Genomic DNA, 93,947 nt, shown 5'->3' with positions numbered 1-93,947 from the left:
CCCCCCCCCCCCCCCCCCCCCCCCCCCCCCCCCCCCCCCCCCCCCCCCCCCCCCCCCCCCCCCCCCCCCCCCCCCCCCCCCCCCCCCCCCCCCCCGACGCCGTGTTCCGGCCCGCGACGACCGTGCCGGTCCTCGCCGCCCGATCGTCCGACCATCCTTCCGGACAACAGTTTTGGACGCTCACCTAGACTCCTCGGCCGCACAGTTGGCGGTGGCGTGCGGCCGAGGGCGCCGCACGGTGAGGCCGGGAGGCGACGGATGGGGACGACGGTGCTCGGGGACCTGCTCGACGAGGCGGCGCTGATACTCGGGGGCGCGGTCCGGACGGACGCGCGCCAGGAGGCGGAGGAACTGGCCGCGCGGGTGCTCGGTGTGGACGCGGCCGGGCTGGATCCGCGGCGGGAGCTCGACGGTAGATCGGTACGGCGGTTGCGAGAGCTGGTGGCCAGGAGAGCCGACGGTGTCCCGCTCGGCCACCTGACCGGGAGGGCGGCGTTCGCCGGCCTGGAACTCCTGGTCGGGCCGGGGGTGTTCGTGCCGCGAGAGCACAGCGAGCTGGTGCTGACGGCCGGCCTGGAGGCCATCGCGGACACCGGGGCGCCGACGGTGGTCGACCTGTGCGCCGGCTCGGGTGCGATCGGACTGGCCCTCGCGCACGCGCGGCCGGACGCCCGGGTGCACGCGGTCGAGTTCGACCCGGTCGCCGCGGACTTCGCCCGCCGCAACGCGGCCCGTCGGGTCGCCCTGGGGGACACCGGGGTGACCGTCCACGAGGGGACGGCGGACCGCGCGGGCGCGCTCACCGGGCTGGCGGCCGGGGCCGACCTGGTGCTCGCGAACCCGCCGTTCATGCCGGACGAGGCCGATGTGCCGGACGAGTTCGGCCGCTACCAGCCCCGCCAGGCCGTGTTCGGCGGCGCCGACGGCCTGCGGGTCGTGCGGCAGGTGGTGGAGGCGGCGGCCGGCCTGCTGCGGGCGGGTGGTGCGCTGGTGGTCGAGCACGGGCATCTGCACGGCGCGACGGTGCCGGCGTTGTTGCGGGAGTCCGGCCGGTTCGCGGGGGTGGTGTGCCGCCCGGACCAGGACGGTTGGCCGCTCTACTCGTCCGCGGTCCGTACCGCAGGCTGAGCACGCCGACGGCCGGGCCCTCCCGCACCGTGCGGGAGGGCCCGGCCGTTCGTCGTCGCGCCGCCCGGTCCCGTTCGGCTCCGTGGCGCCGAGCAACCCGGCGGGGCTCAGCGCGGGGTCAGCGGCCTGCGGAAGCCCGTCACCGCCAGCCACGCGCCGACCGCCGCCACCGCGCCGCCGAGCAGGAGGGCCGGCACCGCCGTGCCCGTCCCGGGAAGCCCGAGGGCGAGGGCGCGGGTCGAGTCGATGGCGTACGTGAGCGGGTTGACGTGGGCGACGGCGGCCAGCCAGTCCGGGAGGTCGGCGGTCGGGACGTACGCGCTGGAGGCGAACATCAGCGGGAGCACGGCGATGATCGCGAGGTTCTGGATCGGCTCGGCTCGGCGCAGCCAGGCCGCCGCCGCGATGAACAGCCAGCCGAGTGCCCAGCTCATGAAGAGCGTCAGCCCGATCGAGGCGGCGACCGCGCCGGCTCCGCCGCGCGGGTGGTAGCCGAGGACGAGGGTGCCGAGCGTCAGGATGATCACGGCCTGGACGGCGGCGCGCACGAGGGTGGTGAGGCTGCGGGCGACGAGCAGCGAGCTCGGGGCGACGGGCAGGCAGCGCAGCCGGGCGACGATGCCGTTCTGGAGGTCCTCGACGAGGCCGACCCCGGACTGGACGGCGGACTGCACCGCGTTGTCGACGAGGACGGCGGGCAGGACGAAGTCCAGGTAGGTGACGTCCGGCGGGAAGTGCGGCGGCAGCCCCATCCGGCTGAACACCTGGGACAGCACCACGAGCGTGATGACGGGCTGGAGCAGGCCGAAGAGCAGCACCGCCGGGTCGGTGACCAGCGCGCGCAGGGACCGGCCGGTGAGGATGCGGACCTGGGTGAGCCGCGAGCTCCCGCGCCAGGCGGGCGCGGTGGGCGTCGAGCTGCGGGGCGGTCGGCCGGTGTCGAGCGTGGTGGTCACCGAAGGGGTCCTTCCGGGCTGACGAGGCGGTCGGCGCGGTCGTCGCTGACAAGGCGGTCGAGGCGATCGGCGCTGCCAAGGAGGTCGGGGCGGTCGAGGTGCTCGGGGCGGTGGGCCAGGGCGAGGTAGACGTCGTCCAGGCCGGGTTCGCCGAACGTGAGCTCGGCGGCCTCGATCCCGACCCCGTCCAGCGCCCGGACGACGCCGGCGATGTCGCGGGTGGCCTCGATGGGGACGACCAGGGCGGCGCCCTCACGCCCGGTGGCGGGGGCGAATCCGGCCCTGCGCAGCGCGTCGGCGGCGCGCTCGGAGTCCGCTCCCGGATCGCTTCCGGCCGGGCCGTCCAGGACGACGGTGACGGTGCGACGGCCGACCCGGGCCTTGAGTTCGGCGGGGGTGCCGTGGGCGACGACGGCTCCGCCGGAGAGCACGGTGATGGCGTCGGCGAGCCGGTCGGCCTCGTCCAGGTACTGGGTGGTGAGCAGGACGGTGGTGCCCTCGGCGACGAGGCCCTCGACGATCTCCCAGAGGCCGAGCCGGCTCACCGGGTCGAGCCCGGTGGTGGGTTCGTCGAGGAACACCACCTCGGGTCGGCCGACCAGGCCGGCGGCGAGGTCGAGGCGCCGGCGCAGGCCGCCGGAGTAGCCGCGCACGGGCCGGTCGGCGACGTGCCCGAGGTCGAACAGGTCGAGGAGCTCGTCGGCGCGGGTCCGGGCGGCGCGGCGGCCGGCGCCGAGCAGCCGGGCGAGCAGGAGGAGGTTGTCGCGCCCGCTGAGCCGTCCGTCGACGGTGGCGTACTGGCCGGTGAGGCCGATCCGGCGGCGGACCTCGGCGGGGCGGCGCCGGACGTCGAACCCGGCGACGCTGGCCCGGCCGGTGGTGGGGGCGAGGGCGGTGGTGAGGACGCCGACCAGCGTGGTCTTGCCGGCGCCGTTGTGGCCGAGCAGGGCGAGCACGCTGCCCCGGGGGACGGCGAGGCTGACCGAGTCGAGCGCGCGGACGGTGCCGAAGGTCATGCCGACGTCGACCGCCTCGATCACGAGGTCGTCGTCGGCCGTGGCGGGCGGGGGCGGGGCGGTGCGGGCGGGCATGGTCGGCTCTCCGTACGGGGGTGTCGGCGGGGCTCAGGGGCTTTCAGTCGACGGCGTCCATCAGGCGGAACAGCTCCTCGTCGGTGGCCTCGTCGAGGTCGGGCCCGGGGCCCGGGCGGGCCGGGCCGGCGGGCGCGGCGCACCGCCGGGCGAGGTCGCGCAGCCGGGTGGCGGTGGCCGGGTCCAGGGCGGTGCCGGCGGCGACCAGCACGGCGAGGCGGTCGATCAGCTCGGCGGCGGTGGGCTCCGGCCCGGTGCCCCGGTCGAGCCGGACGCCGAGGGCGCGGACGACGGCGGCCGGGGAGGGGTGGTCGAAGACGAGGGTCGCGGGGAGCGGGGTGCCGGTGACGGCGGCGATGCGTTCGCGCAGTTCGATCGCGTTGACGGAGTTGACGCCGAGGTCGGAGAACGCGTGGGTGGCGTCGAGGTCGTCGGCGCCGCGCCCGAGTACGGCGGCGGTCTCGGCGAGGACGAGCTTGAGGAGGAGGGCGTCGCGCTCCTCCGGGCCGGCGGTCGCGAACCGGTCGTCGAACAGCGGCGCGTCGGCGTGGGCCACGGGCCGGGGCAGCGGGGCGGCGGCCGCGAGCCAGTACGTCTGCCGCTGGAACGGGTACGTCGGCAGCGGCACGGGCCGGGCGCCGGGCAGGACGGCGTCCCAGTCCACCGGCACGCCGTGCAGGTGGAGCCGGCCGACGGCGGCGAGCAGGGCACGCGGTTCGTCCGTCGGGTCGGCCGAGCCGGTCGCGATGACGGCGGCGGACGCTCCGGCGCCCCCAGCGCCCCCAGCGCGCCCGGCGCCCCCAGCGCGCCCGGCGCGCCCGGCATGCCCGGTGTCCCGGGCGTCCCCGGCGGCCAGGCACTCGCCCAGCATGGGGGCGAGTGCGGCGGCGGGCCCCAGTTCGAGATAGGCGTCGACGTGCTCCGCCCGCAGCCGCGCGACGGCGTCCCGGAAGCGGACCGGTTCCCGGGCCTGTCGCACCCAGTGGCCGGGGTCGCGGGCCTGGTCGGCGGTCAGCGGGCGACCGGTGACGCCGGAGACGAGCGGCACGGCGGGTGCGGTGAACGACAACCCCTCCAGCACGCCGCGGAACTCCGCCAGCATCGGTTCCAGCAGCGGTGAGTGGAAGGCGTGCGACACGCGCAGCCGGGTCGTCCGCCGGTCGGCGAAGTGGGCCTCGATCGCCGCGACGGCTTCCTCGGTGCCCGAGACGACCACGGAGGACGGCCCGTTGACGGCCGCGAGCGAGACGAACTCGCCCAGCAGCGGCAGGACTTCGTCCTCCGTCGCCCGGACGGCGAGCATCGCGCCCCCGGCCGGGAGCGCCTGCATGAGCCGTCCCCGGGCGGCAACGAGCGTGCACGCGTCCGCCAGTGACAGCACCCCGGCGACGTGCGCGGCGGCGATCTCGCCGACCGAGTGCCCGGCCAGCAGGTCGGGCCGCACGCCCCAGGACCCCAACAGCCGGTGGAGCGCCACCTCGTGGGCGAACAGCGCGGGCTGCGCGAACTCCGTCCGGTCGAGCGGTCCGGCCGAACGGTCCCACAGGACGGAGCGCAGCGGCCGGTCCAGCAGGGGGTCCAGGAAGCCGCACACCTCGTCCAGTGCGGCCGCGAACTCCGGGAGGGCGGCGGCGAGTTCGCGCCCCATCCCGGGCCGCTGGCTGCCCTGCCCGGCGAAGACGAAGGCGAGCCGCCCGCCGTCGCGCCGACCGCTCGCCGGGGCGACCGGCGAGGGCTCCCCGGCGGCGAACCGCCGCAGCGCGTCGACGGTTCCGGTGCGGTCGGCGCCGACCAGCAGCGCCCGGTGGCCGTGCACGGCCCGGGTGGTCGCCAGCGCGTGCGCGAGGTCGGGCAGGGCGTACGAGGGGTGGGCGGCGATGTGCTCGGCCAGCCGCCCGGCCTGGGCCCGCAGGGCCGGCTCGCTGCGGGCGGAGAGCACCAGCGGCACCGGCCCGTCCACGGCGGGCTCGGAAACCCCGGGCGCCACCGACGCCTCCTGCGGCGCCTCCTCCAGCACCACGTGCGCGTTCGTCCCGCTGATCCCGAACGACGACACCCCCGCCCGCCGCGCCCGCCCGTCCTCCCGGGGCCACGGCTGCGCCTCGGTCAGCAGCCGGACGGCGCCGGAGGTCCAGTCGACCCGGGTGGTCGGCTCGGTGACGTGCAGGGTCGGCGGCAGCAGTCCGTGCCGCAGCGCCTGCACCGTCTTGATCACGCCGGCCACCCCGGCCGCCGCCTGGGCGTGCCCGATGTTCGACTTGACGGACCCCAGCCACAGCGGCCGGTCCGCCGGGCGCGCGCCGCCGTGGACGGCGAGCAGCGCCTGGGCCTCGATCGGGTCGCCCAGTGAGGTCCCGGTGCCGTGGGCCTCGACGGCGTCGACGTCACCGGGGGCGAGCCCCGCGTCGGCGAGGGCGCGGCGGATCACCCGCTGCTGCGCGGGTCCGTTGGGCGCGGTGATGCCGTTCGAGGCGCCGTCCTGGTTGACGGCCGAGCCGCGGACGACGGCCAGCACCGGGTGCCCGTTGCGCCGTGCGTCGCTCAGCCGCTCCAGCACGAGCAGGCCGGCGCCCTCCGCCCAGGCGGCGCCGTCGGCGTCGTCCGAGAACGACTTGCAGCGGCCGTCGGGGGACAGGCCGCGCAGCCGGGAGAACTCGACGAACGACCCAGGAGTGGCCATCACCGCGACACCGCCGGCCAGCGCGAGCGTGGACTCGCCGGAGCGCAGCGACCGGCAGGCGAGGTGAAGGGCGACGAGCGAGGAGGAGCACGCGGTGTCGACGGTGAGCGCCGGGCCCTCCAGGCCGAGGCAGTACGAGATCCGCCCGGCCAGCGCGCTGCCGGCGGTGCCGATCCCGAGGAGTCCCTCCAACTCGGCCGGGGCGTCCGCTCCGTAGTCGTGGTACATCGCGCCGGTGAATACGCCGGTGCGGCTGCCGCGCAGCCCGGTCGGGTCGATCCGGGCGTGTTCCAGCGCCTCCCAGGCCGTCTCCAGGAGCAGCCGCTGCTGGGGGTCGGCGGCCAGGGCCTCGCGCGGGGAGAAGCCGAAGAAGGCGGCGTCGAACCGCCCCGCGCCGTCCAGGAAGCCGCCCCGGCGGACGTAGGACGTGCCGGGGTGCTCGGGGTCGTCGTGGAACAGGCCGTCGAGGTCCCAGCCGCGGTCGGCGGGGAACGCCGAGTCGGTGTGGCCGCCGTCGGCGACGAGCGTCCACAGGTCGTCGGGGGAGGAGACGCCGCCGGGCAGGCGGCACGCCATGCCGACGATCGCGACCGGCTCGTCGGAGGCGTCGTACGGGCCCTCGTCCCGGCTCTCCGGGAGCGTGCCCGACAGCAGGGCCGCGACGGCGGCCGGGGTGGGGTGGTCGAAACCGAGGCTCACCGGCAGCGGACGGCCGGTGGCCTCCGCCAGCAGGTTGCGCAGCCGGACGGTGCGCACCGAGTCCAGCCCGTACGCGCGGAACGCCGTGTCCGCGCCGATCGGTTCGTCGTCCGGGCCGCGCTCCATGACCTCGGCCGCGCAGGAGCGCACCAGGTCCAGCGCGTCGCCGTGGTCCAGCGCGGGCCGGTGCGGGGCGACCGCCTCCGGTGTCACCAGCTCCTCCCGCGCCACCAGCTCCTCCAGCGACCGCCGGTGCAGCTTCCCGGCCGGGGTGCGCGGGAGGTCGTCGACGGTCACCAGCTCCAGCGGCACCTTGTACTCGGCGACCCCGCGCTCCCGCAGGAAGCCGGTCACCGCCCGCAGCCCGATCGCCGGGTCCGCGGCGCGGGTGAGGACGAGGCACGGGATCTCGCCGAGCCGCGCGTCCGCCCGCCCGACGACGGCGAGCGGGCCGATGCCCGGCAGCGCCGCCAGCAGGTCCTGGACCTCGGTCGCGTCGAACTTCCGGCCACCCACGTTGATCAGCTCGGCCGCGCGCCCGTGGAAGCGCAGCAGCCCGTCCGGCCCGAGACTCGCTCGGTCGCCGGTGCGCAGCCAGCCGTCCGGCGTGACGGCCGCGGCGGTGAGGTCCGGTTCGCGGTAGTAGCCGCGGAACATGCTCGGGCTGCGGTACTGGAGCTCGCCCGGCTCGCCCGGGGCGAGGTCGCGCCCGTCCTCGCCGACGACCCGCACGCGCGCCCCGCTGGTCGGCCGGCCCACGCTGCGCACGGCGGCGCCGGCCGGGTCGCTGGCGGCGGTCCGGGTGCCGGTGCCCAGTTCGGACATGCCCCAGACGACGACGAGTTCGCCGCCGAGCACCGCCCGGACGTCGGCCGCCAGCGCGGCGGGGATCGCCGCACCGGCGGTGCGCACCTCGTGCGGCCGGAAGCCGGCCGGCTGCCCGCTGCGGGCCAGGGTGGCGACGACGTCGTGGAGTTGCGCCGGGACGGCGAAGACGGCGCTCGGCGCGGTGGCGCGGGCCAGGGCGAGGAAGCGCTCCGGGTCCCAGCCGCGCAGCAGCACCTGCCGGCAGGCGCGGAACAGCGCGGTGTGCAGTGACTGGAGGCCGAACAGGTGGGTGAGCGGGCAGGCCGTCAGGATCGCGTCCGCGAAGGCCGGGCCGCCCTCCTCGGCGACGGACGCGGTGTTGGAGAGCAGCCCGTCGTGGCTGTGCAGGCAGATCTTGGGCCGGGCCGAGGTGGTGCCGGAGGACGGGATGAGGACCAGCGGGTCCTCGGGCCGGACCTCGACGGGGTGCGGCGGGTGGCCGGCCCACTCGGCGGTGAGGCGCTCCAGCGCGTGGACGCCGGTCGCGGCGGGCGCCTCGCTCCCGGCGACCAGCACCGCCCGCAGGGACGGCACCGCCGTCAGCAGGCCGGGCGCCGTGGCCGCCGCCTCCGCCGGGAGGAGCACGGCCACCGGGTCCACCCGGGCCAGCAGGGCGCGCACGTCGGCGGCGCCGTGCCCGGCGTGGACCGGCAGCAGGACGGCGCCCGCGGTGGCGACGGCGACGTGCGCCGTCTGGTACTCGGGGCAGTTGGGCAGCTGGACGGCGACGACGTCGCCGGGCGCGACGCCCAGCTCCTGGAGGGCCCGCGCCAGCGCGGCGGCGTCGTCCGCCCACTGGCGCCAGGTCAGCTTCCGCTCGCCGTCGACCAGGGCGACGGCGTCCGGTGCCCGGCGCACCGCCGCCGCGAACACGGCGGGCAGGGTGTGGCCGCCCAGCGCCCGGGGGGAGCCGGCGGCCGGATCGATCGCGTAGTCATCGCTGTGGACGGACACCTTCGCTCCTGACGGGGTCGCTGGGCGGCTGCGGCGGCCGTCCCCAGCCTGAGTTGCGGGTGGGACTCGCCCTGGCCCGGGTGGTGAGCGGGACGGGCCCGGGTGGTGAGCGGGGCAGGGCCTAGGGCGTGTCTGACAATTCGCGTCGGATCAGCGCGCGGCGTCGGGGTGCGTGCATCGCAAGGCGGAGGAGGGAGTCCATGCGGAGCATCGGCGACCGACGACAACGCGGCGAGGCGCGTGCTCCGGCGTCGCGCGCCCGGCGGGAATTGTCAGACACGCCTTAGCCCGAGACGGCGGCCGGGAGCGCCCCGGACGGACTGCGTCGGCGCGCGGTGGCCGGCGGGTTCTCCAGCGGGAGCGCGGTGTCGAGCAGCGCGAGCAGCGGGCGGGCCTTGACCACCGTCTCGTCGAACTCGCCCTCGGCGTCGGACAGCGCGATGATCGCCCCGCCGACCCCGTAGCGCAGCCGCCCGCCGCTGAGCACGGCGGTGCGGATCACGATGCTCAGGTCGGCGGCGCCGCTGAGCGAGAAGTAGCCGATCGCGCCCGAGTAGATGCCGCGCGGCCCGCCCTCCAACCGGTCGATGATCTGCATCGTGCGCAGCTTGGGGGTGCCCGTCATGGAACCGCCGGGGAACGCCGACCGGACGCCGTCGACGGCGCTGCACTCGGGGCGCAGCCGGGCCCGTACGGTGCTCACCAGCTGGTGCACGGTGGCGTACGTCTCGACGTCGAACAGCGGGTCGGCGACGACGGAGCCGGTCCGGGCACAGCGTCCGAGGTCGTGCCGCACGAGGTCGACGACCATCAGGTTCTCGGCCCGGTCCTTCTCGCTGGTGGCGAGGTCGGCGACGAGCAGGGCGTCCTCCTCGCGGGTGGCTCCGCGCGGCCGGGTGCCCTTGATGGGCTTGGACTCCATGCGGCCGTCCGGGCCGATCCGAAGGAAGCGTTCGGGGGAGGAGCTGAGCACGGCGAGGTCGCCGAAGGAGAGGAAGGCGGCGAACGGGGCCGGGCTGATCCGCCGCAGGGCGCGGTAGGCCTGCCAGGGGTCGAGGTCGGTGGGGGCGTCGATCATGTTGGTGAGGCAGACCTCGTAGGTCTCGCCGGCCGCGATCTCGTCCTGGCAGGCGTCGATGAGCTTGAGGTAGGCCTCGCGGGGGTGGCGCAGCCGCAGCCGGGCGTCCTCGCCGGGCGGGGTGTGCGCGGGCGGGTCGGTGTCCGGGGCCGGTCCGGTGAGCAGGGCGGCGGTGTCGTCCAGCCAGGCGCGTGCGCCGGCGTTCCGGCCGTCCTCGGCGAGGGCGAGCAGGTGGGCGGCGCCGGTGTGGTGGTCGACGACGACGGCGCGGTCGGCGAAGACCATGACGGCGTCCGGGTCGGGCGAGCGGTGGGCGCGCGAGCCGCCGCACTCGGCCTTGAGTTCGTAGCCGAGGCAGCCGACCCAGCCGAGCGCGAAGTCGAACGGCAGCTCGGGCACGTCGACGTCCAGCGTGCGCAGGTCGTCGTCGAGCCAGGTCAGGAACTCGCCGTCGACGACCTGCGCGGTGTCGCCGGCGGTCACCGTGACGGTGCCGCGGTGGACGTCGGCGGTGGCGACGCGGGCGAGCGGGCCGTCGGCGTTGCCCATCGCGGAGACCTGCCCGAGGCGGCCACCGGGCCGGCTGCTGTCGAGCCAGAAGGGGTGGCTGCCGCCGCGGAACACCTGGTCGAAGACGGTCTCGGCGTCCCACCCGGTCGCCACCTGCCGGGTCAGGACGGTGAGGCGCCGGGTGGCCGGCCGAGGCGTGGGCGCGGGCCCGGGAACGGGAACCGCACGGCGAGCGGTGCGGGAGCGGGGCGTGGTGGCGCGGGGCCGGCGCCCGTGCCGCTCGGTGAGGTCGCGGAAGTTGGACAGCAGCCGCCGGCCCGCCTCGGTGCCGATCGACTCGGGGTGGAACTGCACTCCCCACATGGGGAGTTCGCGGTGGCGCAGGGCCATCACCACGCCGTCGTCGGTGGCCCAGGCGATCGGTTCGAGGGCCGGCGCGAGGGAAGTGACCGCCAGCGAGTGGTAGCGGACGACCTCCAGCGGGTTCGGCAGGTGGTGGAAGAGCCCGGTGCCGGTGTGCCGGACGGCCGAGGTGCGCCCGTGCCGGGGCGTGGGTGCCCGGCCCACGGTGGCGCCGTGCGCGAGGGCGAGGCCCTGGTGGCCGAGGCAGACACCGAGCACGGGCAGTCGGCCCTCGCGGGCTATGCCGGCGCAGTGGCCGAAGTCGGCGGGGTTGTGCGGGGTGCCGGGGCCGGGGGAGAGCACGACGTTGTCGAACGCGTCGAGCAGCTCGGGCCGGAAGGCCGGGTCGTCGTTGCTGATGACCTCCGGCTCGCGGCCGTTGACCTCGGCGAGGTAGTGGAAGAGGTTGTAGGTGAAGGAGTCGTAGTTGTCGACCAGGAGTGTGCGCATCAGGGTTCCTTGTCCGGGCCGGCGGTCCGTCAGCGGAGCGCGGCGAGTTCGGCGGAGAGCTCCCGGAGCACCGCCGGCTGCTGGTCGGCGAGGAAGAAGTGGCCGCCGGGCAGGACCCGGAGCCGGAACCCGCCGGCGGTGTGGGTCTGCCAGGCGCGGGCCTCGGCGATGGTGGTGCGGGGGTCGGCGTCGCCGGTGAGGGCGACGACCGGGCAGCCGAGCACCCGGTCGGTCCCGCAGGTGTAGCGCTCGACGGCGCGGTAGTCGGCGCGGATCGCGGGCATCGCCATGCGCAGGATCTCCTCGTCCCCGAGGAGCTGGGCGTTGGTGCCGTTGAGCAGCTTGAGCTCGGCGAGGACGCCGTCGTCGTCCTGCTGGTGCACCGTCTCGGTGCGGGTGGTGGACGGCGCCCGGCGGCCGGAGGCGATGACGGCCCCGGGGGCGTGGGTGCCCTTCTGTTCCAGCCGCCACGCGGTCTCGAACGCGAGGACGGCGCCCATGCTGTGGCCGAAGTACACGGTGGGCCGGTCGTCCAGGGTGAGCAGTTCCTCGGTGATCCGGTCGGCGAGGGTCGCGATGGACTCGATGCAGGGCTCCCGTCGGCGGTCCTGCCGGCCGGGGTACTGCAGCGCGATCACCTCGGCCTCGGCGGACAGGGCGGTGGAGACGGGGAGGTAGAAGCTCGCGGAGCCGCCGGCGTGCGGGAAGCACACCAGCCGTACGGTGCGGTCCTCGCCCGGGTGGAAGCGGCGCAGCCACAGGGTGCTCGCCGTGCCGGGACTGGTCATGGGGGGTCGGTCCTCTCTTCGGGCCCCTCGCGGGGCGGGGTTCAGTCCCGGTGGACGGTGATGGCGCCGGACGGGCAGAGCGTGGCGGCGGTGTCGACCGCGTCGCGGTCCTCGGCGGCCACGGCGGGGTCCCGCAGTTCGACCACGCCGTCGTCGTCCTGGTCGAACACGGCCGGGGCGTTGAGCACGCACTGGCCCGCGCCGACGCAGCGGTCGGTGGCGACGGTGATGCGCATGAACGGATCTCCTGAAACGGTCTGGTGGACGGGGGCTTACCAGCGGACCGGAAGTGCGTGCAGGCCGCACAGCACGCCGTCGTACTTGAGCGGCAGGTCCTCGACGGGCACCGCGAGGCGCAGGCCGGGGATGCGTTCGAAGAGCCGGCGGTAGGCGATCTCCATCTCGATCCGGACCAGGTTCTGGCCCAGGCACTGGTGGACGCCGTAGCCGAACGCGACGTGGTGGCGCTCGGTGCGGGCCGGGTCGAACGCGTGCGGGCAGGAGAAGGCCTGCTCGTCGTGGTTGGCGGCGGCCACCAGCGGCACGATGCCCTCGCCGGCCCGCACCAGCTGCCCGGAGATCTCGACGTCCTCGACCGCGACCCGCAGCGAGACCAGGTCGGCCACCGAGTGGAAGCGCAGCGTCTCCTCCACCACCCGGTCGTCGCCGATCCATTCGGGGTGCCGGAGCAGGGTCACCACGCCGAGCGCGATGTTGTTGGCCGTCGTCTCGTGCCCGGCGATGAGCAGCAGCATCAGTACCCCGGACATCTCGTGGGGCTCGATCGCGCCGGTGGCCAGCAGTCGGCTGATCAGGTCGTCGCCGGGCCACTTCTGCTTGATCGCCACCAACCGGTTGATGTAGCGCAGCAGTTCGCGCGAGGCGGTGTCGCGCTGCTGGTCGGTGGAGGCCTGGATCGCGACCAGGGTGCGGGTGCGGGACTCGAAGAAGTCCCGGTCCACCGGCGGCACACCGAGCAGCGAGGAGATGACGAGCGACGGGACGGGCAGCGCGAAGTCGGCCACCAGGTCGGCCTCGTCGCCGGCCGCCAGCATCGCGTCGATGCACCGGTCGACGGTCTGCTCGACCGCGGGCCGCAGCTCCCGCACCCGCCGGACGGTGAACTCCGGGATGAGCGCCTTGCGGAAGCGGTCGTGCTCGGGCGAGTCGAGGCCGACGAACCAGCCGGGGATCTGTTCCTGGCGCGGTACGCCCATCGTCTCGCTGACGTTGGGGAAGCCGGGGTGGTCCGGGTTGGAGCTGATCTTCTTGTTGGTGAGGACCGAGCGCACGTCCTCGTGCCGGGTCACCAGCCAGACCTTGCGGCCGTTCGGCAGGTAGGACACCACCAGGCCCTGCCGGTCCCGGTAGTCCTGGTAGCGCGGTGGCGGGAAGGACTCGCCGGGCACGCGCAGGGGGAAGTCGACCACCGGCGGTTCGGCGCTCGGGCTTCCCGTCACGCCGGCGGGCGGCACGGTGTCGGGTTGCACGGTGTCGGGCGGCACGGCGTCCGGCGCCACGGTGTCGGATGGCACAGTGTCGGGCGTCATGGGTTCGGGTCTCCTCCGGCGGGCCGGATCAGGACGCGCCGTAGAACGCGCGGACCGCGCCGATCACGCGGTCCTGGTCGGCGTGGGTCAGATCGGTGTAGGTGGGCAGGTAGAGGCCGTCGGCGGCGAAGCGGGCGGCGTTGAGGCCGGGCCAGGCCGGGTCGAGGTAGCCCGGCTGACGGCTCATCGGCTGGAAGAACAGCCGGGTCTCGATCCCCTCGCCGGCGAGGAACTCGCGCAGCTCGGTGCGGCGTTCGGCCCGCACGTCGTACATCCACAGGACGTCCCGGGGCGGCATGAGGGTGATCCCGGGGACGTCCTTGAGGCCCTGGTCGTAGCGTTGCTCGAGCTCCCGCCGGGTGGCGAGGATCGCGTCGAGGCGTTCGGTCTGGGCGAGCGCGACGGCGGCCTGCATCGCCGTCATGCGGAAGTTGTAGGCGAGCTTCTTGTGGACGAAGCTGTGATCGGTGGTGAAGGCCATGGCGCGCAGGTGGTCCAGCTGGGCGGCCAGGCGGGGGTCGTCGGTGAGGCAGATGCCGCCCTCACCGGCCGTGATGATCTTGTTGGCGAACAGCGAGAAGCACGCGATGTCGCCGGTCGGGCGGACGCCGTGGGCCTCGGCCGAGTCCTCGACGACGCGCAGGTTGTACTGGTGCGCGAGGTCCATGACGGCCGCCATGTCGCAGCGCCGACCGTAGATGTGCACGGGCATGATCGCCTTCGTGCGCGGGGTGATCTTCTCCTCGATCCGCGCGACGTCGATGTTCAGGTCGTCCGCGCAGTCGACGAACACCGGTGTCGCCCCGGTGTAGGTGACCGCCCAGGCGGTCGCGATCATCGTGAACTCGGGCACGATCACCTCGTCCCCGGGGCCCACGCCGAGGGCGCGGAGCGCGAGGGTGAGCGCCGCGGTGCCGGAGGAACAGGCCACGCCGTGGGCGGAGCCGTTGTAGTCGGCGAAGGCCCGCTCGAAGCGCCGGACGTACGGGCCCTGGGAGGAGATCCAGCCGTCGCCGATCGTGCTCGTGACGTAATCCAGCTCGCGCCCGTCCAGGCTGGGCCGGGACACGGGGATGGTGAAGGGCATGAAGGGGTCCTCGGTCGGTGGGTCGGTCGAAGTGGAAGTCGACGGGGGAGTCGCCGGGGGAGGGTCAGGCGATGGCGGGCAGGGCGAGCAGGAGGTCGGCCGCGGTGCTGCGGCCGCCGGCGGCGCGCTGCAGGGCGCCGATGCGCTCGGCCCGCTCACGGAAGGAGCTGTCGCCGAGGACGCGGGTGAGCTTGTCGACGACGTCGTCCGGGTCGATGTCCTGCGGCCGGTCCAGGGTCAGGCTGATCCCGAAGTCCCGGCCGCGCACGGCCTGGTCGTAGCAGTCCACCCAGAGCGGGCGGATCACCAGCGGCTTGCCGAAGTACACGCCCTCGTGGAAGCCGTTGCCGCCGCCGTGGGTGAAGAACACCCCGACCTTGGGGTGGGCCAGCACGTCCAGTTGGGACGGCAGCCAGCTCTCGATCCGCAGGTTGCCGGGCAGTTGGTCCTGCGGCGGCAGCAGGTGCTGCTGCTCGGCCGGCAGCCGCCACAGCACCTGGTGGCGCCCCTCCAGCCGCCGGGCCACCTCGACGAGCGCGGCCACCTGGGGCCGGGTGAGCCGGGTGATGGTGCCGAAGCCCATGTAGGCCACCGAGGACTGCGCGTCGAGCCAGTCCATCACGCCGGTGTCGTCCGCGGCCCGCGTGGACTCGGGCAGCGGCGGCACCATCGCGCCGACCAGCTTGACCTTTCCCGGCATCTCGAACGGGTAGTCGAGCTCTCGCACGGAATTGCACAGCACCATTTCGGCCCGGTCGATCCGGGTCATCGGGCTGGGTTTGGGCAGCCCTAGTTCCTTACGCAGCCGGGCGTCCTCGGAAAGCACCTTCCCCATGGCCGGGTTCAGGAAGAGCGCGAGCGTGCGCAGTTTGAACAGCCGGTTGGCCAGGCGCTGGCCGAAACCCATCGGGTACGGCAGTCCGGAATGCGGGACGGGGAAATCCTTGGGAGTGTACGAGCTGCCGAACGGGCTGTGGGAGGTGAGCACATTGCTCGGCAGGAACGGCACGCTGAGTACGAACGGGATGCCCCGGGTCAGGGCCAGGTCGACGGCGAAGGAGCTGACGCAGTCGATGACCATCAGGGCCGGATTGCACTTGTCCACCACGGCCGCGAGCCGGCGGTATTTCTCGGCCTGCAGATCGGGCCGGTAGGACTGGTGGATGACGGCCCGGTGGGCGCGGAAGCGGTCCGGTTGGGTCACCTCGCGGTAGACCTCGTCGCCCCAGCTGACGGCGGACAGCTCGGAGAAGACCTCGCCGAGCGAGGCGAACTCCACCGCCGACGCGTCGGCGAGGGCCAGCACGTCGGCGCGGCGGGGCTCGTCGGTGGCGAACCAGAGGTCCGGCACGCCCCGGCGGGCCAGCTCACCGGCCAGCACCAGCAGCGGGTTGAGCAGCCCGCTCTCCGGCAGGCTGACGAACAGGATCGGACGCTGCGGGGCGTTCGTCGATCGCTCGCTGCGCTCGTTCATCGGACTCCCTCGGGGCGGGACGGTTGGGTGCACCCCACCTTGGTCTCACGCCCGGCGCCGGGAATTCCTTAGTCCTGGACGGCGCCCGCGCCTCAGTCCTGGACGGGGCCCGCCCGGTGGTCCTGGTCGGGCCCGCCGCGGACCCGGCCCGACCGGCCTGGTGCGCCCGGGTTTGGGCCACGGCCCGGCGGTAAAGACAAACCGACGGGAGGTTCGGCATTCCTCGGATGTCCGGCCGCGTGGGGCGGGGGGAGCACACCCGCGGTGGGCCCGGCACGAGGGCGTCGCGGCGGCCGGAAGTCGTTCGAGCACCTGCGGTCTTCTTGACGGGTTCCATACATATTTGATCGTATGACTGGGGTACTGTTGCGCCCGTCAACCGCAATTGGGGTGCGGTCCGGGCGGGGTGTCGAAATAGCGGAATCGTCCGCGCTTGGGGGGTGAAGGTTCCGTGCTGCCTACGGCAGGAATTACCGCTCGGGGGAACATTCTCGGTCGCGCAGGTGAACTGGCGACGCTTTCCGGACACACCGGGGCCGGCCGGCGCGGGAACGCCGGATGCGTCGTCCTGACCGGCCCGGCCGGAATCGGGAAAACCCGGCTGCTGGCGGAGCTGCGGGCCGAATCCGCACGGCACGGCGCGCTCGTCCTGCACAGCGAACGCCCCGACGGCCGGGGCTACTCGGGCCTGCGCGCCCTGTTCGCCGAGGGCGGCGCGCCATTAGGCGGCGGAGCCCCGGCCGGCGCGGCACTGGCCGCCCACCTGCCCGAGGCACCGGACACGCGACCGAACGCGCGACCGGACACGCGACCGGACACGCGCTTCGACCCCGCGGAGGCCTGCCCGGTCTTCCACGCCCTGTACCGCTCCGTGGCCCGCCTCATGACGGACCGTCCGCTCGTCCTCGCCCTCGACGACGCCGAGGCCTGCGACGAACACACCCTGCGCTGGCTGGACTTCCTGCTCCGGCGCTCCGCCGGGCTCCCGCTGCTCGTCGCCCTCGCCCGCCGCGACGGCGCCCGCCCGGCCGCCCCCGCGGCCTGGCTCGACCTCACCGCCGACCCGTTCGTCAGCACGCTGCCGCTCGCCCCGCTCGACCGCGCCGCCGTCGCCGGGCTGGTCGGCCGGTGGTCGCCCGCCCCGGTCGAGCCCGCCTTCGTCGACCGCCTCGCCGAGGTGTGCGGCGGCAACCCGCGCACCACGCTGCACGTCCTCGACGAGCTGAGCGCGCTCGGCCACGGACCGGACGGCGCCGGTGCCGACCGCGTCGCCGAACTCGGCGCCCGCACCCGCGCCCGCGCCGTGGGCGCCGCGCTCGACGCCGCACCCGCGACCGTCCGCGCCACCGCGGCCGCGGTCGCGGTCCTCGGTGCCGCCGGCACCGACCTCGTCGCCGCCCTCGCCGGTGTCCCCGGCCCCCGCGCAGACGAGACCGTGGCGATGCTCGGGGAATGCGGCGCGCTCACCGCCGACGGCGACGTCCACCCGGCCGTACGCACCGTCCTCCTCGCCTCCGGCGACGGCCACCGGAACGCCGAACTGCACGCCAGGGCCGCCCTGTTGCTCAGCGACGCGGGCCGCCCGGCCGAACAGGTCGCCCAGCACCTGATGGAGGTCCCCGGCACCCCGCAGCCGTGGATGGCCGCCGTCCTGTGCGACGCCGCCACCGCCGCCGAGCGGCGCGGCGCCTTCGGCCTGGCCGCCGGCTACCTGCGCCGCGCCCTGGACACCACCCCCGAGGACGGGCGCCTGCGCCTGCGCCTGGCCGTCGCCCTCGCCCAGACCGATCCGCTCGCCGCCGTCCCGATGTTCCGCGCCGCCCTCGCCCTCGCCGCCGACCCGGCCGACCGGGCCCGGATCGCCGTCGAGTGCGCCATGGCCTGCCTCGCCGTGCCGCTCACACCGGCCCACCGCGCCGAGCTCGCGGACGCCCTGGAACGCGCCCTCGACGGACCGGACGGCGACCGGGCCCCCCGGCTGCGCTGGCAGGTCCGCACCGCGCTGCTCGTCACCGGCCGCGGCCGGGCCTCGGCCGTCGCCACCGTCCCGGTGCCCCGCGCCACCGCGTTCACCGTGCCCCGCGACGACGCCGCCAACGTCCAGGAACAGGCCCTCGCCGCCCTGCGCGCGGCCCTCGCCGGGCATTCGCGCGAACTCGCCGTGGCGGCCGCCCGCCGGGCCGTCGCCGCCGCCGGCCCGTCCTGCCCCGGCTGGCCGCTGATCACCGCGGCGGCCGCCCTCGCCCTCGCCGACGAGACGGACGCCGCGAGCGCGGCCCTCGACCGCGCCGCCCGGGGCACCGGCCCGTGGACCCGCACCCTCGCCGGCACCGGCCGCGCCCTCGTCCTGCACCGGGCCGGGGCCATCGCCGACGCCGAGGCGACCGTCCGCGCCGCGATCGACGAGTTCGGCACGGCCGGCTCCGACGCCTGTCTGACGGCTCCCCGGGCGGTCCTCGCCGTCATCCTGGTCGACCGCGGCGAAGCCCACCGGGCGGAAGCCCTGCTCTCCGGCACCCGCCACCCAGGAGCGGGCGGCACCGGACTGGAGGAACAGCTCCACCTGCTCGCCCGCGGCCGCGCCCGCTGGGCCCTCGGCGACGCCGACGCCGCCCTGGGCCTGCTGCGCGCCTGCGGGCGGGCCCAGGACGAAGCGGGCGTCACCAACCCGGTCTTCGCCCCGTGGTGGGCCGACTCGTGCCTCGTCCTCGCCGCCGTCCGCCGCTTCACCGAAGGCCGCGCCCTCGCCGAACAGGGCGCCGAACTCGCCGCCCGGTGGGGCACCGCCCGCGCCCTCGGCCTCGCCGCCCTGGCCGACGGCGTGCTCACCCCCGGGCGGACCGGCCTGGACCGTCTCGCCGAAGCCGTCCACCTGCTCGCCGCCTCACCCGCCCGGGCCGAACACGCCCGCGCCGAGTACGGCCTCGGCCGCGCCCTGCTCCTCGGCGGCGACCCGGCCGGCGCCCGCGAACACCTGCGCGCCGCAGCCGCCCTCGCCGGCGGCTGCGGGGCCCTCGCCCTCGCCAGGGCCGCGCGTCGCCTGCTGATCACCGCGGGCGGCCGGATGCCCGAAGTCGCCGGCTGCGTCGCCGACCTGCTCACCGGCGCCGAGCTCAGGGTCGCCGGCCTCGCCGTCGACGGTGCGAGCAACCGGCAGATCGCGCGGACGCTCTTCGTCACGGTGCGCACCGTCGAGTCCCACCTGACCAGCGTCTACCGCAAGCTCGGCGTCACCCGCCGGGACGGACTCGCACCGGCCCTGGACGGCGCCCGCCGGGGGGCCGCCCGGGCCGCCGTCCGGGCCGCCGAGGAGCCGCCGCCGGCCGGCCGGCCGACCGGCTGACGACCACCATCACACCGCGCCGTTTCGGCGGACCTCACACGGCAAGGGAGCCCGAGACCCGGGTGAGCTGGATGAACGACGTTCCTGTGAGCCCGTGGGGCGAGACCTGCGACCCCACGGCGACCCCGTCAGCCGGCCGGCCGACCGGACCGGCGACCCCGGAAGGCCCCGGGCCGCAGCCCGTCCACGGCGCGCCGCCCCCGGCCCGGACCGGCCCGTGCACACGGGACGCGGCACGGCCCCCGGGGCCCGCCGCCACCACGGCACGGTGCTTCGACGACGAGTCGGCGACAGCCGGGGCCGCGCCCCCGGTGCCGGGCCGGCCGGGCTCGATCGACCCGGGGCTCGGCCCGGTGCCCGCGCCCGACGCCGAGCTAGCGCCCGGGCCCGACACCGACCTCGTGCCCGCGCTGGACACCGACCCCGCGCAGCCCGGTGCCGGTCTGCTCACCCCCGGCAGCCGGCCCGCACCCGGAGCCGCGCCCGTGGCGCCGCCGGAGGCCGGTGCGCCGCGCGCCCGGCAGCGGGCCGCCCTCGCCTCCGTGCTCGACCGAGCCGCCACCGCCATCGCCGCCGTCACCGCTACCGCTACCGCCGCCGGCACCGCTACCGGCCTCGCCCGCCCGGTCGTGCTGGCCGTCACCGGTGCGCCCGGCTACGGACAGAACGCGCTCGTCCGGTGGGGCGCCACCCGCGCCGAGCGGGCCGGGCTCCAGGTGCTGCGGGCCCGCGCCGCGCACGCCGAGCCCGGACTGGCCCTCGGGGCCGTCGCCCAATGGCTGGGCTCCCTCGACGGGCCGTTCGACCGCCCCCTCGACGGTCGCGGCGCCGGCCCCCTTGCGGGCCTCGCCGACCTGCTGCACGCCGCCAGGGCCCGGCCGACCGTCCTCGCCCTGGAGGACGCCCAGTGGCTCGACGCCCGCTCCCTGCACTGGCTGGGCGCGTTGTCCCGGCGCTGGGCCGGCGTCCCGCTCGTGCTGCTGTGCGGCGGCAGCCGCCTCGGGACGCCCGACCCCGACTGGTACGACCTGCTGGCCGGGACCTCCGACGCGGCGAGCGTGCACCGGCTCGTCCTCGGGCCGCTGGACGGCACCGACGTCGCGGGCGCCGTGCTGCGGGCCTGCGGCGGACCGGGGGAGGAGGGGTTCGTCACGGCGGCGGGCCGCATCTCGGCCGGCCACCCCGAGGTCCTCGACGACGTCCTGCGGCGGTTCGCCCGTGACGGCCACCGCCCGGTCCTCGCCCGGGTGCCCGAACTCGCCGCCCTCGGCGGCACCGTGACCGGTGACCACCTGATGCGGGCCCTGCGCGGGCAGAGCGACGAGACCGTGGCGGTGGTGCGGGCGCTGGCCGTCTGCGGCGACCTGCTCGACTTCCCGCTCACCTGCCTCCTCGCCGGCCTCGACACGCTGAACGAGACCCGGCTGCGCGCCGTCCTCGCCGAGCTGCCCGGCATCGTCACCGGCCCGGCCGCCGCACCCCTGCTCGTCCCGGCGGTGTGCTCCCGCGTCCTGGCCGCCGCGACCGCGGCCGAGCGCGCCGATCTGCACACCCGGGCGGCGGAACTGGCCCACCGGGCCGCCGCCGACGACCTCGCGGTGGCCGCCCTGCTGCTCGGCGCCGCCCCGGTCGGCCGCCCGTGGGCCGTCCGGGCCCTGCGGGTCGCCGCCGAGGCCGCCGCCCAGCGGCAGGACCAGCGGCACGCCGCCGCCCTGCTCGGCCGCGCCCTCGCCGAGCGCCCGGTGCCCGCAGAACACGCCCGGCTCACCCTCGAACTCGCCGCCACCCACCTGATCGGCGAGCCCGAGGCCGGGGACCACACCATCGACGCGATCCTCCGCCGCCCCGCCCCCGTGGCGGACGCGTGCCCGCCCCCGGGCGCCGCCCCCGCCGACGCGGTCCCGCGCCCGCCCTCCGCGACCGCCGCCGCGACCGCCGCCGCCCTGCGCGTGCGCGCCGCCGATCTCGGACTCACCGGGGGCGCCGCCACCGTCGTGCGCCGGGCCGTCGCCGAGACGCTGCCCCGGCCGGAGGAGCCGTACCACGACGAACTGCTCGCGCTCTTCTGGTGCGCCGACCCGGCCGACGACGGCCGGTCCGCCCTGCCGCTGCCCGAGCTGCCACAACTGCCGCCGGGTCCGACGGCGCCCGCGGCGGCCGCCGTCCGGGCGTGGCAGCTCGCCGTCGGCGGCCGTCGGCTGGACCTCGCCGGCGCGCTGGCCCGAACGGCCCTCGCCGCGGCCGCCGGCCCCCCGGGGGACGACGCCTGCGGCGGCCCGCTCGTCCAGCCCTGGCTCGCGGCCTGCCGAACGCTGTGCGTCGCCGACGCCAATGACGAGGCGCAGACGGGCCTGGACCGTCTGCTGAGCGGTCTGTCCGGGAACCGGCTGCGGCTGGCCGCCCCGCACGTGCTCGCGCTGCGCGCCGAAGTCAACCTGCGGCGCGGTCGTCTGGAGCCCGCCGACCGTGACGTCGCGGAGGGGGAGCGGGCCGTGCGGCTGCTCGGCCGGCCCGACTCCGTCGCGCCCTACCTGCGTGCCGTCGGGATCCTCGTCGACCTCGAAAGCGGACGCTGCGAGCGGGCCCGCGAGCGGGCGGTGGCCCCGCTGCCCGCGGGCGCCGAGGCGAGCGAGCACTGGGCGCACCTGCTGTTCGCGCGGGCCACCGTCGCGCTCGCCTCGGGCCGCCCGGCCGAGGCCGCCGAACTCCTGCGGGAGTGCGGCCGCCGCCTGCTCAGCCGGCACCGGGTCAACCCGGCACTCCTGCCGTGGCGTTCGGTCGCGGCGCTGGCCCACCACGCCCTGGGCGATCCGAACGAGGCCGTCCGGTTGAGCGAGCAGGAGCTGCGGCTCGCCCGCCGCTGGGGCGCCCCGATCGCGATCGGCTGGGCCGAGCTCAGTGCCCAGCGGGTGACGGACCGGCCGGGCCGGCTCGCCGGGATCCGTTCGGCCGCCACGGACGCGCTGCGGTGCGGCCCGGCCGGCCCGGGCTACGTGCGGGCGCTCGCCGAGCTCGCCGCCGTCGAACTCGCCGAGGGCGGCGACCGGCACACCGCCGAACGCTCCCTCGCCGAGCTCTGCGTGCTGACGGCCCGGCACCCGGCCGGCCCGATGGCCGCCCGCGCCCGCGACCTGGCCGGCAGCCTGGACCACCGTGTCGTCCAGCCCGCGGACCCGCGCTGGGAGAGCCTCACGCCCATCGAGCGGCACACCGCCGAACTGGCGGGCCGGGGTCACAGCAACCGGGACATCGCCGCGCTGCTGGCCGTCTCCAGCCGCGCGGTCGAACTCCGGCTCAAACGGGCCTACCTCAAGCTCGGCATCCACGGCCGCCCCGAACTGCGGGCACTGGTCCGTGCCATGGAAGGACACTGAACGATGCTCCACGACCGGGACACCGAACTCGCCGAGGTACGCCGGGCCCTGTGCGACGCCGCCGAGGGCCACTCGGCGCACCTGCTGCTCACCGGTCCGTTCGGCATCGGACGCTCGGCCCTCCTGCGCGCCCTCTCCGATCTCCCCGCCGTCCCCGCCCGGTCCGCACACCCCGGCCCCGCCGGTCACGTCCCCGTCCGGGTCCTGCGGGCCGACGCCGCGCCCATGGAGCAGGAGTTCGCCTTCGGCGTCGTCCGCCAGCTGTTCGACAGCCTCCTCGCCGTGCTGCCCGCCGACGCCCGGGACCGGTGGCTCGCGCGTGCCGGCGCGGCCCGCCCCGTCCTCTGCGACGCCGTCCCCGACGCCGTCCCCGCCGCCGTGGAGCCGACCGGAGCCGTCGTCGAGGACCTGCGCCGACTGCTCGTCGAACTCGGTTCCGGCACGACGCTGTTGCTCCTCGTCGACGACCTCCAGTGGGTCGACGGCCCGTCCCTGCGCTGGCTCGGGCACCTCACCGCGCGCCTCGACGGCCTGCGCGTCGTCGTGGTCTGCACCCTGCGCGACGGCGACCAGGACTCCTGGGACCCACTGGTCCGGGAGGTCGCCGACAGCGCCCGCGAACTGCGGCTCGCGCCCCTGTCAGCCACCGCCACCCGGGCCCTGATCCGCGACCGCTTCGCCGCGCCGGGCCGGACGGAGGCCGTCGGCTCGGCGGCGGTCGAGCCGGACACCGGCCACCCGGACACCGGTCACCGGGCCACGGACCGCCCGGACACCTACCACCGGGACGCGGGCGGGACGGACACCCGCAGGACGGGCGCCGACAGGCCGGAACCCGACGGCATAGCCCCCGAGTTCGCCGACGCCTGCCACCGGGCCGCCGCCGGCAACCCGCTGTTCCTGGTCACCCTGCTCGACGCCCTCGCCTCCACCGCCCGCCCGACCGCCGCCCATGCCGCGACCGCCCGCGCCCTGCGCCCCGGGCGCCTGCGCGACCGCATCGTGACCTGCCTGCGCACCCAGAGCCCGCCCGTGCGCGACCTCGCCGCCGCGATCGCCACCCTCGGCGAGCCGGGCGACACCGCGCCGGCCGGCCGCCTCGCCGGTCTGGACCCCGTCGGCTGTGCCGCCGCCCTGCGCGCCCTGCACCAGCTCGGACTGCTGCCGGACCCGCACCGCGCCGCTTTCGTGCACCCCGTCGTCCGGGACGCCGTCGAGGCCTCGATGAGCGCCGGTGAGCGCCAGCGCAGGCACGAGGGCGCCGCCGTCCTCCTGTACGACGCCGGGCGGCCGGCCGAGGAGGTCGCGGCCCAGCTCATGGCCGTCGCCGTCTCCCGGCACCCGTGGTCGGGCGCCGTCCTGCGCAGCGCCGCCGACACCGCGCTGCGCCGGGGTGAACCGGCCCTGGCCGCCCGCTACCTGCGCCGCGCCCTGCTCGACGTCTCCGACGGCGACCCCGAGCGTTCCCGGCTGCTGGTCGAACTGGCCGTCGCCGAGCGGCCGTTCGACCGGGCGGCGTGCGAGCGGCACATCGCGCAGGCGATCCCCTTGCTCGCCGGCGCCCACGAGCGCGCCGCCGCCGCGCTCCAGCTGCCCGCCAACTTCCTGCGCGTCGCGAGTCCGACGGTCGCCGCCCTGCTGCGCCGGGTCGCCTGCGAACTCGGCGATCCGGAGACCCTCGACGGCGCCGCCCGTGAGGCCGCGCTCCGTCTGGAGGCCCGGCTGCGCCACGCGGACTGCCGCGACCCCGCCCGGCTCGCCGATTCCATCGGTCGCCTCGGCGCCCTGGAGCCGATGGTGTGCTCGCGCGGCGAGCGCGAGCTGCTGGCCGTCCTGCTGCACGCGGCCACGCTCGGCGCGGGCCGGCCGGCGGCCGAACTGGCCGGGCTGGCCGAGCGGGTGCTCGAACGCGAGCCGGCCACTGTCCGCAGCCCGCACTCCGTCGTGCCACTGCTGGTGACCACGCTGGTGGGCGCGGACGCCCCGGGCGCGCTGGAGTCCTGGCTCGCGGCGGGCGAACACGGCCGGCACCCGGGCGGCGCCGCCGAGGACTCCGCGCCGGGTCACGCCGAACAGGCGCTCGTCCACCTCGCCCGCGGCAGGCTTGCCCTCGCCCGGGAGCAGGCCGAGCGTGCCCGGCTGCGAGCCGAGGCCGGCGGGCCGGAGGGCGACGGCCTGGCCACGGTGGCCCTCGCCGCGGTCGCGCTGGCGGCGCGGGACCTGCCGCTCGGCGCCGAGGTCCTGGCCGACGCGGACCGACGCTGGCCGACCGGCGCGGCCCCGGTGGCGATGCTGGGCCTGCTCCGCGCCCGCCAGCAGGCCCACTGCGGCGATCCGGCGACGGCCCTGGACACCGTCCTCGCCTGCGGACGCGAACTGGAGTCCATGGGCTGGCGCAACCCGGTGCTGTTCCCGTGGCGTCCGTGGGCGGTCGGCCTGGCCCGCCGGATCGGTGACGCCTTCGCCGCCCGCGCGCTGATCACCGAGGAGCTCGCCCGCGCCGAGGCCTGGGGCGCCCCGGTGGCGCTGGGCCGCGCCCTGCGGTTGCAGGCGGCCCTCGCGGGTGGCGGACGGGCCGTCGACCTGCTGCGCGAGTCGGTCGACGTGCTCCGCCGCTCGGCCGACGAGCTGGAACGGGCCCGTGCCCTGCGCGATCTGGGTCGCCGTCTAGGCGGCGGGGCCGAGGCCGCGGCGGTACGTCGGGAGGCGGCCCGGCTGGCCGCCGCGTGCGGCGCCGGGTGGTCGGAGGAGCGGGCCGCGGCCGCTCCCGGCCGGGCGGCCGGCGCACCGGTGGACGTGGTGCTGACCCCGTCCGAGCGCCGGGTGGCGGACCTCGTCGGGCACGGTCTGACGAACCAGGAGATCGCGGCCGAATTGCGGGTGAGTGCGCGAGCGGTCGAGAAACATTTGACGAATTCCTATCGCAAGCTCGGTATTTCCGGACGCCGGGAACTGGTGGCGGTGCTGTGCGAGGCCGAACCCGTTGTTCGCGTCTGATCCGAGAGGATGGCACCGGAAAGCCCGTTCGACCTCCCGTCGAGGAATCGAACCCATGCCCGCCGAAGCCTCACCGTACCCCGCCGAACCGGCGCTGACCTGCAAGGATGTGGACCGTACCGAACGATCAACCGAACCCTGCGACCCCACACCGAACCACCTGCCCGACGCCCACAGAATTGGACCGGACCAGCCCGGGCGCCATTGACCGGCCGGATCGGCGGTCCCTAGAGTCGAAGCAGAGTTCACCGCGAATCGGGCCGTTCGAGTCACTCCGCCTCGAAAATCACGGCCGGTATTTCCCGCGGATATCAGCACCGCACACGCGCCCTGAAGGGATCCGACTGCCGTGGTCATCTCCTCTTCCGCCCTGGCCGATACCGCTCGGACCATCGTGTGCGATCGAGAGCCAGGTCAGGACGCGGCGCCGCGCATCCGTCCCGTCACCGACCAGGCCGGTCTCAACATGGCCCAGCTCGACCGCACCCTCACCATCCGGCAGGCCAACGAGGCCTTCTTCTGGCAGTTCGGGCGCTCCTCGTCCGACCTCTGCGGCCGGACGTTCAGCGAGCTCGTCCACCCGAGCGTCCAGCAGCCGCTGCTGCGCCAGTTCTCCGGCCTCATCGAGGGCCGCCGCGACCGCTTCGCCACCGACGTCATCGCGATAGGCCCGGACGAGGAGACGTTCACCGTCCCGCTCACCGCCGTGATGGTCCGCGGCGGCCTGCCCGACGAGTCCTCGATCATGGTGATGATGCCCAACCGCGACGGCGAGGCGGCCGAGTCCGAGGTGGTCGCCGGCCGCAAGAAGCTGCTCAGCGAGATCGACGCCCGGATCCTGGAGGGCATCGCGGCCGGCGTCTCCACCGTGCCGCTCGCCGCCCGGCTTTACCTGAGCCGCCAGGGCGTCGAGTACCACGTCACCTGCCTGCTGCGGAAGCTGCGCGTCCCGAACCGGGCCGCCCTGGTCTCCCGCGCCTATTCGATGGGCGCGCTCAAGGTCGGCGTCTGGCCGCCGAAGGTCGTGGAGAGCTTCGTGAAGTAGCGCCTGCCGGGCCCGCGACGCCGGGTCGGTGGTGGGATCCGTTTCCTAAGAAGCGCTCTTAAGTCGGGTCGCGACGATGCGGGAATGAACGCCATGACACCCCGTCAGCTGCCGCGGACCCGGCGGCAGCGAGCCGCACTGGCGGCAACACTCGTCGTCACCTGCGCAGGAACGCTGTGCGGTACGGTCGGGCCGCCGGTCGCCGCGGCGACCGTCCGGCACGAGATCCGGCTGAACGGCGAGCGGATCGAGATACCCGTCGACGGCGCGACGGCCGAGGTGCGCGTCGACTCGCTGGCGGTGGGCATGCGCGCCGCCGACGGCGAGCTGACGCTCTCCGCGCCGGCCGCCGAGCCGCTCGGCCGGCCGGGCCCGGTCAGGATCAGCCGGGGAGTGGCGAGTTGGACGCTGCCCGAGCGCGGTCTCACCGTGACGGCGGCGGCGGAGCAGGGCCGTCTGCGGATCAGCGTTCGCGGCACCCAGGACGGCTCCACGCTGTCCTGGCCGGTGACCGGCACCGACCGGGCCGCATCGCAGGTGCAACTGCCGCGCGGCGAGGGGCTCGGGGTGCCGGTCGCGGACCCGTTCTGGACCTCGGTCGAAACGGGCCTCGCCGGGCACGGCTACGACCTCACCGCCGACCTCTCCATGCCGCTGTGGGGCTACACCCTGGGCGGTCGCGGCGTGAGCTACCTGGTCCCGGACCCGGCCGGTACCTCGCTCGCCTTCGCCTCTGACGGCGGGCGGTTGAAGGGCACGGGCGTGCACACCTTCTCGCGGCGCGCGAGCACCACGGACTACACCGTCACCTTCGCCCTCACCGATCCGTCCCCGGTCGCGCCCGCGCTGGACTACCGGCGCTGGCTCGCCGACCACGGCCGACTGGTCACCCTCGGCAGCAAGATCGCCGCCAACCCGGAGGTCGGCAAGCTGCTCGGCGCCTTCCACGCCTACACCTGGGGCGCGGCCCGGACCGCTCAGGGTGTGGCGCAGATGCGGGCGCTCGGGCTGAGCCGGTTGTGGCTCGGCTACGACGCCGACGACCAGCCGATGGACGCGCAGGCGGTCGCGGCCGCCGAGCGCGCGGGCTACCTGGTCGGCCCCTACGACTCGTTCGCCAACGGGCAGGACCCGAAGGCCTCCGACGCCCCGACCTCCTCCTGGCCCGCCCCGGTCTACCCGGACTTCTGCGTCCACGAGCAGGACGGCCGGGTGAAGGCGGGCTTCCACGACCGCGGCTGCTACCTCAGCTCGCAGGCCTTCGAACAGACCGCGCAGGGCCGCCGGTACCTGGCCGAACGCACCCGGCAGATGACCGCGAACGGAGCCACCAGCTACTTCCTGGACGTCGACGCGGCGGGCGAACTGTTCGACGACTACAGCCCCGCCCACGCCATGAACCGGTCGCAGGACCAGGCCAACCGGCTCGCCCGGATGCGCCGGCTCTCCGGTGCCGACAAGCTGGTGCTCGGATCGGAGAGCGCCGGCAGCTGGGCCGGCCCGGTGATCGACTTCAGCCACGGTTCGTCGACCCCGGTGGCCGACGGGCTCTGGCCCCTGGAGCGGGACAAGGCCACCTGGGGCGGGTACGCGCCGGCCGGCGCTCCAGGGGTGTTCTTCAAGCCGGTGACCCTGCCCGCCGACCTCACCAAGGCGATGTTCGACCCCGCGTACCGCATCCCCCTGTACGAGAGCGCGCTGCACGACTCCCAGGTCAACCTCGACCGCTGGGAGCTGCCGTACACCAAGATCCCCGCTCTCGAAACCGACCGGGCCCTGCTCGCCATGCTCTACAACACCCCGCTGAACCTGGTGCTGGACGGCCCGTCCCTCACCAGCCAGGGCAAGCGACTGGCCGACCTGCAAAGCTACTTCGCGCCGCTGCACGAAAGCGCGGGCACCCAGCCGATGACCGGCTTCCGCTGGCTCACGCCGGACCGCCAGGTCCAGCAGACCACCTTCGGCGACTCCGTACTCCAGGTCACCGCCAACTTCGGCACCGTCCCGTACGGCTCGTTGCCTCCCGGCTGCGTCGACGCCGAGCTCAAGGGCGGCCGGCCCCAGCGCCTCTGCCCCACGATGCTGCCGGTCCGGTAGCGTCCGGTGGCCCGGGTGCGGGGGGCCTGATCCGGCCGCTACCGCGGAGGGCCGGCTGCCTGGATCGGCTCGCCCCTTCCGATGGAGCCGAACCAGGCAGCAGGCCGGGACCTTCGTTCGCGCGGCGCGGCGAAGCGCCCGGTGCGCCGGTCCGCGACCTGCGTCCGCCGCTTGTGTGCGCCTCGCGCCCCGGTCGCTGCCGCGCCCGCTCCGGAGGCTGGGGCCCGCCTGTCGGACGCTCCTGTTGCGGGTTGAAGTGATGACCCTACAATCACCCTCATGCAGCCTTTGCACAGTGCAATGAAATCTGGGTCGTCGAATCGGCTGCGGGCCTTGTGGTCCTCTCGCCGGGGCCTGCTGGTGCTCGCGGTCGTGGTGGGCGCGGGCGCGGGCGGTGGCGCGGTGGTGTTCCGCTGGCTGGTGATGACGTTCACCCGCCTGCTGTCGGGCCACGCCGACTACGCGGCGGCCGGCCATGCCGCCAATCCCCATGTCCCTTGGCTGGGGCGCTACTTCGTCCTGGTGGTGCCGGTGCTGTCGGCGCTGGTGTACGGGCCGCTGGTGTACCGCTTCGCGCGGGAGGCGCGCGGGCACGGGGTGCCGGAGGTGATGTACGCCGTGGCCCGCAAGCAGGGGCGGATCGCGCCGCAGGTCGCGGTCGTGAAGGCGCTGGCCTCGGCGCTGACGATCGGCGGCGGCGGGTCGGTGGGACGGGAGGGCCCGATCGTGCAGATCGGCTCCGCACTGGGTTCCTCGATGGGTTCCGCCCTGCGCGTACCGGTCGAGCGGCTACGGCTGCTGGTTGCCTGCGGCGCGGCCGGCGGCATCGCGGCGACGTTCAACGCCCCGCTGGCCGGCGTGGTGTTCGCCATGGAGCTCATCCTGCGGGACTTCACCGCGGAGAGCTTCGGAGCCCTCGTGCTCGCCTCCGTCACCGCCAGCGTCATCGGCCGCTCCGCGCTCGGCGACACCCCGTTCCTGCGGCTGCCCGCCTTCCACGTCGACCACCTCACCCAGTACCTCCTGTTCGCCGTGCTCGGTCTGCTCGGCGGCGCGATGGGCGTGGCGTTCAGCAAGGTCCTCTACCTCATCGAGGACGCGTGCGACGCGCTGTGGCGCGGCCCGGAGTGGCTGCGCCCCGTCGTGGGCGGAGTGCTGCTCGGGGGCGTCCTGCTGGTCCTGCCGCAGATGTACGGCGTCGGCTACCCGGTGCTGGAACACGCGGTCGGCGGCGGGTACGCGCTCGGATTCCTGCTGCTCCTGCTGGTCGGCAAGACGGTCGCGACGTCGCTGACGATCGGCATCGGCGGCTCCGGCGGCGTCTTCGCCCCGAGCCTGTTCATCGGCGCGATGCTCGGCTCCGCCTTCGGCCAGAGCGCGCACGCGCTGCTGCCGGGGGTGGCAGGCCCCGTCGGGGCCTACGGCCTGGTGGGCATGGGCGCGGTGTTCGCCGGTGCGGCCCGCGCACCGATCACCGCGGTGGTGATCCTCTTCGAACTCACCGGCGAGTACACGATCATCCTGCCGCTCATGGCCGCCATCGTGCTGGCCGAACTCGCCAGCCGACGGCTGTCGCTCGACACCGTCTACACCGCCAAGCTCCGCCGACGCGGCATCGACCTCGACCAGCCCGCCCCGCAGCCGGACCCGGCCACCCGGCCGCCGGTCCCCGTCGGCACGTAACCCGACAACGCCGCCACAACCGGGCGGCGAAGCGCCCAGCGCCCCGCAGCCCCGTCACGAATCCTCCGACCCGATCAGGGACCATGACGACCACCGGCCAGCACGTCGCACAGTCCGCACCGGAGGCCGTGAACTCCGCGCCCCGCGGAAACCGAACCCTCCGGTTGGACCCCGCATCGGACGGCATCCGTGCCACCGCGGTGGTCACCGTGCTGCTCCTGGCCACGATCCCGCTGGTCGGCCTCACCTCCGGCACGCCTTCGAGGCGCCCGCGACCCGCGCACACGGCACCCCTGCTGCGCCAGTGCTGTGTCGGTGTCCACCACTGCCCGAATCCGCATGGTCGCCACCTCCTCCGTCGGCGGCATCCGAACAAGGGGGCCGCTGAAGCCACGGCGCCCGGTCAGTCCGGGGTGCCCGTTCCGCGGGTCGCCGTTCAGCCGTCACCGGGAACGGCCGACAGGCCGGCGCTGACCGACTTCTCGCAGTGGCCGCACGTCATGCCTTCGATGGTGAGGACGGTGGTGAGGGGCACGGGAGTCTCCGGATGAGGTGGAAGGAGTGAGGCCTGGGAAGCAACGGTTGCCGGGCGGGGCAGGTGGGTGTCGTGCGCGGGTGACGCGTCCCCGTCCGGCCGGATGCCTCGGTCCGTGGGACGTAGCGCGCGGCCGGTGACGCGGGTTCAGCGGAAGATGCCGGTGTGGCCGAGGGAGTAGCGGCCGGGCTGGGGGTAGACGCACAGGCCGTGGGGCCCGGCGCCGACCCGGACCTTGGCGAGGAGGTGGCCGTCGTCGGTGGAGATGGCGTAGACGGCGGAGTCGTAGCGGCCGCTGAGCCACAGGACCTTGCCGTCGGCGGACACGCCGCCCATGTCCGGGCTGCCGCCGCCGGGGAGGTGCCAGGTGGCGGTGACCTGGCCGGTGGCGAAGTCCAGGACGGAGACGGAGCCTTCGTCGCGGTTGGAGACGTACAGGCTCCTGGAGTCCCGGCTGACGTACAGTCCGTGCGCGCCGCGCCCGGTGGGGAGCAGGGTGGGTGGGGTGAAGGCATCGCCGTCCAGGACCCACACACCGCCGGCGACCATGTCGGCGATGTACCAGGTCCGCCCGTCGGGGGAGATCTTGATGTCCTGGGGCATGGAGCCGTTCTGGGGGAGTTTCCGCTTGGCCAGGACGGTCATTCCGGCGGTGTCGACCTTGAGGAGTTCGCCGGAGAACTCGCAGGAGACGATGAAGTAGCGGCCGTCGGGGGAGAAGTCGGCGTGGTTGACGCCCGCGCAGTCGGCGGGGACGGTCTTGACGACGCCCATGGTGTGGGGGTCGCGGAAGACGAGCTGGTGGTCGGCGGAGGCCATGACGACGGCGTGCTGACCATCGGGGGTGAAGTAGAGGTTGTAGGGGTCGTGGACGTCGACCGGTTCGCCGGCCTTTCCGGTGGCGGGGTCGATCGGGGTGAGGGTGTTGCCGAGGTCGTTGTTGACCCAGAGCGTCTTGAGGTCCCACGAGGGGACGACGTGTTGGGGCTGGCGGCCCACGTGGAGGGTGTCGACGACCTGGTAGGTGGCCGGGTCGATGACGCTGACGGTGTCGGACTCGGTGTTCGGGACGTAGACCCGGGACGGGAACGTCTTGACGGTCTCGGAGAGCCGGCCGGGCCGGTCGGCGGCGTAGAGGTCGTTGGGGTCCAGGGGCGCCGGCATTCCGGGCAGACGCGTCGCCGCGGGCTCCGTTTCCGGGGCCGTACGGTCGGCGGCGGCGGCCGCGTGCGACGGGCCCGGTGCGGCACTCGATCCGGGAGCGGTTCCGTCCGGAGGCGGTGAGCACGCCGCAGGCCCGCACAGGGCGAGAGCGAGGCACATCAGGGCCGGCCGGTACCAGCCGAGGTGGTTCACAGGGCTCATGGGCTGCCGACTCCGTCGTCGGGGGTGTATCCACCCGCTCCAGTTCTTTGCACTGTGCAAGGGTAGGGGGAGGGGTGTCGTTCGGTGCGCCGACCTGCCGAAAGTCCCTCGATCGGGCAATCCTTGCGACGTGGTGAAAAGCCCTTTAGCTGGAGAGAGTTGGCTCGCGAGTCGTTTGTTTGCATAATGCAAGTGCTCGCCGAGGCCGATGTGGGCGGGTCCTGGCCATGGGGATGCCGACCCCGATCTGCTTGTGGCTCAACTGTCGAGGTTCGGGGTCTTCCCGCGCCCCTTCACTCCTGTGGCCCCTGTGGTTCCTGTGGGCCGGCCGGCTCTGGCCAAGTGGGGGAATTCTTTGCATAATGCAAAGGTCTCGTCTTCCTGCGTGGGCCGGTCGTCTCCGTGCCCGGCCCACGATGACGGGAGTGGGCGAGCTCCGGCCGCGCGATCCCCGCCGCGGAACCGGGCCGTTCAAGGGCGGCCGCGCAGCCGGGACTTCGCAACTCCCCAGCGCGTCCGCCCAATCCGATCGTTCTTCCCCGCGGCCGCCGGGTCAAGCTTCGCGTGCGGGACCGGCCGGGCCTTCGCCGTATTCGACACGACCGCGGAAGCGGTGGCCGACGAACGCCCCCTGGCCGGGTCGGCAGCCGTCGCCGGTCCTTCATCGGCCACCGGCGACCAGGCGCCTGCTGTCCCGATAGCGCAACAGTGCGACTGAGTGGGCCCGGTACAGCCCGGTGCAGCCCGGTCGGCTCATGCTTGGCGTCGGGCACCGGCGTCGTCGGCATGCGGTGGCGACCCGTCAACGATGCGGACCGCGGCAGCGGCCGGCCCGCCGTAGCGGCTGGGAGACCGGCCTGATGTCATTCCCTCTCGCGAGCAGGCCGGGCAGGGCCGGATGATCCGTCACCAGCCGAGCAGGTCGGCCGGGTGCTGCTCGGGGGCCGACGGCTCTCCGCTCGCTTCGGCGAACGCCCGCAGCGCGGTGACCAGGCCGGTGCGTTGCCGAGCGGGCATGGCGGTGACGATACGGGCGATTTCCTCGCGGCGGCGGTCCGTGGCGTCGACGACGGTACGAGCGCCCGCTCCCGTCAGTTCGATGCGGACCTCGCGCCGGTCCTCGGGGCTGCTCACCCGTGCGACGACACCCGCGGCCACGAGGCGGTCGATCATCCGCATCGCCGTCGACGGGTTCACCGCGAGGTACTCGGCCAGGCGTGACATGCTCATCGGTCCGCGTGAGTGCAGCACGACCAGCATCCGGAACTGGGGGAGGGTGAGGGATTCCGCGACCTCCCCCAGGGAGCGAGCGGAGATCGCCACCAGGACCCGGGAAGCGGTGAGGACGGCGGTGACCAGGTCTTCCTCGGCAGGGCCGGAGGGCCGGTCGCGGGAGGCGCGCGCGGTGGACTCGTCGGACATGTGTCCTTTTTACCGCCCCGGAGCGTCCGTGCACACGTTCATTCGATCTTCCCGCCGCAGCACGGTGGTCTCGCCGCCGCCCCGATTTCACTCGCGCGGGGCTGGCACACCTTCCAATGTCTTTGCATAATGCAAAGACATGCTGGTTCTTCGTCCTGGCCGAAGGCGCTTCGCGCGGGTGGTGGCTGGCCCCCGCTCGTCGGCCGGGATCCGCACGCGCCGGGCGAACGGCGTGCCGGGCCCGTCACGCCGGGTCCGGACGCGGTCTGCCGGGAAGGGTCTCGTGGTCCTCTTGCCGACAGGCCGAGGTGGAGTGAGTCCTGGGCCGCCCGCGGACGTGCGGAGCGCCGCGGCGCGGCAGCCGGAACGCGCGGCCGGCCGGCCGTTGTGGCCGGCAGCGCCGGCCGGTCGACCGGGCATGCCGGCGTCTGGCAGACCGTTCCCGTACTGCTACTCGCCGCCAGGGCCGAGCGGCCGGTGGCTGCCGGCTCCTGAACATCGGCCGGGGAGGCCGTGTCCGGGTTCAGCCGCCCCAGTGGGACGGATAGTCCGTGTAGCCGGCCTCCCCGCCGCCGTAGAACGTGGACGGGTCGGCCTCGGCCAAGGGCAGGCTTTCCCGGTAGCGGCGGACCAGGTCCGGGTTGGCCAGGAACGGTGTGCCGAAGGCGACGAGGTCGGCATGGCCGGCGTTCACCGCGGCTTGGGCGCGCGCAAGGAGGTCGCCCAGGTCGAACGGCGCGAACACATCACGGGGCATGCGGAGCTCCAGCGTTGCGGCGAAAATCGTAGGACAGTCGTCCTAGGGCGCCGTCACGCTAGGTCGCCTGTGCCCACCGTGTCAACGGCTTGACGATGTAGGACGGCTGACCTACGTTGTGGCTCTAGGACAGCTGTCCTACGACGGGAAGGGAATCACCGTGACCGCTGTGGCGACCCGTGAACAGATCGTGGCGGCCGCGGACCGGCTCTTCTACCGGCAGGGTTACGAGCGCACCTCGTTCGCGGACATCGCCAGGGCCGTCGGACTGTCGCGGGGCAATTTCTACTACCACTTCAAGTCCAAGGACGCGATCCTGCACGCGGTGATCGACGCCCGCCTGGCCGACATCCGGCGGATGCTGGAGCAGTGGGAGGCCGAGGAACCGACCCCGGCCGGCCGGATCATGCGGTACATCGAGATCGTGCTGACCAACCGCGCCGACATCCAGGACTACGGCTGCCCCGTTGGCACGCTGACCACGGAGCTGGCCAAGCTGGAGCACGCCATGCTCGGCCAGGCCGGCCGCCTGTTCACCCTCTTCCGCACCTGGCTGCGCGAGCAGTTCGCACTGCTCGGGCGCACCGAGCAGGCCGACGAGCTGGCGATGCACGTGCTCGCCTTCAGTCAGGGCGTCGCCGTCATGGCCAACGCCTTCCACGACGAGGCGTTCATCCAGCGCGAAGTCGACCGGATGCGCGACTGGCTGCACACCTACGAGAAATGAGAGAAAAGCATGTTCGTGGTCCTGCTCCGGTTCTCCGACAACAAGACCGCAGCCGGCGAGCACATGGCCGGCCACCAGGAGTGGATCAAGCGCGGCCTGGACGACGGGGTCTTCCTTCTGGTCGGCAGCATCAAGCCGGGCCTCGGCGGCGCGGTCCTCGCCCACAACACCTCGCCCGAGGAACTGCACGAGCGCGTCGCCGAGGATCCGTTCGTCGCCCAGGACGTCGTCACGGCGGAGATCATCGAGATCGCGCCGGGCGCGGTGGATGAGCGGCTGCGCTTCCTGCTCTAGCGGCACTGTTCTCCGGCCTCGACGGTGACCGGCCGCCACTCGGTTCCGCAAGGCGAGAGCAGGCGCCTCAAGCCCTCGCGGACCACGGCATTCGGTCCGGGCGCCGAACTGACCGGGGCGGCCACGAACTCGGCGGCGATCGCCCAGGGCGGCGGCATCCGGACGAGCCGATGATCTTAACGCGTCCTTGACGCTCCACTGTCGCGTTCTTGACGTAGCCTTTCGGACCGGTGAGCCGGGAAGTCTGGTCGGCACAGTGATCCGCCGTACCCTCCTGCGAAGGGCTTGCAGCCGTGCCGACTTCCACGTCCCCCGGGCCCGCACTAGCCATAGCCGGTGGCGGGCCCCGGCGCCAGGTCCTCTTCTTCGCGTTCGCGTTCGCCGTCATCGCGGACCCCGTCTCCTCCGTCGCCTACGCGATCGAGGCCGCGCTGCACGCCCTGCACGGTGACCTCGCGCTCCTGCTGCCGACCATGGCCCTGGTCGTCGGCCTGGTTGTCGTCGTCACCGCCAACTACTGGCAGCTGGTGCGGCGCTTCCCGAAGGGCGGCGGGGCGGCGGCCGCCGCCGGGCGCGCGTTCGGACCTCGGTGGACGTTCCTGCCGATCGGTGCCCTGGTCGTCGACTTCGTCCTGACGATCGGCATCTCCATCGCCGCCGCCGCCAGCGCGGTGATCGCCCTGTTCCCGGTCCTGGCCCCGGTGCGGATTCCGTTGGCCCTCGTGATGCTGGTGGTCGTGGCGGGCCTGACCTGGTTCGGGCACGGTGGCCGCCTGCTGTTCGCCGCGATGACCGCGGTGTTCGTCGTGGTGGCCGTCGTGGTGCTCGTCCTGGGCTTCGCCGCCCCGCACGCCACCGGCACCGCCGCCGCCCACACCGACCCGGGACGCTCGGCCGCGCTCGCCGTCGTGATGGCCTTCCCGGTCGCCATGGCCCTGGCCACCGGCGTGGAGGCTCCGTCCACCGCGATCGCGCAGCTCGGCCAGCTCGACGACACCCACCGCCGCCGCTTCGGCCGCGGCACCCTCGCCCTGCTGGTCGTCATCGTCGGCGGGCTGACCCTCGCCCTGACCGCCCTGGCCGTGAAGCTGCACATCGGCCTGCCCGGTGCCGACTCCACCCAGATCGCCGACATCGCCCACGCCGCCGCCGGCCCCGGCTGGCTCTACAGCGCCTTCCAGCTCACCAGCTCCCTGCTCCTGCTCGCCGCTGCCAGCTCCTCCTTCCAGGCCGGACCGGGTCTGCTGAAGGCCCTGGCCGGGACGGCCGACAACCCGGGCGTCCTGCCGCACGTGCTCGGCAGGACCAACAAGCACCACACCCCGTACTGGTCCGTCGTCGTCTACCTCGCAGCGGCCGCCGTGATCATCCTCGCCGCAGCGGGTCAGGAACAGGAACTGGTGCTGTTCTACGCCGTCTCCGTCTTCGTCAGCTTCCTCGTCGGCCTGCTCGCCATGAGCCGCTTCGCCCGCACCGAGCGCAAGCCGCTGGTCGCCGCGATCAATGCCCTCGCCGCCGCAGCCGTCGCCTTCACCCTGGTGGTGAACCTGCTGCGCGGCTGGCCGGTGCTCTCCCTGGTCGCGACCGTGCTGATCGGCGCGGGCCTGTACGTGCGCTGGGTGCGGGCCGGCAGCCCGAGCGGAATCGAGGACGTCGAGCGCCAGGCCGAAGCGCAGTGACGTGACGGACCGCGCAGGACCGCGCCCCGGGGACACCGGCTGCCACAGGGACGCGGCGGAGGACGGGGAACACGCCGAGCTCCGGCCACGGTCGGCCTTATCCCTGGACTACGTGACGATCGGCTGGCTGGCGGCCGGGATCAGCATCCTGCTCCCGGCCGCTGCGGACGGCTCCGCCGTGCTGCTCGGGGCTATCCGCTCGTGTCGCTGCTCGGCCTCGTCGCCCCCACGGCCACGGTCTGGTCGTCTTCCGACCCGGCGTCGCCGAGCGCGCCTGCGGTGGACCGCTGCCGCTCACACGGCTCCGGTGCCCGTCCTGCTGGCCCTGAGCGTGCCGACCGGTGCCGGTCGGGACGCCCCCGCTGTCGAACGGTGGTGGACCGGCGCGGCCGTTCTCGTCCTGACGGTACTGGCTGCCGGCAAGGCGCGCGCCCGTACCGGAAGGGGACGTGGCGCGCTCGCCCGCGCGAGCGGCCCGGCCCTCGCCCAGGCGACGGCCGCGCTCGCCACGTGGTCGGAGCAGTTTTTCACCACCGGACCTCCGGCCGGGAGCCTGATCTTCGTGGCCGGCGCCTGGTGCTCGGCCTGCCTCGCGCTCGGGTACGCCCGCACCGGCTGCCGACTCCGTTGAGTCGTCGTACTCGCACCCGGCCGGGCGGATGCCGACACTGGTTCGCCCGGTCTACGGCGAAGCCGCACACAGCGCGCCGTGGTGTGCCCGGAGGTCGGGTACGTGCGCGATCTCGGCGGCCGTCGCCGTGATGCCGCTGGGGCGTCTCCGCCACATCAGTGGCCGGCCGCGAGTTCTCCGCTGAGACGGCCGTGGAGCTCGGCGCTCGGGCTGTTGAGGCCGGTGATCTCGACCGCCTTGCCGCGCCGGGCGTACCTGGCCTCGATGGCGTCGAGGGCGGCAACGGAGGACGCGTCCCAGATGTGGGCCCGGCTGAGGTCGATGACGACGTGGGAGGGGTCGTTCGCGTAGTCGAACCGGCCGACGAGGTCGTTGCTGGAAGCGAAGAAGAGCTCGCCGGTCACGGAGTAGACGATCTGGTGGCCGTCGGGATCGGTGACGGAGGTGACGTCGGCGAGGTGGGCGACCCGCTTGGCGAAGACGACCATCGCGGTGACCGAGCCGACGACGACGCCGATGGCGAGGTTGTGGGTGGCCACGACGCACGCCACGGTGATCACCATGACGGCGATCTCGCCGGTCGGCATCCGCTTGAGCGTCGCGGGGGCGGCGGAGTGCCAGTCGAAGGTCGCGAAGGAGACCATCACCATGACGGCGACCAGGGCGGCCATCGGGATGTCGGAGACGACCGGGCCGAAGACGATGCACAGCACCATCAGGAACGCTCCGGCCAGGAAGGTGGACAGGCGGGTGCGGGCTCCGGACACCTTCACGTTGATCATGGTCTGGCCGATCATCGCGCAGCCGCCCATGCCGCCGAAGAGGCCGGTGACGATGTTGGCGATGCCCTGACCGATCGACTCGCGGGTCTTGTCGGAGCGGGTGTCGGTGATCTCGTCGACGAGCTTGGCCGTCATCAGTGACTCCATCAGACCGACCAGCGCCATCGCGAGGCCGTAGGGGGCGATGGTGGTCAGGGTGTCCATCGTGAACGGCACGTCCGGCAGACCCGGCACCGGCAGGGAGGACGGCAGCGCGCCCTTGTCGCCGACGGTCGGCACCGCGATCCCGGCCCCGACGGTGACGGTGGTCAGGATCACGATGGACACCAGGGGTGCCGGCACGACGGTGGTGATCTTCGGGAAGAGCACCATCAGGGCCAGGCCGCCGACGATCAGCGGGTACACAGCCCAGGGGACGTGACTCATCTCGGGGATCTGAGCCATGAAGATCAGGATCGCCAGGGCGTTGACGAAGCCGACCATCACGCTGCGGGGCACGAAGCGCATCAGCTTCGCGACGCCGAGCGCGCCGAGTCCGATCTGGAAGACGCCGGCGAGGATGACCGTGGCGACCAGGTAGCCGAGGCCGTGTTCGCGGTTCAGCGGGCCGATCACCAGGGCAACGGCGCCGGTGGCTGCGGAGATCATCGCGCGGCGGCCGCCGACGATGGCGATGGTGACCGCCATGGTGAACGAGGCGAACAGGCCGATCCTGGGGTCGACCCCGGCGATGATCGAGAACGAGATCGCCTCGGGGATCAGCGCGAGCGCGACGACCAGGCCCGCGAGGACCTCGGTACGCCAGACCTTCGGGTCGGACAGCCAGTCGGGCTTGAGGCCGCGCAGGTGAGCGGTCCACGAAGCAGCAGGAGAGGGCAAGGAACGTACCTGTCGTACTCGGGCGCACCTCTGCGGCGGGCCGGGGGCGAGGGAAGACGCGGAAGGACCGGGGCGGCACCCCGAGGGCGGCTCCGTGAGCATGGAGCCGGAAGTCAGACAGAACGGGGCGGGGCCCTACGCGCCAGCGCGGCCGAGCTTATGTCCCGGGGTGAAGCGTCACGGCGGGCAGGCGGCTGCGCCGGGCGTCGTGGGCTCGCGCACGCTTCTCTCCTGCGGGAATCGGATCTTCGCCGGGGTCTCGCCCCGACACGGCAGAGCGCGGGGCGGCGGGCAGCCCGCTGACTCCGCCGAAACCCTACCCTAACGTTAGGGTAGGGATCACCGGTGTCCGGGCGGGCCCCGACCGGAGCTGACGAGAACGGCCGGAGGATCACGTTCGTGGACGGCAAGCACATGCAGATCGGCGAGGTCGCCGCACGAACCGAGCTGTCCCTGCGCACCATCCGCCACTACGAGGAGACCGGCCTGGTCGTTCCCTCTGCCCGCTCCCAAGGCGGCTTCCGCCTCTACACCGAGAACGACGTCGCCCGCCTGATGGTCATCCGCCGCATGAAGCCGCTCGGGTTCACTCTCGATCAGATGCGCGACCTCCTCGATGCCACCGATCGCCTGGACACCGACGAGCAGCTCGACGGCGACGAGCGGGACAAGCTAATCGAGCGGGTGCGCGGCTTCGAGCACGACGCGCAGGACCGGATCGCTGACCTGCGCGTCCAGCTCGCCCGAGCCGAGGACTTCGCCGCCACCCTCCGCCTTAGGACCGAGACCGTCGGCCGCTGACGACGAGCGGCACTTCGCCGAGGTGTCGAAGCTCACGGGCCACCTACGGTGGCGTCCTCGCGGCGGCGGTGGGAGATGCAGTGGCTCGACCGGCCCGGCACATACGCGGTGACGGCCCGCTGGTCCCGGGCCGCCGGCCTACCGCAACCACTGTCTGACGGGCTCGGCCTCGCGCTGCGATTCGAAGACGTCGACGCTGCCGGCCACCCGGTGGACCTGCTGCTGACCAAACAGCGGCCGCAGCCAGCTCGGCCGCCACCTTCCGGTTCCCCGCCACTCCGCTCTGGCAGGGCCCTACTCCACCCTGCTGAACTACACCGTCGGCACGCGCAGAGGCGTGATCGCGGCCTTCCCGCCGCCCGGTGCCGCCGCGCTGCCAGCCGACCCGGTACTGGTCGGCCGGGCCTCGCAGGCTGATGGACCCTCGAATGTCCCCGGCCCCGCTCTCGACTCCCAGCTCGTTGCTCTTCGAAGCAAGCGGGGAGTTCAGCGAGCGAGGCCGCGGGCCGCTCGGTCCGGACCGCGGCGGGCCGAGGGCATCACCAGATTGCGGACGACAGGGCGAGGGCCACTCGTACTCCAGCTGTAGATCGTGACGTGCCATGGCCTTGGGTTGTGTGCCGCTGATGGAAACTCAGGTGGCCTCGGCGCTCCGCCTGGATAGAGTTGCGCCATGCCCGAGTTGAAGCAGCTGGATGCTGGCCATGCCCCGGCGGTCCTGGCCTTCGAGCTGGCGAACCGTGCTTACTTCGCTGCCTCGGTGCCCGACCGGGGCGATGAGTTCTACGACCAGTTCGCCGACCGGTACAGCGCCTTGCTGGCTGAGCAAGAGGCTGACATCTGCGCTTTCTACGTGCTGGTCGCCGAGGATGGCTCAGTTCTGGGCCGGTTCAACCTGTACGACTTCGAGGACGGCACTGCCGGCCTCGGTTACCGGGTCGCGCAGCACATCGTCGGCCGCGGCGTGGCGACCGCGACCGTCCGGGAGTTGTGCCAGCTGGCGGCGGCGCGGCACAGGGTGCGCACACTGCGGGCAGCCGCCGCCCACGCCAATGCCGCGTCCCAGAAGGTGCTGACCAAGGCCGGGTTCGTCCCGGTCGGCCCGGCAGACCCGGCCGACCTCGGCGGTGAGCCAGGCACCTGGTATCAGCGCGACCTGGTACTCCAGCCGTAGACCGCGATCTTGCCGATGGGCCGGCTGCGGGATGGCTGCGGCCACCGTTGACCATCGGTGTGTGAAGACTGAAGATCATGCGGTGGCCGCAGGTCACAGCGTAGACCCTGCTCGATGGCAAGAGGCGTTCGAGGGCCTGATGGGCCGGATCGCGGGCCGGTTCAAGCGGGTCGAGCCCCGACACCGGGTCCGGCGATTGGTGCTCGGGCTGCTGTCGGATCTGCCGCGCAAGAACTGCTGGACCATCGCCGAACGGGCCGGGGATACCAGCCCGGACGGCATGCAGCACCTGCTGGGGCGGCCCAAGTGGGACGCCGACGCCGTCCGTGACGACGTGCGCGGTTACGTGGTGGAGCATCTGCACGACGACCAGGTGGTGCTGGTGGTCGACGAGACAGGCGACCTGAAGAAGGGCACCGCCACGGTCGGTGTCCAGCGCCAGTACACCGGCACCGCAGGCAGTATCGAAAACGCCCAGGTCGCGGTCTACCTTGTCTACGCTGGCCGGCGCGGCCACGCGGCCGTGGACCGGGAACTGTACGTTCCGCGCTCGTGGATCGCCGACCCCGACCGCTGTCGGGCTGCGGGCCTGCCCGAGAAGACCTCCTTCGCCACCAAGCCGGAACTGGCCGCTCGCATGGTCACCGGGCTCCTCAACGCCGGCCACCGGGCCGCGTGGGTGGCGGGCGACGAGGTCTACGGAGGCAACCCGAATCTGCGGACCGCGCTGGAGGAACGCGGCACCGGCTACGTCCTCGCGGTGGCCTGCTCGCACGAAGCCACCACCAGCGCGGGGAAGTCCCGCGCGGACACCCTAGCCAAGAAGGTGCCCTGGCGGGCCTGGCAGAAACTGTCGGCCGAACACCGGGGCCAGCAGGTTGACATAGGCGTGGTCGGCGAAGAGCGGCACGGCCACATCGGTCAGTTCCTGCGCGGTGCGCAGGACGTCGAGAGTACTGCCGATCTTCGTGCCCGGCTCGTTGACCATCGTCAACAGGTCCCGCGCCCGGGCCCGTTCGGTCACGTCGATCATCAGGTGCGCCAGTCCGACCACCTCGTCGGCATCGTTGCGCAGCGCAACGACGGTGTCCGAGTACGTCCGGCTTCGGTCCGGCCGGTCGGGAAGGCGAACGCAGGTGTGGACTTCGGCGGCGACCAGCGCCTCACCAGTGGCCAGCACTCGCCGTTGACGCCGCTCGAAAGCCGCGAGGTCGAGCAGCCCGGCCGGCGCCACCTCCCGCATGGTATGTCCGGCGAAGTTGTGGTCGGGCAATCCCTCCAGGCGCTGTGCGTTCTGTGCGACGAAGCACTGCCGGGTGTCGAACACGGCGATGTGGAAGGGCGATTCGGTGAACAGGTCGTGCGTTGATCGTGGCGTAGGCCTCGGGCCCTTGGACCGGGAAGGTCGCTCAGGGCGTCGGGGAACAAGGCCTCGTGCATGTGGCACACCCACTCCGCGACTCGTGGAACTCGCCCGTGCCGAACCCCGGGAATCCCGCAGGTGCGCAGGGGGAAGGAGCGTCCCGGTCGAACCCATCGACCGGTCGCGATCCTATCGCTGAAGCATCTGCATCCCCGGGCTGTGACGCAGTCGTGTCGCGCGCGGCCGAAGGCGTGTCGTGTCCGTCAGGCAGCGGCCGGTGTGGGGGCCGCTTCCGATGTGGGCCCCATGTCCGCCGCTGTCCTCAGTCGATGACGATGGTCTCGCCGTTGACCGGAACCGGCTCCTCGGCCTTCGTCGGGCTTGCCCTCACCGACCCCTTGAGGAACTGGGCGAGGTCGATCCCGCTGGCGCAGCCGAGGAGTTCCATGCCCTCGACGACGTTGTCGGCGACGGTGCGGGAGAGCCTGCCCCTCGGCTGATCCCTTGGTCAAGATGGCGGCGGCCTCGGCGTCGCCCTCCAGGCGTACGGCGTCGGCGATGGCCGCGCTCGGCCTCGGCCTGCTTGACCCTGGGGCAGGGGCGTTCGCGTCGGGCGTGCGAGCATGGCCGGATGACTGCGAGTTCCCACGAGCCGGGCGAGCCGCACCGGGTGACGACACCGGTGCTGGAGGTCGCCTACCACCGGACCGGTGAGCGGCGCCGGAAGACCGACGTCCCGGTGATCCTGCTGCACGGCTTCCCCTACGACGTGCGGGCCTACGACGAGGTGGCCCGGCGGCTTGCGGAGGCCGGGCGGGAGGTGCTGACACCGTACCTCCGCGGCTTCGGGCCGACCAGGTTCCTGGCCGAGCAGACCCCGCGCAGCGGCCAGCAGGCCGCGCTCGCGCAGGACTTGGTGGAGTTCATGGACGCGCTGGGGATCGAGCGGGCCGTGGTCGCGGGCTACGACTGGGGCGGGCGCGCGGCTTGCGCGGCGGCGGCGTTGTGGCCGGAGCGGATCCACGGCCTGGTGACGGCGGGCGGCTACACCGTCCAGGACATCGCCGGGGCGGTCGAACCGGCCGCGCCGGAGGCGGAGCACAACTTCTGGTACCAGTACTACTTCCACTCGGAGCGGGGCCGCCGGGGGCTGGAGCGCAACCGTGAGGAACTGTGCCGGCTGCTCTGGCGGTTGTGGTCGCCGACCTGGCCGGCCGCCGAGGAGGCGTTCGCGGCGTCGGCGGTCAGCCTGCACAACCCGGACTTCGTCGAGGTGTCGGTGCACTCCTACCGGCACCGGTACGGACTGGTGGAGGGCGACCCGCGCTACCGGGCGCTGGAGGAGCGGCTGGCCGCCCGGCCGCCGATCGAGGTGCCCACGGTGGTGCTGGTGGGCGGCGACAACGGGGTGATCGCGCCCGCCGACCAGCTGGGGACGGAGCGGTTCACCGGGCCGTGCGGAGTCAGGACCCTGCCGGGGGTGGGGCACAACGTGCCGCAGGAGGCGCCGGAGGCCTTCGCCGAGGCGGTGCTGAGCCTGGGGTGAGCCCGTGGCCGTGAGCCGTGAGCCGTGAGCCGTGAGCCGTGAGCCGTGGGGCCGGGCCGGACTGGCCCGCGCCCGGCCCCACGTCGTTCCGTCACTAGCCGTGCGTCGCGCACTTGTTGGCGCTGTTGGACCACAGGCCCTGGAGGTCGAAGGTGCCGCTGCTCAGGGTGACGTAGGCGTCGAGGTTCTGGCACTCGTCGCCGATCTCGCCGCCGCCGCCGTTCCAGCCGATGCTGGGCCAGAAGTCGGTGACGGTCTCGGCGTACTCGTGGGTCTCGGTGGACTCGATGCCGGAGAGCATCCGGCCGTCCGTGAAGGTGGTGCAGGCGCCCGCGCCCATGTCCGGGATGTACGGCAGGTTGGTGTACGCCAGGTTGCCGTAGGAGCTGCTGGTCTTGTCGTGCCAGGCGCAGAAGCCCGAGCTGGGGAAGCCGTCCGGGTGGGTGCCGGTCGGGGAGACGACCACGTACTGGGCGTTGAGGTTGGGCGCCTGGGTGGTGTTGCCGAAGTGGGCGGCGGCCTTGCCGGCCTCGGCGGCGATCTGGGTGCTGGTGGCGTTGGCGGGCGCGGCGGCGGTCTTGTCGAACCAGACGCCGGCCAGCGGGGAGGAGGCCGGGTGCTGGACGTGGACGCCGTTGGTGCCGCAGCTGGTGGTGCCCTTGGCGACGCCCTCGCAGTACTGGCTGAGGATGGTGCCCCAGGTGTCCTGGCTGCCGTAGAGGCCCTTGAACATGTTCTGCATGTCGGTCGCGACCCCGGCCGGGTCGGCGGACCACTGGGTGCCCCAGAAGACCAGGTACACCTTGGGGGTGGGGGACACCACGCCCTGGGTCGCGGCGGAGCGGACCGAGAGGGTGTTGCTGCTGGTCGCGGCGTGCTGCCCGGCGGCGCCGGGGTGGAGCGGCTTGGCCCCGAAGTGGGCTGTGGCCGGGGCGGGTTGGGCCTCGGCTCCGGTGGCCAGGGTGGTGGTGCCGAAGGCGGCCAGGGCCAGCGCGGTGAGGGTGTGGGCGGCGGCCTTGAGGGGTGTGCGCATGCGTCTGCTCCCGAGTGTGAGGGGGTGGGAGGTTTGTCCGTGCGGGTCGAGCCCGGACACCACACCAACTCGGCGGTGGCTCCGTCCAGATGGCGGACACGGCGGCGCGAAGCCTTTGCCGTGCTCATACCAAGTCCTTGTCGGCGGCAGGCCGATGAGACGCCGGTGAAGCGTTCGGCGCACGGGACCGCACTGCGGCTACGAGTCGTCGGTGCGGTAGTCTCGGTCGCCTCCAGCCGGGTTCCGCACGTCTTGAGCAGGACAAGGGAACGAGCCTGAAAACCGAAGCCACAGCTGACGACCCGGATCAGGGAACGGTTGTTGCCAGTCCCTTCCGACTGCCGGCCTTCCGATGGTTCTTCACCGGACGGCTGGTCTCGCTGCTCGGCAGTGCGATGACTCCGGTGGCGCTTTCCCTCGCCGTGCTCAACGCGTCGAACAGCGCCGGCGACATGGGTGCGGTGCTCACCGCCAATACCGTTCCACTCATCGTGTTCACCCTGGCCGGCGGTGTGGTCGGGGACCGCTTCCCGCGACGACTGGTACTCCTCGCGTCGAATCTCGGGGCCGGCCTGACGCAGGCCGTCGTCGCGTTCCTGCTGATCTCCGGGAACTACGACCTCGGTTCGCTGATCGTCCTGGAAGCCGTGAACGGAACGATGGCGGCCTTCACGAACCCGGCGCTGCGCGGCATCGTTCCGGACATCGTCCCCAAGTCGCAGATCCAGCGCGCGAATTCGGCGCTGGGATCGACCAAGAACGCGACCAAGGTGCTCGGGCCGACGGTCGCCGCCACCATCGTGGTGGCCGCCAACGGCGGCTGGGCCATCGCCGTCGACGCCGCCACCTATGTCGTCGCGGCGGTCTGCATGTTCCCGATCGGCGTGCCGGGCAACACCCCGCCCCGCAAGGCCGGCGCCCTCGTCGCCCTCCGGGAGGGGTGGACGGAGTTCAGGTCCAGGACCTGGGTCTGGACGATCGTCGCCTCGTTCGGCGTCGCGAACTGCATCCAGGTCGGCATCTGGACGGTCCTCGGACCGCTGATCGCGAAGGAGCGGATCGGCGAGACCTCCTGGGGCCTGGTGCTCAGCGTCAGGGCCGTCGGCATGCTGCTCATCGCGATGGTGATGTACCGGGTCACCGTGAGGCGCCTCCTGCCCGTGGCACAGCTGTGCGCGAGCCTGGTGGGCCTTCCGCTGATCGCCCTGGGGCTGGTGGCGAACCCGTACTGGCTCGCCGCCACCGCGTTCGTCGCGGGTCTGAGCCTCGGGCTGTACAGCATCGCCTGGGAAACCACGCTCCAGGAGAACATCCCGAACGACAAGATCGCCCGGATCTCCTCCTACGACAATCTCGGGTCCTTCATCGCCATTCCGGCGGGGCAGCTCTCGGCCGCGCCCATGGCGAATGCCTTCGGGGCGTCCCGGGTCGCGCTGGTCGGCGGCTTCCTGTGGATCGCCCTCACCCTCTGCCCCCTCCTCGTCCCCTCCGTGCGCGGCCTGCGCCACGCGGTATAGGGCGGGGCAGCCCCGGCCGGGGAGCTGCGGAGCCTGCCGGGGCTGGGCTGAGCGGGTGCACCGCCGCACCGCCGCGCTGCGGGCGCACCGTCACATGGTCGGAAAGCGGACCGCCCGGTCGCCCGCTCGGGTGAGCGGGCGACCGGGCGGTCCGGGGTGGCGCGGCGTACGAAGCGACGCGTCGGTCAGACGGTGACCTCTTCGGCCTGGTCCGCCGGACGTTCGGCGGTGGCGGGGGTGTTCGCCCGCGACGCGTTCTCGCGCGGGGCGGGGAGCACGGCCATGATGACGGCGGAGATCACGATGGTCGCCGCCCAGGCGAGCCCGTACTTGCCGATCGGGGTGCCGGAGAGCGGGCCGGCGAACCAGTCGCACTTGGTGAAGGCGAGGCCGAAGAGCAGGGCGAGCACCCAGGCGACCATGGCCTGCCAGCAGAAGCCGCCCGTGTACCAGTAGCGGCTGTTGCGGCTGGTGTCCATCAGCGCGTCGGCGTCGTAGCGCACGGCGCGCGAGCGGCGGCGGTACATGTCCACCGCGTAGACGCCGATCCAGGCCGAGAAGGAGACCGCGAGCAGGATCAGGAAGGTGATGAAGGAGCCCAGGAAGCTCTTCGCGACCAGCATCAGCAGCAGGCCGCCGACCAGCGAGATCACGGCGTTGATGCTGACGGCCATGGCGCGCGGCAGCTTGACGCCCATGGTCTGCGCGGTGAAGCCGGCCGAGTACATGGAGAGGCTGTTGATCAGGAGCATGCCCACGATCGCGGTGAGCAGGTAGGGCACGGCCAGCCAGGTCGGCAGCAGGTCGCCGAGGAAGGAGACCGGGTCCGCGGCCTGCGCCAGGCCGGGGGAGGCGACCGCCATGACGGCGCCCATCAGCACCATCGGCACCATGACCAGGCCGGCGCCGGAGACCGTCACGCCGACGATCTTCTTGCCGGAGGCGGCGTGCGGCAGGTAGCGGGCGAAGTCCGGGCCGGTGGGGACCCAGCTGATGCCGCCGGCGGCGATGGTGCCGATGCCGGCGATCATCATCGCGGTGGTGCCCGCGGGCTTGGAGAAGACCTCGCTCCAGTTCATGGTCGCGATCAGGTAGCCCAGCACCAGGATGCTGAAGACCCCGAACAGGTACGTCGACCAGGTGTTGCAGACGTTCAGCGCCTTGCGGCCCATGCCGGAGACCAGGAAGGTGCAGGCGACGAAGGCGAACAGCGTGATCACGATCAGCGCGGTGTTGCTCTTCACGCCGAACATCAGGTCCAGGACGGTCAGCACGGCGTAGGCGCCGGTGACGGCGTTGATCGTCTCCCAGCCGAACCGGGCGATCCAGAGGATCGCGCCGGGGAAGAGGTTGCCGCGCACACCGAAGGTGGCCCGGGAGAGGGTCGCGCCGGGCGCCCCGCCCCACTTGCCGGAGACCGACAGCACGCCGACCATGCCGAACGACGCGAGTGCGGCGCACGCGGCGACGATCAGCACCTGCCAGAAGTTCAGCTGGTTGAACACGACCAGAGCCGCACCCATGGTGAGCAGCAGGACGCTGATGTTCGCCGCGACCCAGGTGGGGAAGAGCTCGCGGACTCTGCCCCGTCGCTCGTGGTCGGGGACGGGTTCGATACCGCGTGTCTCTATCGCGCCGTCGTCGGTGGCGGCGGTGGACAGGTTGCCCATGAGGGTGGCTCCGTGCGTGTGAAGCGGGAGAATCGGTCAAATGGAACATTTATGGAACTCTTCGCGCGTAGCGCGGGAGTTCGGCCATCCTACTTTGTTCCAGATGCGCCTGATTGCCGCGGTTGCCCGGCGCCGGCGGAGGCGGAGGCGAGGGGGCGGACGGGGTCGGCGGGCGGGGCCGCTCGGTCAGCCGATGAGGCCGAGGCGCGGGCCGCCCCGCTCCTGCAGCCGCCGGAGGAAGCCGAGCACCCCGGCGGAGCCGCCGGCCCAGGTGGCGCTCGGCCGGGCGAGCCCGGTGTCCGGGAACACCGGACGGGACGGGGTGCCGCCGCTGCGGCTCAGGATGATCGCGGCGACCGTCCGGGCGGCCGCCCAGAACTCCTCGGAGCCGTCACTGGAATCCGGCTCGGAGCCGGAGGTGGGCTCGCGGCCGGAGCCGTACGTGCCGCAGGCCGCCGCGACGTCCACCAGCAGCTCGCCGACGCCGGCCAGCCCGCAGCACTGGGTGACCAGCGGCATCCGCGGCGCGAGTGCGGCGCAGGTGCGGGCGGTCCGCCGGGCGAGGGCCAGGTACTCGGGTTCGCCCAGCCGGTCGGCGGCCCTGACCAGCACCGAGCCGACCCCGGCCAGGCCCCGGCACCAGGAGCCGTAGCGGCGGGTGGCCCCCGGGGCGGTGGCCCGGGCGAGGAGCTCCGGGGTGACGGCGGCGAGCCGGGCGCAGGCCCGCTCGGCCCGGCGCAGGGCGGCCGGGTCACCGCTGGAACTCGCGTACTCGAGCAGGAAGTAGGTGACACCCGCCTCGCCGTGGGCCAGCCCTTCGGCCAGGGCGGCGCGGCCGGGGGTGGCCGGGCCCGCGGGGGAGAGCCGGGCCCCGCCGGAGGCGAGCACCCGGGCGCAGTCGGCGGCGATGGCGAGGTGCCGCTCCCGGTCGCCGCCGCCGAGCCGGGCGGGGTCGAGCCGGCCGCCGCCGAGCCGGGCGGGGTCGAGTCGGGCGCCGCCGAGCCGGGCCAGCAGCAGGCGGCCGACGCCGATCCCGGCAACCCCCTCGATCAGGTCCGCCTCCGTCGGCCCGCCGTCCGGCCCCCGGGGCGGCAGGTCGTCGCCGTCGTCGGGGCCGGGCCCGGTTCCGGCCGCCGTGAGGAACAGCTCGACGCCGGTGCGCCCCGAGTAGAAGCCCGGCGACAGGCGCCGGGACCGCCCCGCCGTCCACCGCGCCAGGGCGTCGACGGCCGCGGGTACCCCGGGCCGGTGGAGGTGGTGCAGCAGCTCCAGGCCGAGGCCCGCGCTCCCGCCGTAGACGTCGACCGGGGTCGGAACGGCGGCGCGGGCGGCGAGCACCGGGTCGGCGATCCGCTGGGCCTCGGTCACGCAGTACGCGGTGGTGTGCTCGATGATCTCCGCGAGCAGGCCGTCATCGATCCGGAGAGGCGTGATCCGGGGAGCCGTGGTCCGGGGAGGTTCGGTCCGGGGAGGCGTGGTCCGGCACGGTCCGGCGGCCGACCGTCCGGTCCGGAGCCGTTCGGCGCCGGCGGCGCGTTCCACCGGGTCGGGGCTGGTCAACTCGGCGATCAGGGCCCGGAGTCGCCGGTGTTCCGCGCCGGGCAGTGCCCGGCCCAGGCCGGCCAGGGTACGGTCCCGGTTGACGGCGGGGTCGCCGTCGACGATCACCGGGTCCAGGCCGGTGGCGGCGAAGCCGAGGGTCGCGCCCAGCGCGTGGTAGTCGTCGACGGGCTGGGCGGGTTGGCCGGCCGGGCGTCGGACCGGGTCGCTGTAGCCGGGGGTGGAGCCGTCCGGGCCGGCGCCGTCGAGTGCGCTGATCCCGAAGTCGACCAGCCGGCAGCGGCCTTCGGCGTCCAGCGTGATGTTGTCGGGCTTGAGGTCGCGGACGACCACGCCCCGCCGGTGGATGCCGTCCAGCAGCCGGAGCAGCCGGGTGGCCAGCGCGGCGACCCGGTCGGGCCGGTAGGGGCCGTGCTCCTGGACGTCGCGCCGCAGGTCCCGGTCGCCGCAGCTGGTCATCACCAGGTACTCGTCGGAGCGGTGCCGGAAGGTGTCGAGGGCCCGGGGCACTCCGGGCAGGCCGTCGAGCGCGGCGAGGACGACGCGTTCGTGGCGCAGCCGGTCCCGGGCGTCCGCTCCGGTCTCGTCCTCGGCGGCGAAGGCCCGGGCCTGCTTGATCACCACCGGCAGCCCGGTGCCGAGGTCGACCGCCCGGTAGACGTTGCCCTGGGGCTTGCGCGCGATGCCGCCGGTGACCCGGTAGCGTCCGCCCAGGGCCGGGTCGGCGGGGGACGGCGCTCGGGCCGCCCGGCGCTCGAATGGGTCCTCGGCCCAGGGCGGGCAGCGGTAGGTCGCGGCGGCCAGCCCGTCGAAGAGCCGGCCGTCCGGGCCGATCATGACGGACTCCAGCCGCCCGGCGCGCCCGGTCCGGTAGTCACCGGTGAACGGCCCGTACCGGTAGTAGACGGGTGCGTCGGGAGCGACCCGCCGATCGCTGACGACCTGCGGCCCCTGCTGTCCGCGCAGCACCGTGACGAGTTCCTCGGCGAGTGCGACCGCGGTGCCCGGCGCCGGGTAGACGGTGATCGCCTTGCCGACCGAACCCGCGCTGCGCACCCCGGAGTTGAGCTCCCGCAGGACCTCCGGGCCGAGTGCCCACTTGGCGTGGCAGACGTACCGCGCCAGCACCGGCAGGGCGAGGGCGAGCACGGTGTCGAGTTCGCCGGGGCGGGCCGAGACGTGCAGCTTCCAACCGTGTTCCACCGCCGGCATCCGCGGGTCGGTCAGGTACGACCAGGTGTCGTCGGACCAGTCGCGGCGGCCGGCGATGGAACCGGTCACCGTCAGGAGTTGAAGTCGCAGGCGAGACGGGTGGTGGCGGTCACCCACGGGTCGGCGAGACACGCGGTGGCCTCGCGGTCGGCGCGGTCGTCGTCCTCGAACAGGATGGTCTCGTCGTCGATCACCAGCGGACCCGCGTCGCGGATCTCCTCGGTCATGGTTCCGGGCATGTGTCGCCTCCAGCTCTGGTCGTGCCTCCGGTGATGGTGCGGGACGCGGCCGGGTCGTACGCTCAGGCCCGAGCGGGCCGGGATCCCGAACCACGAAGGTAGGGAGGAACGTTCCGCCTGACAAGGGGTCAGGACGCATCAACTCCACTTCCCGCACACATTCGTGGAGGAGTCGTGGACATGCCGCCGGTCCTCGCGGCCGCCCGGTTCAGGAGCTGACGCCGACCGCGTGCCGGAAGCTCGTCGGGTCGGTGACCAGGTCCAGCATGGCCCGGGCGACGTCGGCGCGCGGGACGGTGGAGCCGGCCGGACCGGACTCGACGGCATGCCGGTAGCGGCCCCGGCCGGGCCGGTCGGTCAGCCGCGGCGGCCGGACGGCCGTCCAGTCCAGGTCGCTCTCGCGCAGTACGCGCTCCATCGCCTCCAGGTCGGTGTACACGTCCCGGAGCACCGCCCAGAGCAGCGGTCCGAAGGCCTTCGCGGTGAGGAGGGACTGCCCGGCCCCGGAGCGGTTGAGCGGCGCGGCGCTCACCACGACGATCCGGCGCACTCCGGTGGCCGCCATGGCCGCGACGGCGGCGCGGGCCGAGTTCGAGGCGGGCTTGAGCGGGTCCGTCCGGCCGGCCTGGCCGATGCCGGAGAGCACGGCGTCGGCGCCCGCGAGCACCGGCTCCAGTGAGGCCTGGTCCAAGGCATCGGCCCGGACCACGGTCAGCCGGTCGTGCCGGACGGGGAGGCGGGCCGGGTCGCGGACGGCGGCTGTGACCTGGTGTCCGTCGGCGAGGGCGAGGGTCACCAGGTGGCGGCCGATGCCGCCGGTGGCGCCCAGAACAGCGAGTTTCATGACCCCTCCGATGGGGTGGGTGAGTGCTCACTTCCTTCTTCTCCCCAGGGTGAGTGAGTGCTCACCCACCTGTCAAGGTAGGCTGATGGCCATGACGAACCAGGAGGCACGTGAGGACGAGCGGCCGTTGACCGGAGCGGCCCTGACCAGGGCGCGGGTGCTGGACGCCGCCGCCCGGCTGATCGGCACGGTCGGCCTGGTCCGGGCCACCACCAAGGAGATCGCCCGGGAGGCCGGCTGCTCGGAGGCGGCGCTCTACAAGCACTTCCGGGACAAGGAGGACATCTTCGTCCGGGTCCTGCGGGAGCGCGCCCCGCGGTTGGCCGCCGCCGTCGCCGAACTGCCCGACCGGGCCGGGCGGGGCACGGTCCGCGAGCACCTGGAGGCGGTGGTCGTGGTCGCCGTACCGTTCTACCGGCAGTCGTTCCCGATGGCCGGCGGGCTGCTCGCCAGCCCTGAGCTGCTCGCCGCCCACCGCCGCAAACTGGACAACTCGGGCCCGCACCAAGTCAGTTCACACCTGGCGGAGTACCTGCGGGCGGAACAGCGGCTCGGCCGGGTCGCCGCCGACGTAGACCCGGACGCCGCCGCGATGCTGCTGATCGGCGCCTGCTTCCACCGCGCCTTCCTGGAGGTGTTCTACGCCGGCGAGGGCCCGGCCGAGGCGCTGCGCCCGGCCGATCCGGACGAGTTCGCCACGGCGACGGTCCGGGCCCTGCTCGGCGGCGTCCAGGCCCCGGACGCCTGAGGCATTCGGCCGACGTCGCCGGGCGGGGCGGCGGTCCGGGCGGCGGTCCGGGTGGCGGTCTGGGGACCTGGCGTGGACCCCGGCCGGGCCGCCGAGCCGCAGCCGTTCCTCGGCCGACCGAACACCGTGTCCCCTCGGGCGGCAGCCCCGACTCCCCGCGGGTGCCCGCAGCAGGCCGAACTGCCGTGCCACCGGGGCGACATGGTCCTGCCGGCCGGTCGGCGCTACGGGCCGGGGGAGAGGTAGCGGCGGCCCGGTATCTGCTCGAAGATCAGGTTGGTGCGGGTCTGGGCCACCGCCGGGTGGGTGGTGAGGTGGTCCACGACGAAGTCGCGCAGGGCCTCGGGGCTCGCGACGCCGACGTGCAGCAGGTAGTCGTCGGAGCCGGCCATGTGGAAGACGGCCAGCACGCCGGGCAGGTCGGGGGCGGTGCCGCGGAAGCTCTCGTTCTGCTCCCGGGTGTGGGCGCGCAGTCGGACCGAGATCATCGCCTGGAGCGGCAGCCCGATCGCGGCCGGGTCCAGCTCGGCGCGGAAGCCGCGGATGGCGCCGCGGTCCTGGAGGGTGCGGACCCGGGCCAGGCAGGTGGAAGGGGCGATGCCGACGGCGGCCGCGAGGGCGTTGTTCGGGAGGCGGGCGTTGTCGGCCAGGGCCCGGATGATCGCCCGGTCGACGTCGTCGAGGGGTGCCCGGCGGGCCTGCGGATTGTTCGGCATGCCTGCCAGGATCCCAGTCCGTTCCGAAGATTCGCAAACCTGATCGAGCGATGTCCGAATGTTCTTCGGAGGGGCTTCCCCGGGGCGCTCGAAAGTTCCATCCTTACCGACGGTCGTCACCGGCACCGAGGGTGACGGCCGTCCCGCAGTCCCCCGCACCCCCCGGAGCGTTCCGTCCATGAGTCCGACCGCCTTCCCCACCGCCGAGACCGCCGTCGACCCCGGTCCGGAGCTGGACGGCGGCGACTTCGCCCTCCCCGAGGGCGGCCTGGACGACGACCACCGGCTGCGCGCCCTGGACGCCGTGGACGAGTACCTGACCCGCAAGCGCAAGCACCTGGTCGGCTACCAGGCCACCCAGGACATGCAGGGCACCGCGCTGGACCTCGCCCGCTTCCTGCCGAACAACATCAACAACCTCGGCGACCCGTTCCAGAGCGGCGGCTACAAGCCCAACACCAAGGTCGTCGAGCGGGCCGTGCTCGACTACTACGCGAAGCTCTGGCACGCCGAGCGCCCGCACGACCCGGCCGACCCGGAGTCCTACTGGGGCTACATGCTGTCCATGGGCTCCACCGAGGGCAACATGTACGCCCTGTGGAACGCCCGGGACTACCTGAGCGGCAAGGCGCTGATCCAGCCGCCGGCCGCGCCCTTCGACGCCGTGCGCTACGTCAAGGCGGACCCCGACCGGCGGAACCCGAACGCCCACCACCCGGTGGCGTTCTACTCCGAGGACACCCACTACTCCTTCGCCAAGGCCGTGGCCGTCCTGGGCGTGGAGACCTTCCACGCCGTCGGCCTGGAGAAGTACGCCGACGAGTGCCCGCTGGTCGACCCGGCGACCGGCCTGCGTACCTGGCCCACCGAGGTGCCCTCCCGCCCGGGCCCGTCCGGCCTGTCCTGGGACGGCCCCGGCGAGATAGACGTGGACGCCCTGGCCGTGCTGGTCGAGTTCTTCGCCGCCAAGGGCCACCCGGTCTTCGTCAACCTCAACCTCGGCAGCACCTTCAAGGGCGCCCACGACGACGTCCGCGCGGTCTGCGAGCGCCTGCTGCCGATCTTCGAGCGGTACGGGCTGGTGCGGCGCGAGGTCGTCTACGGCAGCTGCCCGCAGACCGGCCGGCCGCTGGTGGACGTGCGCCGCGGCTTCTGGATCCACGTGGACGGCGCGCTCGGCGCCGGCTACGCGCCGTTCCTGCGGCTGGCCGCCGAGGACCCGGCGTACGGCTGGACGCCGGAGGCCCGGCTGCCCGAGTTCGACTTCGGGCTGCGGCTGCCCACCGCGGCGCACGGCGAGGTGGACATGGTCTCCTCGATCGCGATGAGCGGCCACAAGTGGGCGGGTGCGCCCTGGCCCTGCGGCATCTACATGACCAAGGTCAAGTACCAGATCTCCCCGCCGTCCCAGCCGGACTACATCGGCGCGCCGGACACCACGTTCGCCGGCTCCCGCAACGGCTTCTCGCCGCTGATCCTCTGGGACCACCTGTCCCGCCACTCCTACCGCGACCAGGTGGCGCGGATCCGCGAGGCCCAGGAGCTCGCGGCCTACCTGGAGCGGCGGCTGGTCGCCATGGAGCGGGAGCTGGGCGTCGAGCTCTGGCCCGCCCGCACCCCCGGCGCCGTCACCGTGCGGTTCCGCAAGCCGAGCCCGGAGCTGGTGGCCAAGTGGTCGCTGTCCTCCCAGGACGTGGTGATGGTGCCGGGCGACGAGGCCACCCGGCGCAGCTACGTGCACGTCTTCGTGATGCCCTCGGTCGACCGGCCCAAGCTGGACGCCCTGCTCGCCGAACTCGCCGAGGACCCGGCGGTCCTGGGCGCGCGGTAGCGCCCGTCAGAGGTTGGTCAGCTGGTCGCCCTTGGCGTCCTGGAGCACGTGGTCGACGCAGACCGCGAGGATGACCAGGAGCAGGGCGTCCTGCTGGCTCATCACGTCGACGGCGTAGGCGTCGCGGATGGCGAACCAGCGGCGGGACACGTGCGCCAGGGTGGTGCCCTCGTGGCGTATGTCGAACTCGCGGTCCCACAGGTTGCCGTTGATCCGCAGCTTGCGGCCGTCGCCGAGACGGACCTTGAAGCGGTCGCCGAAGAGCTTGAACAGCTTCTTGCTGACCTTCGCGGTCGGCTGCCCCTCCTGCTTGATCAGCAGGGTGTGGTGGAAGGTGAAGGCCTTGCGGACGATGCTCGCGACGTGCTCGCCGCGGGTGTCCTCCAGGGCGAAGGTGCGGCGCAGCCGGAAGAACTTCCGGTTCACGCGGTAGAGCTTCTCCCGGTGCTCGGTCTCTATCCAGGCCTCCTCGTGGAAGGCGAACATGCGGTCGCGGACCAGGTAGCGCACTGTGGGTCCCCCCGTGGTGGATCCGCCGGCCCCCGTGGCGCGGCGCGGCCCAGAGCGTAGCGGCTGGTCAGCGCGGGGGTGGGGCAGGGGGTGCTGCTTTTACCGGTCCGCGACATTCCGCCGACACGACGGTGACGTCGAGGGTCTGTCCGGCAAGGTCCGCCGGACAGACCCTGGGCCCGCATCCGGGGTCGGGGGAGGGTCGGGGGTCGGGGGTCGGTCAGGCGATGCCCTGCCCGTCGATGTCCGCCCCCCACTGGTCCTCGCCGACGGCGCCCACGCAGTAGCCGCCGCCCTGCACGGTGCCGCCGGCCTCCTGGCACTGCTCGGCGGTGACGTCGGCCGGGAGCGCCCAGGCGGGGGCGGAGCCGGCGAGGAGGAGGACGGCGGTGGCGGCGAGCGGGACGGCCAGGCGGGTCAGGCGGGCCGGGGATGCAGTGATCATGCGCCTTACGAGACCACGCGCCGGGGGTGACGGCGAGTCAGGTGCGTCCATTCGCGGGCCCCGGGCCGTACCGGTCAGTGCGGCGGGGCCGGCTGCGGGGGCCAGGTGCCGGGGGCGAGGACGCCGAGGGCGTAGGCGTGGGCGACCAGGGCGGTCCGGTTGGGCAGGTGCCAGCGGCGGGAGAGGCGGGTGAGGTGGTAGTTGACGCCGTCCGGCGTGAGGCCGACCTCCTTGGCGATCCGGGCGGTGGTGGCGCCCCGGGCGGCGGCGGCCAGGATGCGGGCCTCGATCGGGCTGGCCTCGGGGCGCGGGGTCGGGACGGTCGGCGCGGGTCGGGTGGCGGGTTCGTCCAGGGCGCGCAGCGAGAGCAGCAGGTTCGGGGTCTGCTCCGGGGTGTCGCTGACGAGGTCGACGGTCATCTCGCCCTGCCGCTCGGTGCCGCCCGCGGGCGTCCAGGAGACCCCGACCGAGTACTGCGAGCGGCGGTGCAGCCGGATCGCCTCGGCGAGCGTCTGGAGGGACGTGCCGTCCCGCAGGGTGAAGTACTCCAGGATCCGGCGGTTGCGCAACTGCCCCGGCAGTCCGCCGAACTCGGCGGCCATCGCCCGGTTGACGATCAGGATCCGGCCGCCCCACTCGCACACCGCGATGGGCAGCGGGTTGTGGTCCAGCAGGCGCAGGGCCCGGTTGCGCCAGGTCACGGCGGCGTCCAGGCGGGTGTCCGGTGCCGGACCGCAGCCGTCGGTCGGTCGCATCCCTCGTTCTCCTCCCGCGGCAACCGCCCCCGGCAGATCCGACGGGTCGTGGGCAAGTCTCCGGATGCCGCTGGGACTACACAATCATGTAGTGATCGCCGCCCGGCGCGTCCGGCGAGGGCAGAGAGTGGAGATACCGAGAACTTTCGCCGTGGGAGGGACCTACCGATGACCGAAACCACGACCGAGGCCGTGCCGGCGACACCGAGCGGGGCCGTGAGCGTGAGCGATACCGCCGCGAACGTGCCCGCCGCGAACGTGACCGCCGCGAACGTGACCGCAGCGAACGTGACCGGGACCGCCGGGAGTCAGGCCGCACCCCGGGCCCTGGGCGTCCCGCTGGTGGACATCTCCGACCTGCCGCCGGTCAGCGTCCCGGTGCTGCGGACCATGGAACTGGCCAGAGAACACGGTTCGGCCTTCCTCCAGCGCCTGCACGGCCGCGAGGTCCTGATGGTCAGCAGCCTGGAGCTGGTGGAGGAGCTGGCCGACGAGGAGCGCTTCACCAAGGCCGTCGGCCCGGCCCTGGAGAACGTCCGCGAGTTCACCGGGGACGGCCTGTTCACCGCCTACAACGACGAGCCGAACTGGGCCAGGGCGCACGACATCCTGATGCCCGCCTTCGCGCTCGGCTCGATGCGCACCTACCACCCGGTGATGCTGAAGGTGGCCCGCCGGGTGATCGAGTCCTGGGACCGCCGCGCGGCCGCCGGGCTGACCGTGGACGTGCCAGGCGACATGACCCGGATGACCCTGGACACCATCGGGCTGGCCGGGTTCGGTTTCGACTTCGGCTCCTTCGACCGGGACGAACCCCACCCGTTCGTGGAGGCGATGGTGCGCTGCCTGGAGTGGGCGATGACCAAGCTCACCCGCGACCCCGAGCTGGACCACGGCGAGCGCGACGCCGCGTTCCGCCGGGACGCCGACTACCTGGCCGGGGTGGTGGACGAGGTGATCGCCGCCCGGGCCGGGAGCGGTGCCGAGGCCGGCCCGGCCGAGGACCTGCTGGGCCTGATGCTCGGCGCGGTGCATCCCGCCGACGGCAGCCGGCTGGACATGGAGAACATCCGCAACCAGGTGATCACCTTCCTGATCGCCGGCCACGAGACCACCTCGGGCGCGCTGTCCTTCGCGCTGCACTACCTGGCCAAGAACCCGTCCGAACTCCGGCTGGTCCAGCAGGAGGTGGACGCGCTCTGGGGCGACCAGGCCGACCCGGAGCCCTCGTACGAGGACGTCGGCCGGCTGCGGTACACCCGGCAGGTGCTCAACGAGGCGCTGCGACTGTGGCCGACGGCGCCCCAGTTCAGCCGGGAGGCGCGCGCGGAGACCCTGCTCGGCGGCCGGATCCCGGTCCGCCCGGGGACGCCGATCTTCGTGCTCACCCCGATGCTGCACCGCGACCCGGCCTGGGGCGACAACCCGGAGCTGTTCGACCCCTCCCGGTTCGACCCGGAGCGCGAGTCGGCCCGCTCGCCGCACGCCTTCAAGCCCTTCGGCACCGGCGAACGCGCCTGCATCGGGCGCCAGTTCGCGCTGCACGAGGCGACCATGCTGCTGGGCATGCTGGTTCACCGCTACCGGCTGATCGACCACGCCGGCTACCGGCTGACCCTCAAGCAGACGCTCACCATCAAGCCCGACGGGTTCACCCTGGCCCTCGCCCTGCGCACCCCGGCGCCGCCGGTCCGGCGCCCGCAGCCGGCCCTGAGGGCCGGGACCACCGAGTCGGCCGAGCGCGCCGGGCGGGTCCGCCAGGGCACCGGCCTGCTGCTCCTGCACGGCTCCAACTACGGCGCCTGCCGCGACTTCAGCCGCCAACTCGCGGACGCCGCCGCCGAACTGGGCTGCGACACGGAGACCGCCGCGCTGGACGCCTACGCCGACGGGCTGCCGACCGATCGGCTGGTGGTGATCACGGCCGCCTCGTACAACGGCCAACCCACCGACGACGCGGCCGAGTTCGTCCGCCGGCTGCGCGAGGCCCCGGACGGCTCGGCCGACCGCGTCGAGTACGCCGTGCTCGGCATCGGCGACCGCACCTACGCCGCCACCTACCAGCGGATCCCCACCCTGATCGACGAGCGGCTCACCGCGCTCGGCGGCACCCGGCTGCTCGACCGCGCCGAGGCCGACGCCTCCGGCGATCTCGCGGGCACCGTACGGGAGTTCACCGAGGCGCTGACCGGGCTGCTGCTGGCCCGGCACGGCGACGCCGACGCCGTGACCCCGCCCCGGGAGGAGGCCGGGTACACGGTGACCGAGCTGGTCGGCGGCCCGCTGCACGCGCTGGCCACCCGGCACGGCATGAGCGAGCTGACCGTCACCGCGGTCGGCAGTCTGACCGACCCCGGGTACCACCGGGTCAAGCGCCTCGTCCGGCTGGCGCTGCCCGAGGGCGCCGAGTACCGGACCGCCGACCACCTCACCGTGCTGCCGGCCAACGACCCCGCCCTGGTCGAGCGCGCCGCCAGGCTGTTCGGCGCCGACCCGGAGACGATGCTCGGCATCGTCGCCCACCGGCGCACCGGCCTGGCCGTCGACCGACCGCTCACCGTAAGGGAGTTGCTCACCCACCAGGTCGAGCTGCAGGACCGGCCGACCGCCGAGCAGCGCGCCACGCTGGCGGCGCTCAACCCCTGCCCGCCCGAGCAGGCCGCCCTGCGCGCGCTGCCCGCCGACGACCCGCGCACCCTGCTCGACCTGATCGAGGACCACCCGGCGCTGCGGGAGGCGCTGAGCTGGCCGGTGCTGCTGGAGCTGCTGCCCCCGATCCGGCCCCGGCACTACTCGATCTCCTCCTCGCCCGCCGCCGCGGCTGCCTCCTCGCCCGCCGGGCAGGAGGGCGGCGGGCGCGAGGTCGACCTGATGGTCTCGGTGCTCAACGCGCCGGCCCGCTCCGGCCGGGGCACCTACCGGGGCACCGGCTCCGGCTACCTGGACCGGCTGGCCGTCGGGGACACCGTGCTGGCCAGGGTGCAGCCCTGCCGGGAGGCGTTCCGGATCGACCACCGCACCCCCGTGGTGATGATCGCGGCGGGCACCGGACTGGCGCCGTTCCGCGGCGCCGTCGCCGACCGCCGGGCGCTGCGGGCCCAGGGCGCCGACCTCGCCCCGGCCCTGCTGTACTTCGGCTGCGACGCCCCGGACGCCGACTACCTGCACCGGGCCGAGCTGGAGGCGGCCGAGCTGGCCGGCGCGGTCTCGATGCGACCCGCGTTCAGCGAGCGGCCGCAGGAGGGGCGGCGCTTCGTCCAGGACCGCATCGCGGCCGAGGCGGCGGAGGTCTGGGAGCTGCTCGCCGCCGGGGCCGAGGTGTACGTGTGCGGCGACGGCGCCCGGATGGCGCCGGGCGTCCGGGAGGCCTTCCGGGCGCTCTACCGGGAGCACACGCCGGGCGCGGACGAGCAGCAGGCCCAGGACTGGCTGCAGGGCCTGGTCGAGGCCGGCCGCTACGTCGAGGACGTCTACGCGGGCTGAGCGCCCGCCCGCGGTGACCGCACCGCACGGCCGTCCGCCCGCCGCACCCCTGAGGTGCGGCGGGCGGACGGCTGTTCAGGGTGCGGCGGGGGTGGCTGTTCGGGCGTCAGTAGACGTGGACGTCGTACGTGGTGAGTGCCGCGTTCACCGGCTGGAAGAACGTCGTCCCGCCGGAGGTGCAGTCGCCGCTGCCGCCCGAGGTCAGACCGAGCGCCTTGGTGCCCTCGTACAGCGGGCCGCCGGAGTCGCCCGGCTCGGCGCAGACATTCGTCTGGATCAGGCCGCGGACGACGCCGCCGCCGGTGTAGCGCACCGTGGCGTTGAGCCCGGTGACGCGGCCGCTGTGGGTGCCGGAGGTCGACCCGGTGCGGGTGACGGACTCGCCGACGTACGCGTTGGGGGCGGAGGTGAAGCCGCCGGGGTGGTCGAGCGCGCCGTTGTCGTAGCGGACCAGGGCGTAGTCGTGGCCGGGGAAGGTCGAGGCGACGGTCGGCCCGATCAGGGTGCTGTGGGCGCCGTCCGCGTACCAGGTGGAGGCGACGTTCCCGCAGTGCCCGGCGGTCAGGAAGTAGTGGGTGCTGCCGCTGACCACGTTGAAGCCGAGCGAGCAGCGGTACCGGCCGCCGTAGACGGCGTCCCCGGCGGCCAGCAGCGGGGTGAACCGCCCGGGGACGCGCTGGATGGTGAGGGTGGGCGCGTCGGTGCCGACGGCGCGCGCGATCCTGGCCAGCTCGGCCGGGGGGACGGTGCTGTCGGCCGTCACCACGACCCGGCCGGCGTCCTCGTCGACGTACCAGGCGGTGCCGTCGACCCCGGCGTTCTCGACCGCGTCGCTCACCGAGGCGAGCTGCTCGGCCGTGGCGGTCCGGGCGGGTGCGGCGGCGGCGCCCGGCACGGCGACCGCGGTGGCGGTCAGCAGGCCGAGGGCCACGGCGAGCAGCCGGCCGGGGCGCCCGGCGCCGGTGCGGGTGGTGCGGGCGGTCCGGGGGGTGTGGGGGGTGTGGGGGGTGTGGGGGCTGCGGGTGGTCCTGCGCATGGTCCTCACCGGGCTCCTCCTGGGAGTGCGGGGCCCCGGCGGGTTCGGGGCCGTGAGGCGCGGTCAGGCGGTGGGCGGTTCCGGCCGGTGCTCTCCGGAAGCACGACGGGATGATCTGCCCCTGACAGGCGCTGTCCGGAAGTATGAGGAAAGGGACGGTTCGGTACAAGCTTCCTGACGTGGTGTCGGCCGGCCCACGAACGGTCCGGGGGACTCGCGGGTCGTTCGTGTCGTCCGTACGGACCCGTACCCCGAGGTGGGGCCCGCCCCGGGGCCGCGGGCCCGGGGCGGCGGAGTACGGGGGCACCGGCCCGGCGTGCGGGGGAGCCGGGGGCGCGCGGCCGTCAGGCGCGCAGCAGGGCGTCGACCCGCGCCGCCACCGCCAGCAGGGCCCGGTCGGCCAGCCGGGGCCCGATCAGCTGGACCCCGACCGGGGCGGAGCCGTCGACCGGGAGCGGGATCGTCACCGAGGGCAGGCCCGCGGTGGCCGCCGGGGAGGTGTTGCGGATCAGGGTGTGGAAGGTGGGCACGGCCCGGCCGTTGAGCGGCAGGCTGTCCTCGTACCGGCGCAGCGGCCGGGCGCATACCGGGACGGTGGGGCTCAGGACGGCGTCCAGCCCGTGCGCGCCGAACAGCTCGGCGTAGGCCTCCTGGAGCGCGCGGCGCGCGTCCAGCGCCCGGCGCAGGCCCTCGGGGCCCGGGTACCCGGGGGCGGTGGGCAGGGCGGTCGCCCCGAGCAGCGCCGCGATGTCCGGGTCGGCCACCGCGGCGATCACCTCGGCGGAGCCGATCCCGGCGCGGTGCTCGTCGAGGTAGCGGCCCAGGGCGGCGGCGAACTCGCCGAAGACCAGCGGGAATCCGATCCGGGCGTCGGCCTCGGCCAGTTGCGCCGTGTCCACCGGGACCCACTGCGCCCCCGCCGCGGTGAGCCGCTCGACGGCGGCCTCCCAGCCGGCCTGGACCGGGCCCTCCAGGTCCTCGGCGAACACCTGCCGGGGCAGCCCCAGCCGCAGCGGCCGCCCGGCGGCCCGGGGCCCCAGGGGCTCCGCGGGCTCCCCGGTGATCAGGGCCTCCCCGGTGATCAGGGCGTCCCCGGTGACCAGGGCGTCCAGCGTGCTGAGCCGCTCCAGCGAGCGGGCCATCAGCCCGGGGGTGTCCCGGGTGGTCGACAGCGGGGTGACCCCCGTCGAGGAGTAGCGCCCGGCGCTGGGGCGCAGCCCGTAGATCCCGTTGAGCGCGGCCGGGATGGTGACCGAGCCGCCGGTGTCGGTGCCCAGCCCCGCCTCCGCCACGCCCGCCGCCACCGCGGCCGCCGTGCCGCCGCTGCTCCCGCCCGCGAACAGGGCCGGGTCGGTGGCGTTCCCGACGGCCCCGAAGGTGTGGTTGCACGAGGTGGCCCCCAGGGACAGCTCGTGCATGTTGGTCTTGCCCAGCACGATCGCCCCGGCCGACCGCAGCGCCGCGACCACGGGCGCGTCGGCGTCCGGGACGAAGCCGCTGAGCCCGGGCGTCCCGGCGGTGTTGGGCAGGCCCGCGACATGGATGTTGTCCTTGACGACCAGGCACCACGGCGCCGCCCCGCCCCGCTCGTCCCGGCGGTCCGCCGCCGCGAGCGCCCGCTCGGCGTCGAGCGTGATGAACGCGTTGAGCTGCTCGACGGCGGCGGCCCGGTCGAGCGCGGCCGACACGAGCGCCCGCGCGGGCCCCCGGTCCGTGGTCTCGGGCTGGGCCATGGCGGGTCGGCTCCTCCGTGCTCGCCCCGGGCCCGCCCACCCGCGGCGCGGGCGTGACCGGGTGACGGGTGGTCACACCGTACCGGGCCGCCCCGGCCGGGAGGTGCCGGGGGCGTCGGGCGGGGGCGTCGGGCGGGCGGCTCAGCCGCGCGACTGTGCGGCCTGGGCCTGCCGGGCCTGGGAGGCCGCGCCCCGAACGGGCCGGGCGGCGGTGCCCTGGTCGGCGTCGTACCAGCCCTTGCGTTCCGGCTACGGCTACGGGCAGAACTGGATGACGGCGTGGCGGCCGTCGGTGCGCCACGGGGTGGCGGTCGCGTCGAGGCGGGTGACGGTGTCGGCGTCCAGGCCGACGATCACATCGGACTTCAGGGTGCGGAGGGCCGCCACGGGGGTGGGGAAATGGCCAGCGGTGTCCCGGAACGGGGTGGTCGGGGGCCAGAGCCGGTCGCCCACCAGGCGGCGGTAGTTGAGGTCGCCCTTGAGGATCGTCAGTGCCGCGCCCGCGAGTTCGGCCCGGAGGCCGGCGGGCAGGTCGTGGTAGGGGAGTGGCGCGCAGAAGAACGGGTGGGTGCGGATCACGAGCGAGCCGCCGCCCATCGCCCGCCACAGCCGGCTGCCGACGGCCGCTGCCGTCGGTGACGGCGCGGAGCGCAGCCGGGCGAGGGAGGCCAGGACGTCGGCCGTGGTCGCGTCGGACACGAAATACGGCTGCGGCTTCACGTAGAGGACCACCTCGGCGGCCAGGCCGCCGGTCAGCAGGTGGTCGATCAGCACGAGGTCCGGGAGCAGCTCCCGGCCGGCGTTGTCCGCGATGAGACAGACCCGCCCGCCGCCTTCGCCTCGCCGTAGCCCGGCCCAGATCCGCGCGCGGTCGTCGGCGAGCAGTTCGGCGGCGGCCGGGGCGCCGGGCCGGGCCGTGAGCTGGAAGCTGAGGTCGGCGCGGTTGCCCCACAGCGCGGAGGTCAGCAGCGCGTCCGCCCGGCGGGTCGGCGGGAGGGCGTCCAGCTCGCTCAGCGCCGCCAGTTCGCCGTCCACCGTGGCCCCGGCCAGCTCGGCGTCCTTGAACGGCGCGAACGGGTCGATGCCCTGCCAGGCGCCGGGCCGGAAGTACCCGGTGGCCTCCAGCAGCCGGCGGTAGAAGTAGCTCTCCGCCCACAGGAACGGCGCCTCGCCCCACGGCCTGCCCCACAGGCCCGCACCCCACCGCCGCCACTCGGCGGCGTCCGCGGCGTCCTCGCCCAGTGGCTCCAGGACGCCGCCGGTGCTCTCCGTCAGCAGCCGTTCGACCGCCGCCCGCTCGACCGGGCCGTACGGCAGGGCGTCGAGGACCTGCCGGACGAGCCGGGGGTGGCGCTCGTGGAAGACGGCCCGGGCGAAGGACCCGGGGACGTCACTGCGGATCACGGGGGCGTGCGACACGGGCTCGTTCTCCTGGTCGTACGGGTGGGCGGGGCTCGGCGGCGGCCCGGGTCGGCCGCGCGCATCCAGCCGAGCGTAGACGATCACGGGGCGGGGACGGGCGGGGGCGAGTCGGAGGTCAGGGCCGGACGAGAAGTCAGCGGAGAAGTCTGAGGAGAAGGTCGGAGCAGAAAAGTGTTATCCGACCGCCCGTCGAGCGCTCTCCTGGGCGTGGGAACGAACGCGCAAGGCCGCGGCAGAGGGTGTGCGGCCGGCACGCGGGGTTCGAGATGGGGCGCTCCGCGCGGAGGACGGGAGTCTCCGGCCGCGTTCGTTCCCACGGTGCCCGGCCGGATCGTCCCGTCCGTCCGGCGCCGCCCGGCGGTCCGTACGCCACCCCCACGGAAGCGGACCGCCGGGCCCTCTCCCGGGGCTCGTCAGGCGCGGTGGAGCCGCCAGACCAACTCCTCTCCGGTCTCCGCCGGGGCGATGGCCTCGGACGGGCGGCGCAGGTGCTGGGTGAAGCCGAGCCGGGCCGGGACGGCGCCGCTGGCCCGGTTGGCCGGGTCGTGGACGATCTCGACGAAGGCCACGCCGGGGAGCCGGAAGGCCTGCTCGGTGAGCGCCCGGGCGGCCCGCGTGGCGATGCCGCGGCCGGTGGCGGCCGGATGCAGCCAGTAGCCGATCTCCCGGCCGTCCTCGGGGGTGTCCGCCCGCCGGAACAGTCCGCAGGCGCCGACGATCGCCCCGTCCAGCAGGATCGCGTAGGTGAAGTCCGTGCCGCTCTCCCACAGCGCCGACCGCTCGGCCAGGAACTCGGTGGTCTTCGCCGGACTGTGCTCGGCGACCCACGGCATCCAGGGCCGCAGGTGCTCCAGCGACTCCTCGATGACCCGGAAGAATTCGGGGAGGTCCGCCTCGCCGCGAAAACGGCGCAGCGTCACCTCACCCAGGACGATTTCCTGCTCAGCCGGCTCCATCCAGGGATGATGTCCGCCCGCCCGATGCCCCCGCAACGGAATTCCGGTGCCGGCGCAGCAGGTACAGCAGGGCACCGACGCCGGACGCGACACCGGCGATCACCACCAGCGAGGCATCGGCGATGCCCACCATGGCGAGGTCGAACCGCGGGTTCTCCGCGATGTCGGTGAACTCCGGCTCCACCAGGCCGTCCGGGTCCTCGGTGACGGAGACCCGCTCGCCCACCGTGTCGCCGGACCCGCACCTGACGGACTCGGTGCGCCCCGGGGCGCCGTCGTAGCGCACGGCGCACGAGTAGCTGGTGGTCTTGCCGTGGCTCACCCGGACGTCGGCGACCGTGCCCGGATGGGTCGTGCCGCGCATCGACAGCACGGTGGACTGGGCGGTGTTCATGCTCATCAGCGGCACCGCGAGCAGCGGCGCCAGCAGCAGTGCCAGCGCCAGACACCGCAGCGCCGTGGGCTGGCAGAGGCACAGCACGGCGTAGATCAGGCCGATCCCCCCGGCGAGGACCAACGCCAGCGACGGGACGAGGAACCACGCCCCGAACGCCCCCAGCGCCCCACCCAGCGGCATCAGCACGGCCGCCGCCGGGATCCACAGCGCCGTCGACAACGGCCGCCGCGGCCACGGCACGTCGTTCTTCCCCCGCTTCTCCGGCCGGGCACCGGCCCGGCCGTTCCGGCGGTGCGACGGCCCGGCAACCGGCGTCCCGGGCGTCCCGTAGTGCGTCATGGCGGCAGATCCTGCCAGGTCAGCCCCGGAACGGCCGGAGCCGGGGGACATTCCTTTGCCGGAGCGGGCCGCTTGTGGAGGTCACCGGTGGAAGCGGTGGAAGCCCGTCACACCGCGAGGACCGCGAGCGGCACCTGGCGCGCCCGCACCCGGCGAGCGGCGGCGCAGCCGGCCGACGGTCTGTCAGAGGGGCCGGGCATGATCGGGGACAGGCCGAGGAACGGAGAACCAGGTCATGGGGTGGGGCACCGGACAACGAACCGCGCGGGCCGGTGCGCCGTGCGCCGCCGCCGGATCTGCCGTGGCCGGGAATACCCACTGGTACGGAGGAGAGACGATGGACCTTCCGCGGTTGCGGCTGTGGCTGGGCGCAGACGGGAGCTGCCTGCTGCAGCTGGAGATCAACCCGGTCGACACCCGCGAACTGGTGCGCCGGTTCACCGAGTTCCACGCCGCGCTGCGCTCGGCGGGCGGTGCGGGATGAGGGTGCTGCTGGTGGATGCGGCGCCGGGGGAGTTGCTCGACCGGGAGTTGGAGCGGATGGTCGGGCACGGGCTGGCCGTCACGCTGAACCTGCGGCGGGTGGCGGATCCGGCGGGTGCGGCGGCCCGGTGGGGGGAGCGGGTGGAGTTCACCGATGTCGACCCGTTCGACGAGGCGGCGCTGATCGAGGAGGTCGTACGGGACGGGCGCGGGTACCAGGCGGTCAAGTCCCGGGCGGGAGTGCCGCTGCGCGCCGCGCTGCTCGCGGCGGCGACCGACCGGGCGCTGGGCCACCGGCTCCGGGTGATCGGACGGGCCGGGGCGGGCACCGACCACGTCGACCTGGCCGCCGCCGCGCGGCACGGGGTGGCCGTCACCCACACGCCCGGCTCCAACGCGGACGCCGTCGCGGAGTTCGCGCTTGCCCAACTGCTCGCCCTGACCCGAGGCCTGCTTCCGTACAACGAGGCTTCGCAGCAAGGCCGTTGGAGTGCGCCGAGCGAGCCCGCGGTCGAGCTGTCCGAGCTGACCCTGGGGATCGTCGGGCTGGGGCGGATCGGCTCGGCGCTGGCTCGACGCGCCACGGCGCTGGGCATGACCGTCCAGGGCTACGCGCCGCGTTCGACGTCCCACCCGGCGGTGCGCCTGCTCGACTCCCTCGACGTACTGCTCGCCACCAGCGATGTGGTGTCCCTGCACGTCCCGCTCACCCCGGGCACCGCCGGGCTGATCGGCCGGGCGGAACTGGCGCGGATGCGGCCCGGGTCGATCCTGCTCAACACCGCCCGCGGCGGCATCGTGGACGAGCGGGCCCTCGCCGACGCCCTGCGCGATCCGCACCGCGCACCGGCGGCGGCCGCCGTGGACACCTTCGCCCATGAGCACGCCGCCTTCGCCTCGCCGCTCTTCGGGCTGCCCAACGCCCTGCTCACCCCGCACGTGGCCGGGATGACGAGGCGCGCCATGGCCGAGGCGGCGCTGCGCTGCGCGGACCACGTCGCGGCGCTGCTCGCGGGGCGGCCGGAGGGCGTCCCGGTGGTGTCGCCTCATCAGGGGCTCGGCTGAGCGCCCGGCCCGGGGCGCGGCGACACGGGGCGTGACGGCGCGGGGCGTGACGACACGGGGCCGTAGGGCAGGGCTAGGTCGGTGGACTCGCGGGTCCAGCGCTGTGCTGCCAGAGTCGGTCGGACGCCAGGTCGACGCCCTGCCCGGTCCGGTCGCACGACGGCCCGGGCACCGTTCGGTCCAGTGCGCAGCGGGCCCTTCCAGGTCCGTCATACTGGACCTGACCAGGGCGTTCAGGCCGATGCGGGGGGTTTCCTCGGTGGATCCGGCTGCTGGGCGTGGGTGGGTGAGCGGTCCTCGGGGAGGGGAGACGGCGGTGGCGGACAGGGGCGTTCCCGGACCCGGGGGCTCGTTGGTCGGGCGGGACGACGACCTGCGGCGGCTCGGCGACCGGCTGCGGCTGGGCGCGGGCGGCGGGGCGCTGCTGCTGTCCGGGGAGGCGGGGGTCGGCAAGAGCGCCGTGCTGGACGCGCTGGCGGCCACCGCGCTCGCGGACGGCGCCCGGGTGCTCCGGGCCTCCGGCGTGGAGTTCGAGGCCCACTGCGGCTACTCGGGCCTCAACCAGGCCTTCTTCCCGTTCCTGGGCGCGCTGGAGCAGCTTGACGACGGGTTGCGTGACGCCCTGCGGGTGGCGCTCGGCTTCGCGCCCGGGCCGGCGCCGGAACACCTGCTGGTGGCCAACGCCGTGGTGCGGCTGCTCCAGACGATCGCCGACGGCGGGCCGCTGCTGTTCGTCGTCGACGACCTGCACTGGGTCGACCGGGCCAGCGCGGCGGTGCTCGGCTCGGTCGCCCGGCGGGTGTCCGGCCTGGGCATCAGCCTGGTCGCGGCGGCGCGCCCCGGCGAGCCGGGGGCGGACGACGGCCGCACCCCGCCCCCGTACGACCTGCCCCCGTACGACCTGCCCCCGTACGACCTGTCGCCGTTGGACCAGGAGTCGGCCGGCCGGCTGCTCCGGAGTCGATTCCCCGGGCTCTCCCGGGCCGCGCACCAGCGGCTGCTGACCGAGGCGGGCGGCAATCCGCTGGCCCTCCTGGAACTGCCCACCGCCCTGCGGCCCGGCACCGCGGATTCTCCCGCCGTGCCGTCCCTGAGCACCCGGCTGGAGGCGCTGTTCGGCTCCCGGGTCACCGGCCTGCCCGCCGCCTCCCAGCAGTTGCTGCTGCTCGCCGCCCTGGAGGGGACCGGCGACCTCCGGGTGCTGCAGGCCGCCGCCCGCCACCCCGGGGGCGGCCCCGGCCTGGACGATCTCGCGCCGGTCGAGCGCGAGCGCCTGGTCCGGATCGAGGAGGGCGAGCAGCGGCTGGCCTTCCGTCACCCGCTCATCCGCTCCGCCGTGGTGGGGCGGGCCCCGAGCCGCGAACGGCGGGCCGCGCACGCGGCGCTGGCCGCCGCCCTGGCCGACCGGCCCGAGCGAAACGCCTGGCACCTGGGCGAGGCCACCCTGGAGCCGGACGAGGAGGTCGCGGCGGTGCTGGAGCACGCCGCCGGCCTCGCCCTGCGCCGGGGTGACGCCGCCGGGGCGATGCGCACCCTGGTCCGCGCGGCCGAGCTCACCCCGGAGGGGCCGGACCGGGGCCGCCGCCTCGGGGAGGCCGCCTACCTGGGGGCGGAGTCCACCGGTGCCCTCGGCAGTGCCCGCCGCCTGCTGGACGACGCCCGGCAGGCCGCTCCGGCCGGCGAGGACTCCCTGCACTCCGCCACGGCCTCGGCCCTGCTGCTGCTCAACGGGGACGGCGACGTGGCCGCCGCCCACCGGCTGCTGACCTCCGCCGTCGAGTGCTCGGCCGGCACCCACCGGTACCGGGCCGACGACAAGGCGCTCGTCGACGCGCTGCACGTCCTCGCCGTGATCTGCTTCTTCGGCGCCCACGAGGACCTCTGGCGCTCCTACCACCGGGCCCTGGAACGCCTCACCCCCGAGCCCCCGGCCATCCTCACCGTTCTGGGGCGGACGTTCTCCGACCCCGCCCGCACCGGCGCGGACGCGCACCGGCAACTGGACGCCCTCACGGCCTCGCTGACCGACGGGAGCGAGCGGGCCCGGGGAACGGAGGCGGCCCGGGGAACGGAGCGGGCCCGGGGGATGGAGGAGGCCCGGGAAACGGAGCGGGCCTGGGGAGGGGACGGTGCCGACCCGGTGCGGACCACCCGGGTCGGCACCGGCGCCCTCTACCTCGACCGCCTCGGCGAAGTCCGCGAACCCGCCTGGCAGGTGGTGCGCAGCGGCCGCGAGGGCGGCCCGGCCCGGCGCTACATCTCCGCCCTCATCCACCTCTGCCTGGACGACTACCTCACCGGCGCCTGGGACGAGGCGCTCGACCTCGCCGGGGAGGGCCTGCGGGCCTGCGAGGACCACGGGTACAGCGCCTTCGCCTGGTACTTCCGGTACATCGAGGCCATCGTCCTGGGCGCCCGCGGCCACACCGACGAGAGCCTCGCGACGGCCGGCGCGGTCATCGGCTGGGCCGACCGCCACGGCGCGCCCTGCGCCGGGCACTACGCGCACCACGCCGCGGCCGTCGCGGCCCTGGGCAGCGGGGACTTCGCGCTCGCCTACCAGCACGCCGAGGCGGTCAGCCCGGCCGGCACCCTCCGCTCGCACGTCCCGCACGCGCTCTGGGTGGCCGCGCACCTGGTGGAGGCCGGCGTGCGCAGCGACCGGCGGCAGGAGGCCGCCGCGCACGTCCGCGCCATGCGGGAGACCGGCATCGCCGCCGTCTCCTCCCGGCACGCCATGCTGGTGGAGGCCTCGGCCGCGCTGTGCGCCGAGGACGATGAGGAGGCGCTGCGCCTCTTCGCCCTGGCCCTGGACACCCCCGGCGGCGAGCGCTGGCGCTTCGACCACGCCCGGGTGCGGCTCGCCCACGGCGAACGGCTGCGCCGGGCCCGGGCGACGACCGAGTCCAGGACGCCGCTGCGCGCCGCGCTGGCGACCTTCGAGGAACTGGGCGCCCGCCCCTGGGCGGACCGCGCGAAGACGGAACTGCGGGCGGCCGGCTTCGCCGTGGCCGAACCCGACGGGTCGGGCCACCACGGCCTGAGCGCCCAGAAGTTGGAGATCGCCCGGCTCGCGGCCTCCGGACTCACGAACAAGCAGATCGCCGAGCGCCTGTTCATCTCGCACCGGACCGTCGGCGCGCACTTGTACCAGACCTACGCGGCGCTGGGGATCACCCGCCGCACCGAACTCGGCGCCGCCCTCGGCGCGTTGGCCGAGGGCGGCTGATCGAGGGCGGCTGTCGAGGGTGGCTGTTCGAGGGTGGCTGTCGAGGCTGGCTGTTCGAGGGTGACCGGTCGCCGTCGACGGGGGGTGGGGATGACCGGTGCCCGGTCCCGCCGGATCAGGCCGAGGGCCCGGCGGCCGGGGCGAGGGTGGTGTCGAGCCAGTCGAAGGTGACCTGCTGGAACCGTGCCATGGCGCCCATGTGGCAGTGCTCGCCCGCGCCCTCGGCCTCGGGGAGGGTGACCAGGGTGTGGGGGCAGGTCAGCTCGGCGGCGACGCGCTGGGGCTGGCCGCGGAAGAACTGGTCGTCCTCGGCGTCCAGGACGAGGGTGGGGCAGTCGATGAGCTGGGCGACGCCGTCGAGGGTGTAGGCGGCGGTCTTGCGGACGTAGTCCGCGACGGAGTCGGCGCCGAAGGTCCACACGCCGTTGCGCAGGGCCCAGCGGAGCTTGGTGCCGGCCTGCATGAGCAGGGCCAGGACGGGCTCGGCCAGGTCGTCGCGCCCGGTCTCGACCCACTCGCTCAGGAACGGCGGCATGAGCCGGGTGTGGGCCTCGTGGTAGTCGTAGACGCCGTCGTCCAGGACCAGGGCGGCCAGCCGGTGTTCGTGGGCGGCGGCGCGGGCGGTGAGGTAGCCGCCGAGGCTGTAGCCGAACAGCGCGATCCGGTCGGGGGCGATCTCGGGGCGGGTGAGCGCGTAGTCGACCACCGGGGTGACCACGGCCTCCCAGTCCGGGCGGAAGACCAGCCCCTGCTCGCGCAGGACGGCGCCCTGGCCGGGCCCGTCGTACGCCAGCACGTTGTAGCCGCGGCGCAGCGCGGCCGCGCCGATGACGAAGTAGGCCTCTTCCAGGGTGGAGTCGAAGCCGCTGGTGAAGACGACGGTCGGGCGGGGGAGGCCGGAGTCGTCGACGAGGAAGAGGTACCCGGGCAGGGTGGTGTCCTGGTAGGGGATGCGGACGGCCTCGACCGGGGTGTCCAGGAGCCCCGCGGCGGTCGCGAAGGTCTCGCGGGAGAGCGCGGAGAGGGTCTTGACCTCGGGGTCGTGGGCGGGGTCGTCGCGGCGGTAGAACTCGGCGGTGCGGTAGTAGTTGGAGGCGCGCAGCAGGGCCTCGCGGGCGCTGACCCGGTGGCCGGCGGCGAGGGCGCGGGTGCCGACGGCGTGGACGCGCTCCGCGGTGTTCTTCCATTCGCGCAGCCAGGCCTCCTCGTCGCCCTCGCCGACCTTGCGGACGGTGGTCAGGACCTCGCCCAGGTCGGCGCCGCCGTCGTTGGCGAAGCCGGCCGCGCGCAGCGCCTCGAAGGAGAAGGACTCGTCCTCGTACAGGAATCGCATGGTGCACCCCGGGTGGTTGAGACGGAACCGTTAGTCGAGACGGAACGGGTCCGTCTCGCCTTCGAGATCGACGATAGACCCCGTCCAGTCGAGACGCAACCGTTCCGCCTCGTGTAGGTTCGGCGGTATGCCCAGCTCTCCCGCAGCGCCCCAGCCGCCGACCCCCGCGTCCGCCCCCGGCCGGCCTCCCGCCCGCAGGCTGCCCGGCGGGCCGGTCCTCCAGGACTCGGTGACCGAGGCGATCGCCGCCGCCTTCTTCGAGGAACTCGCGGCGGTCGGCTACGCCCGGCTGTCCCTGGAGGCGGTCGCCAAGCGGGCCGGCGCGGGCAAGGCCGCCATCTACCGCCGCTGGGCGTCCAAGCTGGAGATGACCGTCGACCTGGTCTCCGCCGTCGCCGTCGACGCCTCCGGGAGCACCGACACCGGAACCCTGCGCGGTGACGTCCTGGCCTTCCTCACCGAGGTCGCCGGCGCGCTGAACCAGCCGCTGGCCGCCCGGATCATCCCCGACCTGATCGCCGAGGGCGGCCGCACGCCCGAACTGGCCGAGGCGCTGTTCGCCGCCGTCCGCGACACCCGCCGCGGCAAGGCCACCGAACTCCTGGAGCGGGCGGTCGGCCGCGGCGAACTCCCCGCCGACGTCGACCGCGAGCTCGCCCTCGACCTGCTCGCCGGCCCGCTCTACTGGCGCCTCGCGGTCGTCCACACCCCGACCGCCCCCGACTACCTGGACCGCCTCACCGACAAGGTGCTCGCCGCCTTCCGGGCCTGACCTCAGGTTGTCTGAGGACTTACCTTAGGAGTGGCCGTGAGCGGAAAGCAAGGCAAGCCTTACCTGTCTGCGCGTCAGGTGGAGGTCGAGGCGAGCGGGCCCCGGTCGGCCGCGCGGAAATCCCTTTGGCGGCCCCGGGTGACCGGTGCTACCTTTCCGGAGGCCGTGCGAGAGAACGAGGAGGTGGTACCCGTGAACGCAGTAACGACATGGGTGCTCCCCTCCGGGGTCACGGTCGGGCGGTAGGTCGTCCGGGAGCGCCGTTCCAGTGCACTCCCGAAAGGCACGACCATGCAGTTCACTTCCGAGCAGCGCCACGACGACGGCGTCCTCGAACGCGAATTCACCCTCGGCGAGATCCCCGGCACCCTGTGGACGACCGGATCCGCACCCGCCCCGCTGATCCTGATGGCCCACAACAACGGCCTGCCCCGGCGCGAGCCCCGGCTGGCCGCCCGGGCCCGGCACACCGCCGCGCAGGGCTACGCGGTGGCCACCATCGACGCCGCCGGGTGCGGCGATCGGCCCCGTTCCGCCGCAGCCGACCAGGCCCGCGCCGACCTCCGCAAGGCGATGCAGGCCGGCGAACCGGTCGACGAGATCTTCGAATCCCTCGTCGGCCCGCTGGTCGAAGGCGCCCTCCCGGAATGGCGCACCACCCTGGACGCCCTGCTCGAACTGCCCGAGCTCGCCGGCCCGGTCGGCTACTCGGGCTGGACCGCCCTCGGCATCCGGCTGGCGGTGGCCGATCCGCGCATCGCGGCCGCCGGCCTCTTCGCCGGCGGATACGTGCCCCGCGCCCAGCGCGAGGAGGCCCGGCAGGTCACCGTCCCGCTGCTGTTCCTGCTCCAGTGGGACGACGAGGGGAACCCCCGGCAGCGGGCCCTGGACCTCTTCGACGCCTTCGGCAGCAAGGAGAAGACGATGCACGCCAACCTGGGCGGGCACGTCGGCACCCCGTGGTTCGAGCTGGAGGACGGCGGCCGGTTCTACGACCGGCACCTGAAGTGACGCCGGGCCGCCGCACCGGCGGCCGACGGTAGCCGGTGACGTCCGCCACCGCCCGGCACGGCGGGCGGTGGCGGACGTGTGATCAGGCCGTGGGCCCGGTCAGGCCGTCAGCCGGGTCTGGCCGTCAGCCCGGCCGGGCCGTCAGCCCGTTCAGACCAGCGCGGCCTCGACCAGGTCGGCGGCCCTGGGCGCGCCGGCGTCCGCCCGGACCTCGGCGCGGAGCTCGGCCAGCCGGGCCGCCACGGCCGGGTCGGAGGTCAGCTCCAGTACGGCGGAGCGCAGCGCGGTGGCGGTGGCCTGGTCGGTGTCCACGCGGCGGGCGACGCCGAGTTCGACCAGCCGGTCCGCGTTCTCGAACTGGTCGGCGGCCTGCGGCACCGCGACCATCGGCAGCCCGCAGTACAGACCCTCGCTGCACCCACCCATCCCGGCGTGGGTGATGAACGCGTCGGCCTGCTGCAGCACCGCGAACTGCGGCACCCACGGGTGCACTTCGACGTTGGCCGGGATCGGGCCCAGCTCGGCCTGGTCGGTCGCCTTGCCGACCTGGAGCACGACGTGCCAGCCGGGTAGGTCGCCGAAGGCCTCCAGACAGGCGCGGTAGAAGGCGGGCTGGTGGGTGAAGGCGGAGCCGAGCGAGACCAGCAGCACCTTCTCCGCGCCCTGCGGCCGGGTCCAACTCCCCTGGTGCTCCCGGTTGTCCAGGCAGGGCCCGGCGAAGGAGAACACCTCGGGGTCGACCTCCTCGATCCCGGACTGGAGCGCCCGCGGGATCAGCGAGATCCCGCGGTCCGGCCGCATCATGTAGGTGAAGATGTCGCGGGGCGCCACCCCGTTGTCGGCCAGCCACCGCGCGAAGCGCTCCGTGACACCGTCCGCCTCCAGGGCCTTCATGATCGTCCGGAACGGCTCCGCATCGAAGTCCCCCCGGGCGACCCTGGACGGCGAGACCAGCAGGGACGGCACGTCCCAGTCGTCGGCCAGCACCCGCCCCGCGTACGCCATGAAGTCGTACAGCACGAGGTCGGGCCGGTCGTCCTCGAACACCTCCCGCAGCCGCGGCAGCATCGCCTGCGCCTCGTCGAAGATCATGCCGTGCACATTGGTCCCGGGCGCGACCGCCGCCCCCTGGAGGACCGTCAGGCCCGTGTCATGCGGCACGAACCGGGCGCCGGTGGCCTCGATCTGCTCGGCGAACGACGGGTCGTTCACGTAACTGACCCGGTGGCCGCGGGCGACCAGCTCCCGGATCACGTCCAGGCTGGGGTTGACGTGGCCGTGGGCCGGGATGTTCACCATGGCGATGTGTGCTGGGTGGGGCATGTCGGTACCTCTTCTCGTACGTCGTCACGCGTTCTGCCATCGATGTCTGACGTTACGTCAACTCATTCGCCGGGACGCGGGCAGGGTGGGGCGGTCCCGATCGTCCTAAGCCAGGCCTGGGAGGAGACACAGGAGATCCACGGCCGGATCCGGAAGACGGGGCCTACCTCCGTCCGGAGAGGCGGCGGAAGTCCGGTTGGGTGCGTAGGAGTTCGGTGTACGTTCCGGCGGCGGAGGCGGTGCCGTCGGAGAGCATGATGACGCTGTCGGCGGCCTCGATGGTGGACATCCGGTGGGCGATGACGAGGAGGGCGCACTCCTTCCGCAGGTTGTGCAGGTTGACGGTCAGGGCGGCCTCGTTGGCCGGGTCCAGGTGGGCGGTGGGCTCGTCGAGCAGCAGCAGTCGGGGGCGGGCGAGGACGGCGCGGGCGATGGCGATCCGCTGCCGTTCGCCGCTGGAGAGGCGTACGCCGCGTTCGCCGACGTCGGTGCCGAGGCCGTCCGGCAGGCGCTCCACCTTCTCGGCGAGGTTGACCAGGTCGAGGACCTGCCAGAGCCGCTCGTCGGTGGCCTCCGGGGCGGCGTAGCAGAGGTTGTCCCGCAGGGTGCCGTGCAGGATCGGGCAGTCCTGTTCGACCCAAGCGAGGTGGGAGCGCCACTCGGCGAGGCCGAGGTCGGCGGCGGGCCGGCCATCGATGCTCAGGCTGCCGCTCCAGGGCTCGTAGAACCGGTTGATCAGGGCGAAGGTGGTGGACTTGCCGGCCCCGGACGGGCCGACCAGCGCCACCAGGGCGTGCGGCGGCACGGTGAGGGAGAGGCCCTGGAGGACGGGGGCGTCCGGGCGGTAGCCGAACCGGAGGTCGCGGATCTCAAGCGCGGGGGCAGGCGCCGGGCCCGGTTGCCGGGACGGGGTGGCGCGGCCGGTCGCGGTGGCGGCGCCGTCCTCGACGGGGAGCTCGTAGACCTCGCGGATCCGCTCGGCGGAGCCCTTGGCCCGGTTCACCGAGGCGATGCCCTCCATCAGTTCGGTGACCGGGCCGGTGAGTTGGGTGGCGTACAGCAGCATCGCCACCAGGGCGCCGAGCGACAGGGCGCCCTGGTCCACCCGGGCGGTGCCGAACAGTAGAACCAGGATGAACGCGGCGTTGATGGCCAGTTGGGCGGTCGGGGCGACCGCGGCGGTGAGCCGGGCGCTGCGCACCGCCGCGTCGTAGGCGCGGTGCGCGAGCGTGTCCAGGTGGTCGATCTCCCGCTGTTCGGCGCGGTTGGCCCGGACGGTGCGCAGCGCGGACAGGGCGCGCTCGAGGCCGGCCGAGATCGCGCCCACGGCGGTCTGCAGCGCCGTGGAGGAGCGGCCGATCTCCGCCGACAGCCGGTTGATCACCAGGCCGCAGGCGACGAGCACGCCCAGGATGAGCAGCATCAGGAGCGGGTCCAGCACGAGCATGGCGGCGACGCTGCCCAGGGCGACGCACAGGTTGGTGGTGATCTGGACCGAGACATGGGTCAGCGCCTCCCGCAGGACGACCACGTCCGTCGAGGCGCGGGCCATGAGATCGCCGACCCGCAGTCGGTCGAAGGCGTGCATCCGGACCCGCAGCAGGTGGGAGATCAGGCCGGTCCGCATGCCCAGGACGAACCGCTCGCCGGTGCGCTCCAGCAGGAAGGCGGCGCCGGCGCCGATCAGCGCCTGGGTGAGTAGCAGCAGGACCAGCACGCCGCACGGGAGCAGCAGCGGGCGGTGCGAGGTGACGGCGTCGACCACGCCCTTGGCGGCCAGGGGCTGGGCGACGCCCACGGCGGCGGCGGTCAGGGTGAGGAGCAGGGCGGCGCTCAGCGGGCGACGCTGCCCCCGGGTGAGGGCCCACAGCTGTCGGAGCATCGTGGGGTCAGCCGGTCTCGACCAGCCCGGAGGAGCGGAGCCGTTCGGTCATCTCGGTCAGGTCCTGGTGCGCCTCGGTCGGGGCGATGCCGAAGTGGGCGGCGAACTCCTCGGCCACCTGGTCCACGGTGCCGCCGTCCAGCAGGCGCCGCAGCGCGTAGGCGCCGGTCTGGTTGAGCTGCCAGTAGTGGCCGGTGCGCTGGCTGAGCAGCACGGCTCCGTCGTCCGTGTCGGTCGACACGGTGTGGGAGGTCAGGCGGAGCGTCATCGGGCTCTCCTCGGGAGGTCGGGGTTTGCGGAAGCGGGCTGTCCGGCCGTCAGTCCGTACGGTCGTCAGTCCGTACCCGAGGGCTGCTTGGGCGCGACGGTGACCAGCGGCCGGAAGTAGCCGTCGGGGTACGGCTCGTCGATGACCCGGCCCTCCGCCTCGACCCAGGCGTGGGCGGCGAAGGGCGTGGTGCGCACGCCCGCCTGCCAGGTCGGCCAGACGCCCCGGAACCGGCAGAGCAGGGCGGTGGCGATCGAGCGCTGGAGGCAGTTGTGGACGGCGCAGCGCAGGCTGACCGCGACCACGGCGGCGCGGGCCTCGGAGGCCTGGGCGGCGCTGCCGGCCCGGGCGCCGGTGCTCAGCAGCCCGAGGACGGCCCGCAGGCGGTCGGGTCGCAGGGTGGCCAGCGGCCGGGCGATCGCCACGGCGGTCAGCGGCAGCAGCCGTCGGTGCAGCGGCAGCCGGGTGCGGGCCCGGAGGGCGTAGGGCGGGCTGGTCACGGCGTCTCCTCGCGGTCGGGGGTGCGGAGCGGGTGGCCGGTGCCGCTGAGGGTCGGACCGGCCGTCGCCCGGAGTGCGGTGGGGCGGGCGGCGATCTCCCGCAGCCACAGTTCGGCGCCGATGGTCGCCTCCAGCTGGGCGGACCAGACGTCCGCGGTCCGCGGCGGGGTGATCAGGGTGGTCCGGAGCCGACGGGGGTCGATCAGGCCGCGGCGGGCCAGTTGGGAGTCCTCGAAGAGGTCCAGCAGATCGGGGACGTGCTCCTGGAGGGCGCGGTCGACCGGCTCCTCGCAGTCGCCCTTGGTGGTCCGGTCGAGGATCACGTCGGGCACCAGCCCGCGCATCGCGGTGGCCAGCACCGGCTTGTACTGCCAGGGGCTGTAGCGCTCGTGCGGGTGGATCGCCAGCACGGCCTCGACCACCCGGTCGTCCAGGTAGGGCAGTTCGAGCGGCAGCCCGGAGGCGGTGTACTCGCGGCAGACCAGCCGCAGCACCGGGCCGGCGCTGCGCAGGGCGGTGAGGGCCTCGTGCTGTCCGCGGTCCCGGGCCAGCGGGACGACCCGGTCGGCCACCTCGCGGAAGACCGTCCGGGTGGTGCGCACCGCGTCCCCGGTGGCCCACGGCGTGGCCGGGAGCCGCTCGCCCCAGCCGAGGGCCGGGGCCCGGGACGGCGGGGTGGTGCGGGCGAGGTCGTCGGCGCACTGGCGCCACCAGGTGCCGAGGTCCCCGCCGCGCAGCAGCCCGGCCAGGCTGGGCAGCAGCGGCCAGCTGTTCAGCGCCCGGTGGGCGCTCAGCTGCCGCCAGGCAGTGACCGGCCGGCGCAGGAAGAGCGTGCGCAGGTAGGCGGCGCCGCCGGTGAACAGCTCGTCGGCGCCGTGTCCGGCCAGGTGCCGGGTGGCGCCGTGTTCGACCAGGTGCCGGATGCCGAAGCGGATCGCGTTCATGCCCCGGGTCGCGGCCCGCGGGGCCTCGGTGTCGACCGCCCAGTAGGGCGGGGAGAACACCGGCGGGGCGGCGGTGTCCGGCAGGGTCAGGTGCTCGGCGTGCGGCAGCAGGCGGGCGGCCTGGCCGGCGTACAGCGGGTCGTCGTTGATCGCGCTGCCGCCGGTCCAGCAGAAGGTCAGCAGGTCGGGGTGGTGCTCGGCGGCGAGGAAGCAGAGCGAGGTGGAGTCCATGCCGCCGGAGAGGTCGGCCGACAGCCGGCCCCGGTCGGGGCTGCGGAGGGCCACCGCCTCCCGCAGCCGCTCGCGCACCGCGGCGGCGCCCTGGGCGAGCGGGAGGTCCGGCTCCGGCGGCTGCCACCAGCGCACCGTGCGGGCGGGGCCCTCGCCGGGGAGCACCAGGCAGGAGTCGGGGGCGACCTGCCGGACGCCGCGCCACCAGCTGCGCTCGCTCAGCGGGGCGAACAGCATGCCGTACGTCACGCTCGCGGCGATCAGGTCCTCGTCCGGGTCCGCGCCGGTCAACTCGGCCAGGACGTCGGCCCGGTCGGCGGCCACCGGTACGTCGCCGACGCGGGCGGTGTACACGGTCCGGGTGCCGGTGACGGTGCCCTGGAAGCGCACCCGCCCGTGGACGGACGCCACCAGGTGGGTGTGGCCGGGGAGCCGGCGGGCGAGGGCGTCCAGGTCGGACAGCTCGCGCACCGATCCGGTCAGGGAGTCGAGGTGTTTCTGCGGGACGGGGCTCAGGCCGTAGACCGCCACCCGGACCGGACCGGCCTCGGACACCACCAGGTCCTCCGGCGACCACGAGCCGGCCAGCCAGGGCCGTCCGGACGCGTGGCTGACCAGGCGCGGTGCCGTGTCGGCCAGCCGACGGTGGGCCCGAGCACCGTCCGGGGAATCCGGAAAGACCACGAGGTGGTCGTTGAGCGACTGCACCTGTCTACCCCCAGGGATCACGGCGGCTCCGTTTCCCGGAACCGTGCACCACCCGGGGAAGGGGGCACAACCGGGCAAGGTCCACTTCCCCCCTGGAACGCGCCATTTGGTCAACGGCGAGGCCGGGTAAATCATCAGGCAATCACATCTTGATGACGTTAAGGCAACGGCGAGAATGATCACTCCTGATGCTGTAGGTGCTCAGGTGAGGCAAAAAACTCACACGAACCGACCTGGCAACGTTCCGTTGGCGATCCACCTGCGGGAACGCGCGGTCATTCGTCAATGGCCAGATCTGGTTATCCCACTGGACAGTCGCGGCGACAGCCGGTCCCAATGGAGTCACGCCATCCGCAGGCTTCGGCCTCGATGCATTGGAGATAACCATGGCCAAGAACCCGCAGCTGCCCAAGCGTTACACCCCGCCCACGGCCGCCAAGGTCGGCGACTTCAGCAAGGACACGGACGGCACCATCTACACCCTGAAGGACGCGACGACCCTGGGCTTCAAGAAGCCGCGCTGACCTCGGCTTCGCTGAACCCGGCTCGATCACGACAGCCCGCCGGCCTGGCCGGCGGGCTGTTCCGCGTTCCCGGGCCGACGGGGCGGGCGGGAATGGGGAGCGGGGGTGAAGGAAGTCGCTCGCGTGTTCGAACGACTTCGCAGGGGATGTGTACCGAGGAGTGCAATCGAATGTCCCGGCGGGATTCCGCTCGGAAACTTCGACGTGTACCGACGTACGGAATTTCGTTCCCATGGTTCGGGGCCGTCCGACCGTTGGCTTCAGGGCAGCACCCGCCAGCCGGGCTCCAGCGGCAGGACGTGCCCGATCAGCGTCTCCACGTCGGCCGGGACGTCGGCGCGGGCGCGCAGTGCGGGGAGGACGTCGGCGGCGTAGGCCGCGTGGGCCTCGGGGGAGGACCAGAGGGTGGTCACCAGGTAGCGGTCCGGGGCGAGGCGGGTGACGGCGCCCGCCAGCAGGCCACCGGCCGCCGCCATCCCGGGGGACCAGAGCTCGCGCTGGACCGTCAGGAAGTGCTCGGTGCGCCCCGGACGCAGCCGGCAGTCGGCGGCACGCAGCAGAGTGGCCTCCCGAAGGGCGTCCGAGAGCGTGGCGGCCGTACCCGGGACGGGCTGCACCACCGGGCCGGAGGCGACTTGGATCGACTCCCAACTTCCGTGCTGGGCCGCCTCGGTGGCGATGTCGTCATGGCGCTCGCGCATGAAGCGGGCGTAGCCCTCCTGATCCGCCCACAGGCCGAGCAGCAGCGCCCGCTCACCCGCCTGCGACCAGCCGCCCGCCTGCCCGACCAGCCCCGGCTGGTCCGCGATCGCCGACCAGCGGCGCTGCCCGGCGTCGAACGCCGCCCGTGCGCCGGGCCGAACCCGGCAGTCGATCCACTTCGCCCACATACGGGCCATCATGCTGCGCCGGGCGGGCCGAGGAGCAATCGGCCGTGGGTCGCGGGCGCGCTCGGACCTCGGACGTAGGGCCGGTCCGGGGCCGCCCGATGCCTCACGCCGTACGCCTCATGCCGAACGCCTAACGCGTGCCCACCAGGCGTTCCAGGATGCGTTCCATCCCGCTGGTCCAGTTGGCCTCCAGCGCGAGGACCGCCTGCTCGATGTCGCCGTCCAGCAGGCACTGGGCGATCCGTTCGTGCTCCTCGGCGGCGCGCTCCAGGATCTCGTGGTCGCCGACCACCACCCGCTCGTAGCGGTGCAGGGTGAGCTTCAGCGAGTCGATCATCTCGCGCAGCCGGGCGTTGGCGCAGCCGGAGAGCAGCAGGGCGTGCCAGGCGTCGTCGTAGCGCTCGATGGTGCCGTGCGGGGCCTGGGGCGCGGAGAAGGCGTGGGCCTCGGCGAGCAGCCGGGGGGCGATCGCGGACAGGTGGGCGGGGTCGGAGGTGCGCAGGGCGAGCGACTCCAGGGCGATCACGATGGCCGTGAGGTCGAGGAACTCCTGTCTGCCGGTGGGGGCGAAGCGGAAGCCCTTGCCGCGCTCGCTGGTGATGATGCCCTCGCGTTCCAGGCTGATCAGCGCCTCGCGCAGGGGGGTCCGGCTGACGCCCAGTTCCTCGGCGAGCTGGACCTCGTTGATCGACTCGCCGGGGGTGAACCGGCCCCGGCCGAGCTGCTCCAGCAGTTCGTCCTTCACCTGCTCGCGCAGCGGACGCCGCTCGATCGCCATCGGGCTTCCCTTCCTCGTTCGTCCCGTAGAGTACCGGCCGCCGTCCGACCCCTCGTCAGGCCGGACGCCCTCGTCAGGCCGGACGCCCTCGTCAGGCCGGACGGCACGGCCGGTCAGGCGGTTCCGGCGCCGTCGACGGGGATGACGGCGCCGCTGATGAAGGCGGCGGCGTCGCTGGCCAGGAAGGCGACGGTGCGGGCGATGTCCCCGGGCCGGCCGATCCGGCCGAGCGGGCGGTCGGCGGCGTCGGCGTAGAACGCCTCGGTGCTCTCGCCGAGTTGGCGGGCCTCCTCGGCGAGCATGCCGGTGTCGGTGTCGCCGGGGCAGACGCAGTTGACCCGGATGTTGTCCGGGCCGTGGTCGATGGCCATCGCCCGGGTCATGTTGACCACGGCGCCCTTGGAGGCGCAGTAGGAGATGGCCCGGCCGCCGCCCTTGATGCCCCAGCCGGAGCCGGTGTTGATGATGCTGCCGCCGCCGTTGGCGGCCATCAGCGGGACGACCAGTCCGCTGAGCAGCATGATCGAGCGGACGTTGACGGCCATCACCAAGTCCCAGTCCTCGTCGGTGATCTCGGTGACGGTGGAGCGGCGGATGATGCCCGCGTTGTTGAACAGCACGTCCACGCCGCCGTACCGGGCGACGGCGGTGCGCACGGCCTGCTCGCAGTCGGTGCGCCGGGAGACGTCGCAGTGGAGGAAGGTGCCGCCGGTCTCCTTGGCGGCCTGCTCGCCGCGGTCGGCGTCCCGGTCGACGAGGACGACGGCGGCGCCGAGTTCGGCGAGCAGGGCGGCGGTGGCCCGGCCGATGCCGGAGGCGGCGCCGGTGACGAGGGCGCGCTTGCCGTGGAGGTCGATCATGGGGGTGATCCTCTGCAGGGGGTCGGGCGGTCAGCGGTTCGGAAGGTCAGGAGTGAGGCGGTCAGGGAGTGCGGAGGTCAGTGAGTGAGGCGGTAGACGGCGCTGGAGTGCCGGCCGGTGATCACCCGGACGTGCCCGGAGAGGGCGTCGTCCAGCCGGGGGTCGCCGGTGTCCAGCAGCAGCGGGCGCCCCGCGAGGGCGGCGAGTTTGGCCTCGGTGGCGAGGACCAGCAGGCGTTCCCGGCCGGTGGCGCGCAGCAGTTCGGGGGTGAGCTGCTGGTTGCCGCGGCCCAGCAGGAAGCCCTGGCCGCCGATGGGGGAGAGGGCCGTCCAGGGGGTGCCGGGCAGGTCGCGCAGTTGGTCGGCGCGGGCGTCGCGGAGCAGGACCAGGGGCGGCCGGTCGGCCCGCAGCCGGAGCAGGTCGACGCCGGTGAGGCTGACTCCGGCGGCGCCGAGCGCGGTGGCGACGGCGTGGGTGGTGCTGCCGGGGCCGAGCAGCAGCAGCCCGTCGGGCCCGACCCGGTCGGCGACCTCGGCGGCGATCCCGCCGATCGTGGACGGGTCGGGGCCGCCGCTGCCGGTCTTGCGCTGCTGGACGCGGGCGGGCAGGACCGGGACGGTCAGCCGGCCGTACAGCCGGGTGTGCACCCGGCCCGCCCGCAGCGCCGCCTCGTCCCGGTCCACCACCTCGGCGGCCTCCAGCCGGGCGGCGCCGCGCGCCCAGGCGGTGGCCACCTCGGCGGCGGCGCGGGGGTGGACGGCGAAGACGCCGGAGTGCATCTTGACCCCGGCCGGGATGCCGAGCACGGGCACCCGGGGGTCCGGGCCGAGGGCGTCCAGGACGTCCCGGGCGGTGCCGTCGCCGCCGCAGAACAGCAGCAGTTCGGCGCCGGCCGCGACCAGGGCGCGCACCGCGGCGCGGGTGTCGGCGGCGCTGGTGTCCGTACTGGGCGGTCGGTGCACCACCCGCGCGGTACGGCCGGCCGCGGCGGCCGCCGCCGCGCCCATCGAGCCCGCCGCGGTGAGCAGTTCGACGCCCGTCAACTGACGTAGCGTCAGTTCGGCCCGGTGCAGGGCCTCGGGGCGGGCCCCGAGGGCGAGCGCCCGCCGCTGGACGCCGGCGCCGTCGCTGCCCTTGAGGCCGACCCGGCCGCCGAGTCCGGCGACCGGGTTGACCACCAGCCCGACCGGCGGTGCGGTCACGGCTGCGCGCCGAGGACCTTGCGGCGGTAGGCGCGCCAGCTGACGGCCCAGACCTCCGGGTCGTCCAGCGGCTCATGCCGGATCCGGTGCACGGTGGAGCGGTGCGGCGCGGTGCGGACGGTCTCCGGCTCCTCGTAGGCCTCGCGGGCGACCTCGGCGAGGATCGCCGCGTACTCGTCCAGGTCGGCGCGGGAGTAGGATTCGGTGGGCTCCAGGGTCATCGGCTCGGGGACGAGGTACGGGTGGTGGCTGGTCCAGTAGTGGGTGCCGAAGTCGGCGGCGCGGTAGCCGAGTTCCTCGCTGTGCAGGCCGGTGTCCTGGTTGAGCCGCTGCCAGCTGTAGCGGACCTGCTCGACCCGCGGCCGCCCCTCGGCGTACGGGACGCTGACGCCGCGGATCTGCTTCACCCGGTGCATCAGGTAGTTGTTGTTGAGCACGGCGGTCTCGGCGGCGGTGCGCAGGCCCTCGGCGCCGAGCGACATGATCCAGGCGTAGGCGCGCACCAGGTTGGGGACGACGCCGAGGTAGGGGCGGATCTTGCCGATCGACTCCGGCCGGTCGTCGTCCAGCCGGTACCGCTCGCCGTCGAACTCGACGGTGGGGCCCGGGAGGTGGCGGGCCAGTTCGGCGGTGACCCCGCAGGCGCCGGCCGCCGGGCCGCCGCAGGCGTGCGGGGTGGAGAAGGTCTTGTGCAGGTTGAAGTGGCACAGGTCGAAGCCGGCCTCCCGGGCCCGGGTGATGCCCAGGATGCCGTTGGCGTTGGCCTGGTCGTAGGCGCACAGGCCGCCGGCCTCGTGCACGATCCGGACGAACTCGGCGATCCGCGGGTTGTAGATGCCGGTGTCCTCGGGGTTGGTGATCAGCAGGGCGGCCGTGCGGGGGCCGACGGCGGCGCGCAGCGCCTCGATGTCGGGGTAGCCGTCGGCGTCCGGATGGAGCGTGATCACCTTGAACCCGGCGGTCTTGGCGCAGGCGGCGTTGGAGGGGTGGGAGAAGGCGGTGGTGATGATCTCGTCGCGCTGGGCGGCCTCGCCGCGGGCGGCGTGGTGGGCGCGGATCACCGAGACGTTGGTCCAGATCGCGGCGCTGCCGGCCGCGGGCTGCAGGCTGACCCGGTCCATGCCGGAGATCTCCTTGAGCAACTGCTCCAGCCGGTGGACGAGTTCGAGCACCCCCTGGACGGTGGAGGGGTCCTGGGCGGGGTGCAGGGCGGCGATCCGGGGGTCCCGGACGAAGGTGTCGTTGACCTTGGGGCTGTACTTCATGGTGCAGGTGCCCTGGCCGACGTCCACGTTGAGGTCGGCGCCCAGGTTCTCCTGGGAGAGCCGCAGGTAGTGCCGGAGCACCTGCTGCTGGCCGAGTTCGGGCAGTGCGGCCGGGGTGGTGCGGCGCAGCGCGGCGGGCAGCCGCTCGGCCGGGTCGCCGACGGCGGCGGTGACACCGGGCTCGGGCAGCGGCGGCAGTACGCCGCGCTCGCCGGGGGCGCCGAGTTCGAAGACCAGCTTCTCGTCCCAGCGGGCCTGGTGGAAGCGGCGCAGGGCGGGCTTGGGGGAGATCCGCGCGTCGGCGGCGTTCTGACGGTTCGTCACTTCATGATCTCCTCGAGCGCGTCGGCGAGCTGGTCGATGTCGGCCTGGGTGTGCAGCTCGGTGACGCAGTAGCGGCCCTCGTACGGCCCGGCCGGGGTGCCGCCGTGCAGGCCGCGGGCGAGCAGGGCGGCGGCGACCTCGGCGGCGCCGGGGCCGCCGGGGTAGCGCACGGTGAAGTCGGCGAAGTGCACCGCCTGCGGGTCGGTGAGTTCCACCCCGGGCACCCGGGCGAGGCGCTGCCGGGCGTAGGCGGTGTTGGCAAGGACGGTCTCGCCGACCTCGCGCATGCCGTGCGGGCCCATCAGGGCGAGGTAGGCCCCGGCGGCGATGCCGTGCAGGGCGGCGGCGGTGCCGACCCACTCCTTGCCCTCCTCGCGCAGCGCGAAGGAGGTGCGCTCGTACGCCACGTCGCCGAAGCCGTACTCGCCGGGCACCTCGGTCGGGGTGAGGCCGAACAGCCGGCTGGGGTACTCGGCGACCAGGCGCGGGTCGTCCGCCGAGCCGATGAAGCCCGCGTTGCCGCCGCCGTAGCTCGGGTGGATGCCGAGCGGCTGGAGGTCGCCACAGGTGAGGTCGGCCCGGGACCACCTCGGCGAGGGCCTGTGCGAGTACGGCGCCACCGTCGACCCGGCCAACGCCGCCCCCGAGGACTGCCGGCAGGCGGCGGCCTGGGAGTCCGGCATGGACAACGCCCCGCGCTTCGACGCCGCCACCGTCGTCCCCAACCGGGACGCCGGGGGCACCCTGCTCAGTTGGTCGCTCACCCAGCGCTCCGTCGACCTCAACGCCTACCTCGCCGCCGACCACCGCCACCTGGCCCTGATCGCCGCCGAACTCGGCGACCGCCCCGGCGCGCAGCGGCTGCGCACCGTGGCCGAGCGGATCGACGCCGCGATCCGTGCCACCATGTACGACCCGGCCACCGGCTGGTTCCACGACACCGACCTCGCCACCGGCGCCCGGCTGACCGCCCGCGGCCGGGGCATCGAGGGCGCCGTCCCGCTGTGGTCCGGCAGCGCCGCCCCCGCCCAGGCCCGTACGGTGCGCACCCTGCTGCTCGACCCGGCGGAGTTCGGCACCCCGATGCCCTTCCCGACCGTGGCCCGCAGCTCGCCGTCCTTCGACCCGGCCGGCTACTGGCGCGGCCTGGCCTGGCTCGACCAGACCTACTTCGCGATCGAGGGCCTGCGCCGGCACGGCTGGGACCAGGACGCCCGCCGGGCGGTGGAACGCCTGCTCGCCGCCGCCGAGGGCCTGAGCGGCGACGGGCCGGTGCGGGAGAACTACGACCCGCTGACCGGCGTGGGCCGCAACTCCACCAACTTCAGCTGGTCCGCCGCGCTGCTGCTCCCACTCCTGCGGCTCTGACGGCTTCGGCCCCGACCGGCTTCGGCCCTGACCGGCTTCGGCCCTGACCGGCTTCGGCCCTGACCGGCTTCGGCCCTGACCGGCTTCGGCCCTGACCGGCTTCGGCCCTGACCCGCTTTGGCTCCGGGCCGCCTGACCAGGCATGATCGGGGGCATGGTGGAACGACTCATTGCAGCGTGTGACGGAGCGGCCAAGGGCAACCCGGGCCCGGCGGCCTGGGCCTACGTGGTCGCGGACAGCGCCGGGGCGCCCCAGCGTTGGGAGGCCGGGCCGCTCGGTCACAGCACCAACAACATCGGCGAGCTGACGGCGCTTCAGCAGCTGCTGTCCGCCACCGACCCGGCCGTGCCGCTGGAGGTCCGGCTGGACAGCACCTACACCCGCGACTCGGTCACCAAGTGGCTCAAGGGCTGGAAGCGCAACGGCTGGAAGACGGCCGCGGGCAAGCCGGTGGCCAACCGCGAGCTGATCCAGCGGATCGACGAACTCCTGGAGGGCCGGGACGTCACCTTCGTGTACGTCCCCGCCCACCAGGTGGACGGCGACCCGCTGAACGCCATCGCCGACCAGGCCGCCAGCGACGCCGCCCGCACCCAGCAGGCCGCCGCCGGGACGGCCGCCGACCTCCCGGTGCCCGACCCGGCCGCTGCCACCAAGGCGCCCAAGGCCCGCCCCGCCCGCTCCACCGCCGCCGCCGCCGGAACCGGCACCGGCACCGGCGCCGCCAAGCGCAGCGGCACCTCGCGCACCCTGAACGCCCGCTTCCCCGGCACCTGCCCGTGCAGCCGCCCGTACGCCAAGGGCGACAAGATCACCAAGGTGGGCGCCGGCTGGGGCCACCCGGAGTGCGCCGCCGCCCACGCCTGAGCACCACCGACCGCCGCCTGAGTACGGGTACTCAGGCGGCGGCCCGGCCCGGCCGGGCACGATGGCGATCATGACGAAGCGTGTTCGCGAAGACGGGCGGGGCGGTCGGAAGGCCGTGCGGGCGGCGCTGGTGGTGGCGGTCGCGGGAGCGGCGCTCGGCACGGCCGGCTACCGCGGCGCGGTGACGGTGGCGGACGAACTCTCGCGGACCTGGTCGGGGGAGCCCTACCCGGTGGCCGACCCGGCCGCTGTCGCCGAGCACCTGGACGCCCGGACCCAGGCCGTCTACGACGCCCTGGCGCTGCCGTCGGGCGTCACGCCGGCCCCCACCCGGTCCAGGGACGACGGGATCACGGCCGACATCTACTCCTGCGACTCCCGGGGCCTGGCCCACGCCCTCGACGGCCTGACCAGCTCCGGCGCGGTGCGGCCCCGTACCGCCGTGCTCAGGGCCGGGTTCACCCTCGCCGGGGTCACGGCGGCCCAGTGGACGGATGCCCTGGGGCGCGCCCGGCAGACCCTGCCGGGGCAGGGCTGGACGGTCACCTTCGTCGACGAGTCCGCCCCGATCCCCAGTCTGGCGCTGAAGCCGCCGGGCACCGGACCGGGCGCCCTCGCCGAGACCGTCTCGGTCGACTTCAACCCGGTCGAGCACACCCTCGCGGTCGTGGCGCGCGCCGAATGCGCGGGCTACCCGGTCGACACCCCGGTGGACCGGCTGGGGGCGCCGACGGACCTGCCCGGCGTCACCGGCCCGAAGCAACTGCGCGCCGGCTGAGCACCCGATCCACCGGGCCTGTGGCTGGAGTTCGCCGACGGCCACCGCACGGGACGCGACCCCCCGTCAGCCCTTGGACGAGCCGGAGTTGGCCCCGCGCACGAAGTGCCGCTGGAAGCAGAAGAACAGCACCGCCACCGGCACCGTGGAGAGCAGCGCCGCCGCCAGCTTGAGCGGGTACTGCGTCCCGGAGCCGAGGCCGCCGGAGACGAAGTGCGCCAGACCGGTCGTCAGGGTGTCGTGCTCGCTGGACTGGGTGGAGACCAGGAAGTGGGTGAACTCGTTCCAGGAGCCCTGGAAGGAGAGCACGGTGAGCGTGATCAGCGAGGGCCGGGACATCGGCAGCACGACCGACCAGAAGATCCGGAACGTCCCGGCGCCGTCGATCCGCGCCGCCTCCTCGATCTCGCGCGGCACCGACTCGAAGAACTGCTTCATGATGAAGATCCCGGCGGCGTCGACCAGCAGCGGCAGGACCATCCCGCCGTAGGTGTCGAACATGCCGAAGCTCTTCAGCACCAGGAACTTGGGGATCAGCAGTACCACGCCCGGCACCGCCATCACCGCCAGCACGAAGCCGAACAGCAGCCGGCGGCCCGGGAACCGGAGCCGGGCCAGGGCGTAGCCCGCCATCGAGTCGAACAGCACCCGCCCGGCCGTGACCAGGACGGTCACCAGCGCGCTGTTGCCCAGCCAGCTCAGGAAGGGGACGTTCTCCACGCCCCGGGCCTGCCCGGTCAGCCGCCGGTAGGAGGCCGGGGTGCCGCCGTCCGGGAGCAGCGTCATCGGGTGGGCGGCCGCGTCCGGGTCGGTCTTGAAGCTGTTGGCCAGTTGCAGCAGGAACGGCAGTAGGTAGAGCAGGGCGAAGCCGAGCAGCGCGGCGTACCCGAGGAGGCGCAGCGGCCGGGGGAAGCGGCCGAGCACGGGCCGCTCCGGGCCGGGCGTACGGTCAGCGCGCCGCACGGCGGGCTCCCTTCGGGCGTGGCCCCGGTGCGCCGTCCCGTTCCCGCAGGGCCCACCGCTGGACGGCGGTGAACAGCAGGACCAGGCCGAGCAGGACGAACGCGATGGCCGCGCCCTGCCCGTAGTCGGCGTTGTCGAAGCCGGCGGAGTAGGACAGGTAGGCGGGGGTGAGGGTGGTGTTGCCGGGGGCGCCCTTGCCCATCACGTACACCTGGTCGAAGACCTGCCAGGTGGAGATCAGGCCGAGGGTGAGCACCAGGAACAGGACGGGCCGCAGCGCGGGCAGGGTGACGTGGCGCAGCAGTTGGCGCCGGTTGGCGCCGTCCAGGGCGGCGGCCTCCTCCAGCTCGCGCGGGACGTCCTGGAGCGCGGCCAGGAAGATCAGCATGAAGGTGCCGGAGGTGGTCCACACGGCCATCAGGATCAGGGTGCACATCGCCACCGAGGGCCCGGCGAACCACTCGGACCAGGGGAGGCCGAGCGGGCCGCCGGCCGTGGGCGCGGGCTGGTGCACGCCGAGGCGGCCGAGCAGCAGCCAGACCAGTCCGCGCGGATCGGCGAACCAGTTGGGGCCCTTGACCCCGATCCAGCCCAGCATCCGGTTGACGGCGCCGCTGCCCTGGAAGAGGAACAGGAAGACCGTGGAGACGGCGATCGAGCTGGTGACGGAGGGGAAGAAGAACACGGTGCGCAGGGCCCCGCGGCCGCGCAGCATCCGCTGGTTGAGGGTGATGGCGAGGAACAGCGCCAGCAGGGTCTGGAGCGGCACGGTCAGCAGCACGTAGTAGAGGGTGTTGCGCAGCGAGGTGGCGAACAGGGTGCGGTCCAGGCCGTCGTCGGCGAACAGCCGGCGGTAGTTGTCCAGGCCGACGAAGTCCGCGTCGCCGCTGAAGGGGTTGGACTGGCCGTCCCAGTGCAGCAGGCTGACCCAGAGCGCCATGGCGATCGGCAGCACCATGAAGAGGCCGAGGACCAGGACCATGGGGCCGGTGAACAGCCAGCCCCAGGCCCCTTCGCGCAGGCGGCGGGCGAGCCTGGCCCCGGTGTCACCGGGCATTCTTGACGGCCTGCTCGCCGTTGCGCTGGAGGGTGCCCAGGATGGTGGCCGGGTCACCGGTCCGCAGCGACTGGAGGTCGGTGTTGAACTGGCCGAGCACCTGGTTGAACCCGGCTATGGTGACCGGTGGTTGGGAGAAGGCGACGCCGTCGACCCAGGCCTTGGACTCGGGGTACTTCCGGGCGTAGGCGGCCAGTGCGCTGGTGCGCGAGGGCATCACGCCGAAGGCCTCGGCGAACTCCAACTGCTGGTCGCCCGAGGTGAGGTGCTTGACCAGGTCGACGCCGGCCGCCTGGTGGCGGCTCTTGGCGGCGATGCCCCAGCAGTTGCTGAAGGCGAGCGTGCCGGGGCCGGCCGGCCCGGCGGGCAGCGGGAGGACCTGGTACTTGACGTCCGGGTAGTCCTTGGCCATCGCGCCCTTGAGCCAGTTGCCCTCGATGGTCATCGCGGCCTTGCCCTTGCCGAGCGCCTCGCCGCCCCAGCCGGCGTCCACGTCGGCCACGTACTTGGCGGAGCCGGACTTCAGCAGGCCCTGGAGGTACTCCAGCGCCTGCTTGTTGGCGGGGCTGTCGGCGGTCATCGCGGTCTGCTCGGGGTTGGTGAGCCAGCCGCCGGACTCCTTGAGCAGGGCGCCGATCCGCTGGTAGTCGGGGGCGGTGACCAGGCCGGTCACGCCGTCCTTGGTGAGTTTGGCGGCGTCGTCGGCGAGTTGCTGCCAGCTGGTGGGGTAGTCGGCCTCGGTGAGTCCGGCCTGCTGCCACAGGGTGGTGTTGACGGCCAGGGCCAGGGTGGAGCTGTCCTTGGGCAGGCAGGTGAGCTTGCCGTCGTGGCTGAAGGCCTTGCGCAGCTGCTCGGAGAAGTCGGCGGCGTCCGGGATCCGGTCGCCGTAGGCGTACAGCGAGCCGCCCTTGGCGTAGTTGGCGAACTGGTCGGAGTTGACGTAGAAGAGGTCCGGCGGGTTGCCGCCGGCCAGGGCCTGGCCGAGCTGCTGGTTCATGTTGCCGGCGATCTGCACGGTGACGGAGTTGCCGGTCCGCTCGGCCCAGGCGGCGGTGGCGGCCTTCACCGCGGCGGTCTCGGCCTCGCCGGAGGTGGCGATCAGGACGGTCAGGCTCTGGTTCGCGCCGGAGGACTGCTTGGCCGGTGAGTCGCCGAAACCGCCCGAGGAGGAGCAGCCGGTGACGGCGCCGAGGGCGACGGCCGCGCAGACGGCGGCCGCGGCGAGGGTGCGGGAGGTGGCCATGCGGGATCTCCTTGCGAGGGTGGGAGGGGTGGTGGCAGACCTTCGGGGGAGGGCGGCGAACCTTCGGGGGAGCTTCGAGGGAGGGGCGTCACGCGCTTTCGCGGAGGACCAACTCCGGTTCCAGCAGGACGTGTTCGACGGGCCGGCCGGGGTCGCCGAGGCGCTCCAGCAGCAGCCGCATGCAGGCGTGGCCGACGACGTCCAGCGGCTGGGCGAGGGTGGACAGCGCGGGGAACAGCAGGGGGGCGATCGGGGAGTCGTCGAAGCCGATGACGGCGGCCTCCGGGCCGGGGGTTCGGCCGGCCCGGCGCAGTGCCTGGTACCAGCCGAGGGCCAGGGTGTCGCTGGCGGCGACCACGGCGGTCGCCCCGCCGGCGAGCAGCTTCGCCGCGGCCCCGGTGGCCTGTTCCGGGTCGTCCGGGCTCTCCACCCGGCGGCCCCGGGTGGAGAGGCCGAGTTCGCGCATGGCGCTCTGCCAGCCGCGGGCGCGGTCGTCGCCGACCCCGGAGCCCTTGGGCCAGCCGAGGAAGCCGATCCGGCGGTGGCCGAGCCCGGCCAGGTGCCGGACGGCGGTCGAGGTGCCGGTGGCGCCGTCCACGTCGACCCAGTCGCCGACGTCCTTGCCGGACCAGGTGCGGCCGAAGGCGACGTAGGGGACGCCGCGTTCGTGCAGCCAGCCCTGGCGGCGGTCGCCGCGGTCGGTGCCGCTGAGCACGAAGCCGTCGGCGCCGTGTTCGTCCAGCAGCTGCTGGTAGCTGGTGAGTTCGTCGTCCCCGGGGGCGACGGCGAACAGCACCACCCGGTAGCCGGCCCGGTCGGCGGCCTCGGAGAGCGAGTGCAGGAACCGGTCCAGGACCGGGGTGGGGACGCCGGTGCTGCTGGAGCGGATGCCGTAGCCGATCAGCCGGCTGGCCCTGGTCTTGAGCGCCTGGGCGGCCCGGTGCGGCCGGTAGCCGAGTTCGTCGATGGCGCGCCGGACCCGTTCCAGCGTCTGGGGGCGCAGCAGGTCGGGCGAGTTGATCGCGTTGGACACCGTCTGACGGCCCACGCCGGCCCGGGCGGCGACCATTTCGAGGGTCACGGCGGCCCCCGTCCGGGGCCGGGGCGAAGAGTGTGCATGCATGACGGTGATCCTAGGTTCTGTCGCCACGGGGCTGGGCTTCGAAGAGCTGGGCTTGGAGCGTTCCAAGCGGGGGTTCCATCAAGCCCACCAGGGGAGTTAATGTCTTGGAACGCTCCAATGGCAGAAAGGTTGCGCCCGGGTGGAAGCGACTGTCAAGGCCCCGACCGAGAACGAGGAGACCATGTCAGCGATCGAGCTGCAGCCGTTCCTGCACGACGCCAGGCTCTCCGTGGCCGCCCCCAGCTTCTGCGCCGCCCGCCCCGACGGCCGGATCGCGGAGGGCGCGGACGGCTTCTACCAC

At 74.1% G+C, this 93,947-nt stretch carries 73 protein-coding genes and 2 pseudogenes (1 of these 75 running past the window's edge); 29 read left to right on the top strand and 46 right to left on the bottom strand.

Features of this window, described 5'->3' with window-relative positions; translation table 11 throughout:
- Positions 1 to 258: 258 nt before the first annotated feature.
- Positions 259 to 1,128, top strand: coding sequence for a N5-glutamine methyltransferase family protein (locus tag ACZ47G_RS11730; RefSeq protein WP_465741448.1), 870 nt, complete (start codon positions 259 to 261; stop codon positions 1,126 to 1,128).
- A 107-nt stretch (positions 1,129 to 1,235) separates the two neighbouring features.
- Here ACZ47G_RS11730 and ACZ47G_RS11725 read toward each other — a convergent pair whose 3' ends face one another.
- The 9 genes from ACZ47G_RS11725 to ACZ47G_RS11685 all read right to left on the bottom strand — a co-directional run bounded on the left by ACZ47G_RS11725 (position 1,236) and on the right by ACZ47G_RS11685 (position 15,714).
- Positions 1,236 to 2,084: an ABC transporter permease gene (locus ACZ47G_RS11725; protein WP_465741446.1), complete on the bottom strand. Its 849-nt coding sequence runs from the start codon at positions 2,082 to 2,084 to the stop codon at positions 1,236 to 1,238.
- Positions 2,081 to 3,175: an ATP-binding cassette domain-containing protein gene (locus tag ACZ47G_RS11720; RefSeq protein ID WP_465741444.1), complete on the bottom strand. Its 1,095-nt coding sequence runs from the start codon at positions 3,173 to 3,175 to the stop codon at positions 2,081 to 2,083. Before ACZ47G_RS11720 ends, ACZ47G_RS11725 begins: the two co-directional genes overlap by 4 nt.
- Before the next feature lie 43 nt (positions 3,176 to 3,218).
- Positions 3,219 to 8,375 (bottom strand): type I polyketide synthase, encoded by a 5,157-nt coding sequence (locus tag ACZ47G_RS11715; protein ID WP_465741442.1) that lies wholly within the window; start codon positions 8,373 to 8,375, stop codon positions 3,219 to 3,221.
- Positions 8,376 to 8,658: 283 nt separating this feature from the next.
- Positions 8,659 to 10,815: an aminodeoxychorismate synthase component I gene (pabB, locus tag ACZ47G_RS11710; protein WP_465741440.1), complete on the bottom strand. Its 2,157-nt coding sequence runs from the start codon at positions 10,813 to 10,815 to the stop codon at positions 8,659 to 8,661.
- Positions 10,816 to 10,844: 29 nt separating this feature from the next.
- Positions 10,845 to 11,603: a thioesterase II family protein gene (locus ACZ47G_RS11705; protein WP_465741438.1), complete on the bottom strand. Its 759-nt coding sequence runs from the start codon at positions 11,601 to 11,603 to the stop codon at positions 10,845 to 10,847.
- Positions 11,604 to 11,644: 41 nt separating this feature from the next.
- Complete coding sequence (locus ACZ47G_RS11700) at positions 11,645 to 11,839, bottom strand: ferredoxin (protein ID WP_465741436.1); 195 nt, start codon at positions 11,837 to 11,839, stop codon at positions 11,645 to 11,647.
- A gap of 36 nt (positions 11,840 to 11,875) precedes the next feature.
- The gene (locus ACZ47G_RS11695; RefSeq protein WP_465741434.1) at positions 11,876 to 13,153 is read right to left on the bottom strand and encodes a cytochrome P450; all 1,278 of its coding nucleotides are present in this window, start codon (positions 13,151 to 13,153) and stop codon (positions 11,876 to 11,878) included.
- A gap of 28 nt (positions 13,154 to 13,181) precedes the next feature.
- Complete coding sequence (locus ACZ47G_RS11690) at positions 13,182 to 14,240, bottom strand: DegT/DnrJ/EryC1/StrS family aminotransferase (protein WP_465741432.1); 1,059 nt, start codon at positions 14,238 to 14,240, stop codon at positions 13,182 to 13,184.
- A gap of 64 nt (positions 14,241 to 14,304) precedes the next feature.
- Positions 14,305 to 15,714: a glycosyltransferase gene (locus ACZ47G_RS11685; protein ID WP_465741430.1), complete on the bottom strand. Its 1,410-nt coding sequence runs from the start codon at positions 15,712 to 15,714 to the stop codon at positions 14,305 to 14,307.
- Between the two features lie 451 nt (positions 15,715 to 16,165).
- Here ACZ47G_RS11685 and ACZ47G_RS11680 point away from each other — a divergent pair, with 451 nt between their 5' ends.
- The 6 genes and pseudogenes from ACZ47G_RS11680 to ACZ47G_RS11655 all read left to right on the top strand — a co-directional run.
- Positions 16,166 to 19,057 (top strand): helix-turn-helix transcriptional regulator, encoded by a 2,892-nt coding sequence (locus tag ACZ47G_RS11680; RefSeq protein ID WP_465741428.1) that lies wholly within the window; start codon positions 16,166 to 16,168, stop codon positions 19,055 to 19,057.
- A 311-nt stretch (positions 19,058 to 19,368) separates the two neighbouring features.
- The gene (locus tag ACZ47G_RS11675) at positions 19,369 to 22,431 is read left to right on the top strand and encodes a helix-turn-helix transcriptional regulator (protein ID WP_465741426.1); all 3,063 of its coding nucleotides are present in this window, start codon (positions 19,369 to 19,371) and stop codon (positions 22,429 to 22,431) included.
- A 3-nt stretch (positions 22,432 to 22,434) separates the two neighbouring features.
- Positions 22,435 to 25,428 (top strand): ATP-binding protein, encoded by a 2,994-nt coding sequence (locus ACZ47G_RS11670; RefSeq protein WP_465741424.1) that lies wholly within the window; start codon positions 22,435 to 22,437, stop codon positions 25,426 to 25,428.
- 394 nt (positions 25,429 to 25,822) lie between these two features.
- Entirely contained in the window at positions 25,823 to 26,473 is a 651-nt protein-coding gene (locus tag ACZ47G_RS11665) for a LuxR C-terminal-related transcriptional regulator (protein WP_465741422.1), read from the top strand.
- Positions 26,474 to 26,557: 84 nt separating this feature from the next.
- Positions 26,558 to 28,570 carry a glycoside hydrolase gene (locus ACZ47G_RS11660; protein ID WP_465741420.1) on the top strand — a complete coding sequence of 671 codons (2,013 nt, stop codon included), beginning with the start codon at positions 26,558 to 26,560 and terminating at the stop codon, positions 28,568 to 28,570.
- 357 nt (positions 28,571 to 28,927) lie between these two features.
- Positions 28,928 to 30,208, top strand: a pseudogene (locus ACZ47G_RS11655) (chloride channel protein); the annotation flags it as partial.
- Between the two features lie 481 nt (positions 30,209 to 30,689).
- Here ACZ47G_RS11655 and ACZ47G_RS11650 read toward each other — a convergent pair.
- From ACZ47G_RS11650 to ACZ47G_RS11635, 4 genes are all read right to left on the bottom strand, one after another.
- Positions 30,690 to 30,788, bottom strand: coding sequence for a heavy-metal-associated domain-containing protein (locus ACZ47G_RS11650; protein ID WP_465741418.1), 99 nt, complete (start codon positions 30,786 to 30,788; stop codon positions 30,690 to 30,692).
- A 147-nt stretch (positions 30,789 to 30,935) separates the two neighbouring features.
- The gene (locus ACZ47G_RS11645) at positions 30,936 to 32,153 is read right to left on the bottom strand and encodes a YVTN family beta-propeller repeat protein (protein WP_465741416.1); all 1,218 of its coding nucleotides are present in this window, start codon (positions 32,151 to 32,153) and stop codon (positions 30,936 to 30,938) included.
- A 906-nt stretch (positions 32,154 to 33,059) separates the two neighbouring features.
- The gene (locus ACZ47G_RS11640; RefSeq protein WP_465741414.1) at positions 33,060 to 33,575 is read right to left on the bottom strand and encodes a MarR family winged helix-turn-helix transcriptional regulator; all 516 of its coding nucleotides are present in this window, start codon (positions 33,573 to 33,575) and stop codon (positions 33,060 to 33,062) included.
- A 523-nt stretch (positions 33,576 to 34,098) separates the two neighbouring features.
- Positions 34,099 to 34,332, bottom strand: coding sequence for a hypothetical protein (locus ACZ47G_RS11635; protein ID WP_465741412.1), 234 nt, complete (start codon positions 34,330 to 34,332; stop codon positions 34,099 to 34,101).
- 169 nt (positions 34,333 to 34,501) lie between these two features.
- Here ACZ47G_RS11635 and ACZ47G_RS11630 point away from each other — a divergent pair, with 169 nt between their 5' ends.
- From ACZ47G_RS11630 to ACZ47G_RS11615, 4 genes are all read left to right on the top strand, one after another.
- Positions 34,502 to 35,059, top strand: a complete 558-nt coding sequence (locus ACZ47G_RS11630; protein ID WP_465741410.1) for a TetR/AcrR family transcriptional regulator — start codon at positions 34,502 to 34,504, stop codon at positions 35,057 to 35,059.
- A gap of 9 nt (positions 35,060 to 35,068) precedes the next feature.
- On the top strand, positions 35,069 to 35,353 hold the full coding sequence (locus tag ACZ47G_RS11625) for a YciI family protein (RefSeq protein WP_465741408.1): 285 nt from the start codon (positions 35,069 to 35,071) through the stop codon (positions 35,351 to 35,353).
- A gap of 293 nt (positions 35,354 to 35,646) precedes the next feature.
- Positions 35,647 to 37,032, top strand: coding sequence for an amino acid permease (locus ACZ47G_RS11620; protein ID WP_465741406.1), 1,386 nt, complete (start codon positions 35,647 to 35,649; stop codon positions 37,030 to 37,032).
- A gap of 307 nt (positions 37,033 to 37,339) precedes the next feature.
- The gene (locus ACZ47G_RS11615) at positions 37,340 to 37,663 is read left to right on the top strand and encodes a hypothetical protein (protein ID WP_465741404.1); all 324 of its coding nucleotides are present in this window, start codon (positions 37,340 to 37,342) and stop codon (positions 37,661 to 37,663) included.
- Positions 37,664 to 37,818: 155 nt separating this feature from the next.
- Here the strand turns inward: ACZ47G_RS11615 and ACZ47G_RS11610 are convergent, their stop codons facing one another.
- Complete coding sequence (locus ACZ47G_RS11610; RefSeq protein ID WP_465741402.1) at positions 37,819 to 39,324, bottom strand: SulP family inorganic anion transporter; 1,506 nt, start codon at positions 39,322 to 39,324, stop codon at positions 37,819 to 37,821.
- Between the two features lie 399 nt (positions 39,325 to 39,723).
- On the opposite strand from ACZ47G_RS11610, the gene ACZ47G_RS11605 reads away from it, so the two are divergent.
- The 3 genes and pseudogenes from ACZ47G_RS11605 to ACZ47G_RS11595 form a co-directional block, all read left to right on the top strand.
- Complete coding sequence (locus ACZ47G_RS11605) at positions 39,724 to 40,125, top strand: MerR family transcriptional regulator (RefSeq protein WP_465741400.1); 402 nt, start codon at positions 39,724 to 39,726, stop codon at positions 40,123 to 40,125.
- A gap of 673 nt (positions 40,126 to 40,798) precedes the next feature.
- Positions 40,799 to 41,299, top strand: coding sequence for a GNAT family N-acetyltransferase (locus ACZ47G_RS11600; RefSeq protein ID WP_465741398.1), 501 nt, complete (start codon positions 40,799 to 40,801; stop codon positions 41,297 to 41,299).
- 139 nt (positions 41,300 to 41,438) lie between these two features.
- Positions 41,439 to 42,158, top strand: a pseudogene (locus tag ACZ47G_RS11595) (IS701 family transposase); the annotation flags it as partial.
- On the opposite strand, the gene ACZ47G_RS11590 reads toward ACZ47G_RS11595, so the two are convergent.
- Together ACZ47G_RS11590 and ACZ47G_RS11585 are read right to left on the bottom strand one after the other, a co-directional pair.
- Positions 42,114 to 42,836, bottom strand: a complete 723-nt coding sequence (locus ACZ47G_RS11590; RefSeq protein WP_465741476.1) for a PAS domain-containing protein — start codon at positions 42,834 to 42,836, stop codon at positions 42,114 to 42,116. The pseudogene ACZ47G_RS11595 and the gene ACZ47G_RS11590 overlap by 45 nt on opposite strands.
- A gap of 148 nt (positions 42,837 to 42,984) precedes the next feature.
- A complete protein-coding gene (locus ACZ47G_RS11585; RefSeq protein ID WP_465741396.1) occupies positions 42,985 to 43,110 on the bottom strand; it encodes a hypothetical protein in 126 nt (41 codons plus the stop codon).
- A 183-nt stretch (positions 43,111 to 43,293) separates the two neighbouring features.
- Between ACZ47G_RS11585 and ACZ47G_RS11580 the strand changes: the two genes are divergently transcribed.
- Positions 43,294 to 44,208 (top strand): alpha/beta fold hydrolase, encoded by a 915-nt coding sequence (locus ACZ47G_RS11580; RefSeq protein WP_465741394.1) that lies wholly within the window; start codon positions 43,294 to 43,296, stop codon positions 44,206 to 44,208.
- Positions 44,209 to 44,302: 94 nt separating this feature from the next.
- Here ACZ47G_RS11580 and ACZ47G_RS11575 read toward each other — a convergent pair whose 3' ends face one another.
- Positions 44,303 to 45,241 carry a hypothetical protein gene (locus tag ACZ47G_RS11575; protein ID WP_465741392.1) on the bottom strand — a complete coding sequence of 313 codons (939 nt, stop codon included), beginning with the start codon at positions 45,239 to 45,241 and terminating at the stop codon, positions 44,303 to 44,305.
- 275 nt (positions 45,242 to 45,516) lie between these two features.
- Between ACZ47G_RS11575 and ACZ47G_RS11570 the strand changes: the two genes are divergently transcribed.
- Positions 45,517 to 46,758: an MFS transporter gene (locus tag ACZ47G_RS11570; RefSeq protein ID WP_465741474.1), complete on the top strand. Its 1,242-nt coding sequence runs from the start codon at positions 45,517 to 45,519 to the stop codon at positions 46,756 to 46,758.
- A gap of 185 nt (positions 46,759 to 46,943) precedes the next feature.
- Here the strand turns inward: ACZ47G_RS11570 and ACZ47G_RS11565 are convergent, their stop codons facing one another.
- From ACZ47G_RS11565 to ACZ47G_RS11550, 4 genes are all read right to left on the bottom strand, one after another.
- On the bottom strand, positions 46,944 to 48,428 hold the full coding sequence (locus ACZ47G_RS11565) for a purine-cytosine permease family protein (protein ID WP_465741390.1): 1,485 nt from the start codon (positions 48,426 to 48,428) through the stop codon (positions 46,944 to 46,946).
- A 186-nt stretch (positions 48,429 to 48,614) separates the two neighbouring features.
- Positions 48,615 to 51,269: a class IV lanthionine synthetase LanL gene (lanL, locus tag ACZ47G_RS11560; RefSeq protein ID WP_465741388.1), complete on the bottom strand. Its 2,655-nt coding sequence runs from the start codon at positions 51,267 to 51,269 to the stop codon at positions 48,615 to 48,617.
- 2 nt (positions 51,270 to 51,271) lie between these two features.
- Positions 51,272 to 51,439: an SflA family class IV lanthipeptide gene (locus ACZ47G_RS11555; protein WP_380463372.1), complete on the bottom strand. Its 168-nt coding sequence runs from the start codon at positions 51,437 to 51,439 to the stop codon at positions 51,272 to 51,274.
- A gap of 208 nt (positions 51,440 to 51,647) precedes the next feature.
- The gene (locus ACZ47G_RS11550; protein WP_465741386.1) at positions 51,648 to 52,283 is read right to left on the bottom strand and encodes an NAD(P)-dependent oxidoreductase; all 636 of its coding nucleotides are present in this window, start codon (positions 52,281 to 52,283) and stop codon (positions 51,648 to 51,650) included.
- A 91-nt stretch (positions 52,284 to 52,374) separates the two neighbouring features.
- Between ACZ47G_RS11550 and ACZ47G_RS11545 the strand changes: the two genes are divergently transcribed.
- Positions 52,375 to 53,031, top strand: a complete 657-nt coding sequence (locus tag ACZ47G_RS11545) for a TetR/AcrR family transcriptional regulator (RefSeq protein WP_465741384.1) — start codon at positions 52,375 to 52,377, stop codon at positions 53,029 to 53,031.
- Positions 53,032 to 53,255: 224 nt separating this feature from the next.
- Here the strand turns inward: ACZ47G_RS11545 and ACZ47G_RS11540 are convergent, their stop codons facing one another.
- Positions 53,256 to 53,747 (bottom strand): Lrp/AsnC family transcriptional regulator, encoded by a 492-nt coding sequence (locus ACZ47G_RS11540; protein ID WP_465741382.1) that lies wholly within the window; start codon positions 53,745 to 53,747, stop codon positions 53,256 to 53,258.
- 178 nt (positions 53,748 to 53,925) lie between these two features.
- On the opposite strand from ACZ47G_RS11540, the gene ACZ47G_RS11535 reads away from it, so the two are divergent.
- The gene (locus tag ACZ47G_RS11535; RefSeq protein WP_465741380.1) at positions 53,926 to 55,578 is read left to right on the top strand and encodes a PLP-dependent aminotransferase family protein; all 1,653 of its coding nucleotides are present in this window, start codon (positions 53,926 to 53,928) and stop codon (positions 55,576 to 55,578) included.
- A 6-nt stretch (positions 55,579 to 55,584) separates the two neighbouring features.
- Here the strand turns inward: ACZ47G_RS11535 and ACZ47G_RS11530 are convergent, their stop codons facing one another.
- The 3 genes from ACZ47G_RS11530 to ACZ47G_RS11520 all read right to left on the bottom strand — a co-directional run bounded on the left by ACZ47G_RS11530 (position 55,585) and on the right by ACZ47G_RS11520 (position 57,288).
- Positions 55,585 to 56,088: an LURP-one-related/scramblase family protein gene (locus ACZ47G_RS11530; protein WP_465741378.1), complete on the bottom strand. Its 504-nt coding sequence runs from the start codon at positions 56,086 to 56,088 to the stop codon at positions 55,585 to 55,587.
- A 220-nt stretch (positions 56,089 to 56,308) separates the two neighbouring features.
- Entirely contained in the window at positions 56,309 to 56,533 is a 225-nt protein-coding gene (locus ACZ47G_RS11525; RefSeq protein WP_465741376.1) for a hypothetical protein, read from the bottom strand.
- Between the two features lie 74 nt (positions 56,534 to 56,607).
- Positions 56,608 to 57,288, bottom strand: a complete 681-nt coding sequence (locus ACZ47G_RS11520) for a PAS domain-containing protein (RefSeq protein ID WP_465741374.1) — start codon at positions 57,286 to 57,288, stop codon at positions 56,608 to 56,610.
- A gap of 168 nt (positions 57,289 to 57,456) precedes the next feature.
- Between ACZ47G_RS11520 and ACZ47G_RS11515 the strand changes: the two genes are divergently transcribed.
- Complete coding sequence (locus ACZ47G_RS11515) at positions 57,457 to 60,771, top strand: bifunctional cytochrome P450/NADPH--P450 reductase (RefSeq protein ID WP_465741372.1); 3,315 nt, start codon at positions 57,457 to 57,459, stop codon at positions 60,769 to 60,771.
- Between the two features lie 106 nt (positions 60,772 to 60,877).
- Here ACZ47G_RS11515 and ACZ47G_RS11510 read toward each other — a convergent pair whose 3' ends face one another.
- The 5 genes from ACZ47G_RS11510 to ACZ47G_RS11490 form a co-directional block, all read right to left on the bottom strand.
- The gene (locus ACZ47G_RS11510; protein ID WP_465741370.1) at positions 60,878 to 61,807 is read right to left on the bottom strand and encodes a S1 family peptidase; all 930 of its coding nucleotides are present in this window, start codon (positions 61,805 to 61,807) and stop codon (positions 60,878 to 60,880) included.
- Between the two features lie 344 nt (positions 61,808 to 62,151).
- The gene (locus ACZ47G_RS11505) at positions 62,152 to 63,540 is read right to left on the bottom strand and encodes an amidase family protein (RefSeq protein WP_465741368.1); all 1,389 of its coding nucleotides are present in this window, start codon (positions 63,538 to 63,540) and stop codon (positions 62,152 to 62,154) included.
- A gap of 255 nt (positions 63,541 to 63,795) precedes the next feature.
- Positions 63,796 to 64,959, bottom strand: a complete 1,164-nt coding sequence (locus ACZ47G_RS11500) for a damage-control phosphatase ARMT1 family protein (protein ID WP_465741366.1) — start codon at positions 64,957 to 64,959, stop codon at positions 63,796 to 63,798.
- A gap of 416 nt (positions 64,960 to 65,375) precedes the next feature.
- A complete protein-coding gene (locus ACZ47G_RS11495) occupies positions 65,376 to 65,918 on the bottom strand; it encodes a GNAT family N-acetyltransferase (protein ID WP_465741364.1) in 543 nt (180 codons plus the stop codon).
- Positions 65,905 to 66,654: a hypothetical protein gene (locus ACZ47G_RS11490; RefSeq protein ID WP_465741362.1), complete on the bottom strand. Its 750-nt coding sequence runs from the start codon at positions 66,652 to 66,654 to the stop codon at positions 65,905 to 65,907. The genes ACZ47G_RS11495 and ACZ47G_RS11490 overlap by 14 nt, the downstream gene beginning before the upstream one ends.
- A 337-nt stretch (positions 66,655 to 66,991) precedes the next feature.
- Between ACZ47G_RS11490 and ACZ47G_RS11485 the strand changes: the two genes are divergently transcribed.
- The 3 genes from ACZ47G_RS11485 to ACZ47G_RS11475 all read left to right on the top strand — a co-directional run bounded on the left by ACZ47G_RS11485 (position 66,992) and on the right by ACZ47G_RS11475 (position 71,431).
- Entirely contained in the window at positions 66,992 to 67,138 is a 147-nt protein-coding gene (locus tag ACZ47G_RS11485) for a hypothetical protein (protein ID WP_465741360.1), read from the top strand.
- 11 nt (positions 67,139 to 67,149) lie between these two features.
- Positions 67,150 to 68,202, top strand: a complete 1,053-nt coding sequence (locus ACZ47G_RS11480) for an NAD(P)-dependent oxidoreductase (RefSeq protein ID WP_465741358.1) — start codon at positions 67,150 to 67,152, stop codon at positions 68,200 to 68,202.
- Positions 68,203 to 68,518: 316 nt separating this feature from the next.
- Positions 68,519 to 71,431, top strand: a complete 2,913-nt coding sequence (locus ACZ47G_RS11475) for a helix-turn-helix transcriptional regulator (protein ID WP_465741356.1) — start codon at positions 68,519 to 68,521, stop codon at positions 71,429 to 71,431.
- Between the two features lie 115 nt (positions 71,432 to 71,546).
- Here ACZ47G_RS11475 and ACZ47G_RS11470 read toward each other — a convergent pair whose 3' ends face one another.
- Positions 71,547 to 72,764 (bottom strand): alpha/beta hydrolase family protein, encoded by a 1,218-nt coding sequence (locus ACZ47G_RS11470; protein ID WP_465741354.1) that lies wholly within the window; start codon positions 72,762 to 72,764, stop codon positions 71,547 to 71,549.
- A gap of 127 nt (positions 72,765 to 72,891) precedes the next feature.
- On the opposite strand from ACZ47G_RS11470, the gene ACZ47G_RS11465 reads away from it, so the two are divergent.
- Both ACZ47G_RS11465 and ACZ47G_RS11460 read left to right on the top strand, forming a co-directional pair.
- Complete coding sequence (locus tag ACZ47G_RS11465) at positions 72,892 to 73,536, top strand: TetR-like C-terminal domain-containing protein (protein WP_465741352.1); 645 nt, start codon at positions 72,892 to 72,894, stop codon at positions 73,534 to 73,536.
- 291 nt (positions 73,537 to 73,827) lie between these two features.
- The gene (locus ACZ47G_RS11460; protein WP_465741350.1) at positions 73,828 to 74,547 is read left to right on the top strand and encodes a dienelactone hydrolase family protein; all 720 of its coding nucleotides are present in this window, start codon (positions 73,828 to 73,830) and stop codon (positions 74,545 to 74,547) included.
- 150 nt (positions 74,548 to 74,697) lie between these two features.
- Here ACZ47G_RS11460 and ACZ47G_RS11455 read toward each other — a convergent pair whose 3' ends face one another.
- From ACZ47G_RS11455 to ACZ47G_RS11435, 5 genes are all read right to left on the bottom strand, one after another.
- On the bottom strand, positions 74,698 to 75,870 hold the full coding sequence (locus ACZ47G_RS11455) for a macrolide family glycosyltransferase (protein WP_465741348.1): 1,173 nt from the start codon (positions 75,868 to 75,870) through the stop codon (positions 74,698 to 74,700).
- A gap of 163 nt (positions 75,871 to 76,033) precedes the next feature.
- Complete coding sequence (locus ACZ47G_RS11450; protein WP_465741346.1) at positions 76,034 to 77,752, bottom strand: ABC transporter ATP-binding protein; 1,719 nt, start codon at positions 77,750 to 77,752, stop codon at positions 76,034 to 76,036.
- Between the two features lie 7 nt (positions 77,753 to 77,759).
- Positions 77,760 to 78,020 carry a lasso peptide biosynthesis PqqD family chaperone gene (locus ACZ47G_RS11445; RefSeq protein WP_465741344.1) on the bottom strand — a complete coding sequence of 87 codons (261 nt, stop codon included), beginning with the start codon at positions 78,018 to 78,020 and terminating at the stop codon, positions 77,760 to 77,762.
- 65 nt (positions 78,021 to 78,085) lie between these two features.
- Complete coding sequence (locus ACZ47G_RS11440; RefSeq protein ID WP_465741342.1) at positions 78,086 to 78,520, bottom strand: lasso peptide biosynthesis B2 protein; 435 nt, start codon at positions 78,518 to 78,520, stop codon at positions 78,086 to 78,088.
- Complete coding sequence (locus ACZ47G_RS11435) at positions 78,517 to 80,403, bottom strand: asparagine synthase-related protein (RefSeq protein WP_465741340.1); 1,887 nt, start codon at positions 80,401 to 80,403, stop codon at positions 78,517 to 78,519. Before ACZ47G_RS11435 ends, ACZ47G_RS11440 begins: the two co-directional genes overlap by 4 nt.
- A gap of 386 nt (positions 80,404 to 80,789) precedes the next feature.
- On the opposite strand from ACZ47G_RS11435, the gene ACZ47G_RS11430 reads away from it, so the two are divergent.
- A complete protein-coding gene (locus tag ACZ47G_RS11430; protein ID WP_465741338.1) occupies positions 80,790 to 80,927 on the top strand; it encodes a hypothetical protein in 138 nt (45 codons plus the stop codon).
- Between the two features lie 260 nt (positions 80,928 to 81,187).
- Here ACZ47G_RS11430 and ACZ47G_RS11425 read toward each other — a convergent pair whose 3' ends face one another.
- From ACZ47G_RS11425 to ACZ47G_RS11400, 6 genes are all read right to left on the bottom strand, one after another.
- Positions 81,188 to 81,817: a DUF4937 domain-containing protein gene (locus ACZ47G_RS11425; protein WP_465741336.1), complete on the bottom strand. Its 630-nt coding sequence runs from the start codon at positions 81,815 to 81,817 to the stop codon at positions 81,188 to 81,190.
- Positions 81,818 to 81,947: 130 nt separating this feature from the next.
- Positions 81,948 to 82,595, bottom strand: coding sequence for a GntR family transcriptional regulator (locus ACZ47G_RS11420; protein ID WP_465741334.1), 648 nt, complete (start codon positions 82,593 to 82,595; stop codon positions 81,948 to 81,950).
- A 113-nt stretch (positions 82,596 to 82,708) separates the two neighbouring features.
- A complete protein-coding gene (locus ACZ47G_RS11415; protein WP_465741332.1) occupies positions 82,709 to 83,455 on the bottom strand; it encodes an SDR family NAD(P)-dependent oxidoreductase in 747 nt (248 codons plus the stop codon).
- Between the two features lie 77 nt (positions 83,456 to 83,532).
- Entirely contained in the window at positions 83,533 to 84,657 is a 1,125-nt protein-coding gene (locus ACZ47G_RS11410) for an ATP-NAD kinase family protein (protein ID WP_465741330.1), read from the bottom strand.
- Positions 84,654 to 86,246, bottom strand: coding sequence for an aminomethyl-transferring glycine dehydrogenase subunit GcvPB (gene gcvPB / locus ACZ47G_RS11405; RefSeq protein WP_465741328.1), 1,593 nt, complete (start codon positions 86,244 to 86,246; stop codon positions 84,654 to 84,656). The genes ACZ47G_RS11410 and gcvPB overlap by 4 nt, the downstream gene beginning before the upstream one ends.
- The gene (locus ACZ47G_RS11400) at positions 86,243 to 86,929 is read right to left on the bottom strand and encodes a PLP-dependent aminotransferase family protein (RefSeq protein WP_465741326.1); all 687 of its coding nucleotides are present in this window, start codon (positions 86,927 to 86,929) and stop codon (positions 86,243 to 86,245) included. Before ACZ47G_RS11400 ends, gcvPB begins: the two co-directional genes overlap by 4 nt.
- Between ACZ47G_RS11400 and ACZ47G_RS11395 the strand changes: the two genes are divergently transcribed.
- The 3 genes from ACZ47G_RS11395 to ACZ47G_RS11385 all read left to right on the top strand — a co-directional run bounded on the left by ACZ47G_RS11395 (position 86,928) and on the right by ACZ47G_RS11385 (position 89,260).
- A complete protein-coding gene (locus ACZ47G_RS11395; protein ID WP_465741324.1) occupies positions 86,928 to 87,614 on the top strand; it encodes an MGH1-like glycoside hydrolase domain-containing protein in 687 nt (228 codons plus the stop codon). The genes ACZ47G_RS11400 and ACZ47G_RS11395 overlap by 2 nt on opposite strands.
- A gap of 154 nt (positions 87,615 to 87,768) precedes the next feature.
- Entirely contained in the window at positions 87,769 to 88,482 is a 714-nt protein-coding gene (locus ACZ47G_RS11390; protein ID WP_465741322.1) for a ribonuclease H family protein, read from the top strand.
- A gap of 70 nt (positions 88,483 to 88,552) precedes the next feature.
- Positions 88,553 to 89,260, top strand: coding sequence for a hypothetical protein (locus ACZ47G_RS11385; protein ID WP_465741320.1), 708 nt, complete (start codon positions 88,553 to 88,555; stop codon positions 89,258 to 89,260).
- Positions 89,261 to 89,326: 66 nt separating this feature from the next.
- Here ACZ47G_RS11385 and ACZ47G_RS11380 read toward each other — a convergent pair whose 3' ends face one another.
- The 4 genes from ACZ47G_RS11380 to ACZ47G_RS11365 form a co-directional block, all read right to left on the bottom strand.
- Positions 89,327 to 90,223, bottom strand: a complete 897-nt coding sequence (locus ACZ47G_RS11380; RefSeq protein ID WP_465741318.1) for a carbohydrate ABC transporter permease — start codon at positions 90,221 to 90,223, stop codon at positions 89,327 to 89,329.
- Positions 90,210 to 91,280, bottom strand: coding sequence for a carbohydrate ABC transporter permease (locus ACZ47G_RS11375; RefSeq protein WP_465741316.1), 1,071 nt, complete (start codon positions 91,278 to 91,280; stop codon positions 90,210 to 90,212). Before ACZ47G_RS11375 ends, ACZ47G_RS11380 begins: the two co-directional genes overlap by 14 nt.
- Entirely contained in the window at positions 91,270 to 92,523 is a 1,254-nt protein-coding gene (locus tag ACZ47G_RS11370) for an extracellular solute-binding protein (protein WP_465741314.1), read from the bottom strand. Before ACZ47G_RS11370 ends, ACZ47G_RS11375 begins: the two co-directional genes overlap by 11 nt.
- An 88-nt stretch (positions 92,524 to 92,611) precedes the next feature.
- Complete coding sequence (locus ACZ47G_RS11365; protein ID WP_465741312.1) at positions 92,612 to 93,604, bottom strand: LacI family DNA-binding transcriptional regulator; 993 nt, start codon at positions 93,602 to 93,604, stop codon at positions 92,612 to 92,614.
- 181 nt (positions 93,605 to 93,785) lie between these two features.
- Between ACZ47G_RS11365 and ACZ47G_RS11360 the strand changes: the two genes are divergently transcribed.
- Positions 93,786 to 93,947: the beginning of an amylo-alpha-1,6-glucosidase gene (locus tag ACZ47G_RS11360; protein WP_465741310.1), read on the top strand. The gene runs 1,935 nt beyond the window's last position; only the first 162 of its 2,097 coding nucleotides appear in the window; the start codon lies at positions 93,786 to 93,788; its stop codon lies off the right edge, out of view.

This window comes from Kitasatospora sp. NPDC030952 (assembly GCF_055571335.1).
This window is presented reverse-complemented; position numbering and strand designations above follow the sequence as displayed.

Excerpts from the sequence above, each read along its gene's own strand:
- ACZ47G_RS11730 (WP_465741448.1), top strand. The coding sequence starts at position 259 with ATGGGGACGACGGTGCTCGGGGACCTGCTCGACGAGGCGGCGCTGATA.
- ACZ47G_RS11720 (WP_465741444.1), bottom strand. The coding sequence starts at position 3,175 with ATGCCCGCCCGCACCGCCCCGCCCCCGCCCGCCACGGCCGACGACGAC.
- pabB (WP_465741440.1), bottom strand. The coding sequence starts at position 10,815 with ATGCGCACACTCCTGGTCGACAACTACGACTCCTTCACCTACAACCTC.
- ACZ47G_RS11705 (WP_465741438.1), bottom strand. The coding sequence starts at position 11,603 with ATGACCAGTCCCGGCACGGCGAGCACCCTGTGGCTGCGCCGCTTCCAC.
- ACZ47G_RS11700 (WP_465741436.1), bottom strand. The coding sequence starts at position 11,839 with ATGCGCATCACCGTCGCCACCGACCGCTGCGTCGGCGCGGGCCAGTGC.
- ACZ47G_RS11695 (WP_465741434.1), bottom strand. The coding sequence starts at position 13,153 with ATGACGCCCGACACTGTGCCATCCGACACCGTGGCGCCGGACGCCGTG.
- ACZ47G_RS11690 (WP_465741432.1), bottom strand. The coding sequence starts at position 14,240 with ATGCCCTTCACCATCCCCGTGTCCCGGCCCAGCCTGGACGGGCGCGAG.
- ACZ47G_RS11685 (WP_465741430.1), bottom strand. The coding sequence starts at position 15,714 with ATGAACGAGCGCAGCGAGCGATCGACGAACGCCCCGCAGCGTCCGATC.
- ACZ47G_RS11670 (WP_465741424.1), top strand. The coding sequence starts at position 22,435 with ATGCTCCACGACCGGGACACCGAACTCGCCGAGGTACGCCGGGCCCTG.
- ACZ47G_RS11660 (WP_465741420.1), top strand. The coding sequence starts at position 26,558 with ATGAACGCCATGACACCCCGTCAGCTGCCGCGGACCCGGCGGCAGCGA.
- ACZ47G_RS11645 (WP_465741416.1), bottom strand. The coding sequence starts at position 32,153 with ATGAGCCCTGTGAACCACCTCGGCTGGTACCGGCCGGCCCTGATGTGC.
- ACZ47G_RS11640 (WP_465741414.1), bottom strand. The coding sequence starts at position 33,575 with ATGTCCGACGAGTCCACCGCGCGCGCCTCCCGCGACCGGCCCTCCGGC.
- ACZ47G_RS11635 (WP_465741412.1), bottom strand. The coding sequence starts at position 34,332 with ATGCCCCGTGATGTGTTCGCGCCGTTCGACCTGGGCGACCTCCTTGCG.
- ACZ47G_RS11625 (WP_465741408.1), top strand. The coding sequence starts at position 35,069 with ATGTTCGTGGTCCTGCTCCGGTTCTCCGACAACAAGACCGCAGCCGGC.
- ACZ47G_RS11600 (WP_465741398.1), top strand. The coding sequence starts at position 40,799 with ATGCCCGAGTTGAAGCAGCTGGATGCTGGCCATGCCCCGGCGGTCCTG.
- ACZ47G_RS11590 (WP_465741476.1), bottom strand. The coding sequence starts at position 42,836 with ATGGGTTCGACCGGGACGCTCCTTCCCCCTGCGCACCTGCGGGATTCC.
- ACZ47G_RS11585 (WP_465741396.1), bottom strand. The coding sequence starts at position 43,110 with ATGGAACTCCTCGGCTGCGCCAGCGGGATCGACCTCGCCCAGTTCCTC.
- ACZ47G_RS11580 (WP_465741394.1), top strand. The coding sequence starts at position 43,294 with ATGACTGCGAGTTCCCACGAGCCGGGCGAGCCGCACCGGGTGACGACA.
- ACZ47G_RS11575 (WP_465741392.1), bottom strand. The coding sequence starts at position 45,241 with ATGCGCACACCCCTCAAGGCCGCCGCCCACACCCTCACCGCGCTGGCC.
- ACZ47G_RS11565 (WP_465741390.1), bottom strand. The coding sequence starts at position 48,428 with ATGGGCAACCTGTCCACCGCCGCCACCGACGACGGCGCGATAGAGACA.
- ACZ47G_RS11555 (WP_380463372.1), bottom strand. The coding sequence starts at position 51,439 with ATGCCCGGAACCATGACCGAGGAGATCCGCGACGCGGGTCCGCTGGTG.
- ACZ47G_RS11550 (WP_465741386.1), bottom strand. The coding sequence starts at position 52,283 with ATGAAACTCGCTGTTCTGGGCGCCACCGGCGGCATCGGCCGCCACCTG.
- ACZ47G_RS11545 (WP_465741384.1), top strand. The coding sequence starts at position 52,375 with ATGACGAACCAGGAGGCACGTGAGGACGAGCGGCCGTTGACCGGAGCG.
- ACZ47G_RS11540 (WP_465741382.1), bottom strand. The coding sequence starts at position 53,747 with ATGCCGAACAATCCGCAGGCCCGCCGGGCACCCCTCGACGACGTCGAC.
- ACZ47G_RS11535 (WP_465741380.1), top strand. The coding sequence starts at position 53,926 with ATGAGTCCGACCGCCTTCCCCACCGCCGAGACCGCCGTCGACCCCGGT.
- ACZ47G_RS11525 (WP_465741376.1), bottom strand. The coding sequence starts at position 56,533 with ATGATCACTGCATCCCCGGCCCGCCTGACCCGCCTGGCCGTCCCGCTC.
- ACZ47G_RS11520 (WP_465741374.1), bottom strand. The coding sequence starts at position 57,288 with ATGCGACCGACCGACGGCTGCGGTCCGGCACCGGACACCCGCCTGGAC.
- ACZ47G_RS11515 (WP_465741372.1), top strand. The coding sequence starts at position 57,457 with ATGACCGAAACCACGACCGAGGCCGTGCCGGCGACACCGAGCGGGGCC.
- ACZ47G_RS11510 (WP_465741370.1), bottom strand. The coding sequence starts at position 61,807 with ATGCGCAGGACCACCCGCAGCCCCCACACCCCCCACACCCCCCACACC.
- ACZ47G_RS11505 (WP_465741368.1), bottom strand. The coding sequence starts at position 63,540 with ATGGCCCAGCCCGAGACCACGGACCGGGGGCCCGCGCGGGCGCTCGTG.
- ACZ47G_RS11495 (WP_465741364.1), bottom strand. The coding sequence starts at position 65,918 with ATGGAGCCGGCTGAGCAGGAAATCGTCCTGGGTGAGGTGACGCTGCGC.
- ACZ47G_RS11490 (WP_465741362.1), bottom strand. The coding sequence starts at position 66,654 with ATGACGCACTACGGGACGCCCGGGACGCCGGTTGCCGGGCCGTCGCAC.
- ACZ47G_RS11485 (WP_465741360.1), top strand. The coding sequence starts at position 66,992 with ATGGACCTTCCGCGGTTGCGGCTGTGGCTGGGCGCAGACGGGAGCTGC.
- ACZ47G_RS11470 (WP_465741354.1), bottom strand. The coding sequence starts at position 72,764 with ATGCGATTCCTGTACGAGGACGAGTCCTTCTCCTTCGAGGCGCTGCGC.
- ACZ47G_RS11465 (WP_465741352.1), top strand. The coding sequence starts at position 72,892 with ATGCCCAGCTCTCCCGCAGCGCCCCAGCCGCCGACCCCCGCGTCCGCC.
- ACZ47G_RS11460 (WP_465741350.1), top strand. The coding sequence starts at position 73,828 with ATGCAGTTCACTTCCGAGCAGCGCCACGACGACGGCGTCCTCGAACGC.
- ACZ47G_RS11455 (WP_465741348.1), bottom strand. The coding sequence starts at position 75,870 with ATGCCCCACCCAGCACACATCGCCATGGTGAACATCCCGGCCCACGGC.
- ACZ47G_RS11450 (WP_465741346.1), bottom strand. The coding sequence starts at position 77,752 with ATGCTCCGACAGCTGTGGGCCCTCACCCGGGGGCAGCGTCGCCCGCTG.
- ACZ47G_RS11445 (WP_465741344.1), bottom strand. The coding sequence starts at position 78,020 with ATGACGCTCCGCCTGACCTCCCACACCGTGTCGACCGACACGGACGAC.
- ACZ47G_RS11430 (WP_465741338.1), top strand. The coding sequence starts at position 80,790 with ATGGCCAAGAACCCGCAGCTGCCCAAGCGTTACACCCCGCCCACGGCC.
- ACZ47G_RS11425 (WP_465741336.1), bottom strand. The coding sequence starts at position 81,817 with ATGTGGGCGAAGTGGATCGACTGCCGGGTTCGGCCCGGCGCACGGGCG.
- ACZ47G_RS11420 (WP_465741334.1), bottom strand. The coding sequence starts at position 82,595 with ATGGCGATCGAGCGGCGTCCGCTGCGCGAGCAGGTGAAGGACGAACTG.
- ACZ47G_RS11415 (WP_465741332.1), bottom strand. The coding sequence starts at position 83,455 with ATGATCGACCTCCACGGCAAGCGCGCCCTCGTCACCGGCGCCGCCTCC.
- ACZ47G_RS11395 (WP_465741324.1), top strand. The coding sequence starts at position 86,928 with ATGGACAACGCCCCGCGCTTCGACGCCGCCACCGTCGTCCCCAACCGG.
- ACZ47G_RS11400 (WP_465741326.1), bottom strand. The coding sequence starts at position 86,929 with ATGCCGGACTCCCAGGCCGCCGCCTGCCGGCAGTCCTCGGGGGCGGCG.
- ACZ47G_RS11390 (WP_465741322.1), top strand. The coding sequence starts at position 87,769 with ATGGTGGAACGACTCATTGCAGCGTGTGACGGAGCGGCCAAGGGCAAC.
- ACZ47G_RS11385 (WP_465741320.1), top strand. The coding sequence starts at position 88,553 with ATGACGAAGCGTGTTCGCGAAGACGGGCGGGGCGGTCGGAAGGCCGTG.
- ACZ47G_RS11375 (WP_465741316.1), bottom strand. The coding sequence starts at position 91,280 with ATGCCCGGTGACACCGGGGCCAGGCTCGCCCGCCGCCTGCGCGAAGGG.
- ACZ47G_RS11370 (WP_465741314.1), bottom strand. The coding sequence starts at position 92,523 with ATGGCCACCTCCCGCACCCTCGCCGCGGCCGCCGTCTGCGCGGCCGTC.